This window comes from Sphingobacterium daejeonense, assembly GCF_901472535.1.
In the GTDB taxonomy this organism is placed as follows: Bacteria; Bacteroidota; Bacteroidia; order Sphingobacteriales; family Sphingobacteriaceae; genus Sphingobacterium; species Sphingobacterium daejeonense.
The window spans coordinates 460,260-575,602 of the sequence record NZ_LR590470.1; the positions used below are offsets into that span (position 1 = coordinate 460,260).

At 37.6% G+C, this 115,343-nt stretch carries 112 protein-coding genes, 2 tRNA genes, 1 other RNA gene and 7 pseudogenes (2 of these 122 cut by a window edge); 68 read left to right on the forward strand and 54 right to left on the reverse strand.

The annotated features are described in order from the left end of the window. Window positions 1-185, forward strand: partial view of a hypothetical protein gene (locus FGL31_RS02225; RefSeq protein WP_232046200.1) — the 3' portion only. Its footprint begins 124 nt before the window's first position; 185 of the gene's 309 nt are visible here — the last part of the coding sequence; its start codon lies beyond the left edge, outside the window; it ends in the stop codon at window positions 183-185. A gap of 67 nt (window positions 186-252) precedes the next feature. Here the strand turns inward: FGL31_RS02225 and FGL31_RS02230 are convergent, their stop codons facing one another. Continuing rightward, entirely contained in the window at window positions 253-648 is a 396-nt protein-coding gene (locus tag FGL31_RS02230) for a DoxX family protein (RefSeq protein WP_138089566.1), read from the reverse strand. A 203-nt stretch (window positions 649-851) separates the two neighbouring features. Here FGL31_RS02230 and metG point away from each other — a divergent pair, with 203 nt between their 5' ends. Further along, window positions 852-2,930: a methionine--tRNA ligase gene (gene metG, locus FGL31_RS02235; RefSeq protein ID WP_138089567.1), complete on the forward strand. Its 2,079-nt coding sequence runs from the start codon at window positions 852-854 to the stop codon at window positions 2,928-2,930. 342 nt (window positions 2,931-3,272) lie between these two features. Here the strand turns inward: metG and brnQ are convergent, their stop codons facing one another. The 5 genes from brnQ to FGL31_RS02260 form a co-directional block, all read right to left on the reverse strand. Further along, window positions 3,273-4,601 (reverse strand): branched-chain amino acid transport system II carrier protein, encoded by a 1,329-nt coding sequence (gene brnQ, locus FGL31_RS02240; RefSeq protein ID WP_232046202.1) that lies wholly within the window; start codon window positions 4,599-4,601, stop codon window positions 3,273-3,275. Continuing rightward, the gene (gene folP, locus FGL31_RS02245) at window positions 4,585-5,424 is read right to left on the reverse strand and encodes a dihydropteroate synthase (protein ID WP_138089569.1); all 840 of its coding nucleotides are present in this window, start codon (window positions 5,422-5,424) and stop codon (window positions 4,585-4,587) included. The genes brnQ and folP overlap by 17 nt, the downstream gene beginning before the upstream one ends. Window positions 5,425-5,494: 70 nt before the next feature. After that, window positions 5,495-5,974, reverse strand: a complete 480-nt coding sequence (locus FGL31_RS02250; RefSeq protein WP_138089570.1) for a DUF4920 domain-containing protein — start codon at window positions 5,972-5,974, stop codon at window positions 5,495-5,497. A gap of 2 nt (window positions 5,975-5,976) precedes the next feature. Then, entirely contained in the window at window positions 5,977-6,558 is a 582-nt protein-coding gene (locus FGL31_RS02255; RefSeq protein WP_138089571.1) for an L-threonylcarbamoyladenylate synthase, read from the reverse strand. 9 nt (window positions 6,559-6,567) lie between these two features. Beyond that, window positions 6,568-7,392: a 2,3,4,5-tetrahydropyridine-2,6-dicarboxylate N-succinyltransferase gene (locus FGL31_RS02260; protein WP_171017523.1), complete on the reverse strand. Its 825-nt coding sequence runs from the start codon at window positions 7,390-7,392 to the stop codon at window positions 6,568-6,570. A 107-nt stretch (window positions 7,393-7,499) separates the two neighbouring features. Here FGL31_RS02260 and hslR point away from each other — a divergent pair, with 107 nt between their 5' ends. The 7 genes from hslR to FGL31_RS02295 all read left to right on the forward strand — a co-directional run bounded on the left by hslR (window position 7,500) and on the right by FGL31_RS02295 (window position 18,246). Further along, complete coding sequence (hslR, locus tag FGL31_RS02265) at window positions 7,500-7,913, forward strand: Hsp15 family ribosome-associated heat shock protein (protein WP_138089572.1); 414 nt, start codon at window positions 7,500-7,502, stop codon at window positions 7,911-7,913. Continuing rightward, window positions 7,903-9,558, forward strand: a complete 1,656-nt coding sequence (susR, locus tag FGL31_RS02270) for a SusR family glycan utilization regulator (protein WP_138089573.1) — start codon at window positions 7,903-7,905, stop codon at window positions 9,556-9,558. Before hslR ends, susR begins: the two co-directional genes overlap by 11 nt. A 196-nt stretch (window positions 9,559-9,754) precedes the next feature. Next, entirely contained in the window at window positions 9,755-12,724 is a 2,970-nt protein-coding gene (locus tag FGL31_RS02275; RefSeq protein ID WP_138089574.1) for a SusC/RagA family TonB-linked outer membrane protein, read from the forward strand. 19 nt (window positions 12,725-12,743) lie between these two features. Continuing rightward, on the forward strand, window positions 12,744-14,267 hold the full coding sequence (locus tag FGL31_RS02280) for a RagB/SusD family nutrient uptake outer membrane protein (protein ID WP_138089575.1): 1,524 nt from the start codon (window positions 12,744-12,746) through the stop codon (window positions 14,265-14,267). A gap of 11 nt (window positions 14,268-14,278) precedes the next feature. Beyond that, window positions 14,279-15,772 (forward strand): endo-1,6-beta-glucanase, encoded by a 1,494-nt coding sequence (locus FGL31_RS02285; protein WP_138089576.1) that lies wholly within the window; start codon window positions 14,279-14,281, stop codon window positions 15,770-15,772. Continuing rightward, a complete protein-coding gene (locus FGL31_RS02290; RefSeq protein ID WP_138089577.1) occupies window positions 15,769-17,103 on the forward strand; it encodes a DUF5125 domain-containing protein in 1,335 nt (444 codons plus the stop codon). Before FGL31_RS02285 ends, FGL31_RS02290 begins: the two co-directional genes overlap by 4 nt. A gap of 108 nt (window positions 17,104-17,211) precedes the next feature. Continuing rightward, window positions 17,212-18,246 carry an isoaspartyl peptidase/L-asparaginase family protein gene (locus FGL31_RS02295; RefSeq protein ID WP_197734051.1) on the forward strand — a complete coding sequence of 345 codons (1,035 nt, stop codon included), beginning with the start codon at window positions 17,212-17,214 and terminating at the stop codon, window positions 18,244-18,246. A gap of 4 nt (window positions 18,247-18,250) precedes the next feature. On the opposite strand, the gene mtgA is transcribed toward FGL31_RS02295, so the two are convergent. Further along, window positions 18,251-18,994 (reverse strand): monofunctional biosynthetic peptidoglycan transglycosylase, encoded by a 744-nt coding sequence (mtgA, locus tag FGL31_RS02300; RefSeq protein ID WP_138089578.1) that lies wholly within the window; start codon window positions 18,992-18,994, stop codon window positions 18,251-18,253. A 139-nt stretch (window positions 18,995-19,133) separates the two neighbouring features. Here mtgA and mutS point away from each other — a divergent pair. Continuing rightward, window positions 19,134-21,744: pseudogene (mutS, locus tag FGL31_RS02305) on the forward strand (DNA mismatch repair protein MutS). 86 nt (window positions 21,745-21,830) lie between these two features. Here the strand turns inward: mutS and FGL31_RS02310 are convergent. After that, complete coding sequence (locus FGL31_RS02310; RefSeq protein WP_138089579.1) at window positions 21,831-22,157, reverse strand: hypothetical protein; 327 nt, start codon at window positions 22,155-22,157, stop codon at window positions 21,831-21,833. A 226-nt stretch (window positions 22,158-22,383) separates the two neighbouring features. Here FGL31_RS02310 and FGL31_RS02315 point away from each other — a divergent pair, with 226 nt between their 5' ends. The 3 genes from FGL31_RS02315 to FGL31_RS02325 are packed head-to-tail and all read left to right on the forward strand — an operon-like array spanning window position 22,384 to window position 23,489. Then, complete coding sequence (locus FGL31_RS02315; protein ID WP_138089580.1) at window positions 22,384-22,683, forward strand: methyltransferase; 300 nt, start codon at window positions 22,384-22,386, stop codon at window positions 22,681-22,683. Continuing rightward, a complete protein-coding gene (locus FGL31_RS02320; RefSeq protein ID WP_138089581.1) occupies window positions 22,667-22,990 on the forward strand; it encodes a hypothetical protein in 324 nt (107 codons plus the stop codon). Before FGL31_RS02315 ends, FGL31_RS02320 begins: the two co-directional genes overlap by 17 nt. A 1-nt stretch (window position 22,991) precedes the next feature. After that, window positions 22,992-23,489 carry a metallophosphoesterase family protein gene (locus FGL31_RS02325; protein WP_099372765.1) on the forward strand — a complete coding sequence of 166 codons (498 nt, stop codon included), beginning with the start codon at window positions 22,992-22,994 and terminating at the stop codon, window positions 23,487-23,489. Here FGL31_RS02325 and FGL31_RS02330 read toward each other — a convergent pair. Then, complete coding sequence (locus tag FGL31_RS02330; protein WP_093100690.1) at window positions 23,484-23,819, reverse strand: MerR family transcriptional regulator; 336 nt, start codon at window positions 23,817-23,819, stop codon at window positions 23,484-23,486. The genes FGL31_RS02325 and FGL31_RS02330 overlap by 6 nt on opposite strands. 105 nt (window positions 23,820-23,924) lie before the next feature. On the opposite strand from FGL31_RS02330, the gene FGL31_RS02335 reads away from it, so the two are divergent. Next, entirely contained in the window at window positions 23,925-24,305 is a 381-nt protein-coding gene (locus FGL31_RS02335) for a hypothetical protein (protein ID WP_171017526.1), read from the forward strand. 430 nt (window positions 24,306-24,735) lie between these two features. On the opposite strand, the gene FGL31_RS02340 is transcribed toward FGL31_RS02335, so the two are convergent. Beyond that, complete coding sequence (locus FGL31_RS02340; RefSeq protein WP_138089582.1) at window positions 24,736-26,034, reverse strand: sialate O-acetylesterase; 1,299 nt, start codon at window positions 26,032-26,034, stop codon at window positions 24,736-24,738. A gap of 299 nt (window positions 26,035-26,333) precedes the next feature. Between FGL31_RS02340 and FGL31_RS02345 the strand changes: the two are divergent. Continuing rightward, window positions 26,334-27,854: pseudogene (locus FGL31_RS02345) on the forward strand (IS1182 family transposase); the annotation flags it as partial. 200 nt (window positions 27,855-28,054) lie between these two features. Here the strand turns inward: FGL31_RS02345 and accD are convergent. The 5 genes from accD to dprA all read right to left on the reverse strand — a co-directional run bounded on the left by accD (window position 28,055) and on the right by dprA (window position 32,057). Then, window positions 28,055-28,897, reverse strand: a complete 843-nt coding sequence (accD, locus tag FGL31_RS02350; protein WP_138089583.1) for an acetyl-CoA carboxylase, carboxyltransferase subunit beta — start codon at window positions 28,895-28,897, stop codon at window positions 28,055-28,057. A gap of 103 nt (window positions 28,898-29,000) precedes the next feature. Continuing rightward, window positions 29,001-29,098, reverse strand: an RNA gene (gene ffs, locus FGL31_RS02355) — signal recognition particle sRNA small type. A gap of 81 nt (window positions 29,099-29,179) precedes the next feature. After that, complete coding sequence (locus FGL31_RS24325) at window positions 29,180-29,407, reverse strand: DUF6814 family protein (RefSeq protein WP_138089584.1); 228 nt, start codon at window positions 29,405-29,407, stop codon at window positions 29,180-29,182. A 1-nt stretch (window position 29,408) separates the two neighbouring features. Further along, the gene (locus tag FGL31_RS02365; RefSeq protein WP_138089585.1) at window positions 29,409-30,941 is read right to left on the reverse strand and encodes an MFS transporter; all 1,533 of its coding nucleotides are present in this window, start codon (window positions 30,939-30,941) and stop codon (window positions 29,409-29,411) included. 15 nt (window positions 30,942-30,956) lie between these two features. Further along, entirely contained in the window at window positions 30,957-32,057 is a 1,101-nt protein-coding gene (dprA, locus tag FGL31_RS02370; protein ID WP_138089586.1) for a DNA-processing protein DprA, read from the reverse strand. A 93-nt stretch (window positions 32,058-32,150) separates the two neighbouring features. Between dprA and FGL31_RS02375 the strand changes: the two genes are divergently transcribed. After that, entirely contained in the window at window positions 32,151-32,384 is a 234-nt protein-coding gene (locus FGL31_RS02375; RefSeq protein ID WP_099372770.1) for a hypothetical protein, read from the forward strand. Window positions 32,385-32,493: 109 nt separating this feature from the next. Here the strand turns inward: FGL31_RS02375 and rsmG are convergent, their stop codons facing one another. Next, window positions 32,494-33,129, reverse strand: a complete 636-nt coding sequence (rsmG, locus tag FGL31_RS02380) for a 16S rRNA (guanine(527)-N(7))-methyltransferase RsmG (RefSeq protein ID WP_138089587.1) — start codon at window positions 33,127-33,129, stop codon at window positions 32,494-32,496. Window positions 33,130-33,152: 23 nt separating this feature from the next. After that, a complete protein-coding gene (locus tag FGL31_RS02385) occupies window positions 33,153-34,295 on the reverse strand; it encodes a glycosyltransferase (RefSeq protein ID WP_138089588.1) in 1,143 nt (380 codons plus the stop codon). A gap of 128 nt (window positions 34,296-34,423) precedes the next feature. Between FGL31_RS02385 and tgt the strand changes: the two genes are divergently transcribed. The 8 genes and pseudogenes from tgt (at window position 34,424) to FGL31_RS24330 (ending at window position 46,577) form a co-directional block, all read left to right on the forward strand. Further along, a complete protein-coding gene (gene tgt / locus FGL31_RS02390) occupies window positions 34,424-35,554 on the forward strand; it encodes a tRNA guanosine(34) transglycosylase Tgt (RefSeq protein ID WP_099372772.1) in 1,131 nt (376 codons plus the stop codon). A 42-nt stretch (window positions 35,555-35,596) separates the two neighbouring features. Then, a complete protein-coding gene (locus FGL31_RS02395; protein ID WP_232046203.1) occupies window positions 35,597-36,655 on the forward strand; it encodes an LptF/LptG family permease in 1,059 nt (352 codons plus the stop codon). 12 nt (window positions 36,656-36,667) lie between these two features. Next, on the forward strand, window positions 36,668-37,546 hold the full coding sequence (locus FGL31_RS02400) for a DMT family transporter (protein ID WP_138089589.1): 879 nt from the start codon (window positions 36,668-36,670) through the stop codon (window positions 37,544-37,546). Between the two features lie 186 nt (window positions 37,547-37,732). Continuing rightward, window positions 37,733-40,768, forward strand: coding sequence for a SusC/RagA family TonB-linked outer membrane protein (locus tag FGL31_RS02405; protein WP_138089590.1), 3,036 nt, complete (start codon window positions 37,733-37,735; stop codon window positions 40,766-40,768). Window positions 40,769-40,780: 12 nt separating this feature from the next. Then, on the forward strand, window positions 40,781-42,412 hold the full coding sequence (locus tag FGL31_RS02410) for a RagB/SusD family nutrient uptake outer membrane protein (protein WP_138089591.1): 1,632 nt from the start codon (window positions 40,781-40,783) through the stop codon (window positions 42,410-42,412). Window positions 42,413-43,012: 600 nt separating this feature from the next. Further along, window positions 43,013-44,316, forward strand: a pseudogene (der, locus tag FGL31_RS02415) (ribosome biogenesis GTPase Der). A 17-nt stretch (window positions 44,317-44,333) separates the two neighbouring features. After that, complete coding sequence (gene cysS, locus FGL31_RS02420; protein ID WP_138089592.1) at window positions 44,334-45,800, forward strand: cysteine--tRNA ligase; 1,467 nt, start codon at window positions 44,334-44,336, stop codon at window positions 45,798-45,800. A gap of 345 nt (window positions 45,801-46,145) precedes the next feature. Further along, a complete protein-coding gene (locus tag FGL31_RS24330; RefSeq protein WP_232046204.1) occupies window positions 46,146-46,577 on the forward strand; it encodes a hypothetical protein in 432 nt (143 codons plus the stop codon). A gap of 175 nt (window positions 46,578-46,752) precedes the next feature. Here the strand turns inward: FGL31_RS24330 and FGL31_RS28720 are convergent, their stop codons facing one another. Both FGL31_RS28720 and FGL31_RS02430 read right to left on the reverse strand, forming a co-directional pair. After that, the gene (locus FGL31_RS28720) at window positions 46,753-47,049 is read right to left on the reverse strand and encodes a hypothetical protein (RefSeq protein ID WP_317130949.1); all 297 of its coding nucleotides are present in this window, start codon (window positions 47,047-47,049) and stop codon (window positions 46,753-46,755) included. Between the two features lie 6 nt (window positions 47,050-47,055). Further along, window positions 47,056-48,180, reverse strand: coding sequence for a peptidylprolyl isomerase (locus FGL31_RS02430; RefSeq protein WP_317130950.1), 1,125 nt, complete (start codon window positions 48,178-48,180; stop codon window positions 47,056-47,058). A 133-nt stretch (window positions 48,181-48,313) separates the two neighbouring features. Here FGL31_RS02430 and FGL31_RS02435 point away from each other — a divergent pair, with 133 nt between their 5' ends. After that, complete coding sequence (locus FGL31_RS02435; protein ID WP_138089593.1) at window positions 48,314-49,414, forward strand: lactonase family protein; 1,101 nt, start codon at window positions 48,314-48,316, stop codon at window positions 49,412-49,414. Between the two features lies 1 nt (window position 49,415). Here the strand turns inward: FGL31_RS02435 and mnhG are convergent, their stop codons facing one another. From mnhG to FGL31_RS24350, 10 genes are read right to left on the reverse strand one after another with little or no spacing between them, the layout of a single operon-like run. Continuing rightward, window positions 49,416-49,832 carry a monovalent cation/H(+) antiporter subunit G gene (gene mnhG / locus FGL31_RS02440; RefSeq protein WP_099372781.1) on the reverse strand — a complete coding sequence of 139 codons (417 nt, stop codon included), beginning with the start codon at window positions 49,830-49,832 and terminating at the stop codon, window positions 49,416-49,418. After that, a complete protein-coding gene (locus tag FGL31_RS02445; RefSeq protein WP_099372782.1) occupies window positions 49,825-50,097 on the reverse strand; it encodes a monovalent cation/H+ antiporter complex subunit F in 273 nt (90 codons plus the stop codon). The genes mnhG and FGL31_RS02445 overlap by 8 nt, the downstream gene beginning before the upstream one ends. Then, window positions 50,094-50,570: a Na+/H+ antiporter subunit E gene (locus tag FGL31_RS02450; RefSeq protein ID WP_099372783.1), complete on the reverse strand. Its 477-nt coding sequence runs from the start codon at window positions 50,568-50,570 to the stop codon at window positions 50,094-50,096. Before FGL31_RS02450 ends, FGL31_RS02445 begins: the two co-directional genes overlap by 4 nt. Continuing rightward, complete coding sequence (locus FGL31_RS02455) at window positions 50,567-52,084, reverse strand: proton-conducting transporter transmembrane domain-containing protein (protein ID WP_138089594.1); 1,518 nt, start codon at window positions 52,082-52,084, stop codon at window positions 50,567-50,569. The genes FGL31_RS02450 and FGL31_RS02455 overlap by 4 nt, the downstream gene beginning before the upstream one ends. Beyond that, window positions 52,081-52,437 (reverse strand): Na+/H+ antiporter subunit C, encoded by a 357-nt coding sequence (locus FGL31_RS02460; protein WP_099372785.1) that lies wholly within the window; start codon window positions 52,435-52,437, stop codon window positions 52,081-52,083. The genes FGL31_RS02455 and FGL31_RS02460 overlap by 4 nt, the downstream gene beginning before the upstream one ends. A gap of 3 nt (window positions 52,438-52,440) precedes the next feature. Then, on the reverse strand, window positions 52,441-52,854 hold the full coding sequence (locus tag FGL31_RS02465; RefSeq protein WP_138089595.1) for a Na+/H+ antiporter subunit B: 414 nt from the start codon (window positions 52,852-52,854) through the stop codon (window positions 52,441-52,443). Window positions 52,855-52,858: 4 nt separating this feature from the next. Next, complete coding sequence (mbhE, locus tag FGL31_RS24335; RefSeq protein ID WP_232046205.1) at window positions 52,859-53,398, reverse strand: hydrogen gas-evolving membrane-bound hydrogenase subunit E; 540 nt, start codon at window positions 53,396-53,398, stop codon at window positions 52,859-52,861. Next, complete coding sequence (locus FGL31_RS24340; RefSeq protein WP_232046206.1) at window positions 53,367-53,627, reverse strand: hypothetical protein; 261 nt, start codon at window positions 53,625-53,627, stop codon at window positions 53,367-53,369. The genes mbhE and FGL31_RS24340 overlap by 32 nt, the downstream gene beginning before the upstream one ends. Continuing rightward, window positions 53,617-54,477 carry a proton-conducting transporter transmembrane domain-containing protein gene (locus FGL31_RS24345; protein ID WP_232046207.1) on the reverse strand — a complete coding sequence of 287 codons (861 nt, stop codon included), beginning with the start codon at window positions 54,475-54,477 and terminating at the stop codon, window positions 53,617-53,619. Before FGL31_RS24345 ends, FGL31_RS24340 begins: the two co-directional genes overlap by 11 nt. Then, on the reverse strand, window positions 54,401-55,171 hold the full coding sequence (locus tag FGL31_RS24350) for a proton-conducting transporter transmembrane domain-containing protein (protein ID WP_232046208.1): 771 nt from the start codon (window positions 55,169-55,171) through the stop codon (window positions 54,401-54,403). The genes FGL31_RS24345 and FGL31_RS24350 overlap by 77 nt, the downstream gene beginning before the upstream one ends. A gap of 331 nt (window positions 55,172-55,502) precedes the next feature. On the opposite strand from FGL31_RS24350, the gene FGL31_RS02475 reads away from it, so the two are divergent. Continuing rightward, entirely contained in the window at window positions 55,503-56,360 is an 858-nt protein-coding gene (locus FGL31_RS02475) for a metallophosphoesterase (protein ID WP_232046209.1), read from the forward strand. A 148-nt stretch (window positions 56,361-56,508) separates the two neighbouring features. Here the strand turns inward: FGL31_RS02475 and acs are convergent, their stop codons facing one another. Next, complete coding sequence (acs, locus tag FGL31_RS02480; protein WP_138089596.1) at window positions 56,509-58,425, reverse strand: acetate--CoA ligase; 1,917 nt, start codon at window positions 58,423-58,425, stop codon at window positions 56,509-56,511. 192 nt (window positions 58,426-58,617) lie between these two features. On the opposite strand from acs, the gene FGL31_RS02485 reads away from it, so the two are divergent. Then, complete coding sequence (locus FGL31_RS02485; protein WP_138089597.1) at window positions 58,618-59,475, forward strand: UbiA prenyltransferase family protein; 858 nt, start codon at window positions 58,618-58,620, stop codon at window positions 59,473-59,475. On the opposite strand, the gene FGL31_RS02490 is transcribed toward FGL31_RS02485, so the two are convergent. Genes FGL31_RS02490 through rsmA form a run of 3 tightly spaced genes read right to left on the reverse strand, consistent with a single transcriptional unit; the run spans window position 59,458 to window position 62,332 of the window. After that, window positions 59,458-60,384 (reverse strand): NAD(P)-dependent oxidoreductase, encoded by a 927-nt coding sequence (locus FGL31_RS02490; protein ID WP_138089598.1) that lies wholly within the window; start codon window positions 60,382-60,384, stop codon window positions 59,458-59,460. The genes FGL31_RS02485 and FGL31_RS02490 overlap by 18 nt on opposite strands. 11 nt (window positions 60,385-60,395) lie before the next feature. Beyond that, window positions 60,396-61,550: an FAD-dependent monooxygenase gene (locus tag FGL31_RS02495; RefSeq protein ID WP_138089599.1), complete on the reverse strand. Its 1,155-nt coding sequence runs from the start codon at window positions 61,548-61,550 to the stop codon at window positions 60,396-60,398. Window positions 61,551-61,552: 2 nt separating this feature from the next. Beyond that, window positions 61,553-62,332, reverse strand: coding sequence for a 16S rRNA (adenine(1518)-N(6)/adenine(1519)-N(6))-dimethyltransferase RsmA (rsmA, locus tag FGL31_RS02500; RefSeq protein ID WP_099372793.1), 780 nt, complete (start codon window positions 62,330-62,332; stop codon window positions 61,553-61,555). A 137-nt stretch (window positions 62,333-62,469) separates the two neighbouring features. On the opposite strand from rsmA, the gene pdxA reads away from it, so the two are divergent. The 4 genes from pdxA to miaA all read left to right on the forward strand — a co-directional run bounded on the left by pdxA (window position 62,470) and on the right by miaA (window position 66,655). Then, window positions 62,470-63,525, forward strand: a complete 1,056-nt coding sequence (pdxA, locus tag FGL31_RS02505) for a 4-hydroxythreonine-4-phosphate dehydrogenase PdxA (protein WP_138089600.1) — start codon at window positions 62,470-62,472, stop codon at window positions 63,523-63,525. Between the two features lie 73 nt (window positions 63,526-63,598). Beyond that, window positions 63,599-65,005, forward strand: coding sequence for a CCA tRNA nucleotidyltransferase (locus tag FGL31_RS02510; protein ID WP_138089601.1), 1,407 nt, complete (start codon window positions 63,599-63,601; stop codon window positions 65,003-65,005). Between the two features lie 74 nt (window positions 65,006-65,079). Further along, the gene (locus FGL31_RS02515) at window positions 65,080-65,661 is read left to right on the forward strand and encodes an IS1096 element passenger TnpR family protein (protein WP_138089602.1); all 582 of its coding nucleotides are present in this window, start codon (window positions 65,080-65,082) and stop codon (window positions 65,659-65,661) included. Window positions 65,662-65,740: 79 nt separating this feature from the next. Beyond that, window positions 65,741-66,655, forward strand: a complete 915-nt coding sequence (miaA, locus tag FGL31_RS02520; protein WP_138089603.1) for a tRNA (adenosine(37)-N6)-dimethylallyltransferase MiaA — start codon at window positions 65,741-65,743, stop codon at window positions 66,653-66,655. Window positions 66,656-66,706: 51 nt separating this feature from the next. On the opposite strand, the gene FGL31_RS02525 is transcribed toward miaA, so the two are convergent. Beyond that, window positions 66,707-67,495, reverse strand: coding sequence for a hypothetical protein (locus FGL31_RS02525; RefSeq protein WP_138089604.1), 789 nt, complete (start codon window positions 67,493-67,495; stop codon window positions 66,707-66,709). Between the two features lie 180 nt (window positions 67,496-67,675). Here FGL31_RS02525 and FGL31_RS02530 point away from each other — a divergent pair, with 180 nt between their 5' ends. From FGL31_RS02530 to FGL31_RS02535, 3 genes are all read left to right on the forward strand, one after another. Then, a complete protein-coding gene (locus FGL31_RS02530; RefSeq protein WP_197734054.1) occupies window positions 67,676-69,082 on the forward strand; it encodes a glycoside hydrolase family 2 protein in 1,407 nt (468 codons plus the stop codon). A 136-nt stretch (window positions 69,083-69,218) separates the two neighbouring features. Further along, a complete protein-coding gene (locus FGL31_RS22960) occupies window positions 69,219-69,779 on the forward strand; it encodes a hypothetical protein (protein WP_197734055.1) in 561 nt (186 codons plus the stop codon). Window positions 69,780-69,789: 10 nt separating this feature from the next. Continuing rightward, window positions 69,790-71,292, forward strand: coding sequence for an alpha-L-fucosidase (locus FGL31_RS02535; RefSeq protein ID WP_138089605.1), 1,503 nt, complete (start codon window positions 69,790-69,792; stop codon window positions 71,290-71,292). A 191-nt stretch (window positions 71,293-71,483) separates the two neighbouring features. On the opposite strand, the gene FGL31_RS02540 is transcribed toward FGL31_RS02535, so the two are convergent. From FGL31_RS02540 to recJ, 9 genes are all read right to left on the reverse strand, one after another. Beyond that, a complete protein-coding gene (locus tag FGL31_RS02540; protein WP_197734056.1) occupies window positions 71,484-72,779 on the reverse strand; it encodes a RagB/SusD family nutrient uptake outer membrane protein in 1,296 nt (431 codons plus the stop codon). Continuing rightward, the gene (locus tag FGL31_RS22965) at window positions 72,745-73,221 is read right to left on the reverse strand and encodes a RagB/SusD family nutrient uptake outer membrane protein (protein ID WP_197734057.1); all 477 of its coding nucleotides are present in this window, start codon (window positions 73,219-73,221) and stop codon (window positions 72,745-72,747) included. Before FGL31_RS22965 ends, FGL31_RS02540 begins: the two co-directional genes overlap by 35 nt. Before the next feature lie 10 nt (window positions 73,222-73,231). Further along, complete coding sequence (locus tag FGL31_RS22970) at window positions 73,232-73,669, reverse strand: hypothetical protein (RefSeq protein WP_197734058.1); 438 nt, start codon at window positions 73,667-73,669, stop codon at window positions 73,232-73,234. Between the two features lie 16 nt (window positions 73,670-73,685). Next, entirely contained in the window at window positions 73,686-73,907 is a 222-nt protein-coding gene (locus FGL31_RS22975) for a hypothetical protein (RefSeq protein ID WP_197734059.1), read from the reverse strand. Further along, window positions 73,888-76,302, reverse strand: a complete 2,415-nt coding sequence (locus tag FGL31_RS02545) for a SusC/RagA family TonB-linked outer membrane protein (RefSeq protein ID WP_232046210.1) — start codon at window positions 76,300-76,302, stop codon at window positions 73,888-73,890. Before FGL31_RS02545 ends, FGL31_RS22975 begins: the two co-directional genes overlap by 20 nt. Before the next feature lie 390 nt (window positions 76,303-76,692). After that, complete coding sequence (locus FGL31_RS02550; protein ID WP_138089606.1) at window positions 76,693-77,763, reverse strand: branched-chain amino acid aminotransferase; 1,071 nt, start codon at window positions 77,761-77,763, stop codon at window positions 76,693-76,695. Window positions 77,764-78,282: 519 nt separating this feature from the next. Further along, a complete protein-coding gene (locus FGL31_RS02555; protein WP_099371496.1) occupies window positions 78,283-79,800 on the reverse strand; it encodes a GH3 auxin-responsive promoter family protein in 1,518 nt (505 codons plus the stop codon). 21 nt (window positions 79,801-79,821) lie between these two features. Further along, window positions 79,822-80,556, reverse strand: a complete 735-nt coding sequence (gene lptB, locus FGL31_RS02560; RefSeq protein WP_099371497.1) for an LPS export ABC transporter ATP-binding protein — start codon at window positions 80,554-80,556, stop codon at window positions 79,822-79,824. Between the two features lie 32 nt (window positions 80,557-80,588). Beyond that, entirely contained in the window at window positions 80,589-82,289 is a 1,701-nt protein-coding gene (recJ, locus tag FGL31_RS02565; RefSeq protein ID WP_138089607.1) for a single-stranded-DNA-specific exonuclease RecJ, read from the reverse strand. A 115-nt stretch (window positions 82,290-82,404) separates the two neighbouring features. Here recJ and FGL31_RS02570 point away from each other — a divergent pair, with 115 nt between their 5' ends. From FGL31_RS02570 to FGL31_RS27380, 4 genes are all read left to right on the forward strand, one after another. Next, window positions 82,405-83,184, forward strand: coding sequence for an MBL fold metallo-hydrolase (locus FGL31_RS02570; protein ID WP_138089608.1), 780 nt, complete (start codon window positions 82,405-82,407; stop codon window positions 83,182-83,184). Window positions 83,185-83,259: 75 nt separating this feature from the next. Beyond that, the gene (locus FGL31_RS02575) at window positions 83,260-83,739 is read left to right on the forward strand and encodes a cation:proton antiporter regulatory subunit (protein WP_099371500.1); all 480 of its coding nucleotides are present in this window, start codon (window positions 83,260-83,262) and stop codon (window positions 83,737-83,739) included. Between the two features lie 6 nt (window positions 83,740-83,745). Further along, window positions 83,746-84,294 carry a cation:proton antiporter gene (locus FGL31_RS27375; RefSeq protein WP_262709023.1) on the forward strand — a complete coding sequence of 183 codons (549 nt, stop codon included), beginning with the start codon at window positions 83,746-83,748 and terminating at the stop codon, window positions 84,292-84,294. After that, window positions 84,284-85,048, forward strand: coding sequence for a cation:proton antiporter (locus tag FGL31_RS27380; RefSeq protein ID WP_262709024.1), 765 nt, complete (start codon window positions 84,284-84,286; stop codon window positions 85,046-85,048). The genes FGL31_RS27375 and FGL31_RS27380 overlap by 11 nt, the downstream gene beginning before the upstream one ends. Window positions 85,049-85,090: 42 nt before the next feature. On the opposite strand, the gene era is transcribed toward FGL31_RS27380, so the two are convergent. Then, window positions 85,091-85,969, reverse strand: a complete 879-nt coding sequence (gene era / locus FGL31_RS02585) for a GTPase Era (RefSeq protein ID WP_138089609.1) — start codon at window positions 85,967-85,969, stop codon at window positions 85,091-85,093. 113 nt (window positions 85,970-86,082) lie between these two features. On the opposite strand from era, the gene FGL31_RS02590 reads away from it, so the two are divergent. Then, a tRNA-Met gene (locus FGL31_RS02590) sits at window positions 86,083-86,155 on the forward strand. 54 nt (window positions 86,156-86,209) lie between these two features. Then, window positions 86,210-86,282, forward strand: a tRNA-Met gene (locus FGL31_RS02595). Window positions 86,283-86,506: 224 nt separating this feature from the next. Here the strand turns inward: FGL31_RS02595 and FGL31_RS02600 are convergent. Next, window positions 86,507-87,979 carry a glutamate synthase subunit beta gene (locus tag FGL31_RS02600; RefSeq protein WP_138089610.1) on the reverse strand — a complete coding sequence of 491 codons (1,473 nt, stop codon included), beginning with the start codon at window positions 87,977-87,979 and terminating at the stop codon, window positions 86,507-86,509. Between the two features lie 17 nt (window positions 87,980-87,996). After that, window positions 87,997-92,496 carry a glutamate synthase large subunit gene (gene gltB, locus FGL31_RS02605; RefSeq protein WP_138089611.1) on the reverse strand — a complete coding sequence of 1,500 codons (4,500 nt, stop codon included), beginning with the start codon at window positions 92,494-92,496 and terminating at the stop codon, window positions 87,997-87,999. A gap of 210 nt (window positions 92,497-92,706) precedes the next feature. Here gltB and FGL31_RS02610 point away from each other — a divergent pair, with 210 nt between their 5' ends. The 16 genes and pseudogenes from FGL31_RS02610 (at window position 92,707) to FGL31_RS27395 (ending at window position 103,950) form a co-directional block, all read left to right on the forward strand. Continuing rightward, window positions 92,707-93,807, forward strand: coding sequence for a mandelate racemase/muconate lactonizing enzyme family protein (locus FGL31_RS02610; protein WP_138089612.1), 1,101 nt, complete (start codon window positions 92,707-92,709; stop codon window positions 93,805-93,807). Between the two features lie 227 nt (window positions 93,808-94,034). Then, on the forward strand, window positions 94,035-95,015 hold the full coding sequence (locus FGL31_RS02615; RefSeq protein ID WP_099371506.1) for a deoxyhypusine synthase family protein: 981 nt from the start codon (window positions 94,035-94,037) through the stop codon (window positions 95,013-95,015). A gap of 24 nt (window positions 95,016-95,039) precedes the next feature. Continuing rightward, on the forward strand, window positions 95,040-95,588 hold the full coding sequence (locus FGL31_RS02620; protein ID WP_232046211.1) for a hypothetical protein: 549 nt from the start codon (window positions 95,040-95,042) through the stop codon (window positions 95,586-95,588). A 125-nt stretch (window positions 95,589-95,713) separates the two neighbouring features. After that, window positions 95,714-95,962: pseudogene (locus tag FGL31_RS30465) on the forward strand (non-canonical purine NTP pyrophosphatase); the annotation flags it as partial. A gap of 107 nt (window positions 95,963-96,069) precedes the next feature. Further along, window positions 96,070-96,237: a non-canonical purine NTP pyrophosphatase gene (locus tag FGL31_RS30470; RefSeq protein ID WP_512745616.1), complete on the forward strand. Its 168-nt coding sequence runs from the start codon at window positions 96,070-96,072 to the stop codon at window positions 96,235-96,237. 260 nt (window positions 96,238-96,497) lie between these two features. Then, on the forward strand, window positions 96,498-97,523 hold the full coding sequence (locus tag FGL31_RS02630; protein WP_138089613.1) for a TonB-dependent receptor plug domain-containing protein: 1,026 nt from the start codon (window positions 96,498-96,500) through the stop codon (window positions 97,521-97,523). Then, a complete protein-coding gene (locus FGL31_RS02635) occupies window positions 97,492-97,803 on the forward strand; it encodes a hypothetical protein (protein ID WP_138089614.1) in 312 nt (103 codons plus the stop codon). The genes FGL31_RS02630 and FGL31_RS02635 overlap by 32 nt, the downstream gene beginning before the upstream one ends. Then, window positions 97,782-97,910: a hypothetical protein gene (locus FGL31_RS27385; RefSeq protein WP_262709025.1), complete on the forward strand. Its 129-nt coding sequence runs from the start codon at window positions 97,782-97,784 to the stop codon at window positions 97,908-97,910. Before FGL31_RS02635 ends, FGL31_RS27385 begins: the two co-directional genes overlap by 22 nt. A 27-nt stretch (window positions 97,911-97,937) precedes the next feature. Further along, a complete protein-coding gene (locus FGL31_RS02640) occupies window positions 97,938-98,909 on the forward strand; it encodes a TonB-dependent receptor domain-containing protein (protein ID WP_138089615.1) in 972 nt (323 codons plus the stop codon). A gap of 43 nt (window positions 98,910-98,952) precedes the next feature. Continuing rightward, window positions 98,953-99,783 carry a SusC/RagA family TonB-linked outer membrane protein gene (locus FGL31_RS02645; protein ID WP_171017528.1) on the forward strand — a complete coding sequence of 277 codons (831 nt, stop codon included), beginning with the start codon at window positions 98,953-98,955 and terminating at the stop codon, window positions 99,781-99,783. Between the two features lie 4 nt (window positions 99,784-99,787). Further along, window positions 99,788-101,584: a RagB/SusD family nutrient uptake outer membrane protein gene (locus FGL31_RS02650; RefSeq protein ID WP_138089617.1), complete on the forward strand. Its 1,797-nt coding sequence runs from the start codon at window positions 99,788-99,790 to the stop codon at window positions 101,582-101,584. A gap of 17 nt (window positions 101,585-101,601) precedes the next feature. Continuing rightward, entirely contained in the window at window positions 101,602-102,567 is a 966-nt protein-coding gene (locus tag FGL31_RS02655; RefSeq protein WP_197734061.1) for an alkaline phosphatase family protein, read from the forward strand. Beyond that, entirely contained in the window at window positions 102,536-102,850 is a 315-nt protein-coding gene (locus FGL31_RS22980; protein ID WP_197734062.1) for a hypothetical protein, read from the forward strand. The genes FGL31_RS02655 and FGL31_RS22980 overlap by 32 nt, the downstream gene beginning before the upstream one ends. Window positions 102,851-103,152: 302 nt before the next feature. Further along, the gene (locus tag FGL31_RS02665) at window positions 103,153-103,422 is read left to right on the forward strand and encodes a hypothetical protein (RefSeq protein WP_138089618.1); all 270 of its coding nucleotides are present in this window, start codon (window positions 103,153-103,155) and stop codon (window positions 103,420-103,422) included. A 25-nt stretch (window positions 103,423-103,447) separates the two neighbouring features. Next, complete coding sequence (locus FGL31_RS27390) at window positions 103,448-103,651, forward strand: hypothetical protein (RefSeq protein ID WP_171017529.1); 204 nt, start codon at window positions 103,448-103,450, stop codon at window positions 103,649-103,651. Between the two features lie 92 nt (window positions 103,652-103,743). Further along, on the forward strand, window positions 103,744-103,950 hold the full coding sequence (locus FGL31_RS27395; RefSeq protein ID WP_138089620.1) for a M57 family metalloprotease: 207 nt from the start codon (window positions 103,744-103,746) through the stop codon (window positions 103,948-103,950). Window positions 103,951-104,702: 752 nt separating this feature from the next. On the opposite strand, the gene FGL31_RS02680 is transcribed toward FGL31_RS27395, so the two are convergent. From FGL31_RS02680 to FGL31_RS02700, 5 genes are all read right to left on the reverse strand, one after another. Beyond that, entirely contained in the window at window positions 104,703-104,960 is a 258-nt protein-coding gene (locus FGL31_RS02680; protein WP_138089621.1) for a hypothetical protein, read from the reverse strand. Window positions 104,961-104,962: 2 nt separating this feature from the next. Further along, the gene (locus tag FGL31_RS02685) at window positions 104,963-105,163 is read right to left on the reverse strand and encodes a hypothetical protein (RefSeq protein ID WP_138089622.1); all 201 of its coding nucleotides are present in this window, start codon (window positions 105,161-105,163) and stop codon (window positions 104,963-104,965) included. A gap of 429 nt (window positions 105,164-105,592) precedes the next feature. Next, the gene (locus FGL31_RS02690) at window positions 105,593-106,558 is read right to left on the reverse strand and encodes a hypothetical protein (RefSeq protein ID WP_138089623.1); all 966 of its coding nucleotides are present in this window, start codon (window positions 106,556-106,558) and stop codon (window positions 105,593-105,595) included. Further along, window positions 106,452-106,793 (reverse strand): OstA-like protein, encoded by a 342-nt coding sequence (locus FGL31_RS24360; RefSeq protein WP_317131126.1) that lies wholly within the window; start codon window positions 106,791-106,793, stop codon window positions 106,452-106,454. The genes FGL31_RS02690 and FGL31_RS24360 overlap by 107 nt, the downstream gene beginning before the upstream one ends. Next, window positions 106,675-107,148 (reverse strand): OstA-like protein, encoded by a 474-nt coding sequence (locus FGL31_RS02700; RefSeq protein ID WP_232046212.1) that lies wholly within the window; start codon window positions 107,146-107,148, stop codon window positions 106,675-106,677. Before FGL31_RS02700 ends, FGL31_RS24360 begins: the two co-directional genes overlap by 119 nt. Before the next feature lie 134 nt (window positions 107,149-107,282). On the opposite strand from FGL31_RS02700, the pseudogene tilS (FGL31_RS30475) reads away from it, so the two are divergent. From tilS (FGL31_RS30475) to FGL31_RS02745, 12 genes and pseudogenes are all read left to right on the forward strand, one after another. Beyond that, window positions 107,283-107,828: pseudogene (gene tilS / locus FGL31_RS30475) on the forward strand (tRNA lysidine(34) synthetase TilS). Window positions 107,829-108,064: 236 nt separating this feature from the next. Beyond that, complete coding sequence (locus tag FGL31_RS30480; protein ID WP_512745617.1) at window positions 108,065-108,202, forward strand: hypothetical protein; 138 nt, start codon at window positions 108,065-108,067, stop codon at window positions 108,200-108,202. A gap of 109 nt (window positions 108,203-108,311) precedes the next feature. Then, on the forward strand, window positions 108,312-108,620 hold the full coding sequence (tilS, locus tag FGL31_RS02710; protein WP_138089626.1) for a tRNA lysidine(34) synthetase TilS: 309 nt from the start codon (window positions 108,312-108,314) through the stop codon (window positions 108,618-108,620). A gap of 5 nt (window positions 108,621-108,625) precedes the next feature. After that, window positions 108,626-108,949, forward strand: coding sequence for a hypothetical protein (locus FGL31_RS02715; protein ID WP_317130951.1), 324 nt, complete (start codon window positions 108,626-108,628; stop codon window positions 108,947-108,949). A 27-nt stretch (window positions 108,950-108,976) separates the two neighbouring features. After that, window positions 108,977-109,114, forward strand: coding sequence for a hypothetical protein (locus FGL31_RS28725; protein WP_317130952.1), 138 nt, complete (start codon window positions 108,977-108,979; stop codon window positions 109,112-109,114). A gap of 82 nt (window positions 109,115-109,196) precedes the next feature. After that, window positions 109,197-109,505 (forward strand): hypothetical protein, encoded by a 309-nt coding sequence (locus FGL31_RS02720; protein WP_138089627.1) that lies wholly within the window; start codon window positions 109,197-109,199, stop codon window positions 109,503-109,505. Between the two features lie 37 nt (window positions 109,506-109,542). Next, window positions 109,543-110,658 (forward strand): annotated as a pseudogene (recF, locus tag FGL31_RS02725) (DNA replication/repair protein RecF). Continuing rightward, window positions 110,645-110,959, forward strand: coding sequence for a DciA family protein (locus tag FGL31_RS02730; protein WP_099371924.1), 315 nt, complete (start codon window positions 110,645-110,647; stop codon window positions 110,957-110,959). Before recF ends, FGL31_RS02730 begins: the two are co-directional and overlap by 14 nt. A 21-nt stretch (window positions 110,960-110,980) precedes the next feature. Further along, window positions 110,981-111,892 carry an EamA family transporter gene (locus FGL31_RS02735; RefSeq protein ID WP_138089628.1) on the forward strand — a complete coding sequence of 304 codons (912 nt, stop codon included), beginning with the start codon at window positions 110,981-110,983 and terminating at the stop codon, window positions 111,890-111,892. Continuing rightward, on the forward strand, window positions 111,882-112,298 hold the full coding sequence (locus FGL31_RS02740) for a Crp/Fnr family transcriptional regulator (RefSeq protein ID WP_197734063.1): 417 nt from the start codon (window positions 111,882-111,884) through the stop codon (window positions 112,296-112,298). The genes FGL31_RS02735 and FGL31_RS02740 overlap by 11 nt, the downstream gene beginning before the upstream one ends. After that, entirely contained in the window at window positions 112,273-112,449 is a 177-nt protein-coding gene (locus FGL31_RS22985) for a cyclic nucleotide-binding domain-containing protein (RefSeq protein WP_197734064.1), read from the forward strand. Before FGL31_RS02740 ends, FGL31_RS22985 begins: the two co-directional genes overlap by 26 nt. A 44-nt stretch (window positions 112,450-112,493) precedes the next feature. After that, window positions 112,494-112,934 (forward strand): SRPBCC domain-containing protein, encoded by a 441-nt coding sequence (locus FGL31_RS02745; protein WP_099371926.1) that lies wholly within the window; start codon window positions 112,494-112,496, stop codon window positions 112,932-112,934. Here FGL31_RS02745 and FGL31_RS02750 read toward each other — a convergent pair. The 3 genes and pseudogenes from FGL31_RS02750 to hemB all read right to left on the reverse strand — a co-directional run. After that, the gene (locus FGL31_RS02750; protein WP_099371927.1) at window positions 112,929-113,549 is read right to left on the reverse strand and encodes an L-threonylcarbamoyladenylate synthase; all 621 of its coding nucleotides are present in this window, start codon (window positions 113,547-113,549) and stop codon (window positions 112,929-112,931) included. The genes FGL31_RS02745 and FGL31_RS02750 overlap by 6 nt on opposite strands. Before the next feature lie 90 nt (window positions 113,550-113,639). Continuing rightward, window positions 113,640-115,086: pseudogene (asnS, locus tag FGL31_RS02755) on the reverse strand (asparagine--tRNA ligase). Between the two features lie 69 nt (window positions 115,087-115,155). Next, on the reverse strand, window positions 115,156-115,343 hold the 3' end of the coding sequence (hemB, locus tag FGL31_RS02760; RefSeq protein WP_099371929.1) for a porphobilinogen synthase. Its footprint extends 784 nt past the window's final position; only the last 188 of its 972 coding nucleotides appear in the window; its start codon lies off the right edge, out of view; it ends in the stop codon at window positions 115,156-115,158.

The following is a 115,343-nucleotide window of genomic DNA, read 5'->3' on the forward strand; positions in this document are numbered from 1 at the left end:
CTTATCGAGATAATGAAAATAACATCCAATTGGTTTCAAGAGATGTTTTCGAAGCGCTTTGTGAAGAAGGTGAAGTGAATTCGGATACCATTGTATTCAACAACCTAGCCCAAACGGAAGCCGATTATCAAAGCAAATGGGAAATTCCTTTGAAAGATAGTTGGCATGCAACTGTCTTCAAATAGAGCTGATAAAAATATAAAAACGAATGCCATTCTGTAACAGGATGGCATTCGCTTTTATTATAGACGACTATTTTTTATCGATACTTAATTTACCAGGACCCATCACAGCGAAAGCAATATAAACAACCATAAATTCGATTGCATGGGATGCTCCAGAAAGACCATCTCCTTTCGCTAAGTGGTTTGCGGTTGCAACAAACATCGTAATGGCCAATATTACAGCTGCCGGCCGAGTCCATAATCCTAACATCAATAACAATGATCCTACGGTTTCTGCTAATCCAGCTGAAAAACCAAACACTGTAGGCATAAAGTCTATACCAAGATTCTGCATAGATTTTCCAATTGCAGTCCATTTTTCCTGACCTCCCATTAATTTTGGTAAACCGTGAAATGCAATCATCGTCAAACCGAATCCAATCCGGATGATCAAAAGTCCTAAGTCAATTTTTGAATTTTTCATATCGTTTTATTAATAAGTTTAGATCAGCGAAAATAGATAATTCCGAAAAAGCAAAAATTACCATACATCAAGATGTGAAAAAAAATACATTTTTTTTAATTTTTTAAAAGGTTAATTCATGAAAATGTTCTAAGAAATAGCAGAATACTTCAATTTGCGTTATCTTTGTTCTCTAAGCTGAAAAAGCTCAATATTTTACATTAATTCTAGATCAATTGGATATATTCAGTAAACAACGTTATACGATTACATCGGCACTTCCGTATGCCAATGGTCCATTACATATAGGTCACCTTGCTGGTGCTTATATCCCAGGCGATATCTTCGTGCGATTTTTAAGACTAAACAATAAAGATGTTGTTTATGTATGTGGCTCGGATGAGCATGGAGCAGCTATCACTATTAAAGCAAAAAAAGAAGGAGTTACTCCCAAAGAAATTATTGATAAATACAATCAACAAATTAAAGATAGTTTTGAGCAATTCGGGATATCATTCAATATATATCACCGTACGTCAGAACCTATTCATCATCAACTTTCGCAAGAATTCTTCTTAAATCTTTATGAAAAAGGAGAATTTATCGAACGTTACTCCGAGCAATACTATGATGAAGAGTATCATCAATTCCTTGCTGATCGTTATATCGTAGGAACGTGTCCGCATTGCGGAAATGAAGGCGCTTATGGGGATCAATGTGAAAAATGTGGTACCTCATTAAACCCTACAGACCTAATCAATCCAAAATCAACCCTGAGCGGCAAAGCTCCTGTACTGAAAGAAACCAAACACTGGTACTTGCCTTTGGACAAATATCAACCTTGGTTGGAAAAATGGTTGATCGAAGGGAAAAAAGATGAATTGAAATCCAATGTATTTGGTCAATGTCAATCTTGGTTGAAGTCAGGATTGCAACCACGCTCTATGACTAGGGATTTAGATTGGGGAGTAGATGTTCCGTTGGAAGAAGCTGAAGGTAAAAAACTTTATGTATGGCTTGATGCCCCAATTGGTTATATCTCCGCAACAAAACAATGGGCAATTGATGAAGGTAAGGATTGGGAACACTATTGGAAACAACAAGCTAATCCTGATGACAACTCAACATTGATTCATTTTATTGGCAAGGATAATATCGTATTCCACTGTATTATTTTCCCAGCAATCCTACATGCACACGGAGATTATATTTTACCAGAAAATGTCCCAGCGAATGAATTCTTGAACTTAGAAGGTGATAAATTATCAACCTCCAGAAATCACGCTGTTTGGTTGCACGAATATTTGGAAGAATTCCCCGGCAAACAAGATGAATTGAGATACATGTTGACTTCAATTCTCCCTGAAACCTCTGACAGTGAGTTCACATGGAAGGATTTCCAAGCTAGAGTAAACAATGAATTGGTCGCTATCTTAGGGAACTTTATCAACAGAGTAATGGTGCTTTCTCATAAATATTTCGATGGCAAAGTATTATTGGGTTCTCCATTGACTGAGTCAGACCAAGAAGTATTGAAAGAATTAGCAACATTTCCGGGTTTGATCCAACAATCATTATCACAGTATAGATTCCGTGAAGCATTAGCACAATTTATGAATGCTGCACGTTTAGGAAATAAATACCTAGCCGATGAAGAGCCATGGAAGGTGATCAAGAACGATGAAGAACGAGTAAAAACAGTATTGTTCGTTGCTAGTCAAATCGTAGCCAACTTAGCCCTAATAGGTCAGCCATTTTTGCCGTTCAGTAGCACTAAGATTTTCGAAATGTTGAATCTATCAGCAAAAAACTGGGATGAAGCAGGAAAATCAGGTTTATTAGAATCTGGTCATCAGTTGGGCGAAACACAATTGCTATTCGAAAAAGTAACTGATGAACAAGTAGAATTTCAGTTGGCAAAACTGGCAAATGCAAAAGCTAGCAACGCTTTGGCAGCACCAAAAGCAGCTCAAAAAGCAAATGTCAATTTCGATGAGTTCATGAAAATGGATATCCGTGTTGGCCGTATCTTAACAGCGGAGAAAGTTGCCAAAACCAAGAAGTTATTAAAGCTGACCATCGACACCGGAATCGATAAAAGAACCGTAGTCTCAGGTATCGCAGAATATTTTACCCCAGAAGAAATCGTAGGTAAGCAAGTTTCAATCCTTGTTAATCTTGAACCACGAGAAATTAAAGGCATACAGTCTCAAGGAATGATCCTAATGGCCGAAGATGCAGATGGAAGACTCGATTTTGTAAGACCATCAACAGATATTTCAGCAGGTAGCATCGTAAGATAGATTACCTAATCAACAAAAAAAGATTCCCTCCGCAAAAACGGAGGGAATCTTTTTTATAATGGCGCTATAATAGTTTCACCCCTACAGGACAATGTCATTAAGTTAAGGGAATTTAACAAACATGCCACGCCGATGGCGTTGGTGTTTGTCGCGATTTTCATTTCTATAGATATGGCATGCCTACGGCATTTAAGATATATTTCATGCCTCCGGCATTTTACCCCGATGGGGTTAGTTCGCCGTGGCTGGTGTCACAACCTGCCACTGAAAACATTGCAGGACCCACCACTTGCCTTGGACGATTGGGCAACTGTCTACTATCTAATGTCTAATGTCTTATGTCTACTGTCTACTGTCTATCGTCTTCGGTCTATTTCCCCAAATCAGCAAACCTACCAAAAACAAAATTGCAGAAGGCACTACCCATCCCAGCTCATATTGAAAAAATGGAATATGATTCAGCGTACCAATTGTATCTGCGCTCAGAAGGTTCAATTGTTTGAATAAAGATAGCGTCGCAATAATGGTCGATCCGATCAATGCCAAAACATAGGGTTCTTTGCTTTTTACAAAAGGTCCAAAAAATACCGTGTACAACACCAACGTAATAACAATAGGATATACAAAAGTTAAAATGGGATAAGCAAAGGCTATAATGTTATCTACACCGGTGATCGATAATACACATGAAATAATACAACATACAGTTACCAATAATTTATAGCCAAGTTTTCCATGGGTTAGTTCAGAGAAGAATGATCCAACGGCAGAGGTCAGGGCTATTGCAGTCGTTAAGCAAGCCAAAGCAATGCTAACAGCAATCGCAATCGTACCAAAGGGACCCATAATAGCTCTGGAGATGAGGATCAATAATTCAGATCGCTTTATTGACAAATCTTCAACACCAGATGTTGCTCCTAGATAGATTAACCCACCGTAAATAATAAACAAACAAGACGCAGCTAGGATACCCGCTGAAATAACAACTTGGTTTTTGGATTTTACAGTAGTATATCCTTTGGAAATAGATGCAGTAATTATAATGCCCGCAAATATGACTGATGCTAAAACATCTAAGGTTTGATAGCCATCAACGAACCCTAGCGTAAAGGACTCCGCAGTATTGAGGGAGCTGTCACTATAATCTGCCATGGGTGAAAAAATACCCAAGGCTATAAGAGAAATCAATAAAACCAATAATAATGGGGTCAGGAAATTCCCAATAATATCCACAACTTTGGAAGGTGAAATGGTTAACAGCCAAGTTACGGCAAAGAAAACAATCGAAGTCCAGATGGGAGCCGAATTTGGGAATGAAGGCAATATGCCCACCTCAAAGGTTGTAGCAGCTGTTCTTGGAATGGCAATCAAGGGGCCGATACACAACATAATAACAGACCCCAAAACCGGGGACAGAAATTTGTTAATCCTAGAACCCAAGTCTTGAAACGATTCCCCTGAATTAACAACGGAAAGAATCCCAAAGAATGGAAGTAATATTCCAGTAAGTCCAAATGCAAGAATGGTTATCCACACGTGGTCTCCAATTTGAATTCCAATATATGGGGGTAGTAACAGGTTTCCAGCTCCAAAGAACATGGCAAATAAGGCGAATCCGATCGTAACGATATCTCTAGTTTTCTTCAAAATAATATTAGTAAAATATGTCAATTAATTGTTTGGCTTCCTTTACATCGTGGACCCTGAGGATTTGAACCCCTCTTTCCAGTAATAGCGTATTGAGTGCTATTGTTCCTGGCAGGACTTGATCAGGTTTTAAACCTATTTTTTTATAAAGCATAGATTTCCTTGAAATTCCTCCAAGGATTGGTAATCCAAAATAATGCAGTTCATTGACCCGCATTAGCAACTCGTAATTCTGGTCGATGGTCTTGGCAAAGCCATAACCAGGATCCAAGATGATGTCCCTTACACCTAGCTCCCTAAGCCTTGAAACATGATGACCTAAACTCTCAGCAACATCATTTACAACATCTTCATAGTCTGTCATTTGCTGCATGGTAGCAGGTGTGCCTCGCATATGCATAAGGATATAAGGAACTTGTAACCTTGCCACAGTTTCAAACATGTTCTCATCTAAAGTACCACCAGAAATGTCATTGATGATATGAACTCCCGCTTGAACGCATGATTCAGCAACATCTGCCCGAAATGTATCAATGGATAAAATAACATCGGGATAAGATTGATGGATGGCTTCGATAAAAGGTATAGCACGGTCCATTTCTTCTTGTGCCGAGATTTCCTGAGCACCAGGGCGGCTAGAATATGCTCCTATATCAATCATGTCTGCACCTTCGGATATTAGTTTTTCAGCATGTAACATGGCTGATTCTAGAGAACTGTGCTTTCCGCCGTCAAAAAATGAATCGGGCGTAAGATTCAGAATGGCCATGACTTTTGGCGTCTCAAAGGTCATAAGTTTGGAGCCTATCTTGATGCTTTGGCAAGAAACAGGTTGAAAAACCGACATGTATGTTAGATTAATAAAAAAAATAAGGCTGCAAATTTTATTTGCAGCCTCCAAAATAAGTTTTTTGTATCTACTTTACAACTAGAACACCATCAGCGACTAAAGAAATATCTTTTCGGGGCTTGTTGATTTTAGCAATTTCCTCTTTGCTCTTGCCCATATCTTCAGCATAATGCTTTTGCCATTCAACTGTTGTTTCCTTTACTTTAGCTTTTCCTTCCAAAACAACAGTTTTACCGATCAGGTCTTGAGGAACAAAGTATCCATAGTCAGTAAATCTTACCATGATAGGCTCTTTGTCAGCTTCTCTCTTTAAGGTCAAGAAGCAACCTTTTTTGGTACAAACCTGAACAACCTCACCTTCAACTTTTCCGTTGAAAGAATCTTTACCTTCAAGAGCCTTTTCTAATTGTTTTACAGAGATAGCTCCTTTTTTGTCAACTTTTTTTCCGTAAGTCACACCAGCTTTTGCCGGTTGAATCGATGACTGCGCATTGCTAATGGTTACAAAAGCAAAAACACAGATTAACATGGAGATAAACTTTTTCATATCTATTTTCTTATAAATTCGAATTTACCACTTGGGTCTAATTTCATGATGGTGGATGCAGTGCCATTGGCAAGCTCTTGCTGCCCGAATTTCACCACATAATCAACACCATTTATTATTTCTTCTGAAATTTCAGAGAAATTCCTTGCCGAAGGATCTCCGCTGATGTTTGCCGATGTAGAAACAATTGGCTTGCGGAATCTTTGTAATAGCTGCTCACAAAATGGATGATTTACAATCCGAATACCAATAGATCCATCGTCAGCAACCACGTTCTCAGCTAAGTTCTTTGCATTTGAATAAATAATGGTGAGCGGTTTATCAGTGGCCTCGATCAATTCATAGGCTACTTCAGGAACCTCTCGAACATAACTGCTCAATTGGTTGTCATTGCCCAATAAAATAATCATGCTCTTCCCTTTATCACGACCTTTTAAAGCAAAGATTTTCTCTACAGCATCGGGATTGGTTGCATCGCAGCCTATACCCCAAATCGTATCCGTAGGATATAAAATCAATCCACCTGACCGCAGTGTCTCCAAAGAACTGTTGATGTCTTCTTTATCTATAAATGGCCTGTGCATGATCTATTACTAAACAGCAACATTGTGGTCACGAAGCGCATCATTCAATGATGTCTTCTTATCTGTCGATTCCTTGCGTTGGCCAATAATCAATGCACATGGTACTTGATATTCTCCTGCAGGGAATTTTTTGGTGTATGATCCTGGGATAACAACTGATCTAGAAGGTACAAAACCTTTGTATTCAATAGGCTCAAAACCTGATACATCAATAATTTTTGTAGATGCTGTCAATACAACATTAGCACCCAAAACCGCTTCTTCCTCAACACGAACTCCTTCAACAACAATAGCTCGGGAACCAACAAATACGTTGTCTTCGATAATAACTGGAGCAGCTTGAACTGGTTCCAAAACTCCGCCAAGACCAACACCACCACTTAAATGTACGTTTTTACCTACCTGAGCACATGAACCAACAGTAGCCCAAGTATCTACCATAGTGCCTTCACCAACATATGCACCAATATTTACGTAAGATGGCATCATAATAACGCCTTTTGCCAAATATGATCCATAACGAGCTGATGCACCTGGAACAACACGAACGCCTAATTCTTTGTAATTAGTCTTAAGCTTCATCTTGTCATGGTAAACAAAAGGGTCGTTCTTGATCACTTCCATGTTCCTAATTGGGAAGTATAGGATTACAGCTTTCTTAATCCAATCATTAACATACCAAGATTCACCTACTGGCTCTGCCACACGAAGCTCTCCTTTGTCCAAATGTTGGATTACAAACTCAATAGCCTCGTAATACTCTTTATATTCTAATAATTGTCTGTTCTCCCAAGCTTCTTCAACTAATTTCTTAAGGATTGTGGAATCTATCATGATATTCTTTAAACTAAATTTTAATTCATGACAAATATGAAGAATTTTAATGATAAGTAAGTTACCACAAGGGTAATATATTAAGAAGATATGACTATTTTTGTAGGATGGCAGAGGCAGCAGAGAAATTACGCATCGATAAATACCTATGGTCAATCCGCATCTTTAAGACTCGAAGTCTGGCAACTGAAGCTTGTAAAGCAGGACGTGTGAAATTGAATGGTCAAAATGTAAAACCTTCCGCAATAGTCAAGGTAGGGGATACTTATGCGATTCAGAAAGGAATAGAAAGAAAAGTTGTCAAGGTCATTGGCTTGCTGGAGCGAAGGGTTGATGCCAAAACTGCCGCCCAATTTTATGAGGACCAAACACCGGTTGAAGATACCTATGCATATAAATCTTCGTTCCATGCTCCAGTATTAAAAAGAGACCGTGGAACAGGTAGACCAACTAAAAAAGATCGTAGAGAAATAGATGATTTGAAAAGCGATTGGTGGGACGATGAAGAACATGATAACTAGATTTGAATTTAAGAAATTAGTATTTACATCCTTATTATTAATAGCATTGATCTTTCAGGGATCAACGGCATGGGCAGCTAATGCAGTTAGTCCAAAGGATTCTGTAGAACGTGAACTAAATAAAGTCTTAGGACGAAAGATCGAATTTGAAAAAGAAAAATTGATGAAGATCTTTGATATCAAGGAAAGGTTGAGACTCATGCAAGCTCCAACAGACAAGTATCAATTGTTGGAAAAACTGTACTTAGAATTCCGGACTTATCAAATCGACTCCGCCATATTTTATGTCAATGAAAACAAAAAAATAGCCAAACAATTAAATGATCCGATCCTACAGAATGAAGTGGACATTCAATTGGCTGGTCTGTATTCTTCTGCAGGAAGATTTATTGAATCTAGCCAGATATTAAAAGGAATTCCAAGGCAAAGCCTTTCCAGCGAGCAAGAAGCAGATTACTACCGCGCATTCTCTGATTTCTATTCCCACTATGGGCAAAGCACCAACCATTATCAATATTTCACACAAAGTGAAGTATACAGAGATTCATTGCTGAATGTCCTGCCAAAATCTTCAGAAGAATACAGAATCAATTCCGCAACAAGAGCATTGTTCGGAAATAACTTCGATAAAGCAGAGTCTGAATTGTTGCAATTATTAAATGAGTATAAGGACCCTCAACCCGAACGTGCGGTTATAGCCTATCTTTTGGGCCTTCTCTATAAGAATAAAGGAGATCAAGATAAAGAAATCTATTATCTTGGCTTGTCCGCAATAACGGATATTAAGAATACCGTAAAAGATAATGCTTCCTTACAAAGCTTGGCACTGGTTTATTTCGAGCGAAATGAAATCGATAAAGCCTATTTATTTATACAGCAGGCTATGGAAGATGCTTTATTCTGTAATGTAAGGTTCAGAACGATTGAAAACTCTTCTTTTTATCCTATCATTAACTCCGCATTTCAGGAAAAAGAACAAGCCAATAAAAATCAGCTAAAGAATTTCTTGTATACCATTTCTTTGATGTCAATATTGTTGCTCGTTGCATTTATTATTCTTTATATGCAGATGAAGCGACTGAAGAAAACAAGACAGGATTTAAAAACTCTGAATACCGAACTCCAAGGATTGAACGGACAATTGTTGAAAGTAAACCAAGACCTTCAAGAATCCAATCATATCAAAGAAGAATATATGGCTCAGTTCTTTGAACTATGTTCAGCCTATATAGATAAACTTGACAATACACGAAAAGGAATTTTAAAGAAAGTTTCCAATAATCAAATTGATGATCTGACCAAAGAATTAAAATCTCAGGATTTCATCAAAACTGAGCTCGATGATCTATATCACAACTTTGACGTAATTTTCTTGAACCTTTATCCAACCTTTATCCAAGAATTCAATTCGCTCCTCAAGCCCGAAGAACGGTTGACCTTGAAACAAGATGAACTCCTGAATTCTGAACTTCGGATTTTTGCTCTCATAAGATTGGGAATTTCAGATTCTACCAAAATCGCAAGGTTCTTACGCTACTCCTTACGCACGGTTTATAACTACCGAGTTAAGGTTCGAAACAAAGTTTTAGGGACCAAAGAAGACTTTGATGAGCAAATAAAAGAGATAGGTAACCTAAAGTACTAGAAAAAGCCTTTACTTTTTTTCAATTTAAAAGCGCTTAAACACTTGTTATTCAGTGTTTATTGGTTTACTATGGTTACTTTTTTGATTTTGCACTTTACAAATGCTTAATAAACCTATAACACCTCCTTAACTTTGAATTGGGAAGTTCAGAATAACCTGAATTATTTTATTAATCTAATAACTGATTATAAGTCGTATGAAACTTTTTACTAAAGTTAGTATCGGTCTTTGCCTCTATTTGGTTTCCATTTTTTACAGTCTGGCATTTGCGCAGGGTGGGATTAGAGTTACCGGAAAGGTCATGGACGAAGCCAGCAATGAACCTATTATTGGCGCTACAATTACTGTTATCGGAGGGACACTTTCAACCTCAACGGATAACAATGGTGCATTTGTGTTAGACAATGTTCCTGAAAATTCAAAACTTCGAGTTTCTTATCTGGGCTATAACAGCCAAGAAGTAATCGCTCAGCCAACGGAGATGACGATTTCGTTGATTACATCCACCAATACATTGGAAGATGTGGTTGTCATTGGTTATGGTTCCGTGAAAAGGAAAGATGTGACAACGGCAATTTCATCTGTATCATTGGACGACATTAACGAACGTCCGATTGTTAACGCCAATCAAGCTATCCAAGGTAAAGCAGCAGGGGTAACCGTGTCTCAACCTTCCGGTGCTCCAGGTGGTGGAACATCAATCCGAATCCGCGGTACAACATCCTTCAATGGCAGTAACAACCCTTTGTATGTGGTTGACGGAGTGACGGTAGATAACATCAACTTCTTGTCTCCAGGGGATATCGCAGACATGCAAGTGTTGAAAGATGCTTCTTCTGCAGCTATCTATGGGTCAAGAGCTGCAAATGGGGTGATTTTAATTACAACCAAACAAGGTCGTGTGGGTAACCCAAAAATTACGTTAAATGTATTGGCAACTCAAAATAGAGTGACTAATTCCATTGAACCCTTGAATACTGCTCAGTATAAGGAGTTAATGGATGAAATTGGTTCGGTCAATCTACCAGGTAATTTAACTGACCAAACAAATTGGTTTGATGAAACTTTCGCAACCGGTAACACCCAAGATTATCAATTCTCTGTTTCTGATGGATCCGAAAGAATTAAATATTTCCTTTCTGGTGGTTATATCAATGATAAAGGTATTATCAAATCTACTTTTTACAAACGCTATAATTTCAGAGGGAATATCGAGAATAAAGTTAGAGATTGGTTAACCATCAATGCTAATTTCTCTTACGCAGATTATAATGGAAATGGAATGGTTGAAGGCCTTGGATCAAATAGAGGTGGTGTTGTTCTTTCAGCAATAAATACACCTACTTACGCTCCAATATGGGATCCTTTCAATCCAAAGCAGTACTACAATAATTTTTATGGTTTAAATATTAACAGTCCTTTAGAAAATTTAGCGACTACAGGAAATAATAGAAACCGTGAAAATAGATTGATAGGGTCAGGATCAGCAACCATCCATATTCTACCGGAATTGAATTTCAAAACGTTGTTCGCTATTGATAGAAGAAATGCTTTTTCTTCGACCTTTTTAGATCCATTGTCGACCTCATGGGGTAGAAACCAATACGGTGAAGCTACGGACAATAGAAATATGAATACCGTACTGACATTTGACAATGTATTGAATTACAACAAATCATTTGATAAGCATTCGTTTGAAGTGATGGCTGGTTCTTCATGGTTAAGCTCGAACTATACCAACAGCTATATCATGGGTTCACATTTTAGAAATGACCTCATTGAAACATTAAATGTAGCCAATCAGATTTCTTGGACAGGTACAGGATCAGCAGCTTCAAATTGGGCAATGATGTCTTATTTCGGACGTCTATCATATAATTACGACGGTAAATATTTAATTACTGCCAATTTAAGGACAGATGGCTCCTCAAAATTGCATCCTGACCACAGATGGTCTGTTTTCCCTTCCGTATCTGCAGCATGGAGAATTTCTTCTGAAGAATTTATGAAAGATGCGACTTGGATCAATGACCTTAAAATCCGTGGTGGTTGGGGACAAACCGGAAACCAAGATGGAATCGGTGATTATGCATACCTACAACGTTATAACGTAATCCGTTCACCATGGTTTGAAGAAGGTAAAGAACATGATTTTGTTTCTATATCTCCACAAAACCTTAGAACCCCAGATTTGCGTTGGGAAAAAACAACTCAAACAGGGGTAGGTTTAGATTTCACAGGTATCAATAATAGATTGACCGTAAACTTGGATTATTATTTCAAGAAAACATCCGATATGTTGATGTGGGTAGATCTTCCAGGTTCTGGTAATATCTCGCAAATTCAGCGTAACGAAGGTGAGATGACTAACCGTGGTTTTGAAACCAATATCAATGCTGATATCTTCCAAGGTGAATTCGAATGGACTTCAGGATTCAATATCTCTTTCAACAGAAATAAATTGACAAAACTGGAATTAAAACCTGTTTATTACGATGCTAGAACTTCAGATTTTGTCAATGATGACGTCGTGAAAAATGAAGTTGGACGCCCAGTAGGAGGGTTTTATGGTTATGTTAGCCAAGGTGTTGATCCTGAAACCGGAAACATGATCTATGCAGATTTAAATAATGACGGGAAAACATCCGTATCCGATAAAACATATATTGGAGATCCGAATCCAAACTTTACATTCGGTTTTACCAACAATTTATATTACAAAGGATTTAATCTGAATGTATTTATCCAAGGAACTCAAGGTAACGATATCTACAATGTCTCAAGAATGGAAATGGAAGGAATGTACGATGGTAAAAACCAATCTACTAGAGTTCTTCAACGTTGGAGAGTGCCAGGACAAGTTACTGAAGTGCCTAGAGCAGGATATGATATGAAAAACTCATCATACTTCGTTGAAGATGGAAGTTACATCCGTTTGAAAAACGTTTCATTATCCTACAATATCAAAGCTCCAGCATTGAGCAGAATTGGAATCAACAAATTGGCGCCATTTATTTCTGCAAGCAATCTAATTACGCTAACAAAATACACAGGTATGGATCCTGAGGTAAACCAATGGGGTAATTCAGGTAGAGTTCAAGGTTTGGATTGGGGTACTTATCCTCAAACAAGAGCTTTTGTGGTTGGGTTAAATATGGAGTTCTAAGTTTTAAATAATGAGAACAATGAAAAGTAATTTTATAAAGGGTATGATGGCAATATTGACTGTTGCCATGATATCGAGCTGCTCTCTGGACAAAGATCCTTTATCTGAATATTCTGATGTAACCGAAGGTGTTACCAATGAGGAAGGACAAAGAGTAGTATTTAAAGATAAAGCCGCTGTAGATACTTACATGCAGGGTTTGTATAATATTTTGCGTGACAGACAAGAGCATTGGTATCTGGATCAACTCCTTATTTCAGAGTCGCATTCTGACAATGCCTATGCAGGAACAACAGGAGCAGAGGTATTGCCTTATGAAAATAACAGTATTGAAGGATCAAACTCGGTAGTAGAACGTGATTGGATTCGTTACCTGGAAGATGTGGCCCGTGCCAATATTTTGATTGTCAATGTAGATTCTGTAAATGACAATTCCTTAACGACTGCACTTCGTAAACAATATAAAGCAGAAGCGAAAATCTTAAGATCGCTGATCTTTTTTGATATGGTGAGATTATGGGGTGATATTCCTGTCGTAACAAATGTCGGTAGAGATATTACTTCAGAGAACATCGAAGAAGTATATGATGATTATTTCCCTGCACAAAAAACAGAGAAAGAAGCTTATGAGCAAATTGAAAAAGATTTGTTGGAAGCTATAGTAGATGCTCCATCAAATAATTCAGCTAATAAAACAAGATTTTCAAAATCCGTGGCTAAAGCTCTTTTAGCAAAAGTATATGCTGAGAAACCATTGAGAAATTATGCTAAAGTAGTTCAATATGTTGATGAATTGGCTGCGGATGGTTTCGATCTAGAAGAAGATTATAAAACACTTTTTGGAGTCAATGAAGGAAATGCAGATGCTCTTAAAAGAAACAGCAAGGAATCCATTCTGGAGACTCAGTTTTTCTCAGGTTCTGGTAACTGGGTAACTTGGATGTTCGGTCGCGACCTTTCCAACTACAACAGCAACTTTACTTGGGCAAAATGGATAACACCTTCAAGAGATTTGATCAATGCCTTTACTAGAGAAAATGATCAAATCCGCTATAGTGAATCTATTGTATATTATCAGGCTACCTGGAGCAATTATTACCCTGCTAGCAACTATCCATTTATGTACAAAACTCGTTCAGCTTACAGCAATATCATAAAACTGCGTTATGCCGATCTTTTATTATTGAAAGCTGAAGCGTTGATCAATGGAGATTCTCAAAATCTAACTGCTGCGGCAGAGATTATCGACAGAATCCGTCAACGTGTGAAACTTCCTAGATTAAGCAATGCAACAAAAGCGAATAAAGAAGCTATGTTGACTGCATTATTAAATGAAAGAAGATTAGAGTTGGCATTTGAGGGACAAAGATGGTATGATTTGGTAAGATTGAATAAAGTTGAATCGGTAATGAATGCCGTTTTTGCAAAAGATTCTGGCAGAAAGGCTCTAGTTTATCCTTTCAATGAAAATTCATACCGTCTTCCGATACCGCAAAGTATTATTGACGAGAATCCTAAAATTGTACAAAACCCTGGTTATTAATCTTATAAACTATGAATAATTTAAAAAAATACATATTTGTTGCAAGCTTGTTCTCTTCGATCTTGACGGCATGTGGCAATGATAATATCAGTGGTGGTGATCCTATTGACCCAGTTGAACCAACTTCAGGTGATGTGATGATCTATACCACTACTGGTTCTTTAAGTCATGATTTCAAAAAATCTTTCCTAGATTTTTCGAAAACAACCAATATGGGAACCAAAACCATTAAAATTGACGAGAGTAAAACTTATCAAACAATGGATGGATTTGGGACAGCAATTACCGGATCAACAGCATATAACTTGCTTAAAATGGAAGCTGCTGACCGTACAAAATTCTTGAAAGAAACCTTCTCAACGACTGAAGGGATGGGACAAAGCTATATCCGTATCGCCATCGGATGTTCAGACTTCTCATTATCAGAATATACACTGGCAGATAAACCAGGTATCGAAAATTTTGCCCTGCAATCTGAAGAATTAGATTATGTAATTCCAGTTATTAAGGAAATCTTGGCTATCAACCCCGACGTAAAAATCATGGGTTCACCTTGGACTCCTCCAAGATGGATGAAGGTTAATAACTTAACCGATTTAAAGGCTTATGATTCTTGGACAGGTGGTCATTTAAACCCGAAATACTACCAAGATTACGCAACATATTTTGTGAAGTGGATTCAAGCAATGAAAGGTCATGGAATCGATATCTATTCCATCACTACTCAAAATGAACCATTGAATGATAAGAATTCAGCTTCTTTGGTGATGTTCTGGAATGAGCAACAAGCATTTGTGAAAAATGCATTGGGTCCAAAAATGAAAGCTGCCGGATTAAAAACAAAAATCTATGCGTTCGATCATAACTACAACTATGACGATATGCAGGAACAACAGGATTATCCAATCAAGATTTTTGAAGATCCTGCTGCGGCGGCATATTTCGCTGGTTCAGCTTACCATAATTACGGTGGCGACAAAGCTGAGTTGCTAGATATTCATGCCAAAGCTCCAAACAAAGAAATTGTGTTCACTGAAACTTCTATTGGAACTTGGAATGATGGCCATGCACTAGGAAAAAGATTGTTGGAAGATATGCGTGAGGTAGCACTAGGAACTGTCAACAATTGGAGTAAAGCGGTAATTGTTTGGAATCTGATGTTGGATTCTGAAAGAGGACCTAACCGTGAAGGTGGTTGCCAAACTTGTTATGGTGCAGTAGATATCAGCAAGTCTGATTATAAAACAATCCGTAAAAACTCGCATTATTATATCATTGGCCATATGTCAGCAGTTGTAAAACCTGGTGCTGTACGTATTGGTTCTGAAGGATATACAGATGCTGGATTAGCATACGCTGCATTTAAAAATACCGATGGTACTTATGCATTTGTAATCGCTAATTCAAATGGAAGTAATTCTAGAATAGTTATTGAGGATGGGAAAAATCATTTCAGTTATGATGTCCCTGCAGGTTCTGTTGTTTCTTATTCTTGGAAAAAATGAAAAAATTAGTCAATTATTTAACCTTATCAGTTCTTTTTACACTTTTATTTTCTTGTAAAGAGGATGAATTAATAGTGCCTTATGGCGCTGGCGAACCTACAATTGAAATTGTAAAATTGCCGACCGCATCACTGTTTGGGGATAGTTTGCAATACACAGTGAATGTAGCAGACAAAAGTGTAGATCTATCTACTCTAAAAGTACAGCTATTGTTTAGTGAAGAAGTCGTTTCTGAAAAAACTATTCGTACCAAAGATGCCGGTGAATACTCAGGCAAATTGTTCGTGCCATTCATGAAAAATATTCCGAATGGAACAGCCGTTTTGAAATTTACCTTGCAGAATGTTCAAATGGTCAATAAAGTCGAAGAAAAAGTATTAACGCTTTCTAGACCTGACTTCCCGTATTTGAACTTTATATCGGAAGGGAAAACGTATAGAATGAATAAAGTTGCTCCAAATAAATATGAAGTAACAGATGAGTTTCTAATGAAGGCACCAGGTTATATCGAATCGCCAGCAGTTGGAGAATTTGGAAATAAAATTCAATTCGGTTGGGAAAATAAAGCAGTTACACAAGGAATAAATGCCGTAATTCCTTTCTCAAATTCTTTTGATGGACAATACACCATTTCTTTCAACACCTTGACCTATGCTGCCTCGCCATTTATTCGTTATGCAATCAACGATACAGATATGGAAATGGTTGCCGATGATCTTTACGCTGTTGATTTAACAGTTGCTAAAGATGAGGAACTGGTGTTTGAAGGTATTCCTAACTTAAATGAGTGGTTCATTGATGAAGATTATTTCCGCAAAGATGGCGACAAGTATTTGTCGAATGTAATTTCTGGTAAGTACCGTTATATTGCCAATTTTGCTAAGAAATCGATCAAAGTTGAGGCTATGAATGGAGATGCTCTAGCTCGATTAAATGCTGATGGAACCGGTGCAATCTGGATTATCGGTGAAGGAATTGGACAACCTACAGTAGCTGACAACCAAGTTGGTTGGAACCCTGACAATGCATTGTGTATGGCACCAATGGGAGGTAAGAAATACCAAGTTACCGTAGTAGCAGGACAGTCTATCAATACCGATAACATCAACTTTAAGTTCTTCCATGAAAAAGGATGGAACGGTGAGTTTAGAAATACAGACCTTACCACTACAAGCGATGTTGTCCTTGTAGGTAATGGTACGAATGGTAGAGATCCAGGAAACTTAGGTCTGGTAGCTGGCAAAAAACTAGATGCTGGCGCAACTTATGTATTTGTTGTAGACCTTTCTGAAGGAAACAATAAAGCAAAACTTACAGTTACGAAAAAGTAAAAACAAACTAATAGATTGGGTAATTAGGGGTGGATAAAGGCGTTTCCACCCCTTTTTTGTTTTTTATGATTTTATCGCGTTCTTTGTTTTACTAAACAGAATCTAGATATGGGTAAAAGTGCTTTCTTCTTGATTATTCTAATTTGTATGATGATGAAACCAATTATTTCAAATGGTCAGCCATCTCCAAAGCCAAAATTTGTTTTAGCAATTCATGGTGGTGCTGGCACGATCCTTAAAAAGAACATGACCGATTCCTTAGAAAAGGCCTATATAGAAAAATTAACAGAATCATTACAGGCTGGGTACGATCAGATAAAACAGGGCAAGTCTAGTCTGGATGCTGTTGAGGCTGCGATTCATGTCATGGAAGATTCTCCACTTTTCAATGCTGGTAAAGGAGCAGTATTCACAAATCAAGGTAAAAATGAATTAGATGCAGCTATTATGGATGGATCTAACCTGAAAGCAGGGGCAGTTGCTGGAGTGACAAGTATAAAAAACCCTATTTCTGCAGCCAGAGCTGTCATGGACAAATCAGAACATGTTATGATGGTAGGCAAAGGCGCAGAAGAGTTTGCCGCGAAGAATGGAATTGAGATCGTAGACCCAAAATACTTCTGGACGCAACAACGTTGGGATGGACTTCAACGAGCTTTGAAAAGAGATGCTGAAAGGGCAGAATTAGACCATGACGATAAACAAGCTTTCTTGCCGCCTTATAAAGACGAAAAATTTGGAACTGTAGGTTGCGTTGCGCTCGATCAACATGGCAATCTAGCGGCAGGAACATCAACAGGAGGAATGACCAACAAGAAATTTGGAAGAGTAGGTGATGCCCCAATAATCGGAGCTGGTACATATGCTAATAATGAAACAGTTGCTATCTCATGTACAGGATGGGGCGAATTTTTTATCCGTTCTGTTGCCGCATACAACGTGTCTGCAAAGATGAAATATGCCAAACTGGACATAAAGGACGCTTCACAACAGGTAATTGATGAAATCGGAAAATTAGGCGGTGATGGCGGAATGATCGCTATTGATAAAAACGGTGAAGTCGCTATGCCATTCAATACCGAAGGAATGTACCGCGGAACGGTGACAGCAGATGGAAAAATAACCGTAGAGATTTATAAATAAACTGCTATTCAGGGATTTTATAATAATTCAAATATCGAGCAATGCTGTTTGCTCTTCGATTAACGTAATTTGATGGTCTTCTGGCATCCCATTTCTGCGGACTTGGCAAAATGGCAATGATCAATGCGGCTTCCTTTTTAGTCAAGCTTTTAGCTGATTTATGGAAATAATACTGAGCAGCAGCTTCTGCACCATAAACTCCCTGACCAGTTTCAATGACATTCAAATAGACCTCAAGAATCCTTCTCTTACTCCAAAATACTTCTATCAATACCGTAAAATAAGTTTCTAATCCTTTCCTTAACCAAGATCTCCCTGGCCATAAGAATACATTTTTGGCAGTTTGTTGACTGATGGTGCTTCCCCCACGTAATCTCTTGCCTTCTTTATTTTTCTCAAATGCTTCTCGGATAGCCTTTGTGTCAAAACCATTATGCGACATAAAGTGAGCATCCTCACCTGCTAAAGCCGCTTTCTTAAGGTTATTGGACATATCCTCATAATCCAACCATTGCCGTTCCAGTTTCCAGTCTTTTCCATCGGCTTTTCTTTCAAAGCCTCGTTTTAGCATCAAATAAGTTATTGGAGGGTTGGTGAATCGCAAGGCTATTACCCAAAGGATGGTCAATACAAAAAAAGCAATCAATCCACGGATTACCCAAGGAAGTACTTTTGTTTTTAAAATACTGCCGAAGGATGATTTGGTTTGTTTCTTCTTGTTCTTTGTTGGAGAACGCTTGATTGCCATTACAATGAAATTTGATGCAAAAATAAGATGTATTTTTTAATTTTCATGTCATTTCGCACCTGGTTTTTGGATATAGCTATAGTTTTGCAAATCGACACAATTCTGCTATTTTTACATCTTATTCAAAAACACGAGAACCTTGGCAAAAGCAAAGAAACAAACTCCTTTAATGCAGCAATATAACACCATTAAGGCCAAATACCCTGGCGCCTTATTGTTGTTTAGAGTGGGTGATTTTTATGAGACGTTTGGTGAAGATGCGGTTAAAGCCGCCAAGATATTAGGAATTGTGTTGACTAAAAGGGGAAATGGTTCCGAATCTGAAACTGCATTGGCGGGATTCCCACACCATTCCCTCGAAACTTATTTACCGAAATTAGTTCGTGCAGGACAAAGAGTCGCCATCTGTGACCAGCTGGAAGACCCTAAACAAACGAAGACCATCGTAAAAAGGGGAGTCACTGAATTGGTAACACCCGGAGTATCATACAATGAAAACATTGTCCAGCAAAAATCAAATAATTATTTAGCCTCCATATTTTTTGAAAAACAGACGTTAGGGATTTCTTTCCTGGATATTTCAACGGGCGAATTCTTGGTCGCTCAAGGATCGGTAGGCTATATTGATAAGTTGCTTCAGGGTTTCAAACCAACCGAAATCATCATGCCCAAAAAACAATACAAAGAGTTTTTGGAGCAATTCGGAAGTGGCTATTATACCTATACCCTGGATGAATGGCCATACACTGGCGATTATGCCACCGAAAATCTACTGAAACATTTCGAGGTTAATTCCATGAAAGGTTTTGGTATCGATAGACTACCTATAGGTATTATCTCTGCTGGTGTAGCTTTACATTACTTGAATGAAACCGAACACCGCAATTTGCAGCATATCTCCAATATCTCGCGAATTGAAGAGGATCGATATATGTGGCTGGATAGGTTTACGATCCGAAATCTAGAATTGATCGGTTCAACCAATGAGAATGCTACTACATTGTCTGATGTTCTGGATGAAACATCATCACCAATGGGCGCTAGATTGCTGAAACGCTGGATAGTAATGCCCCTGAAAGATGAAAAATCCATCAATGAAAGATTGCAGGTAGTAGCGGATTTTTACAGCAATAGAGAATTAAGGGATCAATTGGTTCAGGAAATCAAACAGGTAGGAGACCTTGAGAGATTGATCTCAAAAATAGGCTTGCAAAAAGCGAATCCTAGAGAAATCATTCAATTGAAAAGAGCTTTATATGCTGTTGAAAAACTGAAGGAACTATGTGAACAGCAAGAATCTGAATCCCTCAAAATAATTGCTGAACAGTTGAACCCATGTTTATTGATCAGGGAAAAGATTGAAAAAACGATGCAGGCGGAACCTCCTGTTGCAATCAACAAAGGAAATGTCATTGCTGATGGAGTAGATGCTGACCTCGACAAACTCAGGAAGGTCGCTTTCGGTGGAAAGGATTATCTATTGGAAATCCAAAGAAGAGAATCTGAAGCAACTGGAATTCCTTCGCTAAAAATAGCTTTCAATAATGTTTTTGGATACTATCTTGAGGTTACCAATACCCACAAGGATAAGGTTCCTACAGAATGGATCAGAAAGCAGACTTTGGTAAATGCTGAACGATATATTACGGAAGAGCTCAAAGAATACGAAGAAACAGATCTTAGGTGCGGAGGAAAAAATCCAAGCCATTGAAAGCCGGATCTATAATGAATTGCTAATTGCGATTTCGGAATATATCAAGCCAATCCAGTTGAATGCCCAATTATTGGCAAAGCTTGATGTTCTTTTAAACTTTGCGATTATTGCTGAGAAGAATTTCTACGTCAAACCAGAAGTCAACTCCAGCAGAACCATTGATATCAAAGGTGGAAGACACCCTGTAATTGAAAAGAATCTGCCAATCGGTCAAGATTATATCACCAACGATACCTATTTGGATCCAGAGGGTCAACAGATCATCATTATTACGGGACCGAACATGGCCGGTAAGTCAGCATTGCTGAGACAGACAGGTTTGATCGTATTGATGGCGCAGATAGGCTCTTTCGTTCCAGCAAAGGAAGCGTCTATTGGTATAGTGGACAAGATTTTCACCCGTGTTGGAGCATCTGATAACTTAAGTTCTGGTGAATCAACCTTTATGGTGGAGATGAATGAAACTGCCAGCATCATGAACAATCTTTCTGACCGAAGCCTAATTTTATTGGATGAAATCGGAAGGGGGACAAGCACTTATGATGGTATCTCCATAGCTTGGGCAATTGCAAGAATATTTGCACTCGCATCCCTCTTTTAGAGCAAAAACATTATTTGCTACCCATTACCACGAGTTGAATGAACTGTGTAACTCCATGCCGAGGGTGAAGAATTATAATGTGAGTGTTAAGGAAGTCAACAATAAAGTTATATTCTTGCGCAAACTCGTTCCCGGAGGATCTGAGCATAGCTTCGGTATCCATGGTTGCAAAACTTGCGGGTATGCCTCCGAAATTAATCAACCGTGCCGGTGAAATATTGAAGAGATTAGAACAGGAAAGAACAGGTGGCGAAAAGATTAAAGACAGCATGCGCAAAATGCAAAAGCAAGCTTATCAGTTACAGATGTTTGCTATTGATGATCCTGTATTGGAGAAAATACGTGATATGCTGAATAATTTGGATGTAAATACGCTTACACCAGGTTGAGGCCTTGATGAAATTGGATGAGATTCAGCGCTTATTGAAGAACTAAAAAAAATGCTGATGGTTAGTATCCATCAGCATCAATACACATCATAAGTTATATTGTTGAGGTTGTATCCTGCCCTAGGATCGACTCTAATGATCGTAACTGGCGCGCAGATATTCTCCTGAATACAAAGTCCCAATTCTTGTTTCTCCATAAAACTCATCACCATAACTGCTCCTGATCCCAAATTCTACAAAATAATTGCCATCAGGACCTTGGATATAGTCCAGGCTTGATATATTAGTTACTTCAAAGTCTACCTTGATGGCATCTGGACTGATGCTGTAAACATTAACCACATCAACAGCGAAATCATCCGGATAGAAAAAAGAATCATTATAATATTCTTTTGAACAGGCAGAAAATAGTCCGATGACCATTACCAAAGCGAAGATTTTAAGTATTCTATTTTTCATATTCGTTTCTGTTTTTATACTTGAATAGACTTGTTATAATTCAATAAGATTAATCTTGATGTCTAATTTTTTTACGAAATCCGAATTTTCGGGATAAAAAATTAGTTAATGGGTTACCTTTGTATTATGGGAAACATCTTCGAGTTCAAGCAATTTTCTGTAAATCAGGAGGGTTGTGCTATGCGAATCAATACAGACGGCGTCTTGTTGGGAGCAATGACAGACCATTCAAAATGTTAGTTCCGTTTTAGATATAGGTACAGGAACAGGGGTAATAGCTTTGATGATGGCACAAAAGTTTCCAAATGCCCATGTTTATGCAGTTGAAATCGACAAACAAGCATCCGAAAGAGCAAAGGAGAACTTCGAGAACTCAAGCTTTAGCGAAAGACTAACGATTATCAACTCCGATATATTCCAATGGAAGAATGATATGAGATTTGACCTCATCGTGTCCAACCCACCATTTTATATTAATTCGCTCCATAATCCAGATCAGAGAAGAAAAGTTGCCAAAACATACTGATGTAGAATTCTTCCAAGGTATGTTTAAATTTGCTGCTGACCATCTTGAACAACATGGCAGTTTACAAATCATTGTTCCTGTGGAATTGTTAGATAAGTTAATTGAAGAGGGAAAATCAAACGGTCTACACCTGCAAAAGCAAATCGACATTCAATCATTTACAGATTCCCAACCGTTTAGAAGTATACTGAGTTTTGGAAGGGAAAATCTTAAGCTGGTACAGGATAATTTTATCATCTATAAAGAGCGCTCTCAACACTCTGACTCTTATAAGACTATTTTAAAACCTTATTTTTTGGCCTTTTAACATGAAAATTGGATTAATATCAGATACTCACGGCTATTTTGACGAATCAGTTTTCACGCATTTCGAGAATTGTGATGAAATATGGCATGTTGGAGACTTTGGCTCGATGGAAGTTATCGAAAGATTGGAAGCTTTTAAACCTTTAAGGGGTGTGTATGGAAATATTGATGATAAGGATATTCGATTGAAATTTCCCGAACACTTAAGATTTCAATGTGAACAGGTTGATGTTTGGATGACCCACATTGGAGGTTATCCGGGAAGATATGCTGCCGCTGTAAAACCAGAGATTGTTAACAATCCACCAAAGTTGTTTATATCGGGGCATTCCCATATCTTGAAAGTACAGTATGACCCCAAGCTACGGTTGCTGCACCTGAATCCCGGCGCTGCGGGAAAACAAGGTTGGCACAAGGTGAAAACAATTATGCGCTTTGAAATAAATGCTGATAAGATAGAAAATCTTGAAGTAATCGAGCTAGGAAGCCGAGCCTTATAGACTATCTCTAACTTCGATCAGGAAGCTTTTTAATCCTTCCAGGGATTCAATGATTCTTTGATTCTCACGAGCTTCATTTTTGTTGCTCCTCAAGAATTCGCGCGCTCCTTGGAGTGTGTATCCTTTATCCTTAACTAAATTGAAAATGATTTTTAAGTTGGCGATGTCATTTTGAGTGAATAAACGATTGCCCTTTTTGTTTTTCTTAGGTTGAAGAATATCGAATTCACGCTCATAGAAACGGATTTGAGATGCATTTACACCGAACATTTCAGTGACCTCCCCCATGGTATAATACAGCTTGTTGATTTCTCGTTCTTTATACGGCATGAACATTTTAATTTAGTGTATTAACAAATATACAATCTAAGTTTGAAAATCAAAAAAGCATGATTGATATAAAGTTAAACCTGATTTTGTAATTTTATCCTTTAGATGAGAGGTAAAGTTATTGTAAGTAAGTTCTGGACCAAGTTCTTTTCTTTAGGGAAAGCACAAGCTATCACTATTTTCCCATTTATCTTTCTGAAATACCACAGCGACAAGATCAATAAAATACTGATCAATCATGAGCGAATTCATATACTGCAAGCAATTGAATTGCTGATATTACCTTTTTATATTTTATACCTAACTGAATTTATAGTCCGGTTAATTCAATATAGAAACTTCACAAGGGCATACCTCAATATCTCTTTTGAAAGAGAGGCCTATGAAAATGAAAACAACCTCGATTACCTAAAAACCAGAAAACTCTACAGCTTCTTAAAATATGTAACAAGGAAGGGGGTAAAAAGAACAGTTTGTCTCTTTTAATTCGTATGTTCTTGGTATACTCTTGTAGGTACCTTGTTCCACTCTTGTTCCACTCTCAGTCCACTCTCAGTCCTCTTTCATTCGGACCTCGTTCGGACCTTGTTCGGATGTATTCCGAAGAAGCTCCGAACGAGGTCCGAACAAGGTCCGAACAAGGAGACGAAGGAGAGTGGAAGGAAAGTAGACAGTATCTAGTAGACATAAGACATAAGACATAAGAAATGGAAAGGCGCAAATTAAATTCGTAAATCAAGCTGGGGAAAGGATGAGCGCAAGCATTAACCGAAGGGAAGGCTGAGTCATAAAACGAAAGGGCGAAATATTGCGAAAGCAGAACACAAGTCAGGCCACTCACAATCCATCGCGCTAAGACTTGCGCTAGCAGTGCTGAAGATGGTTGGTGGGGACACCAACCATGTCGGTTTTCTTTCTACCACTTATCTGTTCTGAATGGAGAAACAGGCAATCCATTGCTATTAAATAGATTTGGCATCGCTATTTCAGTGAAACCAAACCGAACCGCAACTGGATTTTTCACTTCCTTAGATTCGACGATCAGTTTGTCACCTTTGATCTTTCCTGTGGCCGGTTTAAATTCTTTGTCCTCACCAGCGATATATAAATCCGTGATATCACCTTTTGATGTTAATTTTCCATCGAGATTATTGAAACTCACCTCAATTGTATTTCCCTTGACTTCTTGGGATTTGTAAATTGGTGATTTGTAATCCTTCAAGGGATGATTATAAATTTCGGCGGAGGCCAGATTTGCCAATCTTTTTGCCACTGCAATTTTTTGGATAGGGTGAATGTCTTTTATATTGTCGACTAGATCAGTTATGACTACCATTCCTGTTTTTGGGAGTTCCATTGCGGTAAGAGTTTGCTGTTCTCTTAAGAATGCTGCAAGTGGCTCTTTGTTGTTGTATTGGAAAGGAGCAATCTGAACGAAGTAGAATGGGAAATCTTGGTTCCAAGCTGATCTCCAAGAGTTGATCATGGTGCGCATTAATTTATCATATCCATCCCAAGTTCCAACATTACTTTCTCCTTGGTACCAGAACGCTGCGGTGAGGTTATAGCCTGCAAAAGGGTGTACCATTGCATTCCATAACGAACCCGGACTGTGGGGTCTCCAATCGTTGGCGCCTTGTGCTTTTGCGCGCTGCAAAAGGAAAGGGTCATTGTCAATTAAGTAACTTGGAGTCCAAACCTCTGCTGGTGTTCCACCCCAACTGCTGTTAATTACTCCGATAGGAATGTTTTCCTTACTGTTTATTTCCTTTGCTATGAAATATCCTATTGCTGAGAAGGGTTGTAGGGATTCTGCACTCAATTTCTTCCAAGAATTAGGGATATCATCCTGAGGGTTTGCAGATCCTACATGGCTGACATGTAATAGTCTGATGTTGGGATTGTTGGCATTTGGCATTTCATCCTTTATTTCCTTCAGATTTTGGTTTGCTCCCCATTCCATATTGGATTGGCCTGAGCAGAGAAAAACATCGCCCAAGAGGATATCTGTCAAGGTTATGGACTCGTTGTTTGCTATGACCTTTAGTTCGTGAGGGCCACCTGCCTTCCCTTCAGGAAGCTTGGCCAACCATTCCCCGTTTCCATCAGTTTTTGCTGAAACGGTATCCTTAAACCATGACCCGACGATTTTGATATTGCTGCTGGCAGGTGCCCAGCCCCAAAAATTTATGTCAGATCCCCTTTGAAGGACCATATGATCAGAAAAGAAATTAGGTAATCTTAATTGGGCATAAGGCTTTGGTGCAAACCAAAAACCGCTAGCAAAGCCAGAATTATCAGATTTTTTAAATTCATGAGAATTAGTTTAGGTTTATTGTTACCTAAATTTAATAAAAAAACGGATAGGAAAATAGCGATGGCTAATTTTGAGACAAAAAAAGGGGCTGTCTAAAAAGGTCTCTTAAAAAAATAACCCCGTCATTAAAAAATGGCGGGGTTTTTCTGTTTTTTGTCCTCAAGATTTTGTATCTTAAGGTGCACCCAAAAAACAATATGGCAAACATACAATTCAAAGCTCTTCCATCCAATAGTCCGAGTCTTTTTCCTGAGAATATTTTAGACCGTATCCCCTTGAACCATCCGGTTCGTTTGGTGAGTCAGGTTGTTGACCAGTTGGATCTGGAACATATCATCCGTCAGTATAAAGGCGGAGGCACGACCAGTTTCCATCCCAGGATGCTCATCAAGGTACTGTTCTACGCGTATCTGAGCAATATCTATTCTTGCCGCAAGATCGAGCGCGCCCTGCACGAGAACATCCATTTCATGTGGCTTTCGGGCAACAGTACGCCGGATTACCGTACGATCAATTATTTCAGGGGAAAGCGTCTTAAGGGACAGATACAGGAGCTGTTTGCCAGTATCGTTCGGATGCTGCATGAAATGGAGTATGTCAGCCTGAAAGTCCAGTATGTAGATGGTACCAAGATCGAATCGGCCGCCGGTCGCTATACCTTCGTTTGGAAGAGATCGATCGAGAAGAACAAGGTAAAGCTGGAGGCGAACATCGCTTCGGTCCTTTCGGATATCGATGCACAGATCAGCCAGGACCAATCTTCATTAGGGGATCAGCAAGTCAGCAAGGCCATCGATAGTGCCCAGCTGAAGGAAAAGATCAGAGCGATCAATGCCAAGCTCAAAGGAGTGGATAGATCCACCGATAGGCAGCTGAGGAAGCTTGAAGACGACTATCTGCCCCGATTGCAGAAATATGAGGAGCAACTGGAAGTACTGGGAGATCGCAACAGTTATAGCAAGACCGATACCGATGCCGTGTTTATGCGGATGAAAGAGGACCACATGAAAAATGGCCAGCTTAAACCGGCCTACAATACCCAGATCAGCACCGAAGACCAGTTCATCACCCATTATAGCATCCATCAAACGGCCGCAGATACCACAACCCTGCCCGAACACCTGGAAGGCTTTGAGTCCCATTACGGAAAACAGAGTGAATCCATCGTCGCAGATGCCGGATATGGTAGCGAGCAGAACTACGAGCTGATGGAAGGACAGGGTATAACCGCTTTTGTGAAGTACAATTACTTCCATATGGAACAGAAGCGCAAGCATAAACAGGATCCTTTCTCGGTACAGAACCTATATTACAACCAGCAGGATGACTATTATGTATGTCCGGCCGGACAGAAGCTCAGCTTTATCGGTCATGCAACCAGAGTCAGTGCCAACGGATACACTGCCCGGGTCAGCTGTTACCAGGCTCGGCGATGCGAAGGCTGCCCGATGCGGAGTGGGTGCCATAAAGCTACAGGCGATCGGCTCATTGAAGTGAACCACAGGCTCAATAAGCTCAAGGCTAAAGCCCGGGAAAGACTGCTGTCGGAAGAGGGAATGTACCATCGGAGCAAGCGACCCATAGAAGTGGAAGCCGTTTTCGGTCAGATGAAAAGCAACAACAGGTTTACCCGGTTCACAATGAAAGGTCTGGAGAAGGTCGCTGTGGAATTCGGTTTGATGGCCATTGCCCATAACCTCAGAAAATGGGCAAAAAAGTGGAAAGACAAAGCTTTTATCGGTAAACCAGTTGGCAAAAACTCCCTATTTGCGATAAATCAAGCCATCAACATGCTGAAAAGCACAAAACATCGACTTGCAGCCTAATATTGCTCATGAAATTATAATGGAGCTCCAGAAAGCTATAAAGCAGAAGAAGGTGCCTTTTTAGACACCTTCTACCTATATTTTAAGATTGGTTACTTAATCATTCTTAGGAATGTTGCAACCTTTTCTTTCAATTGTCTTCTGTCTACAATAAAATCCAAGAAGCCATGTTCAAGGACGAATTCTGAAGTTTGGAAACCTTTAGGAAGGTCTTTTTTGATAGTTTCTTTGATAACGCGTGGTCCTGCGAAACCGATCAATGCGCCAGGCTCAGCGATATTGATATCACCCAACATCGCATAAGAAGCAGTTACACCTCCGGTTGTAGGATCTGTTAACAAACAGATATAAGGAAGTTTAGCTTCTGCAAGAAGCGCTAGTTTTGCGGAAGTTTTGGCCATCTGCATCAATGAGAAAGCGGCTTCCATCATACGCGCACCACCAGATTTAGAGATCAACATAAATGGCAATTTATGCTCGATACAATAATCAATTGATCTGGCTATTTTTTCACCTACTACCGAACCCATTGAGCCACCAATGAATGAGAAGTCCATACAAGCTACCACAAGGTCCTGACCATCTACTTTTCCTACAGCAGATCTCAATGCATCATTGAGGCCAGTTTTCGCTTGGCTGTCCAATAACCTATCCTTGTATGGTTTAGTGTCAACAAAGTTTAAAGGGTCTCCTGCTTTAAGGTTGGCGAAAAGTTCGGTGTATTCGTTGTTATCAAATAAAATGGAGAAATAAGCATTTGAGCCAATGCGAATATGGTAATCACAGTAGTGGCAAACGTATTTGTTTTCAACCTGTTCAACATTCAAAAGAGGTTTTTTACAGTTAGGACATTTATTCCACATCCCATCAGGGGCCTCTTTTTTATTTTCAGTAGCAGTATGTATTCCTGCTTTATTTCTTTTAAACCAACTCATAGACTCATGTTAATTCGGTTTACAAATAAACGAAAAATATCTAATATGTTTAATTAGAAAACGAAATGAAGGAAATTTAAGGATTGGATAGAGGCAAATAAAAAATGGGTAAGCTACCTCTATCGCACCGCTCAACCAAATACCCTTGCTTTGTTCCCAACCTGGGGGAGTCATTGGGAGCTGGTCGTAGAGGACTTACCCACGGCAAAATTAACAAAAATTTAATCTTTTGGAAAAGAAAATTGCATTCTTGGCGTATTCGGCTGAGGTTCAACCCGAAAATTACATTTTATCCTTATTGTATTCACCCGTTAGAGCGAAATATCCGAAAACTCCAAGACCAATTGACATGATCGGAGTGAGGATAAAAAGAATAATGATTCCAAAAACGACGTCTTCTTGTTTTCCAGAAACAATTTTCGGCAAGCCAAAAATAGCAATGCAGAAATATGCCGTAAGTAATGCCAAAGCGATCCAAACAAATCCTAATATCTTTTTGATGTTTTCCATGTTAATCTAAATCTTTTGCGACCATGTTTTTGTTAATATAAAGTGCCCCGATGACAAAACAGACAGCCGAAATAATAATCGGGTACCATAAGCCCTCCAAATAAAAAGTAGGATCACCAGAAGTTTTGGCATTCGTGGCCAAGTAGGTTGAAACCGCCGGTAATAAACCTCCGAAAATTCCATTCCCTATATGATAAGGCAGGGACATGGAGGTGTATCTGATCTTGACAGGGAAAATTTCTACCAAGAAGGCTGCAATAGGTCCATAAACTAACGTGATATAGATAATTTGGATGAAAATCAAAGCAATCAGTTTCATGTAATTGGACCCATGAAGGAACACTGAGAACTTACTCGATAGATGAGCATCTTCAGTTTGTATCTCATTGTTAGGGACGATTTTCTTTTGTTGTTCGGTCTTGGTATATGTTCCGTCGAAATAATATTTGGTGGTAGTGATTGTTTCATGTTGATCGTCTCCTTCAGAAGGAGCAGTAATAGTTGTATTCTTTTCGACCAACTCTTGTTTTTTGGAAGTATCGGCGATATCATACATGGCCTGATAGATAGGTCTATAGGTCAGCACTGCCAACAGCATTCCCGTTAACATTACCCATTTGCGGCCGACCTTGTCTGAAAGCTTCCCGAATACAACAAAAAATGGTGTCCCGAAAAGCAAAGCAATACCCAAAATCATATCTGCCTGGTCAGAATCCAAGAACATAACTGTCTTCATATAGCTCATGGAATAGAATTGACCAGTATACCAAACCACACCTTGTCCCATAGCAGCTCCGAAAAGAGCCAATAAGACGAATTTTAAATTGTATTTATTGCCAAAACTTTCTTTTAAAGGATTGGTAGAGGTTTTGCCTTCTGCTTTTGCCTTTTTGAACTCTGGAGATTCATCCATGTTCTTGCGGATCAAGTAGGATACATAAACCATCAGGATCGAAAGTAAGAATGGAACCCTCCATCCCCAGTTATCAAATTGAGCATCCGTCAAGAAGAATTTGGTGAGCAATATTACCACTAATGAGATGAACAGTCCAAATGTTGCTGTAGTTTGTATCCACGAAGTCCAATAACCTCTTTCACCTTTTGGAGCGTGTTCGGCCACATAGGTTGCTGCGCCACCATATTCACCGCCGAGTGCTAATCCTTGCAATAAACGGAGGATTAGGACCAAGAAAGGAGCTAAGAAGCCAATACTATCGTAGCTGGGAATACAGCCGATGAGAAAGGTTGCCCCTCCCATTAACATCAATGTGACCATAAAGGTGTATTTCCGACCGATGAGGTCTCCCAATCGTCCAAAGAATAGGGCTCCGAAAGGTCTTACCACGAATCCTGCAGCGAAAGTTGCCAAAGTAGATAAGAAAGCAGCAGTAGGATTGTCTGAAGGAAAGAATTTGGTAGATATAACGATAGACAGACTTCCGAAGATAAAGAAGTCATACCATTCGATTAAAGTACCCAATGAGGAAGCCCCGATGACCTTCCAAATTCCTTTTTTACTTACTTGTTCTTGCATAAATTATGTTTAGGTTTAAGGTTGTTTATACATTTTTCCAGGCAGGGATTGAATGATGCCATTCATTTCCATTTCCAGTAGGATGATTGCAAGTTTACTCTGAGGCCAATCACAATAAGCTGAAATATCATCTATGCTGGCCTCTTTTGATTCTTTAATATAGTCAAAAACCTTTTGTTCATCACTGTTTAAATCAAAAATTAATGGTAATTGAACATGATTTTGGTTTTTCTTTGTCAGGTCGTCTTCCCATTGCATCAACATAATCAGGTCTTTTGCGTGTCGTATGAGATGGGCTTTGTTGGTTCGTATCAGTTCATTGCAACCTGCTGAATAGTAGAGGTCTGTTGAGCCTGGGAATGCGCAGACATCTCTGTTGTAGCTGTTTGCAATTTCGGCCGTTATCAATGCTCCTCCTTTTTTTGCTGCCTCCACAACAATGGTTGCGTCTGCCAAGCCTGCCACGATTCTATTGCGCATCGGGAAATTGGTTTTGTCTGGATTGGTGCCCGAAGGATATTCTGTCAGCAAACAACCCTTGTTTGTAATTTCATTTGCAATTTCATGATGGTTAAACGGATATATTCTGTCCAATCCATGGGCAAGGACGGCTGCCGTTTCCAATTGATTGTTTAGGGCAGCTTTGTGAGCTATAATATCTATTCCATAAGCTAAGCCGCTTACTACCAGGACATTTAATTCTTTCAGTTGCTGGATGAGTTCTTCCGTCAACCTTCTGCCATAGGATGTTGCATTTCGTGTACCTACGATACTGACCGTTTTTTGGTTGTTCAGGTTGCAATTTCCTTTTTTATACAGGACTAAGGGAGCGTCTTCACAATGCTTTAACCTCGAAGGATAACTGCTGTCTTCATACCATAAGATGTCAATTTGATTGTCTTCAATATAGCGCACTTCGGATTCAGCTTCCCTTAAGTATGATTTGGAAATCAATTGATCGATTGAGTTTTTATGAATGCCAGGGATCTGGGACAATTCTTTCTTTGAAGACTTGAAGATTTCTTGTAAACTGCCGCAATAGGCCAACAATAAACGACTTGTTTTTGGACCTATCCCTTTAATCTTGGTCAGAGCAATTTTTTCTATTGCATTCATTTTGGTTAGCTTAGCATTAAAGATAAGGAATCGACTTTCCTTATGCAATATCAAATAAGTTTAATTGATTACCTTTGTTTAAAACACAATACTATGGAAATGCAAGAGCCTTTTGATATAGAAGTAGGGGATATTACATATTCAGTTTTCCCGGATGAGAAAGATACTTACACTGTTTTTAAGGATGGGAAGGAATACGTTCAGATCATTAAAGATACAGATACAAGTTGGTTGAAATTAAATCCTGAAACTGGTTTGCCGTTGTTTGGGATGGATGAGGAAATTAATTTGATTGGGGCGGAGATATTGAAGAATACGGAAGGGTAAGGGTTTAATATAATCACCGCTAGTGGTGGTTGTATCAAAAATCCGGGATTTCGGCTCCGCTCAATCACCGGATTTTAGTCTTTTTTATATTAAGTCTGGCATGGCAATATTACATTGCGATATACATTACATATTTGGTGTCGAAGAAATCTTCTTTAAAATAATGGGAAATCGGATGTAGCTCTGCTTTTACTCTTGCTTCTTTGATTTCTTCTTTTAGATCTCCTCCTTTTAGGTAAAGGATTCCATTTGGAATTCCGTTTTTATCTTTTCTTTCGATTTTATTCTGTACCCATGGAATAAAGTCTCCTAAGCGGGTCACAGCCCTTGATACAACGAAATCATATTTATAATCTAATTGTTCTGCACGGATATGATCGGCTTCTACATTGGTCAAACCCAATGCTTCGGCTATTTCCCTAACTACTTTGATTTTTTTGCCTATTGAATCTACCAAATGGAACTGTACTTCTGGAAATAGGATAGCCAATGGTATGCCTGGAAACCCGCCGCCCGTACCGACATCCAAAATTCTTGTTTTTGGGGTAAACTCACCTACAAACTTGCCTATTGCCAAAGAATGCAAAACATGTTTCAAGTAAAGGCTTTCAATATCTTTTCTTGAGATCACATTGATTTGGTCATTCCATAAAGGGTATAGTTCCTCCAACTTTGCAAATTGTTCTTTTTGCTTTTCAGTTAGTTTAGGGAAGTAGTTATAGATAATATCGACTGTAGGATTCACGATTTGATAAATTTAATTTGATGTTATTTCCAGGAGACCTGTTTTTTCGAGCGGTTGAATAATCCGTTGAAACAGATGTAAAAATAGTAATATAGATCCAATATTGGCAACCAAAGCAATAAATCGCTGACTTCAAGTTTCTTGTATATGGGTCTAAAGATGAGGACTTGGCAAATTAAGCGGATAAGATATGCAGCAATTCCGATATACCAATATTGAGGGACAATTGCAATGGCCACGACAATGGCCAAGTAGAAGAGTGCTGCAGTGATCAATTGGGTTCCCAGCATCCTCTGGTGTCTCCCCTTATATAGCGTAGATGCCCCTGAGTGTCGAGCTTTTTGCTTGTAATAACTTTTCCATGTTGTCTTTGGTTCTGAATAGACAAAAGCATCTGGTGCAATGTTAATTTCAACATTATGCCTATTTGCTGTTGCATTCACAAAAAGATCATCATCACCAGATTTGATATGCATGTGGTCGGTAAAACCTTTGTTTGTGAAAAATAGGTCTTTGGTATACGCTAGGTTCCTGCCGACGCCCATATAGGCATCTCCTTTTATGGCATAAGAAAGATAGCTCATAGCAGTATGTGCAGTCTCAAACCTAATCAATCGGTTTAAGAAACCAGGAAACTTAAAATAAGGAGAATAACCTAAAACTATTTCTTTATTTTCATTAAATGATCCGGTCATTTCCTTTAACCAATTGCTGGAATTGGGTTGACAGTCTGCATCGGTCATCAAGAGGTATGGGTTTTTAGCTGCTTTGATTCCCATTGTTAAAGCAAACTTTTTGCTATGCTTCAATTGGATATGTTCCTTGATTTCTACGATTTTAAGGTTTGCATACTTGGAAGCAAAGTCTTGGAGGACCCATTTAGTATCATCTTCGGAGCAATCATTTACCACGATAACTTCGAAGTTTGGATAATCCTGTTCCAGAATTCCGGGGAGGAATGATTTAAGGTTTTCCTGTTCGTTATGAGCACAGATTACAATGGAAACTTCTTTTGAGTTTTCGATTTCCTGATTTGATTTTACTTTATATAAAGCTAGTTTACCATATACGAATAGTATATAGTACAATTGAAAGAACAGCAAAAGGACTAGAATTCCATAGGGAATTAGAGTTATATCCAAGCTCATATCGACGAATGATCCCATAAAATTAGCCTCAAAGATAAAGGTTATCGTTCAAATAGTTTGTTAATTGTTAAGAAATGCGAATTAAGTGTTTGATATGTCATTCCCAAAGAATTTTATAGTATTTTTGCGGTCGATTAAGGAATACTATGAATTTTACGCTTCAAGCACAAGATAAATTTTCAAAAGCAAGAGCCGGGGAGATTGAAACCGCTCATGGGAAGATCCAAACTCCAATTTTCATGCCTGTAGGAACTGCAGGTACTGTGAAAGCGGTTCATCAACATGAACTTGTAAACGATATCCAAGCACAGATTATTTTAGGAAATACCTATCACTTATATTTAAGACCAGGGTTAGATGTCTTAAATAAGGCGGGTGGTTTGCATAAATTTATCAACTGGGAGAGACCGATCTTAACAGATTCTGGTGGTTATCAAGTTTATTCACTGACTGAAGTTCGTAAAATTAAGGAAGAGGGAGTAACTTTCAGGTCTCATATTGATGGTTCGAAGCATCTCTTTACGCCAGAAAATGTAATGGATACCCAAAGGATTATCGGTGCGGATATAATCATGGCATTTGATGAATGTACACCATATCCATGTGATTACCGGTATGCTAGGAAATCGATGGAGATGACACACCGTTGGTTGAAGCGCTGTTGCGATAGGTTTGACAGTACCGAGCCTTTATATGGCTATGATCAGACTTTGTTTCCAATTGTTCAGGGTTCTGTTTACAAAGATCTACGTGAGAAATCCGCGGAGACTATTGCTTCTTTTAATAGAGAAGGAAATGCGATCGGTGGTCTATCAGTTGGAGAGCCAGCAGAGGAGATGTATGCTATGACCGAAGTAGTAACCAATATCCTGCCTCATGACAAACCAAGGTATTTAATGGGTGTTGGTACTCCTGTTAATCTTTTAGAAAATATTGCATTGGGTATTGACATGTTTGATTGTGTGATGCCAACGAGAAATGCTAGAAATGGGATGCTCTTCACTCAAAATGGTATTATCAATATCAAAAATGAGAAGTGGAAAGATGATTTCAGTCCTATTGAGGCTGAATCAGACCTTTTGGTCGATCAAATCCATTCAAAAGCTTATTTAAGGCACCTTATCAAGTCGCAAGAAATTTTGGGAGCACAAATCGCTTCATTACATAATTTACATTTTTATCTTTGGTTGATGGAACAAGCCCGGGCGAAAATCTTGGATGGTACGTTTTATGATTGGAAGAATAAAATGGTTAAAGTCTTAGATCAACGTCTATAATTCTTTTAAAAGTATATGATAAAGATTATCGATAAATATATCATGAAAAAGTACTTGTCTACTTTTGTTTTCACGGTTGCTATCTTCTGTGTAGTGATTGTGATATTTGATATATCTGAGAAAATCGATGATTTCAACAAGTATGGAGCGACCATGACGCAAGTATTCTTTGAGTATTATGCACTTGGAAGTTTACCATTCTTTATCAATATGCTTACGCCGCTTTTCAATTTCATTGCGGTGATCTTTTTCACGTCCAAGATGGCGGATCAGACCGAGATTGTTCCGATTTTAAGTGGTGGTATGAGTTTCAACAGAATGCTCCGCCCTTATATGATCTGTGCAGGGTTGATATTCGCCATGACTTTGATTTCGAATGTTTATGTCATTCCATATACCAACAAAGTAAAAGTAGACTTTGAAAACGTCTATGTAAAACCGAATAAGGTAAGTACGACCTCTTCATCCATCCATATGCAGGTAGATTCGAATACCTATGTCTATATGGGTTCATTTGATACTAAATCTAAAGTGGGGTATAATTTTAGTTTAGAGAAATTCGATGGTGACAAGATGGTTGAGAAGCTAATGGCTGAGCGTGTTACTTGGGATTCAGTAGCCAATAAATGGAGTTTGCATACCTATACAACAAGGGAGATAAATGGCCTGAAGGAAAATATGCTTTCTGGCGAAAAACGTGATACGACTTTGGATATGCGTCCTATGGATTTTGAGTCTTATGAGAATGTGTTCACGACTATGGATCAGGATGAGCTCAATGAAAGGATCAGCAAGGAAGAAGTTCGGGGTACAGGGATGATGAATGAGTTGTTGCTGGAGAAGTATAAAAGGATTATTAATCCATTTTCAGCTTTTATCTTAACCTTGATTGGGGTTTCCCTTTCCTCCAAAAAGGTTCGGGGAGGTATCGGTTTGAGTCTAGGTATTGGTATCGGACTGAGCTGTATATATATCGTACTTGAAAGATTTTCAAGCATGTTCTCCATAAAGGGAGGATTGGATCCATTGATATCGGTTTTGATTCCCAACGTCATCTTTTTGCTGTTGAGTTTCTACTTGTTGAAAAAGGCTCCTAAATAAGTAACACAAACCATGTCAAAACTAACCTTTAACCGCAATATTTTGATATTGCACCTAACTGTATTAATCTGGGGATTTACAGGAGTCTTGGGCGAATTAATTTCTATTCCTGCACTTCATTTGGTGTGGTATCGAGTATTGATCGCTGCGGTATCTTTAATTCTATTCTATCTTTTCAAAAGGAAAACTTTACTAGTTCCTAAAGGTCAGCTTTTTCAATATTTAGGAGTGGGAATGATAGTTGGGCTTCACTGGGTATTGTTTTTTCACGCCATAAAGGTGTCAACGGTTTCTGTAACGCTGGTTACATTGTCATCCGTCACTTTATTCACAGCGATATTAGAACCTATCATTAACCGAAAACGAGTTTCTATTGCTGATGTTATTGTAGGTCTTGTTATAATATTTGGTATTTACCTAATTTTCAAATTCGAGTTTAAATATTTCTGGGGAATAGTATTTGGACTTTCTTGTGCATTCTGTGCGAGCATATTTTCGATTCTAAATGCGAGAATGGTCAAAAAAGACAGTCCTACGACCATCACATTGTATGAAATGATTGGTGCATGGATCGGGGTTTCAGCAGTTATGCTGGTTAATGGAGATTTTAATAGCCATATGGTATTGAATCAATCCGACTTATTATATCTATTATTATTAGGAATAGTTTGTACTGCCATTGCATATGTTTTAGGTGTTGCGGTCATGCGTGAGCTATCAGCATTTACTGTTGCACTAACTACTAATATGGAGCCTGTATATGGGATTATACTAGCTTTATTGATCTTTGGGCACAAGGAAACTATGAGTACAGGATTCTATTTTGGTGCTGTCATTGTCTTGACCGCAGTGTTTATTTATCCCTATCTGAAGACGAAAATCAAGATTTAATTTCACATTAATTATTAGTTTATTTTCAAGTTACAAATGGTTGCTTATGCAAACGTTTGTGTAATTTACGCAAACGGTTTCGTTCGTTAAATTATTGTTAATCATTTGGATAAAGATTTATCTTCCAAAATCTAGATTGTGATATGTGATACTAACATATTGCTTTTTTTTATTTAATGATTAATTATGATTAAGAGATTTTCAAGTCCATTTTTCATCCTCAAGAAGCGTCATTTTTTGGCTGGTAGCTTGGTTATTAGCTTATGCTTGAACAGTGGTTTTACGGTTGCTTCCGATTTTGCATTTGAAACCATTGGAGTGACGGCGCCACAGGAAGAAGTTAAGGGAAAAGTGAGTTCAGGAGGAGCCGCGTTAGCAGGAGCTACCGTTACGGTAAAGGAAGATCCATCACGTGCAACATCTACAAATGAGTCTGGTGATTTTGCCATTAATGCAAAAGTTGGGGAGACCTTAGTTTTTACGGCAATTGGTCATGATCCAAAGGAGATTGAAGTAGCAGGTCCTACCATGAATGTGGAATTGTTTTCCAATTTGGAGAACATTGATGAGGTTGTTGTGACGGGATATTCTACCCAGAAAAAGGGAGAAATCAGTGCTTCGATTGTTTCTTTGGATCAAAAGCAATTAAAGGACGTTAAGTCTCCGAATGTTTCAAATTTACTTCAAGGTAAGGTTTCGGGAGTTGATGTTGTAGGTACGGGTAGACCGGGACAACAGGCCAACGTGCGGATTAGAGGTAGAAGTTCACTTTCTTCTGGAACAAATCCCCTTTGGGTTGTTGACGGAGTCATCATGCACGGAGTTCCAAACATTAACCCGAATGATATCGAGAATATTTCTGTATTGAAAGATGCAGCAGCAACGACTCAATATGGATCCAGAGGTACTAATGGTGTCATTGTAGTTACAACCAAACGTGCCTTAAGAGAAGGGGAGGGTGTTTTCTCCGTCAATCTATCTTCAGGAGTGAGCAAATTCAATCAAGGGAATTTCAAATTGATGGATTCACAACAACTGTGGGATTTCTATCAGACTTTCCCCAATCAAAAGGACATCGACCCGAATGTAACTGACGAGGTTCTAGGGACGAACTATGATTGGATGGAAAATGGTATAAAAGCAGGTGCGGTAAACGATTTTGCAGCAAGTTATATGGGCAAAACCGAAAGGACTTCTGTTTATGCAAGTGCTAATTATTATGGGGAGAAAGGATCTATAAAGGGTTATGATTATGAAAGACTAACAGGTCGTTTCAATGTAGATCATAAATTAACGGATAGGATTACTTTCAAACCAAAATTGAATGCTTCCTATACCACTTATTTGAACAAAGAGCATTCACTTTACGATATGATGTTGAACTTGCCTTGGGATAATCCTTTCAATGCAGATGGTTCAGTGAAGAATCCTCAAGATGAAAGTGCAGATTTTGTTTGGTTTGGTCGCGATCATAGAAATTATTTGTATGATCGACAGTATAACTATGGCAAGGGTCAAACCTTTGACATGCAAGGTAACTTTGATTTCTCTTATCGGATCTCAGATCGGTTCACGTTTGAATCCATGAACAACTTAACTTATTACAACCAAACGACGATGAGTTATGCGGATCCAAAATCAAATGCTGGACGAAATGAAAAAGGTACAATAGAGCAATTTTCTGACAAAAGAATCACAAGATTCTTTAATCAGATGTTGAAGTATGATGAGACTTTTGGGAAGCACAAGGTTTCGGGTTTTGCGGCTTATGAGTATTCCGATTATACGTATTCAAGTTTAAACGCAACCGGAAAGGGTATTGCTCCAGGGTCAGAGATTTTGGGTAATGCAGCCAGTGTTTTAAATTTTGGAGGTACAAAAAATGATTATTCCTTTCAATCAGGAATCTTGCAGGGTACCTATGCCTACGACAACCGATATAATTTAATGGCTTCATTCCGTGTGGATGGTTCATCTCGGTTTGGTAAGAACAATCAATATGGTGCCTTTTATTCTGTGAGTGGTGCTTGGAATATTCATAATGAGGAGTTTTTCAATGTTCCGGCAATTAATCTATTCAGATTAAAGGCTTCATATGGTGGTGTTGGTAATGTTCCGACCTATTATTATTCCTCATATGGGACCTATCGCTTGGACGCACAATATAATGGAGATCCTGCTGCGATTCAGAAAAACTTCCAAAATGCTAATGTAAGTTGGGAGAAATCTTATGATGCCAATGTTGGGCTTGAATTAGGATTCTTAAATAGAATTAACCTTTCAGTAGATTTATATCATAAAAATACCAGCGGACTATTGTACTATGTTGAATTTCCTTCTACAGCAGGTTGGGAAGGATATTGGTTGAATATTGGAGGTTTAAGAAACAAAGGTGTTGAAGTTGCATTAAATGGATCCGTATTTGGTCCAGAAAGTCCATTTCAATGGGATCTAGGTTTTAATGTTGCTCATAACAACAACCGCATCACCTCTTTGAATAACGATCAAGATATTCCAAAGGGGAATCAGCGATTTTCTGTAGGTCATGATGTTGAGTCATGGTACATGCGTAAATGGGCAGGAGTAAATCCTGAGAATGGGGATCCACAATGGGAAGCGATAGACCCTGAGACCGGAGAGGTAACTTTGACCTCCAATTACAATGATGCTGCTTTACAGTTTGTTGGGGCTGCAACGCCAAAATTCCAAGGGGGGTTCAATTCCGCGATGTCCTATAAAGGATTTAATTTAAATGCAAGTTTTGCCTATCAAAATGGAGGTATGACTTATAATACTGCTAGGGAATGGTTTGATTCAGACGGGGCTTATGCTTCCTATAATCAATTGATTTTCATGGATGGATGGTCAAGATGGTCTCCGGAAAATCCGAATGCAACACATCCTAGAGCAGAGTACAACAATACCAGTCTTTCAAATAAAGTATCATCTAGATATTTGGAAAGCACTAATTTCTTGCGTTTGAGAAATGTGACTTTAGGTTATACATTTTCTGAGAATTTAGTGAACCGATTGAAGCTGAAAGGATTGAATGTTTATGTTTCAGGGGACAATCTATGGACTTCGACGAAGTTTTCAGGTCTAGATCCTGAGGCAGCGATTTTGGGGAATGATAACTCTGCAGACAAAGCAGGTGGTGGGGATGCTACCTCACAATATCCTGCGCCAAAACGTTTGATATTTGGACTAAACCTAACATTTTAAGGAGATTAAGCGATGAAGAAAATATTATTATCAATTGGAATTGTTGGGGTATTAATGTCCTCATGTTCATTGGATAAGGAACCATACGACTCATTGACGAATGAGTCAGTGGATAAAACTGAAGGAGCAATAGAAGCCCTTCACTTAGGAAATTACCACACCTTAAAAGGATGGGTAGAGAATTGGCACAGGGTAACAGAATATCCTGGAGACAACGTGTCTTTAAGCGGAACAACTTCGGACAACCTTTTCTACAATTATAATTATAAAAGAGTTGTAAATAATAGCCGTGTTAATAGTTATTGGGAAAATTCATACCGTGTAATTGCCGGCACAAACTTATTGCTTCAAAAATTAAAAGAAGGAGAAAGTGATGCAAGTGACCAAATGATCGCTGAGAACTTGTACTTGCGAAGTATGATGTACTTTTATTTGGCGAATGTATTTGGAAAGCCTTATACTCAAGATCCAGCTTCATTGGCAGTGCCGATTAAATTAAGCGATGATCCATTTGAGGTTCTTCCACGTAATACGGTTAAAGAAGTTTATGATCAGGTAGAGGCTGATTTATTAAAAGCAGAAAGCTTGTTCAAAGAATATAAAAGCAATGTCTATGGGAATGTTTATGCAGCACAAGCATTGTTGGCAAGACTTTATCTATACAAAGGCGACAATCAAAAGGCTCTTCAGTATGCTAACAAAGTTATAGAATCTGGAAAGTTCTCGCTTTTGGCTGGTTCAGAATACAACAAATTATCAGTTGCCATTCCAGAGGATAACAAAGAGAGCATTTTCGCCATCAAATTTGTTAAAGACATTGACTATAAAGACGATGGTTGGTATACTATCGGGTCTATGTATGCGAATTTCCAAGGATCTGGTTGGGGTGAGATGTATGCTTCAAGACCATATTTGGAAGAGGTGCGTAAGTATCCTTCTGATGTTCGCTATAAAATGATTCTTCCTGTAGTTGAAAATGCTAATGAATTGCATGCGTACTATGTTACTGATGATTATAAATACGCAAGTGTTATTGTGACGCAGTCGGGCAGTGATTATACGTATACAGAAGGAGGGACAAATAAAACTTTGATCAAAGAATCAAATGGTGCTGGCGCATTCCAATATTACATCAATATTGCCGGAAAGAAAAGATCAGTGTTGATCGACAGAAAATTGGCAAATAGGAATGGTTATCTTAAATATTATGTGATTAAATGTTCTGGACAAGAAGGTCAAGCACATTTATGGTCTCCAGTTATTTCTCGACTAGCAGAAATTTACTTGATACGTGCAGAAGCACATGCCAAAACTGGGAATGTAACTGAGGCATTGAAGGATGTGAATGTTATCCGACAAAGAGCGGGTATTCCATCGGAAGGTCTTTGGACTGCTGCAAATTTAGGTGGGAAGTCGGCTTTAGATGTAGTCTTGCAAGAGCGACAATTGGAGTTAGCTTGGGAAGGACACAGAAAGTTTGATGTTTTCAGGAATGCTAAAGCAATGGATAGAAAGTATCCTGGTACTCATACAGCTGGCAGCAGCCCAATTTTGAGTATTGATCCAAAAAGCAATCAAGCGATTGAGTTTATTCCAGAACAACAAATCGTTCTGTCAAATGGAATTTTGAAGCAAAATCCATAATCTAAAATAAGTTTTACATAAAGGCGGGGATTTTACTCCGCCTTTTTTTGAATTTATTAATTGGACTAATTTTGTCTTTATAATAAAAGATGTGCATAAAATGGATATTTTGGTGTTTAATCCTTTAGATAGCAAATTTATCCCTTAAATCTATATTTATTATCTGGAGCGAACAGTTGGGAGATGCAATTATAATCTCTGGTTATTGAGCTTTCTTTATTTTACAAAAAATATCCTTTTTTTGGTTCTTTTGGTGATTGTTTGCGAAAATCAGTTAAAAATTCCTCATCGAATTATTTAAGTTTTAGGAATAATTTTTCTATCTTTCAGAATTATTAGAAGAAAGTCAAAAGTCTTTGTGGAGATTATAATTTAAGTCTGTCTTCTTTAAGGATTCTAGACTTATAAATAAATAAAATTTCTAACTGTTAATTTTCAAAACTATTTTTAGGTCATCTTTCTTAAGGATGGCCTATTTTTATTTTTCAGAACTCCTTGTCAATTTGCGATTTCTCACGCAAGATGTGCTATAATTCCGTAACTTTGTACCTTTACATGATACCTGAAAACGTTGCCGTGAGGTAACGATTAAATAGAAATATGGCAAATATCGTAGCAATTGTTGGAAGACCCAATGTTGGTAAATCCACTTTATATAACCGTTTGACTGAAAGTAGGAAAGCTATTGTTGATGACTTTAGCGGTGTTACTCGTGATAGACATTATGGTCAAGCAGAATGGATTGGCAAGAAGTTCACCGTTATTGATACGGGTGGATTTGTTCACGGTTCAGATGATGTGTTTTGAAGCAGCAATCCGTGATCAAGTATTGATTGCTATTGAAGAGGCTTCTGCCATCTTATTTGTTGTCGATGTGACAACCGGCATAACTGATTTGGATGATGAAATTGCGGATCTTTTGAGACGCAGTAAAAAACCTGTTTATGTTGTCTCAAATAAAGTAGACAGTGCAAAGCAGACTCATGATTCAGCAGAATTCTATGCTTTAGGTCTAGGCGAGGTTTTTAATATTTCCTCGATGACAGGCTCAGGCACTGGAGAATTATTGGATGCAGTGGTTGAGAATTTTGAAAATGAAGAGGAAGAAGAATCTGAATTGCCAAAATTCACGATCGTTGGTCGCCCTAATGTTGGCAAGTCATCCTTGACCAATGCATTGTTGGGTAAGGAAAGAAATATTGTTACTCCAATAGCAGGAACTACACGTGATTCAATTCGGATTCACTATAATCAGTTTGGTCATGAGTTTCTGTTGGTAGATACTGCTGGATTACGTAGAAAGTCTAAAGTCAATGAGGGACATTGAGTTTTATTCTGTAATGCGTACGATAAAAGCATTGGAGGATTCCGATGTTGTGATTTTGATGATTGATGCTAAAGATGGCATTGAAGCTCAGGACATTAATATTTTCCATTTAGCTGAAAAGAATAAAAAAGGGATTTTGATCTTGGTAAACAAGTGGGATACGGTAGAGAAAGACCATAAAACGGCTAAAGAGTTTGAGCAAAATATTAAGAACAAAATAGCTCCATTTACGGATGTTCCTATTATTTTCACTTCAGTTACTGAAAAGCAACGTATTTTCAAGGCTATTGAAACGGCGATGGAGGTTTATGAGAATAAAACCAAAAAAATACCGACTTCAAAATTGAATGATGTGATGTTGGATATAATTGAAAAATATCCACCTCCAGCAACTAAAGGAAAGTTCATTAAGATCAAATATGTGACTCAATTACCAGGAAGGTCACCTATGTTTGCATTTTTCTGTAATCTACCACAATATATCAAGGATCCTTATAAACGATTCATTGAAAACAAACTTCGTGAGCACTTTGATTTCTCAGGAGTTCCAATTCAAATATTCTTTAGACAAAAATAATTAGTTTCAATTTTCGCATGGAGCATAATTTAGTATTATATAATACCCTTACGCGTAAGAAAGAGAAGTTTGTGCCTATACATCCGAATATGGTTGGGATGTATGTATGTGGGCCTACTGTTTACAGTGATGTTCACTTGGGGAACTGTAGAACTTTTGTTTCCTTCGATTTGATTTTCAGATATCTGGTTCATTTAGGATATAAGGTTCGTTATGTTCGCAATATTACTGATGCTGGCCATTTGGAGGGTGATAATGATGAGGGTGATGATAAATTTGCGAAAAAGGCGAAATTGGAGCAATTGGAACCCATGGAAATCGTTCAGAAGTATACGATTGGTTTCCATGACGTTCTGCGTATGTTTAATACAATTCCTCCAAGTATTGAACCAACGGCTACAGGTCATATCTCTGAGCAGATTGAAATGGTTCAACAGATTATCGACAATGGATTTGCCTATGAGGTGAATGGTACAGTTTATTTTGACGTAGAGAAATATGTTAAGGAATATAACTATACTATTTTGACGAATAGGAACCTTGAGGATATGTTGAACAACACGCGTGAGCTTGGTGGTCAGGATGAGAAAAGGGGTCGATTGGACTTTGCTTTATGGATCAAGGCAAAGCCAGAGCATATCATGAGATGGCCATCGCCTTGGGGTGTTGGTTTTCCGGGTTGGCATATTGAGTGTTCAGCGATGAGCAGGAAGTACTTAGGTGATCAGTTTGATATCCATGGTGGCGGTATGGACCTTGCAGCTACACACCACACCAATGAAATTGCTCAATCTGAAGCTTGTAATCATACAAGCCCTGCAAAGTATTGGATGCATACGAATATGTTGACTGTCAATGGCGCTAGGATGTCGAAGTCTGCCGGCAATGGTTTTCTACCAGGTGAATTGTTCACTGGGAACCATAAGCTGTTAAATCGCGGTTATTCACCCATGGCTGTTCGATTCTTTATGTTACAGGCGCATTATAGAAGCACCTTGGATTTTTCAAACGAAGCTTTAGAGGCAGCAGACAAAGGTTATAAACGTTTAATGGCTGCTATTGGCCTTTTAGATAAAATTGTTACATCTCCAAAATCCACTTTTGGAAATTTAGAAGAAATCAAAAAACGCAGTTACGCAGCAATGGACGATGACTTCAATAGTCCGGTATTAATTGCTGAGTTATTTGAGGTTGTGAGGATCATCAATTCTATTTATGATGGTAAGCTAACTATTACTGAAGGTGATTTAAATGAGCTTAAAGATTATTTGAGTGCCTTTGTATATGATATCTTAGGTCTTAAAGATGATCAAGTTGGAGATACCGACAATATGGATGATTTAATGCAAATCATCATTAATTTGCGTAATGAAGCGAAGAAAAACAAAGATTTCGTGACGTCGGATCGTATCCGTGAACATCTTACAGCTGTTGGTATTCAACTGAAAGACAGCAAGGATGGAACACTTTGGAATAAGATTTGATTAGTAAGGTAAAATTTACAAAAATGATTTATAAAAAAGGCTTAACTCTATTGGCCGCCACGCTGATTTCGTTGTCGAGTTTTGCCCAACTTCCTGAGAAGGTAGGGGGGCTTCTTTCGGTTGACAGAACAGCTGAAACCTTTCTAAAAATGAAAGTCACTTGCTGGGCTCAAGTATATTATTGACAAGGAGACTACTTTCCTTGTTCCATCACCTGTAAATGCATCAAATTATTTAGCAAATAGGCCCAACCTTCCTGATAGGCTTTCATGGAATCCTAATTTTGCACTGGTTTCCAGGAGTTTGGATTGGGGTGTGACCTCTGGTCCGATCGAGTTCCAGAAGATGGGTTCTATCAAGCGTTATGGTCAGTACCTTACATTTGGAAGAGAGATCGTAAAGGAAATTGGAGAGCCACCTTCGTGCCGAGGTAGAGATTATGGTAAGAAGAAAGCTAGTCCATTAGAATATTACGAACCTGATGACAAAAACTACCTGAAACATCGTTCTGTAAAGCGTTTAGAGCAACGTGAAGAAGTGGTGTTGCAGACAGATGAGCTTTTCTCTACCATTCTAAAGGCAGATACCAAGACTGGGTATACTGAATTTATGGCTGATGATGCGAGGTTCTATTTTCCTTGGCAGAATGAAATTGAAGGCCGTGACAATATTTTGGCTTTCTTAAAGAAAGAAAGAATTGAATCGATACGGATCCCAATGATGTGGGGCGTTCGTACAGTGGAGAATTTGCCTATACTTCAGGAACGGCAACCGTAGGTACAAAAGACAAAGTTGTTAAGTTTAATTATATCAGAATTTGGCAATTGACAGATGAGTTCAATGGAAAGTAATTCTGGAAATGATGTTTGAGAGATAAGATAGAATCTGAAATATAAAAAGAGAGCCGATCAATTTGATCGGCTCTCTTTTTATGTTGATATAATTTCTTTATTTATTCTTCATCTTTAGTAGAAGCAATATTATTTGTTTCTGGGGTCATCCACATTTGCAGTTCATCACAAGTAGCAAACTCACTGTTTATATGAACGAATGTATTCTTAGTCTTTTTCTCAAACCATTCGCTTAAGCTTCTTCTAGTTTTATCTTCTTGAGCGGCTTCCTGAATTTTAGCAAAATCTTGTTCTAGACTAGCTTTATGCGGAGGGATACGCGTTTTAAGATAGGTAAATTTGTTATCCAGATTTACCACTTCTAGGGTCTTGGAATTGATAAGGTTTTGAAACTCCACCTTCTTTTAAGGTGTCAATTGCCATAATACTTCTTTCTCCAAAAGGTCTACAGGAATTAAAGTTGATCTTGAAGCAGATTGTGGGTTTATTACCATACCACCATTGAACTTAGTTTCTTTGTTGTCTGAGTACATGGTCGCTGCGCTACTGAAGGACATTTTTTTGTCATTCACTTTATCATAAATGGAATCTATTTTTCCTTTGATGCGGTCTAAGCTTGCCTGTGTAGGCTTTGTTGTTACAAGTATATGTCTTGCATTCACTTCTTCGCCTCTACGTTCTAAAACTTGAAGGAAGTGGAATCCGTATTCTGTTTCGAATACTGGGGAGATTTCACCTGCTTTTAAACGGAAAGCCATTGCCGAGAATTCTTTTACATAATTCTCACGAGGTGCGAATCCTAATTCTCCACCTTGATTTGCTGACCCTGGATCTTCAGAATAAAAACGAGCTACAGTACCAAAGTCAGTACCGTTCAGTACTTGTTGACGGTATCCTTCAGCTTTTGTTCTGAAGACGCTTTTTTCTTCTTTTGTCAATTCAGGGAAAATAACGATTTCACCAATTTCAACCTCTGTATTGAATGCAGGAAGACTGTCTTGGTCTAGTCCTTCAAAATATTTTTTAACCTCTTGAGGAGTAACTGTTATTTTACTAATAATAGTATTTTGGAATTTCTCCGCTCTCATTTGTTCAGATAATACAGGTCTCATTTCTTCCTTGTATTGTAACAATGAACGTTTTAGGAATCCTTCCAATCTTTCTTTACCACCCGCGCGGCGGGTCATTTCGCGCATACGAGCATTCAATTGATCATCAACCTCAGCTTCTGAAACCTCAATAGAGTCTATTGCTGCTTGTTGAGATAGCAATTTGGTCATGATAAGTTGTTGCAAGGCCGTACATTTAAAGTCGTCGCTTGGTGTACCACCATTTGCTAGATACTGCGAATACTGCATATCAACGTCGGATTGCAGGATAATTCCTGATCCTACTGTCGCAACTACGCGGTCAATTAATTTTTCTTGAGATTTAGCTTGGAATGTACAAGCTAATAATATTAATAGAAGTAAACTTGAAAAGTTTTTCATGCTGTCTGTCGTCACTCTTGATCTTAAGTCCGAAGGCAAAATTATTAAATATTATGCCTTTTTTCTACTTTTATAATGTAATAATTGAATTAATACTTAGCCTAAACTAAGATATTCGGGCTAAAATACTTAAACAGCAGTAAACTTAAGGCTATTTAACCATATTTAACAGATGATCACACGCTTATTATTTATTTCCATCTTGACCATGACTGTCACATTATTATCCGCTCAAGGGACAAAAATCCCTCTTTATGTTGGGACCTATACTTCAGATAAGGGTAGTAAGGGGATTTATGAATTTGAGTTTGATACTCAAACTGGGGATGCGAAACTCATCAGAGAAACAGAAACTCCGAGTCCTTCATTCATTGATCGGAGCAGTAGATTTTTGATAGCTGCAAACGAGCTTACGGATGGCAATCAATCTATTTCTTCCTTTGCGATCACGGATAATGGATTGAAATTCATCAATAAAGTGGGAACTGGAGGATCTGCACCTTGTCATATTGTGATGGATAAGGAAAGAAAATTTGCTGTGGCATCCAATTATCTAGGTGGCGCATTGGATTTGTTTTCCCTAGCAGATAATGGCGAAATATTATCAAAAGAAGATACGAAGACATATAATGGTTCTAGCGTTGACAAGAAACGCCAAGAGGCATCACATATTCATTCAACTTTCATCGGGCCTGATAAACTTTTATATGTATCAGATCTAGGTGCTGATAAAATCTATGTCTTGGATGTTGTGAAGGATAAGGATGGGAAACTTCAGTTTAAAGAGGTAAATACATTAACCAGCAAATTAGGTGGAGGGCCAAGGCATATAGCTTTTCATACGAATGGGAAGTATTTATACTCCTTACTTGAAATGACGGGGGATATTGAGGTGTTCAAGAAGGTAGGGAAGGGTTGGAAATCACAACAGGTCATATCCATGCGAACAGCAGGCTTTGATGGCAAGAGTGGAGCGGCTGACCTGAAGCTCTCATCTGATGGAAAATTCCTTTATTCTACAGACCGGGTTGATGCTAATACAATAACGGTATTTTCTGTAGCTAAGAATGGTACGCTGAAGCAAATTCAGGTAAGTTCTGTTTTTGGGAAAGGGCCTAGAAATTTCAATTTCAGTCCTGATGAACGTTTTGTGTTGGTTGCCAATCAATTGACGGATGAAATTGTACTATTCAATAGAGATAAAAAATCGGGTTTGCTAAGTGATTCAGGAAAACGGATTAAAGCCTTTACACCAGTTTGTATCTTGTTTTGATTTAATCAGTTGCATCATCTGTGTCTGCAATATTATCCTCTGCGAGTTTGTCCGCTTTCACAGGATCACTTTCTAAGCAGTGTGTTTCTTTGTTGTACATTCCTTTCAGGTCGTCAACTACCGTTCCTTTCCAGAGTGGGGTGCCGATAAAGTAGGCTGCTTTTGCGATCATGTGTGCAGCAATAGGTGCTGTCAATAGTAGAAAGAATATAATAGCTATTGATTTGGTTGTTACAGACACATCATCTGGGAACATAATGGCTGCACAAATCAATAATAATCCGACACCTAGGGTGGATGCCTTTACTGTTACAGAAAGGCGTAAATAAAAATCTGGCATCCTTAAAACTCCGATGGAGGCAAAAAGGATAGAAAATGCACCTACCGTGCTCAATATTGCTAGAATAATATCAATCATCTTTTTGTTTTTCAATATAGTAAGAGAAGGCAATTGTTCCTAAAAAGGCAATCAGTGCCAAGATTATGGCGACATCTAACAGCACTTCCTGTTCTTGTCTGATACTATAGACTGTAATAATACCAATTCCTATGGTTATTATCAGGTCCAAGGCCATTACTCTATCCACAACCGATGGGCCTTTGAACAGACGTATAAACACCAATAGTACCGAAATGGTTAATATGGGTAATATGACAAAATCGAAATAGGTTTCTAAACTCATCGTAAAATCTCTAATAATTTCCGTTCTACCCCTGTTTTGAGCGTCCTAATAAATTGTTCCTCATCCTTTAGATACATGACATGGATATAAATAGCTTTTTTATCGTCACTAATGTCGATAATAAGAGTACCTGGTGTCAATGAAATAAAGGTTGCCAAAATATTGATTTCAAAATCTGTGGTTGTATTTACCGGATATCTAACAATACCAGGTTTGAAAAAATATTTTGGTGTGATTACATCATATGCAACTTGTACATTCGCTTTAATCAGTTCGTATAGGAAGAAGAAAAAGAAACTGATGATTTTTGGGACACGATAGAAATAACGTTGATCCGTTTCATTTCTATTCATGATCCATAATACACCAAACCCTAGCAAGTATCCGAAGATAAAGTTAGAATAAAATAGGGATCCAGTAAGTGCTACCCAAATAAAGGATAGCAAGAGGTTCATTAAAAAAAACTTGATCATTGTTCAAAAGCTTTATCGCCCAAAACGGTACGGATGTAAGGGCTTGTGTCCAACAATTCATTCGTAATTCTATCTACAACGGTTATAATGTTTTCTGCATTAAAACCTATATATAGTGTCACCGAGCATAAAATCAGGATCGGCAATACAATCAATATTTTTTTAAAAGGAGGTTCATCCTTGAATTTATCTTCATAATTTACACCTTCAGGCACATCTTTCCAAAATACGTCGGCCCACATTTTTGAAATCACATACATGGTGACCAAGCTTCCAATTATTAAAGCTGCAATAAAGAAGTATTGTTTGTCAACAAATGCTTCTTGAAATAAGTAAATCTTTGGCCAAAAACCTGAAAGTGGGGGGATACCTACTAAGGAGAACAGCACCAATGCTATCATCAATGAAATGAGGGGATAACTTTTATATAATCCACCTAATTTTTGTGTATCCATTGATCCTCTGACCAATCTGATAAATCCAGCAATCAAGAACATATTTGTTTTGACCATGATATCGTGCATCAAGTAAAACACAGTTCCCATCAGCGCCAATTTTGTAAACATGGCAATACCACCCAACATAAAACCAATGTGGCAGACAATCAGATAAGAGAACATCCGTCGAATATTGGTTTTAATCAATGCTCCAAATGCTCCAGTCAAAACGGTTAAAACAGCGAGTGCCATAAATAATGTTCTGGTAAAATCATCGGGTATGAAAATCAAACTGAATACTCTTAAGATGGCATAGATGCCGAGTTTTGTCAACAAGCCTCCAAAGGTTGCAGCTACTGCAGATGGTGGAGTATGATAGGATGAAGGTAGCCAATAATACAATGGGAAAACAGCGGACTTAATGCCGAATCCCAGAATAAAAAATATCGAGGTGATTCCTACTAATGCTTTATTGTCAAAATCCCTGATTTTTAATGCAAGGTCCGCCATGTTCAGAGATCCTGTAATCCCATATAGGATGCCGATTCCTGTCAAAAAGAATGTCGAGGCCAAGATGTTCATGGCCATATACTTCACTGCTCCTTCTAGCTGTGCTTTTCGACCTCCCAAAGTCATCAATACGAATGAGGAGATAATGACTACCTCAAACCAAACGTATAGATTGAAAATATCACCAGTCAGGAAAGCTCCATTTAATCCCATCAAAAGGAAATGGAAAATTGGGAAATAACCGTACAGCATCCTTTGCCTACTCAAGCCTACAGAAGAAAAGATGGATACCGCAAAACCTGCTATGGATGTCAAAAGAACCATAGATGTGCTGAGTAAATCGGCCACGAATACAATTCCAAAAGGAGCCTCCCAATTGGAAGCATTCATATGCAGAGATCCTTCAGTGTAAACTTTAGTGAATAAACGGATGGCAATCAAGAGGCCTATAAAGGTACCACCGACACTAAGGAATCTTTGTGATACGGTTTTCCTCCAGGCAATTAATTGGATAATGGCTGTAAAAAGATGTATGAAAACAGGTGCTAAAATGTGATTATCTATCATATATCTTCTTCTTCCGGCGTGTTTAAATCGTCCAAATCATCTGTGTCTACCAATGCATAGACACGTTTTAATAATACAATGGCAAATGCTGTCAATGCGAAACTGATTACAATGGCAGTGAGGATCAATGCCTGTGGTATTGGATCCGCATATATATCTTGAAAAACATTATGATTAGGGTCTATTACTGGAGGTTTCCCTTTCGTAAGAGATCCCAATAAGAAAATCAGGATATTAGTTCCGTTTCCGAGTAACATAATTCCCAACAATAGTTTTACCATGCTTCTTCTCAGGATCAAATAGACTCCTGCAGCATATAAAAAACCTAATACAACAACTAATAATAACTCCATCTCTTAATCTTTGGTTAATGAAATGGTAAATAATATTGTCAATACAACACCGATAACGACCAAGTATACACCCAAGTCAAAAAACAAAGCTGATCCAATCATTCCGATTACTGGCACTTTTTCTTCCCACCATAATCCAGTCATTGGCGGCAAGCCAAAAAATGTTGGCATAACGACACTTATAGCTGAAATTCCTAATCCTATTGGAATTAATGACAATGGTTTTCTTTTCAATATTTTCATGGTTGCTTCGGTGCCATTGGCGAAACTGTGCAGCACAAAAGCTATGGATGCCACTAATCCACCAACAAATCCTCCTCCTGGATAATAATGTCCTCTCAATAGAAGAAAGAAAGAGAACAGTAATAAAATAGGCAACAAATACCTAGTTGCTGTTTGCAATATTATACTTCGCATATCTTTATTCTTTTTCTGAAGATTTCAATCTTAATTTTAATAAGCTGTAGACGCCTAATGCGGCAATCCCTAAAACGACAGTTTCAAACATGGTGTCAATCCCTCTAAAGTCCGCTAAGATTAGGTTTACGACATTCTTTCCCTTAGCTAATATATAGGCGTTTTCGCCATAGAAATCACTGGTTTGTGTTTGAATTGGTTCATATAATACCTTCAGTGCTATTATAGATAAAATTGCTCCAAATCCCAGTGCGACAACACTGTCGCGATATCTTTCTCTAGCAGATGCCAGGTTTAAGAAGCTAGGTAATTTGTAAAGGACCAATACAAATAATACAGTACTTAAAGTATCAATGGTAAATTGAGTCATAGCAAGATCGGGTGCACTGTAAAATACATACATCAAACAGATACAATAACCAATCACACTCATGGCTACTACTGATGTTAACCTAGAAGGCGTTGCAATGACGATTACCAATGCCCCCAATAAGATAATTACCACCGCCACTTCATAAATTGTAAGTGGTGTAAGGTTTTTCAAAATCTATTTGGATTGGTCCACTCTGCCATAATTTATAGATCAACAATGCTTCAGCAAAAAGAATGATCTTCATGTGATATGATCTCAAATAGCCATTGTGGAAAAAGTTGGTAAACCATTGAGAAAAACGAACTATATCATTGGCATAACCTGTAATAATTGTTTGCGGAGACAATCGTTGAAATTTTTCAATATAATTTACTTTGGCTTCACTTGGTTTATTGACCATGTAGAGGAATGTTCCTGCAGCCAATGTCACCAAACTTAAAACCAAAAACTGTATTGAAGCCGTGCCAAATGGCCAGATGCATTTCGGTGTCTCCACCGAAAATAGAATTTGCTGCTTGGTAATTGATGAAATTGCCTGCCAAACTTGGCACAAGACCGAATATCAAACCTAGGATGGCTAAGATCAAAGGTGTTATCCACATTGATTTATAAGGAAGATGTACCTTAGCGTATTCCTGATGCAAAGGTCCAAAAAAGGGCTTAAACCCAGCCATAAATCCGGCTGCTACTAAGCATATATTGGTAGCAACAGCAATTATTGTCAAGATTAGGATCCAATTTTTTTCTGCGTGCAGGGTTGCTTCATAAATTAAGTCTTTACCTATAAAACCGAATGTTGAGGGCAATCCAGCACTGCTCAATGCCGCCAACCCAGCAGCTAACGCTACAGGACCCAAAACTTTCCGTAAACCAGCAAGCTTAGTGATGTCTCTAGTATGAGTTTCATGATCAACAATGCCGGTAACTAAAAACAAGGTAGCTTTATACAATGCATGGACCAATATAAATACACTTGCCGCTATCACAGCTTCTTTTGAGCCAACACCTAACAGAAATACAAGAATGCCGAGCGCAGAAATGGTAGAATATGCAAGAATCGATTTTAAATCTGTCCGAAATAGAGAATGGATTGCTGAATAAAGCATGGTAAATCCTCCGACTCCCATGAGGGTATAGCTCCATAATTCTGTTCCACTTAGAATCGGGAAGAACCTAGCCAATAGATAAATTCCTGCCTTTACCATGGTTGCTGAATGCAGGTAAGCTGAAACTGGCGTGGGAGCTTTCATTGCTCCTGGTAACCAAAAATGAAAAGGGAATTGGGCCGATTTTGTAAAAGCACCTAAAAAATAGCAAACCTAAAATCAGTGGATATTGAGGGTGTTCTAAAATTACATTTCGATATTCTATAAGTTCTGAAATTCTAAATGTTCCCGCAACATTCCCCATCAACACCAATCCTGCAAGGAGAAAAAATCCTCCCATTCCAGTGATTGTCAAAGCTGTCATGGCACTTTTTCGGGATGCTTCTTGGTCGTTGTTGAATCCTATTAGGAAGAATGAACTGATACTGGTGAGTTCCCAAAAAATGAACAACAAGAAAATATTGTCAGATAAGACCAGGCCGATCATTGCTGACATAAAAAGATAGAGATACCCAAAGAACCGATCATAATAGGGGTGACCCTTTAAATAAGTTCTTGCATAGAAAAATATCCCAGTTCCGATTCCGGTAATCAGTAGGCAGAACAATAAAGATAGACCATCAAGTTTTAAGTCAAAGTTAACACCTAATGAAGGGACCCAATTTATTTCTTGCATATAGTTTAGTCCATTCGCAATTTTAGGGATATAGCCTAAGTAGTAGCAGAATAGTACTGTTGGGACCAATGGCAATAATATACTCCAAGATGATTTAAATCGTTTGCCGAATGGGATTAGCAAAATCGAAGAAATCAAACCTAAAAGTATTGTAAATAACATGGGCGTTCTCTTAAAGAATTATGGGATTGGGTTAAAAATAATAAAAAACAGGAATTTTTCGTGTTAAATTAAGATTAAACCTTAAAATTTATAGGGATAAATCTAGTTTTCTTGGTAGTTTTAAATAATCAACTTTTTAATCATTATGAAATGTAAACCTATCTCCTTTTGGTCCATATTTTTGGGATTTCTTTTAATTTGTACCCAATCATTTGGTCAAGAAAATTATGTCAAACCTAAATTAATTAACAACGAATCATGGTCATTAGTTTTGATACCAGACCCACAAACTTATGTGAAGTATGACAGGAATGTCGGGGTCTTAAATTTAATGACATCATGGATACGAGAGAATGTAGATTCTTTAAATACTCAATTCGTTCTTTGTACAGGCGATTTAGTAGAACAAAATGATTTATTAAATCCAGATGGAAAGGTTGCCAATCAAAACAGTAAACAGCAATGGACCAATACGAGTGAAGCTTTTCGCAAATTAGACAATCATGTTCCTTATGTATTAGCTACCGGTAACCATGATTATGGACATGTCAGTGCGGAATATCGATCCACACAGTATGATAAGTATTTTTCACCTGAACAGAATGGATTTAATGCAAAAGCACTTCGTGAAGTAGGGCCGGCATTAAATGGAAATTCTTCTAATGTGAATGCTATTTATGAGTTTCAAACCCCTCATCCAAAGAAAATATTGGTTATGGTACTGGAATTTGCACCTCGAAATGAAGTTATTGACTGGGCAAAGAAAACATTGGCACAACCAAAGTATGAAAACCATGATGTCATATTGTTAACTCATACTTATTTGGATAAAAACAGTAATCATATTAAAACTGAGGGATATAAAATTGGAGATTCAAACTATGGCGCAGCCGTATTCGAGAAATTAGTGAAACCTTCAAAAAATATCAGGATGGTATTCTCTGGACATATTGGTGAACCTGATAAATTTGATGGTCACCTCGGCTTCAGACAGGATAAAAATGCTGCAGGCAAGACCGTTACTCAAATGACATTCAATGCCCAAGCAATGGGAGGGGGTTGGTTTGGAAATGGTGGCGATGGATGGTTGAGATATTTGGAGTTCCTACCAGATGGCAAAACTGTTAAGGTAAAAACCTTTTTCACCATTATTTGCCATTTCACCAGCAACACAAAACCTAGCATATAAAAAGGAAAAAAACCAAGAATTTGAATTTTCCTTGGACTAGAAAGATTGTTAGGGTAAAAAGAGAGCGGTCGAATCATGAAAGATTCGACCGCTTTGTTTTTGCTTCGGCTCCGCTCAGCAACCGTGCTTCGGCTCCGCTAGCAACTTATTATTTTTTCATTTCTTTTGCGCCTTCAATAATTGCTTCTACCACTGTTGGGTCTTGCAGAGTTGAAGTGTCACCTAAATTTTCCAATTCACCTTCGGCAACTTTGCGCAATATTCTGCGCATGATTTTTCCTGATCTGGTTTTAGGAAGATCTGTTACGAACTGAATAATATCAGGTTTTGCAATTGCTCCAATGATGCGGGTCACTGTTTGCAAAATATCTTGTCTAGTTTTTTCAGCATCGATGTGGTGATTTGCAATGACATAGGCGTAAATACCTTGACCTTTTACTGGGTGTGGGTAACCTACAATTGCTGATTCAACAACATCTGAGTGCATATTGATTGCATTTTCTACTTCAGCTGTTCCAATTCTATGGCCTGAAACATTCAATACATCATCTACGCGGCCTGTAATTCTATAGTAACCTTCAGGGCTTCTATAACAACCGTCGCCCGTGAAATACATATTTTCATAGGTTGAGAAATAAGTTTGTCTACAACGTTCGTGGTCACCCCATGTCGTACGCAACATACCAGGCCAAGGGAATTTAATACATAGATTTCCTGATACATCATTACCTTGAATTTCTTCTCCATTTTCATCCATTAGGCAAGGTTGAACTCCCGGCAATGGCAACATCGCGTATCCTGGTATTTCAGGTGTAATACCGGCAATCGGAGTGATCAAATGACCACCATTTTCAGTTTGCCACCAAGTATCTACGATTGGACATTCGCCTTTACCGATTTTATCGTGATACCAGTTCCAAGCTTCTTCGTTGATTGGTTCACCAACAGTACCTAGAACTCTCAAAGAAGACAGGTTTTTTCCTTCTAGGAAATCGTCTCCAAATGCCATCAACGAGCGTATCGCTGTTGGAGCGGTGTAAAGTATGTTCACATTGTATTTGTCAACGATGTCCCAAAAACGTCCTGCATCCGGATAAGTTGGTATACCTTCGAACATTAAGGAAGTAGCACCTTGTGACAAAGGGCCATAGATAATATAACTGTGACCTGTGATCCATCCGATATCTGCCGTACAGAAATATACTTCTCCAGGTTTGTATTGGAACGTATTTGCAAATGTGTAGCCTGTATAAACCATATAACCGGCTGTGGTATGCACGACACCTTTAGGCTTTCCGGTTGAGCCAGATGTATAAAGAATAAATAAAGTGTCTTCAGCATCCATCTCTTCTGCAGGGCAAGCCGGGTTACCTTGTGTTTCTACCTTTTTGATTTCATCTTCCCACCATACATCACGTCCTTTAATCATAGATACAGGGGTACGAGTTCTGGTCAGTACGATTACTTTTTCTACAGTGTCACACTGCATCAAGGCATCGTCAACGATAGACTTCAATTCCAATATTTTCTGTCCACGGAATCCACCATCTGAAGTTATGACCAATTTACATTCAGCATCATTGATGCGGTCTGCAATTGATCTAGCGGAGAAACCACCAAACACTACATTATGTATGGCTCCAATTCTAGCACAGGCTAAAACAGCAATAACCAATTCAGGCACCATAGGTAAATAAATACATACACGGTCACCTTTACGGATATTATTGTTTTTTAGAACATTGGCAAATTGCTCTACTTTTTGTAGCAATTGCTTGTAAGTGAGAATTCGGTGTGCTTCATTCGGGTCATTGGGTTCCCATATAATGGCTGGCTGATCTCCTAATTTATAAATATGGCGGTCTAAACAGTTTTCTGTAATATTTAATTTAGCTCCTTCGAACCATTTTATGTCTGGATCTTTAAAATTCCAGTTCAGTACATTGGTCCATTTTCTTTTCCAAAAGAAATGGTCCGCCACCTCACTCCAAAACGCTTCTGGCTCTTCTACACTCTTATTGTAAGCTTCTTGATACTCATCAAAAGATTTTAGCTGAAAATTCATTTTTTAATAAAAAATTATAGGTCTACATTATCTTTACATCAGGAAATTATTTAATTCGGTCAATTAGTTATTTGCAGCGGAAAAAACAAGAACCTGTTTAGCTAATTTAATTTTTTTTCGACTGAAATGCTAATTTTTGTGCGTCAGGAACAAATATTGAGTGTTAAATGTTAGCCTAACATGATAATGGGTTTGAAAAAGATTTATTATTTTTTGGTACATACCAACCTGTTGATTGCATTTGCCGCTGTGGCACAATGTGCCTTGACGTATTATGTTCTGAACTTTCCTGTCAATAGCCCTATTCTATGGATTGAGGGGGCGACAACTTTGTTGCTTTATAATTTGAGTTTATATCTGTCACTTCCCCAAGACCCCAGTAAATCTCCTTACCACCGGACTCGGTGGATTGGGAAAAACATGTGGCTTTTCTGGACTTTTAGTGCTGTATCCTTTCTGATTACTATTTGGGCACTGTTTCATGTTCATTTTTTAACATTGGTTTTTTTGGGGTTTATAGGTGTAATTAGTCTTGCATATGCAGTACCTCTTTTAAAAACAAAAGGTAAATGGATCTCCATGCGTCAGGTTCCTGGGCTCAAGGTTTTTTATATTGCACTAGTGTGGTCATTAAGTAGCGTCGGCTTGCCAGTGGTAGAACTATTTGCTAATAGTGCAGATATCAATTGGTATGCGGCAAATTATTTAGGATTGGTAAAGATTGTATTCCTAGTTTTGTGTACTTTACCCTTTGATATCAGGGATTATGAACAAGACAGTCTCTATAACCTAAAAACTGTTCCCATATTATTAGGAAAAGAGCGAGCAATCAACTTATCTTATGGTATAGGGCTTTTTCATTTAATCTTGATTGCCTTATCCCCAAACACTTTAAATGTTAAAATTGGTCTATTATTAACAACGATGTTGATTTTGATCATGCTTAGATTCATAATCTATTCCAAGGAAAAACATTATCATCATGTTTATCTTTTAGATCTTTCTCTGATCATTCAATGGCTATTGGTCTTATTATTTATTAAGATGTGAGATGATTTTATCCGCCAAAACATCTGATAATTTGTAATAACTTTCAAACGTCCAGCCCGCCACATGTGGGCTTAGCAATACATTTTCTCTATCGATAAGGTCTTGATACCAGTCTTGATCCGCTAAGGACGGGAACTTTTCTATCGGTAATACATCAAAGGCAGCCCCAATAATTTTTCCTTCATCCAATTTTTTTAATACTGCTGGGATATTTACAATTCCTCCTCTTGCTCCCATCAAGAAAAATATTGGTTTCCTGAAATGGTATAAATATTCATCGTCCACCATTCCTTTTGTTTCTCTCGTTAATGGAATATGGAAACTCAATACATCCGCTCTTTTTACAACTTCTTCCATCGAAACTTCCGTTGCATATTGGTCAGAAAATCCTGTTTTATATTTATCGTAAGCAATTACATTGACATCAAATCCCGATAGTTTCTTGGCCATTGATTTGCCATTATGGCCATAACCAATCAAAGCGACCGTTCTACCTTTTAATTCATAGCCGCGGTTTTCTTCCCTTTTCCACAAGCCGGTCCTTACTTCTTTGTCTCCACGGTTTAAATTGTTCATTAGGCTTAGCAACATACCGATCATATGTTCTCCAACAGCATCTCTATTTCCTTCATTGGCAGGAATAAGTTTAATTCCTCTGCTTTCAGCGTATGATTCATCGATATTGTCCATTCCTGCACCAGCTCTTCCAATCATTTTAAGAGAAGGATTCAGGTCAATAAATTCTTTGTCGACTTGGAATTTTGACCTAATAATTAACCCATCATACTCAGGGATCAATTTTTCTGCACCTATTTTGTCTATTTCGGGTTGATAATTGAATTTTACTCCTGCTTTGCTAAGTTTTTCTAATAGAATTTCGTGTATATCGTCAACAATTAAGATGTTCATATGCTGTAATGTTATTTCATGAAGTCTTGTTTGAAAAGCTTAATCAATGCCTGCTGATTCATCCGTTCAGGCATGATTTTCATCATGTTATTTCTTATTGAAATTAGGAATTTATTCTCCCATTGCGCTACTTCACCAATAAATTTTGAGGTGTCAGTAATATATTTAGTTCTTTTTAATCTTCTGGATTCAAAGGATTTAAATGCATCCTTTACAGATTTGTTTTTTTGAAGTTCATCTGTCAATACTGCTACATCTTCCATCGCTTGGCATGCTCCCTGTCCCATGTTGGGGGTGCATGCATGAGCCGCATCACCAATTATAAGGATGTTGTCAAATGCAAATTGATTTAATGGTTTAATATCTATGATATCACTCCAAATAAGTTGTTCATTTTTGGTTTGAGAAAGTACTTCTTGAATTGGGTGATGGTAGGAAGAAAACTGTTTTTTCAGATCTTCAATTGCAAAATTTTTAAAGGTTGGGTTCTGCCGAGGTCCATTTATACAAGCATACCAATAGATTCTATCATTGATTAATGGTGTTAATCCAAATCTGCCTTTATCTCCCCAAGTTTCTGTTCCTTTTTGAAGTTTTAAAGATGAATTGTCTATTGTTGCTCTCCAGCAGCTATAGCCAGCATATCTAGGTTTCGAATCAGGAATTAATTGTTGTCTTAATGGAGACTTGACACCATCGGCAATTATTAGATATTTTGTCCTATATATGGAACCATCCTCAAAATACAGTTCGATAAAGTCTGTGTGTTGTTTGAAATTTATGGCTCTTTTTGCTAATGATAAATTGATTTGATCAATCTTGGAAAGTAAGAATAAGTGTAAGTCAGATCGGTGAATGGCGAAGTTTTTCTGGTCATATTTTTCGGAAAGTTTTTTGGTATTGGGGTTGACCAATATTTCCCCGTTTTTGTCCAAGATTGCAAAGGAATCTAGATAGTATCCAATGTTTTCAATTTCATTGCGTAGCCCTAAATAATCTAAGGCTTGCATGGCATTTGCTGCCAAGCCAAATCCTGCACCAATTCCTTTCAGTTCTTTTGATTGTTCAAAAAGGTGGAATTCACGATTTAGGTTTTTAAGGGCAATTGCTGCCGTTAGGCCAGCCACCCCACCACCGATTATTGTGAACTCACTTTGAACTTCCATGATTAAAGTTTTGCTGCAATTTCATTGGTCAAGGCTTCGAAATCCTTAACTGACAAACGCTCAGCCCTCAATTCATAGAGTGGATTGTCGCTCATCCGATCCTTTGGAACCACTGCAGAAAGTGCATTTCTCAGTGTTTTCCTTCTTTGATTAAATCCTGCCTTTACGACTCTCCAAAATAATTTTTCATCACAATCCAATGTTTCACGGTTATTTCTAACCATTCGCATTACGCCTGATAATACCTTTGGCGGAGGGTTGAATGCCCCCGCTTTGACGGTAAAAAGGTAGGACACATCGTAATAAGCTTGTAAAAACACACTCAGGATGCCATATTCTTTATTACCTGGTTTAGCAACACATCGTTCAGCAACTTCTTTTTGAAACATGCCAACCATCTCAACTACTCTATTTCTTTCCTCTAATACTTTGAATAAGATCTGTGAGGAAATGTTATAGGGGAAATTTCCAATAACGGCCATTTTATCGCCAAAATATTGGTTGAAATCGAGGTTCAAAAAATCTCCATGAATTAATCGATTGTCCAATTCAGGGTATTTATCTGCTAAAAATTCGATCGATTCATCATCAACATCAATTAGGAAGGTTTCATATTCTTTATTTTGTAATAAAAAATCGGATAAAACTCCCATACCCGGTCCTACCTCTAATACCTGTTTGAATCCAAGTGAAGGAGTTAAAGCCTCAACAATTCGTTGTGCGGCATTTTTATCGTTAAGGAAATGCTGACCTAAATGTTTTTTTGCGCGTACTGAACCCATAGGATGTATTTGTCACAAAGATAGTGTTTTTAGCGTTGTGGGAATTTAATTTAATCGTCCATTTATAGCTAAATGGCAATTCAAGCATAATGTTTATGTTTTTTTGCTATTTTTGACTATATCTAAAAGCATTGACGATGAGTGAAAAATTAAAAATTGGTATTTCTGTAGGTGATATAAACGGGATTGGTTTAGAGGTTATTATCAAATCCTTGATGGATAGCAGGGTAATGGATTTCTTTACACCGATTGTTTATGGAAACACTAAAGTTGCTTCATTTCATCGTAAAGCGATTGGCGTTAATGATTTTAGTTTTAATGTAATCAATTCAGCGGACCAAGCAAATCCTAAACGTCCCAATATGATTAATTGTTGGCAAGAGGATGTCAAGATTTCCCTTGGAGAGCAAAATGAAATTGGCGGTAAATATGCTTTTATATCCTTACAACGTGCTACTGAGGATTTGAAAGCGGGGGTAATTGATGCTTTGGTTACTGCCCCGATCAACAAACACAATATTCAACAAGAAGGGTTTAATTTTCCTGGACATACCGAATACTTACAAAATGCATTTGATGCAAAGGACGTATTGATGTTTATGGTTAGTGACGAATTGAGGGTAGGTGTAGTAACAGGTCATATTCCTGTCAAAGAGGTCTCGGTAGCTATTTCTGAGGATAGTATCCTTCATAAGTTAAGAATGATGAACGAAAGCCTTAAGAAGGATTTCTGGATTCAGAAGCCTAAGATTGCTGTTTTGGGATTGAACCCCCATGCAGGCGATGATGGTCTTATTGGTACAGAAGATCGTGATATTATCCGACCTGCTATCGAAAAGGCGAATGCTGAGGATATCTTTTGTTTTGGGCCTTTTCCAGCGGATGGATTCTTTGCAGCAGATGCGTATAACAAGTTTGATGCGGTTTTGGCGATGTATCATGATCAAGGCTTGATTCCTTTCAAACATATCGCTGCTCGCAATGGTATTAACTTTACTGCTGGTCTTCCAGTTGTTCGTACGTCACCAGACCATGGTACGGGTTATGATATCGCTGGGAAGAACTTAGCCTCCAATGCATCTTTCTTGGAAGCTATTTTTGAAGCTGTTCATATTGTAAATAGACGCAGAGAACAAGAAGTACTTACTGAAAATCCACTTGCCTTCCGCCGATTGTCAAAAGATCGCGATTAGGTAAACATTTGTATTTACTAAAGGTTCCACCTATTGTTGTCTATAAATTTCATTACTTTTGCACTTTGTTGCTATGAGTGAGAATTTAAGTCATCCCATTTTTCCTATAATTAAAGAATTGGCCCAAACAGAGCAAGTCGCTTGCTTTGTAATTGGCGGATATGTGCGTGATAGAATAATGGGTCGCCCATTTAAAGACGATATTGATATCCTTGTTTTAGGAAGTGGAATTGATTTTGCCAATAAATTGGGAGAAAAGCTTAACACCAAAGTTGCTGTTTATAAATCATTTGGCACAGCAATGTTAGTCTATCAGGGTCTTCAAGTAGAGTTTGTTGGTGCGAGAAAAGAATCCTATAGAAAGGATTCGAGGAAGCCTATTGTAGAAGATGGCACTCTTGAGGATGACCAAAATCGTCGTGATTTCACCATTAATGCTATGGCATTTTCATTGAACAGTGCAAATTATGGTGAGCTGGTGGATCCATTCAATGGAGTTGAGGACATTAAAAACAGGATAATCAGGACCCCTTTGGCACCAGATATTACGTTTTCTGACGATCCATTACGAATGATGCGTGCTATTCGATTTGCGACACAGCTGAATTTCAGGATTGAAGCCCAAGCACTTAATGCTATCAGCGAACAGGCAGATCGCATTCAAATTATCTCTAAAGAAAGAATTGCAGACGAACTGAATAAAATTATTCTAGCTGAAAAACCTTCTATCGGGTTTAAGTATTTATTTGATACTGGACTTCTGGAGAAGATATTTCCTGCAATGTATGATTTACATGGAGTAGAATACATTGACGGGAAAGGGCATAAGGACAATTTTTATCATACTTTGGAAGTTCTGGATAATGTTGCTGAAATGTCTTCAGACCTGTGGTTGAGATGGGCTGCTATCATGCATGATATTGCTAAACCTGCTACGAAAAGGTTTGACAAGAAAATTGGGTGGACGTTTCATGGGCATGAAGACAGAGGAGCTAAAATGGTTCCCAAGCTGTTTGCAGATTTGAAGCTGCCTTTGAATGAGAAGATGAAGTTTGTTCAGAAACTTGTCCTACTTCATTTAAGGCCAATAGTATTGGTGAAGGATATAGTTACAGACTCTGCGGTAAGAAGGTTGCTATTTGAAGCTGGGGATGATATTGATGATTTGATGTTGCTATGCCATGCAGATGTAACAACAAAGAATGAATATAAGAAGAAGAAATATAGGGAGAATTTCGACTTAGTAAAACAGAAGTTGAAAGATGTTGAGGAGAGGGATCATTTAAGAAATTGGCAGCCTCCAATTGATGGGGAAGATATCATGAAAACATTTGGCATTGGGCCAGGTCGATTTGTTGGTATTATAAAGAATGCTATCCGTGAAGCCATCTTAGAAGGGGATATTCCAAATTCCAAACAGGAAGCCTTCAGTTTCATGGTAGAAAAGGGTAAAAGCTTGGGTTTAACTCAAGTTTTATAGAAATTGATTTTTTAAAAAAATATGTATTTTTAAAGCTTGAAATATAGCTTAATCTAATAAACACATTAAATAACATGGCGATTTACAGATTTAGAATAACTTTTGAAGACTACGAAGATGTTTATAGAGAAATAGATATGCCTTCTAAAAGTACTTTTTTGGATTTACACAGAGAGATTCAAAAAACTACGGGTTATGATACTGAGCGTTCATCCTCATTTTATGTAAGCAATGATCAATGGAAAAAAGGGATTGAGATTGCTTATTTGCCAAATGATAGAAAAAAAGCAAATGGGGTTTTGAATGTTGAAGAGATCCGTTTAAGTAAATTTATTGATGATCCACATCAAAAATTCTATTATACGTATAATTTCGACCGTCCTTATGATTTTCACGTTGAACTAATCAAGATTTTAAAAGAAGAAGATGGCAAGGAATATCCTGCGCTTTTCAAGAAAATTGGCGAGGCTCCGAGAAATTTAACAGCAGCGAATTTCCCTATCAGCCCAGATGATGACGATGAAGATGAATTTGTAGCAGAAGAGGGTGAAGAATATGGAGTGGATGAAGAGGATGATTACGATATGTTTGATGATGAGGAAGGGGAAGAGTCTGAAGGTGGAGAATCAAATAATTCAAAAGAAGAAGATTATTAATATTTATAATATTTAAATTCACAATAGATGGTAGATTAGTCTATCATCTATTTTTTTTGACAGTATCTGTTAGTGAATAATGAGTAAAAAGAAAACTTTGATTGTTGTTGTAGGTCCTACAGCTGTTGGTAAAACAGCTTTAGCGATCGATCTTGCCAATCATTTTAAAACATCGATTATTTCTGCAGATTCAAGACAATTCTATCGAGAAATGAGCATTGGAACCGCAAAGCCTTCGGTTGAGGAACTTGCTCAAGCTCAGCATTATTTTATCGATTCACATTCCATTTCAGAAGAATATTCCGCTGGGGATTTCGAACGTGAGGCATTAGGCTGTTTGGAAGATCTATTTGAAAACAACAAAATAGTTATTGCTGTAGGTGGTTCAGGTTTGTTTGTGCGGGCATTAACAGAAGGATTGGATGACCTGCCAAAAGCTCCTGAAGGAGTTCGAAATTCTTTGAACAATTGGTTTAAGGAAGAAGGGTTGGAACCTTTGAAAAAAAAATTACAAGAGATAGACCCCTCTTATTATTCCAAATCGGATATTGACAACCCTCAACGTGTTATTCGGGCAATCGAGGTTTATGAAGCAACAGGAAAGCCCATTTCCCATTTTATGACCAATCAAAAATCACAAAGAGATTTTGAGGTTTTGACCATTGGCTTAAATATGGATCGGGAAAAATTATATGAGCGTATTAATCTCCGCGTAGATCTAATGATGGAAGCTGGGCTCCTAGAAGAGGTAAAATCATTAGAAGAATTCCGACATAAACCAGCTTTACTCACTGTAGGATATGCTGAATTATTTGAATATTTAGATTCTAAAATTTCCCTTGAGGATGCAATCTCTCAGATAAAGCAAAATTCAAGAAGGTATGCCAAAAGGCAGATAACTTGGTTTAAGAAGTATGGAAATACGAATTGGTTTCAACCAGGTGAAACAAAGGAGATAATGGAGTTTATCGAAGAAACTATAAAAGAAAAATAGCCCTAAGAAGGGCTATTTTAATAATAGTGTATGTACTAATAGTTAGATGGATTAGTCATTTGGGATAGAATTGATATACTCGATATCATCGTCTAATAATCCAGATTCTGAATCTGTGACATTCCAAAGTATATTTTGTAAAAAAGCTACGATGTCTTCATATTCATCCATACCATCAGTTTCCTTAAAATATTGTTCAATATTTATCTTTTTGTTTTTCAATCTGTTGATTAAATCATGTAGGCTAGATGAATTTGAAATCACGGCAAGATCATATTTCTCACTTGGCGAAGATGATGATTTCGCAGCATTACCACAATACATGTGAAGGTCTAACAGGATAGTTTTATTAGCAGGAATATCTATAGATGTTTTCTTCAGGAGAACACCATTTTGATAGGTTCCAGATCTTGATTTGATGACTAATCCTGCTGGTAGTTCTACTTTTCTGTTGCTAGAAGTTGTGTTTTTCAAATTTATTCTCACACGTACATAATACCCGCTTCCTCTTGAAAAATCTGTTGATACTTCGGCTGGCGATTCAGCTTTTTTAGCATTATTTTTTCCGCTGGCTCTTAATTCTCTAGACTTTTGTTTTGCGGTAGGATTTATATCGCCTTCATATCCGATGATTTCCCCTACTTGTTCAATTCCTTCCGGCAACTTATATTTTTGTCCTGTCAATTCTCCTTCGGCTTCGCCCAAGCCAGGAATCTCACCAGGTTTATCTTCAGTAATTTGTATTTGGTCATCTCCCTTTTCATCTTTGCTACAAGAAGTATTCAATAAAAATGAAATTGCCAAAACGAGCATAAAAGGAATAGTGTATTTCTTTTTCATAGGATTTAAATAAGGCACATGTTAGTGATGGTTCAAAGGTATAGTATAATGATTAGGGTATAAATACCTGTTTTCGGGTAATTATTTGTTACGAAAACCATTTCGTTAGTTACGCAATCGTTTGTTAGAATTTTGACCAAATGCTTTTACTTATCTTCGGATTTATTATATACCTATCACATGAACAAATTCTTATTTAAACAAAGTTTATACATTTCAATTGGTCTTTTGATTAGTCAAGTTTCACTTGGGCAGTCGAGGATTCAGAAATCGTTTAATGAGGGTTGGAAATTTTACAAAGCAAACAATTCCACATTTTTCACTGATTTCGAAAATGGCCAAAAATATTTTGAAAATCAGGGCCAATGGACGAAGCTTGAAGTCTGGGAAGACATTCAACTTCCACATACTTATAACAAAACCGATATGCAGCTTGACCGTAATTTTTTTGAAGGCAAGGCTGTTTATCAAAAATCATATACTGCATCTCCAGAGGATAAAAACAGGAGAACATTTCTGAAGTTTGAAGGAGTTGGGGCTGTAGCTCAGCTTTTTGTTAATGGTAATTATATTGGTGAGCATAAGGGTGGTTATTCTATGTTTGCTTTTGAAATTACGAATTCAATAGATTATGAGAAGGAGAATACGATTACGGTTGTTGCAGATAATAAATCGAGGAAAGACATTATTCCTATCAATCATTTTTTGTTTCCAGTATACGGAGGAATTTACAGACCTGTACATATCATAACGACTAATAAGACAAATTTTGTTGTCACAGACCAGGCAGCACCGGGTATATTCATTAAACAAAAAAATGTATCCGCTAAGTCTGCTGAAATCCATGTAGAAGCTAAAATAGAAACCAAGGAAAAGCACACCCAAAACGCAGACCTTGTCATTGAGATTAAAGATATGGCTGGTAAAACCATATTAACTGAAAAACAGGCTATCTCAGTTTCTCCACAAGGTGTAACTTATGTAAATGAAATAATAAACATGAAATCGCCGCATTTGTGGGATGGGATTAAGGATCCATATTTATATTCTTTAACGGCGAAGTTAGTTTCCAATGGTAAGGAGCTTGATGTTGTAAAACAACCTCTGGGTGTAAGGCATGTTGAATTAATTGCAGGCAAAGGTGTTTTTTTAAATGGCAAAAAATATCCAATGTATGGCGTGACGAGACATCAGGATCGTGAAGGTTTTGGTTCTGCACTGAGCTTTGAGCAGCATAAGGAAGATTTGATGTTGATTAAAGAAATGGGAGCTACCACAATTCGTCTGGCACATTATCAGCAATCTCCTGATGTTTATTCTTTAGCTGATTCCATAGGGTTTTTGACATGGGCTGAAATTCCATTTGTAAACCGTGTGTCTTACTATGAAAATGATAATGCTAAACAGCAGATGTCAGAATTGGTAAAACAGAATTTCAACCATCCTGCAATTTATATATGGGGTGTTCACAATGAAGTTTATTCAAAGACTGCTGATGAACAAGTTCCTGTATTATCTAGAGAGTTGAATGACATTGCAAAAACGTTGGACCCAGATCGATATACTGTTGCTGTGACCGGTTTATAATGTTATTGACAGGCAGGAAAATTTAAGTACCGATGTTCAAGGAATCAACCATTATTTTGGCTGGTATGGAGGAAAAATCGAAGATTTAGGTCCTTGGGCTCAGAAAGTACAACAGGATTTTCCTGATTACAAAATCATGTTGTCAGAATATGGTGCTGATGGAAATATAGATATCAGTAAAGAAACGGTGGAACCTCCAACTGATGTGATTTCCGGAAAAGCATTTCCTGAAAATTATCAGACTGAAACCCATATTCAGCAATGGGCAGCAATCGAAAAGAATCCAATTATTTTGGCCTCTTACTTATGGAATGCCTTTGAATTTGCAGTTCCAGCCTGGAATCGGGGTGGTGTTAACGCCAGAAATCTAAAAGGGTTGATCACCTTTGACCGCAAGCGGAAAAAAGATTCTTTCTATTGGTACAAAGCAAACTGGAATCCAGAACCCATGATTTATTTGGCAAATAGAAGGGATAGCCTACGATCTAATAACGTGGCAAAAATTCAACTTTTTTCAAATCTTCCCAATGTTGAGGTAACGGTAAATGGAAAAGCTTATAGTACCAAACAAGGTGTTAATTCGAGGCATTGGGTGATTGATAATGTACAACTTCAAAAAGGAGAAAATAAAATCCAAGCTTCAGGTAAAAATGGAAATACTGAGCTTACTGATGAAATGATTTGGACACTACAATAGAGAATTTATTATGAAAAAGATATTTAAATACTCCGTGCTTTCTGCTCTTACTGTGCTATCATGCCAATTAGCAAATGCTCAATGGACAGGTCCTAAAGTGAAGCCGACGGAGAAAAAGGAAGTCAAGTATGGTACGCTTACTCCAAAGCATCGAACAGACCCAGCTATGGAAAAATTCAGGGATTATGGTCTTGGTCAGTTTATTCATTGGGGACTGTATGCTATACCTGGAAATGAATGGGAGGGCGTTAGTGCAAGAAAAGGTGCTGCTGCTTCAGAATGGATTCGTACATGGAGCGGTGAGACAGCGCCAAAGGATTGGAAGAAGACATATGACAATCTTTATAAGAAATTTGATCCAAAAGATTTTGATGCCAATGCCTGGGCTAAACAAGCTAAGGACATGGGAGCCAAATATATGATCTTTACCACTAAACATCATGACGGTTTCGCATTGTGGCCAACAAAATATTCGGACTACAATATCACTAAATCTCCCTATAAAAAGGATATTGTAAAAGAAGTGGTTGATGCCTATACTGCACAAGGAATCGATGTGTATTTATATTTTTCTGTTTTGGAGTGGAATAATCCTGATTATCTGACAAAAGAACCACAAACCGAGGAGGAAAAGAAAAAATACAATAAGTTTTTGCAGTACACAAAAAATCAATTGATGGAGCTGCTTGACCTGTATCCTGAAATCAAAGGTTTTTGGTTTGATGGAACATGGGATCAGTCTTGGGTGAAGGCATATGATTTTACCTATAATTTGGAGAAGGAATTGCGTGCAAAACATCCAGGTTTGATTATTGGTTCTCGATTTAGGAATGATGAATTCGGCAAACGACATTTTGATAGCAACGGTGAGATCTTGGGAGACTATGAACAAGGGTGGGAGAGAAAACTTCCTCAAGAATATGAATGGTTAGATGGTAATGATTGGGATGCAGTTATGACGATTCCACCAAACGGATGGGGATATATGAAGGATTGGTCTGGACTCTATACCAAAACCACTGATGACCTCTTGGATATGCTCATGCAAACGGTATCCATGAATGGGAATTTTGTTTTAAACTTTGGACCTGATGGCAACGGATTAATGCATCCGGAAGAAGATATAATCGCTAAAGAATTAGGCGATTGGATGAAGGTGAATGCTGAGGCTGTATATGGTGTCAGACATGTTGACCTTCCTAAAACCAAGCTAGGATATTATACTCAAAAAGATAAAAATCTATACCTAACGGTATTCAATAGACCAGTACATAATATTGCACGAATTGCAGTACCTAAGAAATCTACAGAAGTTCCAATAAAGGCAGTTTTATTGGCAAACGGGCAAGAATTGAAGGTTTCGCATTCAGATATTGGTTTGGATTTGGATAAAAACACTTATTACGATGTGATTATTCCAAGTGATTTCCAATCCAACCGTGCTTTTGTTATTAAAATGGAGCTAGGTCAGCCCTCAAAGTCTTCTGAGAAGCTGATGGATGCAAAAATGTAATAATATATAGTTTGTTAAGTTTTGTTGAAAGGAGGTCGTGAGATCTCCTTTTTTTTAATGGAACAGAAAGCGGAGGATAAAATAAATGCAAAGGGCTCAATATTTATCGAGCCCTTTTATAACAACAGTACCCTATTACTATGGTTATTTTAAACTATTTGATTAAATCTTTCTTGATCTATCCTTCTGTTTTACCAATTAGGGTTTTGCTCAATCTTTGGATTGATCGCAATCTGATTTGTCGGAATAGGCCATAAATAATCTTTTGCAGGATCAAACTTTCGAAGATTGGCATCTTGAAGAATAATATAGTTCTTGCTGTTTACTGGTGTATTTGCTGCCCATTTCTCTCCTGTTGTCGTTAAGAATTCAGTAAATAGGTAGCTGCCGATTAACGGTTTTTTCATTTCGACTTCGGCAGTTTTCCAACGGATTTGGTCCCAATAGCCGAAGCCTTCAAAAGCAAGTTCTACTAATCTTTCTCTGCGTATCTCTTCGCGCATATTTAGTGAATTAGCATTTACAAAATCATTGCTCAATTTTGGCATATCTACGAAATTAGGCAGTTCTGAAGTGCCAATATTTATTTGAGGAAGTCGCGCTCTTAATAAATTTATAGTTTGATCTAAATCAGCGTCAGAAATGCTTTCATTAAGCTCATAAGTGGCTTCTGCATAAATTAAAAGTACCTCAGCATATCTTAAAATTGGTTTGTCAATATATGATGCTTGTAGGTTCCAGAATTCTTTGTTGGCATATTTTCGAATTCCGTAACCACTGCGATGTTGCCTTGGATTTGGAATCGTATAATTACTGCTAGAGATAAATTCATCTCCCGTTTTAAATATGGTGAAACTCATCCTAGGATCCTTTTTATTGAAGTATTCGGAATATTTAGTTTCTTTTGTTGGTTCTTCGTATAATTTTGATTTTGTAATGGGTAAACCATCAGCCATTAAATAGTTGTCAACGAAGTTCTGTGTAGGCAAAATGTTACTTCCTTCATAATAGCGTTGTACAGCAGTGCTAGAAACACTGTTCTCCCTATTAACCCCATATTGTCTCACAATTATATTTTCTTTGTTAGTGCTACCTTCTCCTGCTTGTTGGAATAGATTGTAATAAGCATTGTCAGTTCTTTGTCCGTTACTTTCGATCTTTGACTGTGAAAAAAGAGCGTGTTGCTTTGAGTCCATAACTTCTTTTGCTGCGTCACGCGCCATTGTCAAGTATTTTTTAGCATCTCCGTATTTATGGAATTTTGCTCTTGTACCTTCGAATAAAGCTACTCTGGCTTTAAAAGCTAATGCTCCTGTTTTTGAAATCCTTCCGTATTCTTTTGCTGCAATCAATTCTTCATGAGTTCTTAAATTTTTCACAGCAATGTCCAAATCATTAAGTATCAGATTTATAATATCTTCACGAGAAGCTCTTGGTGCAAAAACTTCAGGGTCATCTGGCAATAATGTTTTTATTATCAATGGCACGCCTCCAAAGCGTTTTGAACATTTCATAATAATACATTGCACGGAAGAAATGAGCTTCTCCTACATACCAATTTACTTCTTTTTCAGTTCCTCCTTTCTCAATCACGTTGGGTGCATTTTCAAGAAGTTTATTTGCTTGAAAAATGTTGTAATAGTTATAGTCACCACTGGTCGCTGGTGTTGCCCTTGATCCATCGCTAATGCCGGTCCCTGATCCACTATTTGAATATCCATAACTCGACCAAACATCTTCAGCTACATCATCGGAAGTCAATCCTGGAAGAGTCGTGTAGAAAAAATTTGCGGCCATTTTTAAATCATTTACTGTATTCCAGTAATTTGCATCACTCATTGAAGTTTCAGGTATTTCATCAACTTCGCAAGAGCTCACCCCTGTAAAAATCAAGGAGCCTATTAATAAATATATAAATCTCTTTTTCATTGTGTCAATATTATAAATCGATGTTCAATCCAAACGATACAGTTGTAGCAAATGGATAAGGTGAAATCTTATTGTCTTCAGGTCTAATCTCCGGATCAATTGCTCCTTTAAATACACCTAATTTTGATACTGTAAGAATATCTTCAGCAGATACATAAACCCTAATTCTATTGAAAGGTAATTTCGCTACTTGATCTTTACTTAATGTATAACCAAGTTGGATGTTCTTTAATCGGGCATAAGCTCCGCTTCTGTACCATTTATCAGAATTTTGGAAGTTATGACTGCCTTCTAAATATGGTCTCGGAAATGCAGCATCCCTATTTTCTTCGGACCAATAGTCCATTTGGAAATCCATTGGCAGATACCAAGAATATAATTGAGGTTGAATTAATTCATTACTTGGTTTTAAAAAGCGTTTTCCAATACCTTGGATAAAGAAGGACATGTCAAAGTGTTTGTAATTAAAATAGGCGTTTATACCATAATTGATATCTTGGATTTGTATCACCCATATAAACTAAATCCCCTGTATCTCCGACGATGTTTTTTCCTGGTGTAATTATTCCATCTCCGTCAATGTCGATATATCTGACATCTCCAATACCTGGAACACCTGTTTTATTGATAAAACGTTCGTAGCTTGGTGCATTTTCTAAGTCAGCTTCATTTTTGGAAGTAACCATCAGTTTTATATGCCCATATTGAATTCATCGCATACCCTTCAACTAATTTGTTAGTACCTGAATAAACGATATCATTTGCTCCACCATAACGAATAAGTTTGTTTTTGTTATCTGCCAAGCTTACACCAATGTTATAGTTAAAATCATCTCCAATTTTATCTCTATAACCAAGGCTAAATTCCCAACCCCAAGTATGCAATTCCCCTTGGTTGGTCTTAGGTACACCTGCACCAATAGTTGCCGGCATACTGATATTTACTAGCATATTTCTGTTGAATTTTTGAAAATATTCAAATGCTCCAAATAATTTTCTGTCCAACAAGTTAAAGTCTAAACCTAAATTTCGAGTTTCTATAGTTTCCCAGCTAAGGTCTCTACCTGGTAAGCGTCCTTGATTAATATATGTTTGTTTGATATCATTGATCAATACATTTGATCCTGTTGATAGAGTTGCAATGAAGTCGTAATATCCTATTCCTACTGTCGAACCCACTTTACCCCAAGATACCCTTGGTTTCAATTCGTTAATAATAGAAGTTGCTCCTTGGAACCAATCTTCTTTTGCAACATTCCAACCCGCAGAAAAAGATGGGAAAACTTTTACTCTAACATCAGGAGATAGTCTTGAACTCTCATCGCTACGTACAGTTGCCTCAAAAAGGTATTTTTCTTTATAATTGTAATTAAAGCGTCCGAAATATGATTGCATTTTTTCTCTATACGCATATTGAACATGGGACTTATTTAATGGGTCAGAGGTGAAGTTTAAACTAGGGTTGTCGTTAACATATAAGTTTTTGGTTGAGGCTGAAATATATTCATAATCATTGTCATAAAATTGATATCCACCCATCAAGTGAAAATTATGGTTTTCTGCAACAGTTAAATCATAATCAACTACAGCCTGAACATTTTGTTTCAATGTTTTATAATTGGTTACGGAATAATTGTTTGGATTGTTCAATTGAGATTTCGTGTTTGGAGTAGGTCCAGAATAATAATCAACTGTTCTGCGGAAGTTTCTATTTTGTAAATCAATGTTTTCTCTACTGTACATTAATTTTACTTCCAATCCTTTGACAAAATTATTGATCGTAGCGGTTACATTATTGAAATATGTCCTTTTAAGATCATCGTTAAAACCACCTTCTTTCATCAAAGCATACCCAAATGCTGAAGAAGTCCCACTTTTATAGAATGTGCCATCCTCATTATAGATTGGGAATCTCATTCTTGAGGAATAAAACTGTCTTAGGATTGAGTTTCCTCCTCCGTCGATTGAGTAGCCTCCATCTTGTGGATTATCAGTTTTTTGATTTATAAAAGCATTACCTATATCTAATTTCAAATAATCTGTTACTTGAGCAGATACATTTGCTCTAGCGTTTATTCTGGAGAATTTGTCATCACCCACTTTGAACATACCATTTTGAGTCATATTACCCAACGAAGCCATATAGGTTATTTTATCTGAGCCTCCAGTAAACTGAATGTTGTTGTTGTAGATGTTGTATTTTTTTTGAATAACTTGATCTAAAATATTCTGTTGGTTATAAGTTCTCCATTGACCGTTGGATCCTAATACGAAGGTTGGACCATTTACTGCATAATTGAGGTCTTCCTCCGAATATTCTTCTGCAATTCCAGCGTTCCTTCTTGCAAGGTTGACATAGTTCATTTCATCTATTAGAGAAAGTCTATCGGGCATTGCACCAGGTCTTTGTATTCCTAAATTGCTAGAGAATGAAATTCTCCCTGCACCTGAACTTCCTTTTTTTGTTGTCACCAAGATTACACCTCCGGCAGATTGAGCACCGTAAATTGCTGTTGCACCTCCATCTTTCAGGATACTAATGTTTTCGACGTCATTTGGGTTCAATGCTACAAACGTTTCTTCAGAACTAATTACCCCATCGATAACGATTAAAGGACCAACAGATCCATTTGCAGATGTTTCGCCTCGGACAGATATGTTTAATCCTTGTCCACCAGGTCTTCCTGAGTTTCTAGTTACTACTAATCCTGGTGCTGCTCCCTGCAACATGTTTGTAATAGTTGGTGAAGGTCTGTTTTGAAGAACTTTGGCATCTACCTGAGACACAGCACTAGTCAGGTTGGTTTTCTTTTGATTCCCATAACCCACTACAACAACTTCATCAAGAACATCTTCCGAAGAGTCTAAAGTTACGTTGACAGCATTAGAAGCTACAACCTCTTTTGATTGATAACCGATGTAGGAAAATGTTAGGGTTGAAGAATTGCTGTTGACTGAAATGCTGAATTTACCAGCCGAGTCAGTAGAAGTGGTTCTACCTTCATTTTTAACAGAAACCGTGACACCTGATAATGGGTTTCCATCCTTATCACGTACTGTTCCTGATATTTCTGTTTGCACAGAATTGTTTAAATTAAAAGCATGGTTAAATGCATAATTTGGTTTTTTCACCTTTCCAAAAGTTGGAGAGGCAAAAAGTAGGGAAGGAGATATCAAAGCTAAATGTATAATTGCTTTGGACCACCTTACTTGGGTTAAGTAATGTTTACTTCTCATTTGAATCTAAATGAATGGTTGTTTGTCAGATTTGTTGGTTATTATGTGCTAATTTTAGGGAGATAAATTATAATAATCGAATGTCTGACGAAAGCAAACGATTGTTTTAATTACGAAATCGTTTGAGTTGATAGATGTTGTAATCGTAAATTGCGGAGAAGTATAATTTTAAAAGAAATAAAAAAGGTTGCCACATGTGGCAACCTTTTTTATTTTAAATAATTAAATTTTTTGTTATTCAACAATAAAGTTCCAACCAAATGGATCTTCGATTTTACCGTATCTTAAATCATTTAAGTACGCTAAAACCTTGTTTGAGAATTCGCGTCCTTCTACCGGAGGTAGGGTATAGTCTTGTCCTTCGAATCCGATTCTGTCGATATGTGTTATTGTTGCGGCTGTTCCTGCGGCAAATGCTTCTGATACTTCGCCAGCTTTTATACCATCGATAAGTTCTTTCACAGATACTTTTCTTTGTTCAGCTTTGTAACCCCATTTTTCGGCAAGTTCCATGATCGTTCTTCTGGTAACACCATGTAGGATGGTATCGCCATGTGGGGTGATAATGGTATCTCCGATTCTGAATATTAAGTTTGCTGTACCAGCTTCTTCGATGTATTTGTGTTCTAGCGCATCTGTCCACATAATTTGGTCATAGCCTTCATTATTTGCCAATTGTGTAGGGTGTAATGATAATGCATAGTTACCTGCATTTTTTGAAAATCCTACTCCACCTTCTGCAGCACGTGTATAGTGCGTTTCCACTTTTAAGCTGATTGGTTTGCTATAATAAGCACCTACTGGGCAAGTGATGATTATGAATTGGTAAGATTTTGAAGGGTGTACACCCAACGCTGCTTCAGTACCAAACATGAAGGGTCTGATATACAAGGCTGTTCCTTGTTTTGAAGGAATCCAGTTTCGGTCTACATCCAATAGTTTTTTCAATCCGTCCATAAAGATTTCTTCAGGGACCTCAGGCATCTCTAAACGAGCTGCTGATTTATTGAATCTTTCCCAGTTTTTGTCGGGGCGGAAAATACTAACCGTACCGTCTTCAAATTTATATCCTTTAATACCTTCAAAGATTGCTTGTCCATAATGCAGTGCAGACATGGATGGGCTTACGCTGAGATTTCCGTAAGGCACAATCTTTACTTCTTCCCATTGTCCGTTGTCATAATTTGCGACCAACATATGGTCAGACATAATTTGACCAAATTTTAAGTTGTCAAAGTCTACTTGCGAAATTCTAGATTGTTGCGTAGGCTCTACTTGAATAGTGATATTTTCTATGGCACTCATGTCAAAAAGAATGTTTATTGCTGTGCAATTTAGGGAAAAAAAATAAAAGCTGAGGTGATTTGTCGTTTTAAAAATGTTCTGTCTGTTTTCCTATGCAATGATGTGTATACTTTGCTATACTCGATTTTGGAAATTAAAGATAGATTGCGAGTTTAAACTACAATTTGATTATCGGTACAGTATTTGGAATAAAGCATATGCTTTTGACAACATATTGAAAGATTTCTAACCATTATCAATAGTAAAGTGCAGGACGGTAGCCGGGAAATTTGATAGCTAGTATTTAGAGACTATTTGTAAAAGTATTGAAGGCATATAATTAAAGGTTTTAACTAACAAATCCAAAATGGAAAGAGAATCGACTGATTTAAATGCTCAAGCCACACCTACAGTAGGTGGATGGAAATTTATCCTTGGCTTTTTTGTCTATCTATATAAAACTGCAATTCGCCCCTAATAGATTGTTTGCCTGTGAAGGTGTTTTATTAGTACTTGAACCTACTCGGTTTAAGAATAGTTTTAAAGGCTTTGAATTAACTTTAAAAGTGGATCTAAATATTCCCTGCTGTTAGCTAAGCGAGGAACTTTATTCTGTCCACCCAACTTGCCTCGGCTTTTCATCCAAGCATAAAAGGTTCCTTTCGGGACATTGTGAATTATGGGGAATGAAAGTGCCATGTCTTTATAGCGCTTCGCGTCATAATCAGAATTTATTTCCCTCAATGTCGCATCCAATATTTCACTGAATCTTACTAAGTCATTTGGCTCTTTTTCAAATTCAATAATCCATTCGTGTGCCCCAGCGGTTTTGTCATTAAAATAAACAGGGCCTGCCGTATAGTCTTGGATGTTTGCATCAGTTGCTTTGCATGCTACTTGTAATGCATGTTCAGCATTATCTACTATAATTTCCTCCCCGAACGTGTTGATATATTGTTTTGTTCTACCAGAGATTTGGAATCGGTATGGAGATAGTGAGGTAAACTTGATGGTATCACCAATTTTATATCGCCACAAACCAGCATTTGTTGAAATAATCAAAGCATAATTTTTTCCTAGTTCAACTTCATGCAGACAAAGCGTTTTCGGCCATTCGTCGTTGATGTTTTCCATTGGAAGAAATTCGTAATAAATACCATAATCCAACATCAATAGCAAATCATCTGAATCAGAACGATCTTGCAAGCCGAAATATCCCTCAGAAGCATTATAGTTTTCAAGGTAATACATGTTTTCTGAAGGGATCAATTTTTTAAATTGATCTCTATATGGTTTGAAGCTTACGCCTCCATGGCTGTAAAATTCAAGGTTAGGCCATACTTCGAGGAGATTTTCTTTTCCAGTTATTTCCAAGATTCTGTTTGCCATAACCATATTCCATGTTGGTACTCCGGCCAAGCTCGTAACATTTTCTTTGATGGTTATTTGAGCAATCTGTTCAATTTTCTCTTCAAAATTCGGATTCAGCGTTACTTCTAAAGTTGGGGTTCGCTTAAATTCTGCCCAAAATGGTAAGTTTCTTATGAGGATGGAAGATAAATCTCCATAATAAGAATCGGGGCTAAAATTGTTGATTTGGGATGACCCTCCGATTACCACCGATTTGCCCATAAAAATTTTGTTTTCCGGTTTATTATGGCAGTAAATGGAAAGCATGTCCTTACCCCCTTGATAATGACATTCTTCCAAAGCTTCAATACTAACTGGTATAAACTTGCTGCGGTCTGAGGTTGTACCTGATGACTTTGCAAACCATTTGATATCTGATGGCCAAAGGATATTTTGCTCTCCTTTGATCATTCGGTCTACATATACCTTTATATCATCGTAATCCTGGATAGGGACTCTGTTTTTATATTCCTCAGGCGTATAGATGCTGTTATAGCCATATTTCTTGCCCCATTCAGTTGCTTCAGCGGCTGAAATAAGACTTTGAAACCACTCTTCTTGGACATCATGGGGATACTTCATGAACAGATCAATCTGATGCATCCGCTTTTTCATTATCCAAGTAAAAAGAGAGTTCAATAAGGCCATGGTTATGCGTAATCTTTAATTTTAGAATTTTTTACGTCTTAATTCAAAATGTCGTCCTAGGTAAAATTTGCGGGCTAATTCATTGTCTGCAATTTCTTCAGGTGTTCCGGTCAACATTATTTTTCCTTCTGTTAAGAGGTATGCTCTATCCGTTATTGATAATGTTTCTTGCACATTGTGGTCTGTGATTAGAATACCTATATTTCGGGTTTTTAATTTAGCCACGATGGTCTGGATTTCCTCAACAGCGATTGGGTCTACCCCTGCAAATGGTTCGTCAAGAAGAATAAAATTAGGGTTTGCCGCTAGTGCGCGTGCGATTTCTGTTCTTCGGCGTTCACCTCCGGAAAGTAAATCACCTCTATTTTTTCTAACACGGTGTAAGCTGAATTCCGTAAGCAATTCTTCAAGTTTCGCTTTTCTTTCTTCTTTATTGGGATAATGGATTTCTAGAACTGCGAGGATATTATTTTCAACAGAAAGTTTTCTGAAGACGGATGCTTCTTGGGCAAGGTACCCAATTCCGCGTTGAGCACGCTTGTACATTGGGTCTTGGGTAATTTCTAAATCATCTAAGTAAACGTGGCCTTCGTTTGGTTTAATCAATCCTACGATCATGTAGAAAGAAGTTGTCTTTCCGGCACCATTAGGGCCCAATAGACCAACAATTTCTCCTTGCTCAACATGAAAGGATACATCATTTACTACGGTACGCTGTTTATATTTTTTAATTAAATGTTCTGCTCTTAGAATCATGTGTTTAAAACCCTTATATGCAAATATATTTTTTAAAATCGAATTGCTTTAACAATTAATTGCAAATTCTTTTTGCCGCGCCAAGTATTTTCTCCAATACTAAAGCAAATATCGAATGGTTTGCCAGTATTGATAGCTTCACAATATTCACCTAGACCGAAACCGATACAATCGAATTTGGGAGAATCAGATTGTTTAACTGAAAATTTGAGATGGGTTCCTCCAACGACGTTGGCATTATAACCCATGGTGACTTGCTTAGCAAGGAAAGTAGGTGATTCATTCTCTGGTCCATGAGGTTGAAATTGACGTAGTAATTTGTAGAAATCAGAATTTATTTCTAATAATCTGATTTCTTTTTCGATAGCTACCTCTTGTTGCAACATTTCTGGTTTTATGCTTCTACTGACAACCTCTTCAAAACGCATTTGGAATAAGTTAATATTCTCCAATTGCATGGTTAATCCAGCTGCATATTTGTGGCCGCCATATTGGTCTAACAGATCACTGCATTCACTCAAAGCTTCATACAGGTCAAAACCAACTACTGAACGTGCAGAACCTGCGATATGCCCATTCGTATTCGTCAGGATAATGGTTGGTCTATAGTATCTTTCGGTCAGTCTTGAGGCAACGATTCCAATGACTCCTTTATGCCAGTCTTTTTTATAAAGGACTGTTGTTTTTTGTTTCTGCAATTGCACATCATTGTCCAAGAGTTCCAATGCCTCTTGGGTGATTTTGAGGTCAAAATCCTTGCGCTCATTGTTTTGAACATCTACACTTTCTGAATATTCTGTTGCTTCAGGAAACGATTTTGAAATCAAGAGTTTGACGGCATCTTTAGCATGTTTAATCCTTCCTGCAGCATTTATTCGAGGGCCAATTTGAAAAACAATGTCATTAATTGTGAATTGTTCTGCTTTATGGGTTGATAGATTAATTAATGCTTTTAATCCCCAGCATGGATTGCTATTTAATTTTTTAAGGCCAAAATAAGTTAGCGTTCTGTTTTCTCCCGTAATAGGGACTATATCCGATGCAATGCTTACTGCTACCAAATCCAAATATTGGTAAGCCAATTCCATTTGCATTTGATTTTGTTTGATAAAAGCTTGGATTATTTTAAAACCAATTCCGCAACCTGACAATTCCTTGTAAGGGTAAGGACAATCGGTGCGTTTTGGATCCAATACAGCAATTGCATTAGGCAATTCTGGTCCTGGTAAATGATGATCTCCAATAATAAAGTCGATCCCTTTTGAATTGGCATATTCAATTTTATCGATGGCTTTGATTCCGCAGTCTAATGCAATTATCAATGAGAATCCATTTTCTGCGGCATAATCAATTCCTTGATTAGAAATTCCATATCCTTCGCTATACCGATCAGGGATGTAAAATTCTAAACCGGAGTTGAAATCCCTGAAAAAACTGTAAACTACCGATACTGCTGTAGTGCCATCTACATCATAATCACCATAAATCAATATTTTTTCTTTATTGCCGATTGCTTTTTCAATTCGGTTTATAGCTTTATCCATATCTTTCATCAGAAATGGATCATGTAGATGTTCTAAGGAAGGTCTAAAGAATTCTTTTGCTTCTTCGTAAGTTTCTATTTTTCTGTTAATTAAAAGTTCGATGATGATCGGGTTTACACGCAGTTCCTGTTGGAGCTTGTTTATTTTGTCTACGTTCTTTTTAGGTTTCAGCACCCACCTTTTTTGCATATCTTTGCCTTCTAATTAACGTGTAAAGATACATTATATCAAGCGACTTACCTAATGAGGTCAAGGATGTATCCTGATATACACACATAACTGTCAAGATAACAAACAAATACAAATGGCTCGAGCGCACTCACTGTTTGAAGGTTCTTATTCTGTTGATAAAAGCAAGCAATTTATTCCCTTCGATCCAAAGAAAGATGATCCAAAAGATAGACTTGGATCCTTGTTTATTCATGTACATCCATTTTTAATAGAGACCAAAGACGGGCTTATCGTTTTAGATACTGGTTTAGGCCTCCGCAATGAAGCTGGGGAGTTGGTCATCCATGAGAACATTAAGAAATTAGGTTTTTCGGTGAATGATGTTCGTTATGTATTGATGTCACATCTTCACAAGGACCATGCAAGTGGTATGGTGGATGTGAAAGATGGGGTGAAACGATTGGCATTTCCGAATGCAGAATATGTTATCCAGGAAAAGGAGTGGGAGGATGCCTATAGTTCAGAAAACCCTTCTTATCGCACGGAAGTGTTTGATGTATTGCAGCGCAGTGGCAATATTCTGTTTGTAAATGGTGATGGTCAGCTTACACCCGAGATTCGCTATGAACTTTCTGGTGGTCACAGTGAGTTTCATCAAGTGTTTCATATTGAAACTGAGGGTGAACATTTTTTCTTTGGGGGAGATGAATTGCCTGAGCCAGAAGAAATATTCAGGAGTTTTATCGCCAAGTATGATTATGATGGCAGGAAAGCTCGTGATTTAAGGGCCGAATATTGGGCGGCAGGTGCTCCTGAAGGTTGGGTATTTTTGTTTTACCATTCCAAAAACATAGCTGTTGGTAGGCCAGAAAAGAAATCAGACGGCAGTTATAAGATCATAAATGCTGAATAATACATCTGAATTCAATATATTTGAGAATAACGGAACTAATAATTTTTCTAATTTTTAATTAAATAAAAGGAAATCATGTCGATAGTTAGAGAAAGTGACCTGATTGGTATTGGTAAGAAATACCAAATTGAAACTGATGCTGGAGACAGTATGGTCGTTGTCATCCATGATGATGGCCGTAGGGAGTTGTACCGTCATGAAGATGAAGACAACGAAACTCATTGTGTAATGACCATGTCGGATGAGGAATCACGTCAAGTTGCAGGGATTTTAGGAGGGTTGTCATATAAACCAAAAGCTTTGGAAACCATTGAGGTAGCTTTGGATGATTTGCGCATTGAATGGTACAAGGTAGGAGATTCAAATGATGGCGTAAATAAAAGTATCGGTCAGTTGGAAGTAAGACAACGTACCGGAGCATCGATTATTGCAGCAATACGAGAAGAAGAGACCATTATTAACCCAGGTCCTGATTACGTTATTACACCCGGCACCACTCTTGTCATCGCCGGAAAGCAAAAGAACATCAAACTTTTAAAAGAAATCTTACTATAATTTTTTATGCACAGTAACCTCATTATAGAAATTGGAATAGCAGTTTTATTGGTAGCACTTGTTGGCTTACTGGCCAATAGGCTTAAATTTTCGGTGATTCCGTTTTTTATCGTGATCGGTATGGTGTTGGGAAATGAATCTTATCCTGACTTTGTTGGCGACTTGTTGGTGAAAATTGGCAATGAAGGCGTAACAAACTCCGTAAATTCCGTTTGGTCGTTTTTGACATTTACGGAAAGCAAGCCGTTCATAGACTTTATGGGTCGGCTTGGGGTCCTATTCCTACTATTCTACTTAGGGTTGGAATTTTCTGTAGGTAGGCTCATCAAATCGGGCAAGTCGATTGTTGCAGGTGGAAGTATATATGTTGTTCTTAATTTCATGTCTGGATTGCTGGTGGGTTGGATGATGAATTTGCCATTCAAAGAAATGATGGTGCTCTGTGGAATTATGACCAGTTCATCAACCGCCATTGTTGCAAAAGTATTGACGGATCTAAAAAGAACTGCAAATCGAGAAACAGAGGTTATTATGGGAATGATTCATGTTCGATGATCTATTTATCGCCATGCACATCTCATTTTTGTCAGGGTTAATATTAACTGGTAGTAGTTCATTCTGGACTGTGGCTGGAACTTCCTTGCTTGCATTGGGATTCATTCTTTCATTTTTGATTTTGGGAAGGAAATTAGTGCCTTTTATTGATAGGCTACTTCAGGAAAAATCATCGGAATTGTTTATTCTGATCATATTTAGCTTATTGTTTACTATTGCTGGGTTTTCTGAGACTATCCATGTTGCTGAAGCGATTGGTGCTTTAATGGCAGGTTTGGTGTTTGCAGATTCCAGATATATCAAAAAGATTGAAGGCATGGTATTGCCATTCAAGGATTTTTTTGGTGCCATGTTCTTTTTCAGCTTTGGTCTTTCGATCGATATGTATTCTTTGGGAGGAGCAGTGGGTTGGGCGACATTTGCCGCTGCGATCACTGTTGTATGTAACGTAGCTTCCGGATATTTTGCAAGTAGATTCTCTGGATTGAAACCAAAAAACTCAGTAGATATAGGGTTTACCTTATCTGCAAGAGGGGAGTTTTCAATTATTATGGCGAATATTGGAAAAGCTGGTAAATTATTGCCGGTTATTCAGTCATTTGTTGTCGTTTATGTATTGATACTTTCCATTGTATCTCCGTTGCTGACCAAAGAGTCACGAAACATCTGGAATAAATTGGCGGGACAAGATGATGTATCTCGAAAACCGAAGAAAAAATTGAGCGATCTTGAAGCTTCAGTCCAAGAAAATTAAAAGCATAAAAAAAGGGTAGAATTTATTTTCTACCCTTTTTCGTTAATCATCGTATCCGAAACTTTTCAGATAATTCTTTTTGCTTCTCCAATCTGGGATAACTTTAACAAAAAGTTCCAAGAATACCTTTCCACCAATAAACTCTTCAATATCTTGGCGGGCATAAGTTCCTACCTTCTTGATCATTGACCCGGCCTTGCCTATGATTATATTTTTCTGTGAATCTCTTTCAACGATAACTTCAGCGGCAATCCGTGTAATATGCCCTTCTTCTTTAAAAGAAGTCACAATCACTTCGGTGCTGTAAGGGATTTCCTTGTCATATAATTTAAATACCTTCTCTCGGATAATCTCTGAGACAAAGAATCGCATTGATTTATCTGTCAGCTCGTCTTTTTCATAATATGGGGGATGTACAGGCATTTTGCTTTTAATGTATCCCATTACAGCCTCTACGTTATAGCCTAATAAAGCTGAGATTGGGAATATGGCATCAGGTTTTATTTTTTCCTGCCAGAACTCCATTTTTGCTTTTACCTCTTCTTCAGAAGATTTATCCACCTTGTTGATTATTACTGCGACAGGTGTGTTTGTATTTCGTAATTTTTCGAGAACATCGTTCTCATCATATTTTTCATGGATGTCTGTAACAAATAAAATAACGTCGGCATCGATGATTGAACTCATCACGAAGTTCATCATAGATTCTTGGAGGTCATAATTTGGTTTTATTACACCTGGGGTATCCGAGAAAACGATTTGATAATCGTCATCATTGACAATTCCGATGATTCGGTGTCTAGTTGTCTGAGCCTTAGGGGTTATGATTGACATCTTTTCACCCACTAGGGCATTCATCAAGGTCGATTTACCTGCATTAGGTTTACCGATTATACTTACGAATCCTGCTTTGTGTGACATTATTTAATTTTTTATTTGTTTTACAAAGAAACAAATAATATCTTTGTACTCCAATTCGGAGATAGCATAATCTGCTTTTAACAAATGTGAAAGTAGATTTCTAGAAAATATATTGCGGGGTGGAGCAGTTGGTAGCTCGTCGGGCTCATAACCCGAAGGTCATCAGTTCGAGTCTGGTCCCCGCTACTAAACAAAAAGGATTGAACGCGAGGTTCAATCCAAAGACATTTAAGAATATATTGCGGGGTGGAGCAGTTGGTAGCTCGTCGGGCTCATAACCCGAAGGTCATCAGTTCGAGTCTGGTCCCCGCTACTATTTGAAGGTTTCAATCGAAAGATTGGAACCTTTTGTCGTTTATATAATTCCTTTTTTCCTCTAAAAACTCCTCTTGCTACCCAACAGGGGATTTTAAGTATTATTTTTTATCTGATCTGCGGTTAAATCAAAACTTTAGCCTTCTACTGCCTTTTGTCTATAAAAAAACAAAGCCGGAAAGAATCTCTTTCCAGCTTGTTCAAAATATAAACTAAAATTAATTACACATTTGCGTAGCTGTAAACAGCTTCCTTGCTTTCCAATACTGAAGTGCCCATTAGGAACTCATCTACCTTTCTGGCGCATTCACGGCCTTCCGAAATTGCCCACACCACTAAGGATTGACCTCTCCTCATATCTCCAGCTACAAATACTTTGTCACGGTTTGTTTTATATTCTGATTCTGTAGCATCGACATTTCCTCGGTCAGTCAATTTAAGTCCTAATTGTTTCAATAGCCCTTCATGTTGAGGGTGCAAGAAGCCCATTGCTAGGGTTACCAACTCACAAGGAATTTCTCGTTCTGAACCTACTACCTCTTTAAATGACACCGGTCTTCCCAAGGCATCCACTTCCCATTCCAAATCCACGACTAATGCCGCTCTTAAGTTACCGGCTTCATCACCCAAGAACTCTTTAGTGCTAATGCTCCAATGCCTTTGGCAACCTTCCTCATGTGAGGTTGTCGTTTTTAGCAACATTGGATAGCTGGGCCATGGCATTGCTTCTGTACGTGCTGTCGGAGGTGTAGGCATTAACTCAAATTGAGTTACAGACTTCGCACCATGTCTGTTTGAAGTGCCGACACAGTCTGACCCTGTGTCACCACCACCGATTACCAGCACATTCTTGTCTTTGGCGTGGATTTCTTCAACTTCTATCGTTGAATTCCCCACTCTTTTATTCTGTTGTTTTAGGAATTCCATCGCATAGTGGACTCCTTTCAGTTCTCTTCCTGGAATATTGAGGTTCCTAGGAATTGTAGAGCCACCTGCAAGAACAACTGCATCATATTGATCTAGTTCATGTACTGGGACATTGTTTCCAACTTCAGCGTTTGTTTTGAATACAACTCCCGATTGTTCCATGATTTCAACCCTTCGGTCGATAACGGATTTGTCTAATTTAAAGTCAGGAATACCGTACCTTAACAATCCTCCGATTTTATCATCTCTTTCGTATACAACCACATCGTGACCAGCTTTGTTCAATTGCGCTGCTGCAGCCATGCCCGAAGGTCCAGATCCTACAACGGCAACTTTTTTCCCTGTTTTAAGATAGCTTTTGTTCGGCTTAACATAACCTTTTTTGTAAGCAATCTCAATGATGTGTTTTTCGATCTCTTCAATAGCAACTGGGTTTTTGTTGATTCCCAGTACACATGCTGATTCGCATGGAGCTGGACAAATCCTTCCGGTAAATTCTGGGAAGTTATTTGTCGATGACAATATATTATATGCTTCTTCCCAATTTCCGTCATACACTGCGTCATTGAACTCTGGGATTACATTTCCTAGAGGGCAGCCAGAATGGCAAAAAGGAATACCGCAGTTCATGCATCGAGCTGCTTGATTATTTAATTGATCCTCACTGAATTCGTGAACAAATTCTTGGTAATTCTGTCTTCTGCTTTCCACAGCATCTTTCTGAGGAAGCGCTCTTTCAAATTCTAAAAATCCTGTTGGTTTTCCCATGATGATGTTCCTCCTGATTATGCTGTAACTAATTTTTTGTTGTAAACGTTTTTATATTCTCTAGGGAATACTTTGATAAAGCGATTCTTTTCTGTCGCCCAATTGGTCAAGATATAATTTGCTCTTTCACTTTTTGTTAAATGAATATGTCGCTTTAACAAGGCTATGATGGCAGTTTCGTCTTCTGTTTCCAATGGATCCAAGTCAACCATTTCTTTATTACAGTTTTCTTTGAATGTTCCTGCGATATCATAAATCCACGCAATACCACCACTCATTCCTGCGGCAAAATTTCTTCCTGTTTCACCCAATATCAGTGCTCTTCCTCCAGTCATATATTCACAACCATGATCTCCAACACCTTCTACTACTGCGGTAGCCCCAGAGTTTCTTACTGCAAAACGCTCACCAGCTTTTCCATTGATAAATAGATGTCCCGATGTAGCGCCATATAGCGCCACATTTCCAATAATAATATTGTCTTGAGGAACTAATCCACTCTCTTTTGCAGGATAAATTGCTAATTGCGCTCCAGAAAGTCCTTTTCCAACGTAGTCATTGGCTTCGCCCTCAAGTTCAAATGAAATTCCCTTAGTATTGAATGCGCCGAATGATTGGCCAGCTGATCCCTCGAACTTGAAGTTGATGGTATTGTCAGGCAGACCCTCTGATCCATAAATCTTTGAGATTTCATTTGACAATAGAGTTCCTATTGTTCGGTCTGTATTTTTTACATGGAATGTTCCGAAAACCGGAGTTTTGGAATCAAGAGCTAATTTTGACTGATTCAATAAGCCCCAGTCCAAAATCATGCTCATGCCATGGTCTTGCTCTTCCGTATTGTAAAGTGTCTCACCGTTTGCATTTGGAGCTACGTGAAGAATTCCAGAGAAATTGATCTTGTTTACTTTCCAGTGTTCTAAGTTTTCTCTTTTCTTCAGGAATTGAGCTTTTCCAACCATTTCATTGATTGATCTAAATCCTAGCTCTGCCATGATTTCACGCATCTCTTCAGCTAAGAAACGGAATAGATTCACTACATCTTCAGGTTTGCCGGAAAATAGTTTTCTCAATTCTGGGTCTTGGGTAGCCACACCAACAGGACAGGTATTCAGATGACATTTTCTCATCATAATACAACCGCCTGCAATCAGTGCTGCAGTTGCAACCCCCCATTCTTCGGCACCTAAGAGAGTAGCAATCACAAGATCTCTACCTGTTTTCATTTGTCCATCTGCTTGCAAAACGACACGGCTTCTCAATTTGTTTAATACCAAAGTTTGATGTGCTTCAGCCAAACCAAGTTCCCACGGTAAACCAGCATGTTTGATAGAGCTGATAGGCGAGGCTCCAGTACCACCATCGTATCCAGCAATCAAGATTACATCTGCATGTGCTTTGGCAACCCCGGCTGCAATTGTACCTACTCCTGCTTTAGAGACCAGCTTCACATTGATTCTTGCTTGACGGTTGGCATTTTTTAAATCGAAAATCAGTTGTGCTAAATCTTCAATAGAATAAATATCGTGATGTGGAGGAGGGGATATTAATCCAACTCCAGGAGTTGAGTGTCTTACTTTAGCTATCCAATCATCTACTTTGTGTCCCGGTAACTGACCACCTTCGCCTGGTTTCGCGCCTTGAGCCATTTTTATCTGGATCTCATCAGCTTGTGTCAGGTAATTTGAGGTTACCCCAAAGCGAGCCGAGGCCACCTGCTTAATAGCAGAACGCATAGAATCGCCATTCGGTAATTTTTGATAGCGCATTTCGTCCTCTCCACCTTCACCAGTATTGGACTTACCTCCAATTCTGTTCATGGCTATTGCCAATGTGCTGTGGGCTTCATGAGAGATAGATCCAAAGGACATCGCACCTGTTGCAAAGCGTTTCATAATCTCACTTGCCGGTTCGACTTGGTCGATTGGGATAGCGCTGCGGTGCTTCGCAAAGTCCAACAACCCCCTCAAAGTATACATTCGTTCTTTTTGGTTGTTGATCAGTGAAGCGTATTTCTTGTATGTAGAAAAATCATCTGTCCTACATGCTTGTTGTAATAAATGAACGGTCTGAGGGTTCCATAAGTGACCTTCTCCTCTTCTTTTCCATTGATAAATACCGCCTTCAGGCAATAAAGTAGGAGCTACTCGGCTGGTCTCAAAACCTCTCCAATGCTTAGCTAATGCTTCTTTTGCAATATCATCAAGGTTCAGGCCACCAATTCTAGAAACAGCACCGCAGAAATACTTATCTACGACTTTGCTGTCTATACCCAATACTTCAAATATCTGAGCTCCATGGTAGGATTGAAGTGTTGAAATTCCCATTTTTGAGAAAATCTTCAACAAGCCATTACAAACCGCTTTTACATAGTTCTTTTTCAAGTCGTCCCATACCAAATCAGTGTCTAGCTGGCCGATTTCTTTCATTGTTCGGATACTTGCCAAGGCCATGTAAGGATTGATAGCTGTTGCTCCAAATGCTAATAGACAGGCAAAGTGGTGCACTTCCCAAGCGTCTCCTGCTTCAACTACTAATCCAACAGCGCCTCTATTGCCAGTTTTGATGAGGTGGTGGTGGACCGCCGAAACAGCCAATAAGGATGGGATAGCACAGTGCTGAGAGTCAATTGCTCGGTCAGATAGAATAATAACTTCAAATCCATCACGAACGGCATCGTCAGCATATCGGCACAACCTTTCTAAACCAGCTTCCAGAGAACCTGCTTTGCCATCGGCACGGAAATAACTTTGGATTGTTTTTGCTTGGAAAACTCCTGTATCTATTGAACGAAGTTTTTCCAGTTCGCTAGAAGTTAAAATAGGGTGTTCAAGTGTAACGCAGTGACAGAATTTTTTGTCTTCTACCAATATATTTCCAGAGTTTCCTATAAAAGTGGCCAAACTCATTACCAATCTTTCTCTAATCGGGTCAATTGGTGGGTTGGTTACTTGGGCAAAAAATTGCTTGAAGTAACTTGAGATATGCTGAGGCTGGTCTGACAATACTGCTAAAGGAACGTCAGTTCCCATAGAGCCTATTGGTTCATAGCCTGTAAGCGCCATAGGAGTGAGTATCGTTTCGATATCTTCTCTCGAATAGCCAAAGGATAACTGATATTTGAAAACAGATTCTTTAGAAAGGTAAGTAAATGTTACCCTAGGGTCTGCAAGTTCTTCTAATTTGATTTTATAATTATTGATCCATTCACCATAAGGTTGTTGACGAATTAATTCGCCCTTAACTTCCTCATCCGAACGGATTTTTCCAGCTTCCATATCCACCACAAATATTTTACCTGGTTGCTGTCTTCCTTTTTTAATGATCAAAGATTCATCGATTGGTAATGCTCCTGCCTCCGAAGCAACAACTACTCGGTCATCTGAAGTAACGGCGTACCGCAAAGGCCGAAGACCATTACGATCTAATGTTGCGCCGATTATCTTGCCATCTGTAAAACACAACGCTGCAGGTCCATCCCACGGCTCCATTAAGGTAGCGTGATATTCATAGAATGCTTTTTTCAACGGGTCCATTTGTTCGTTTCCGTCCCAAGCTTCAGGGACCAGCATTAGCATAACGTGGGGAAGGCTGCGGCCACTATGCAATAACAGCTCAACAACATTGTCCAAACAAGCTGAGTCAGACTGACCACGGTCTACTACAGGAAGTAAGATTTCCATTTCTTCTTCAGAAAAGAAAGGCGAAGAATATGCCCTTACTCCAGCATAAAACCAGTTCAAGTTTCCTGTTAAGGTATTGATCTCACCATTATGCGCAATCATGCGGAATGGCTGAGCCAGTGACCAAGATGGAAATGTATTGGTTGAAAACCTCGAGTGTACAAGTCCAAATGCCGATACAACTCTAGGATCTTTTAAATCTTTAAAATATGAACCTACCTGATAGGTTGTTAATTGTCCTTTATAAATAATTGTTTTGCAAGAAAGGGATGCGATATAAAGAGGCAGAGGATACTCTTGATGTTGTTTGATTTTTTGGATAATTAAGCGTCTAAGGACAAATAATTTTCTTTCAAAATCTTCTGTATTAGCAACACCTGCTGGTCTAGAGATAAAAAATTGAACGATTTCAGGTTCTGCACTTAAAGCAGTTGGACCTATTCCTTCTTTGTTCACTGGGACTGTACGAAATCCCAATAATTCCATTCCTCTTTCTTTCGCAGCTTCAGCAATTACCTCACGGCAGATGCTGTTCATGGTTTCTTCTTTAGGAAGGAATAACATCCCCACACCATAATATCCTGGTTCTTGAAGTTGAATGCCAAGCTTAATGCATTCTTCCCATAAAAATTCATGTGGTAATTGAATCATGATCCCAGCACCATCTCCTGATTCTGGATCACAACCACAAGCACCTCTGTGCTCCATGTTTTCCAACATCGTTAAGGCATCTGCTACCTGTTGATGTGACTTCTGACCCTTAATGTGGGCTACGAATCCAACTCCACAGGCATCATGCTCAAACGCTGGGTTATAAAGTCCTTCTTGCTGCATTGTAATATGATAATTAGATAAAATAACAAACGAGTTTGCTAATATATGAATAAAATCATAAAATAATTACAATAATTATAATAAATGTTTAAAAACATTACACTTAATATAAAATTAGCGCTATAAAATTTTTGAAATCGTATTTGTTTCGCCAAACCTTTATAAAAATGGAATATCATTCGTTACATTTGCTTTCTCAACTAATAAATTATGCTAATCAAAGAAATTGAAATTTATAGATTGAGTATTCCTATGGAACCTTTCGTAATTGCTACTGGGGTTATGGATTTTGCTCAAAACACATTTATCAAAATTATCTCTGACGAAGGTCTTTATGGTGTTGGTGAATGTTCTGCTTTTCCGATGATTGTGGGCGAGACACAAAACACCTGCCTAGCCTTAGCTCAGGATTTTGCCAAAATCTGGATTGGAAAAGATCCTCTGAACATCGAAGAAAGACTTGCTGAATTGCATCTGTATATCGCTCGTAACGCCACCATTAAATCTGCATTTGATATGGCTTTGTACGATCTTGCAGCTAAAAAAGCTGAATTGCCTTTATATGAATTCTTAGGAGGAAAGCCTCGTGATATTGTGACTGATATTACAATCGGTATTGCTAGTCCTGATGAGATGGCTTCAAAGGCTAAGCTGCTCCACGACAATGGTGCGGTCGCATTAAAAGTAAAATTGGGAAAAAAACCACAAGATGATATTGCTAGAATTAAGGCTATTAGACAGGCAGTGGGATTTGATATTCCAATCAGGATTGATGCTAATCAGGGTTGGTCATTTGAGGAAGCAATAGAAGCGCTCCAAGGATTAGAGTCTTTAAAGATCCAGTTCTGTGAACAGCCCATGCGTACCTATAATGATCATTTATTAGCTCAATTACGTTCTGAAACCATAGTTCCTATTATGGCTGATGAATCTGTTTATGACCATCGTGATGCTGAAAGATTATGTAGAACTGATAGCTGTGATTATATTAACATTAAATTCTCGAAATCTTCTGGTATTTCAGAATCCTTGAAAATTCAATCTGTTGCTCAGGAGTTTGGCATTCCATGTATGATTGGGGGAATGCTGGAAAGTCGTTTGGCATTAGCGGCAAAAACACATTTTGCCTATGCAGCACCAAACGTTAAGTTCTTCGATTTGGACACTTGCATGGTAGGCCATTTGGAAGATCCTGTTATTGGGGGAATTCAATATGATGGATACAGCATTAAGATAACAGAAGGTTATGGAATTGCGGCGGATATAGATCCTGCATTTTTGGAGAAATGTGAAAAATGGACTGTTGCATAAAACTAAAATAGTATGAATAATGACACCTGGAATTTAGGAACTAATGAAATCATAATCCTTCTGATATTGGTGGTGATTGTGGTGTTTTTCTTTTGGTTGTTTTCCCAACTATTGAAGAAGAAATAAGGTTATTTTGATTTTTTAACAAATGTTAAAATGCGAAACCTACCCTAAGGTATTCTTGAATAAATGAGTACCTTTGTGAACATTTATCAGAATATAAGATTATGAGTACACAAAGAGGTCCTATTTCTCAATTTATTGAGAAAAACTATCTTCACTTTAATGCTGCTTCCTTAGTTGATGCTGCAAAAGGTTATGAAACCCACCTAGCTGAAGGTGGTAAAATGTTGGTTTCATTGGCTGGTGCCATGAGTACTGCAGAGTTAGGTATTTCATTGGCAGAAATGATCCGTCAAGATAAAGTTGCTATCATCTCTTGTACTGGTGCGAACTTAGAAGAAGATGTGATGAATTTAGTAGCCCACTCACATTATAAGCGTGTTCCTAACTACCGTGACCTTACTCCACAAGATGAATGGGAATTATTGGAAAACCATTATAACCGTGTTACTGACACGTGTATTCCTGAAGAAGAGGCTTTCAGAAGACTTCAATCGCATTTGGAGAAAGCGTGGAAGGATGCCGAAGCTGCAGGTGAGCGTTATTTCCCACACGAATTTTTGTATAAAGTAGTTCTTTCAGGAGATTTAGAGCAATACTATGAGATTGATCCTAAAAATTCATGGATATTAGCTGCTGCTGAAAAAAATATTCCAATTATTTGTCCAGGATGGGAAGATTCTACAACTGGTAATATCTTTGCTTCCTATGTTATCAAAGGTGAGTTAAACGTTCATACCGTGAAAACTGGTATTGAATATATGATTTATTTAACTGAATGGTACCGTGCTAACTCAGGTGGTAAAGGTGTTGGTTTCTTCCAAATCGGCGGTGGTATCGCTGGAGATTTCCCTATCTGTGTAGTCCCAATGATGTACCAAGATTTAGAGTGGCATGATGTTCCTTTCTGGTCTTATTTCTGTCAAATCTCTGACTCAACAACTTCTTATGGTTCTTATTCAGGAGCGGTTCCTAATGAAAAGATCACTTGGGGTAAATTGGATACAGAATCTCCTAAGTTTATAGTGGAGTCTGATGCTACAATCGTTGCTCCTTTAATCTTCGCTTGGGTATTAGGTCAATAGAAATTTAATAGGAAAGGGGATATTTTGGACAAAAATCTAATTACAGATAATCCAATAGCCATTCAGGCTTTAATGACTGATACGGTATTTGCTATCCCTGATTCTAATATGCCGATTGTGGAAACACAATCACTTGGCAATACTACAACTCCTCAGCAAGGGCATTTAGAATCCTCTGCTGAGGAGTTTGTTTATAAAGGTGATAGAACAACAGGTGTGCTGTTTATCCTTAGGTATCCTGATTATCCATACTTTTCTCCTCAGGCAGAGGAGGCATTTCTTAAAACCATTGGTGCTCTACAGCTAAACGCTGAAAATGTGGCGATATTGAACTTGGCAAATCCACACAATCCAAATGAATGGAAGCGCATTATGAGTTTCTTTAATCCGAAAAAAATAACACTGTTGGGAGTAGACCCAACTTCCCTGAGATTACCTGAAATCGCCCATAATTCTTATATGCATGGGAAGGTAGCTACCGTCTTCAATACATTTAGTTTTGAGGAAATGTTTGCCGATGTTCAGAAAAAGAAACTTTTCTGGACAGAATTTAAATCTTTTATCCAATCCTAAGATTTTAGTTTTTACCTATTTCTTTCTTGTTTAAATAATAGAATGCTATTTTTGAAGCTTATTTATTAGCTATGGAACTGGTATTTGCAACAAACAATGCGCATAAATTAGAGGAAGTCCAACAAATGGTGGGAGATAAATTTATCTTGAAATCATTAAATGATATTGGATGTACAGACGACATTCCAGAGACAGGTGTAACCTTTGAGGAAAATGCTAAGCAAAAGACCGATTATTTAGTTAGTAAATATAATGTGAATTGTTTTGGTGATGATTCTGGTTTAGAAATCAAAGCTTTAGATGGCGAACCAGGTGTTTATTCTGCTAGATATTCTGGTTCTAGAGATATGGAAAAAAACATTGATCTAGTTTTGGAAAAACTGCAAGGTAAAGCGCACCGTAGCGCTCGCTTCAAAACAATATATCACTATTTGTTAATGGTGAGCAACATTTTTTTGAGGGCACTGTTGAAGGACATATCATCAATGAAAGAACAGGAACCGAAGGATTTGGTTACGATCCGATTTTTATTCCAAACGGCTATGAAAAGACCTTTGCCGAGATGAGTTTGGAAGAAAAGAATAAAATTAGTCATAGATCGCAAGCCGTTGCAAAATTAGTTGACTTTTTAAACAATTATAACCAATAAGGTAACTTACAGCACTTATTGAATTGAATTTTCTTTTGTTAAAAATTCCATTTTCCTATATGGCTTAATATATTTTTAATATAAATAACCAAAAAATACCTCTTTTTGCGTGCTTTTATTGCCTTAAAGTTTATTTTGTATTTATAATGTCTCATTGGTTAATAATTAGGTAAACATTCAGTTACCAAAAGTTATTGGGTTCTTAATAATTTCTTAAATCTGTGAAGGTAGCTTTGCCGCTAGTATTAACCCACGATTCAATGAAATTATTTAACAAAACTAAACTGTTCCTATCAGTTTTTTTACTTGCCGGGTTTTCAATGTCCAATACTCATTCTTATGCCAAGGATATGTTCTATATCCAAAACTTACAAGAGATTAGGGGCTTGGTTACTGACGAATTATCCAATCCTATCCGGGGGGCAAGTGTAAAGAATTTAACAACCGGAATATCCACTCAAACAGATGAAAATGGTTTCTTTTCCTTAACCATGCAAATGGGCGAATCTATTCAAATCAGTTCCATGGGATTTGATTCTCAAATTTTTATTTACGATCAACAAGAGAAATTTGTCCTTTCATCCAATTCTTCAAATCTCGACGAAATAATTGTTGTTGGATATGGTACACAGAAGAAGGTAAATCTTTCTGGTGCTGTAGATTATATTAGCGGCAAACAGTTAGAAAGTCGACCAATAAATAATGTTGGCCAAGGTCTTCAAGGTATGGTTCCGAACTTGAATGTTCAGTTCAATTCAGGCGCTCCAGGGGAAGCTGCCAAAATCAACATTCGCGGTATTACCTCTATTAATGGTGGTGATCCTTTGATTTTAGTCGATAACGTTCCGATTACATCTGAACAGTTAAATCGTATTGCTCCCCAGGATATCGAGTCCTTTTCTGTAATAAAAGATGCTTCAGCAGCAGCTATTTATGGGGCAAGGGCTTCTTTTGGTGTAATATTGATTACAACAAAATCAGGTAAAGGTGATTTAAAGATCAATTATAGCAACAACTTTACTTTTAATACCCCAACTGTAATTCCAGATAAAATTACTGATCCCTATATTTTTTCATGGTTGTTGGAAACCTCTACCGATAATACTCCATGGGATAATGTGAACTTCTCTGAGCAATATTATCAATATGCTAAAGAAAGGTCTGACAATCCTAATTTACCAGATGTTAGGGTTGACCCTAGTAATCCAAAGCAATGGGAATATATGGGAAATAGAGATTGGACACGCTATTTTTATGTCAGATTGGAACAACTCAAGCAATCATGATATTTCCATTTCTGGATCCAGTGATAAAGTGAGTTATTACCTAAGTTCAGGCTACAATAGACAAAACTCTCCAATAAAAATTGCTGACGATTATTTCGACCGTTATAATGTGCGTTCTAAGGTGAATTACAGAATCAATGATTATATTTCTGTTGGCAACAATACTATCTTGGGGCTGAATGAACGAGTGACACCGTCTCAAGTTGAAATGTCGGAGATATTCCATGTGTTTCCTACTAGTGTGCTGAAAAAACCCGGATGGATCTTGGGCGTATTCTGATGTCCAAAGAAATGTTGGAGCAGGAAGAATTGCTGCAAAAATGGTTGATGGTGGTCAAAGTAGAACGAAATTTCAAGACCTTCAATCAACATTTAATGCTGAATTGAGATTGTTTGACAATAAATTCAGAATTAATGCAGATTATACCTTCCAAAGAAATTCTATTAATTACAATTGGTATACTACAAAATATAAGATTGGTTATGGACCTGATGATATTAGGGGAAGAAGGAGAATCAAATGCATATAGGCAAGCTGGATTTTCTTATTATAACATTTACAATATCTTCGGTACATATAATCAAACTTTTGATAAGCATCAAGTAACAGCTGTTTTAGGTTTCAACCAAGAAGACTTCCGAGAAGAGAAATATCATGCTGAGAAAAAAGGTTTGATTTCCGATCTTTTCCCAACCATTGCCTTGGCTACAGGTGCTTCAGATGTTGGTGAAAGAATTGATAAATATGCATTAAGAGGTGCATTCTACCGCTTAAACTATATTTACGATGATAAGTATATCGTTGAATTCAATGGTCGTTATGATGGCTCTTCTAGGTTCCCTAAAGATAGCCGATTCGGATTTTTCCCTTCTGGATCAGTGGCTTGGTTATTAAACAAAGAAAATTTCCTTTCAGAAGTTAATTGGTTAAGTCAGTTTAAGATTAGAGCCTCATATGGTGACCTCGGCAACCAATCTGTTACAAACTTTGGTTATTTCCCAACAATGCAACCTTATATTTCTGGTTACTTGATTGATGGAAAATTAACTCCTTCCATCAAATCCCCTGGGTTGGTTTCCAATAATTATACATGGGAAAAAGTAAGGACCTATAACTTAGGTTTTGATTTTGGTATTCTTCAAAATAAACTGAGCGGTTCATTTGATATTTATCGTAGGAATACATTGGGCATGTTGACTTATGGCCGAGAATTACCTAAGATTTTAGGTGTTCAGGAGCCAAATGAAAATGCTGCCGACTTGGCAACCAATGGTTGGGAATTAAGTTTGAGCTATAATGACTCAAAAGAAATTTCAGGCTCTATGTTGAACTTTGGAGCGCGATTTATGTTGTCTGACTCTTATTCAAAAAATCACCAAATTTGACAACCCAAACAAAAGAATAACCCAATTCTATGAAGGAATGAGAATGGGTGAAATATGGGGGCTTGAAAGTGATGGGTTGTTCAAGGATGCCGAAGAAATCAGTAAACTGGATCAAACGTCAATAATTCCTTGGGGCGCATTGTCTATAGTTCCGGGTTGGCCAAAATTTGTTGACCAAGATAAAAATGGCAAGATTGAAAAAGGTTATGAACTCGGAAATACCAAAGACCTTAAAGTGATTGGAAATTCAACTCCACGATTTAATTTCGGGTTGGATATGAATGCTAGTTGGAAAGGATTTGATATCAGAGCATTCTTCCAAGGAATAGGTAAAAGGGATTACTATCCTTTAGATTACCTTTATTGGGGTGTTTACCAACAACCATATGGAAATATCTACACGCACTTATTGGATTTCTATCGACCTACAAGTGATTCTGAAGCTGATAGGGCAAAACATTCAGCTTCATACTTGGCACTTGGCTTGGCAGATCAAAACCTAGACGCTAAATATCCTATTTTACAATCTTGGCTTGCAGATTTGAACTTAGGAACTAGAGTGGATCAATCTCAAGGGGCTGCAATTCCGCAGACAAGGTATCTTTTGAATGCAGCATACTTACGATTCAAAAACTTGACCATCGGTTATACCCTTCCAAATTCCTGGGTTGAAAAAGCGAAAGTGAAAAACTTCAGAATTTATGTAAGTGCAGAAAACTTGATGGAATGGTCTGCCGTGAAACGTTATTTCGATCCTGAGGTGTTAAACATTAATACCTATACCGATCCTAACAAAACAAGAAGACGTGAGGGTAATGGAGTAATGTATCCATTTCAACGAAGTTTTTCAGCAGGTCTACAGTTAAATTTTTAAAACAATGAAACAGTATATAAAACTTGGAATATTATCAATTTCCTTATTTTCACTGGGAGCTTGTAATGATGATTATTTGGACAGAATGCCTGAAACAACTGTTCAAAAAGAAAATTTCTTCAAAAGTGAATCCGACTTAGAAATGTATGTCCTAAATCTATATAGATTTCAAGACAATGGTTTTTATGAATCTGATGCAACTACTGACAATGCAAGTACAACAGGCAATAAAGAAATCAAGAATATCATGTTGGGAAATGTCAGTGCGGCTACAGTGAATGGCGGTTGGACTTGGGGAGACTTAAGAGATATTAATTTCATGTTGGCGAATCTGTCCAATGCAAAAATTTCTGAACAGAAACTGAAACATTACGAAGGTTTAGCAAGATATTTCCGTGCTAAATTCTATGTAGACAAGGTTCAACGCTTTTCAGATGTACCTTGGGTTGATAAAGTAGTAGATGTATCGGATGAAGCAACCCTCATGGGCAAACGTGACCCAAGAACTACAGTTGTCGATAAGATCATGGAGGACTTTAAATTCGCTGTTGAGAATGTTGAAGAGGTAAAGGTGCCTGGAAAGGTAAATAAGTGGGTAATTGCTCAAGATTATAGTCGATTTGCGTTATATGAAGGTACTTATAGGAAATATCACTCTTACCTGAATTTGCAGAACACCGCGAATACATTTTTGGAAGTAGCTTATAAACAAGCAGAAGACATTATGAATAAAGGTGGTTATTCCATTCATAACACAGGAAATGTGGAGTCTGATTATGCATCTTTGTACAATAGCGAAACCTTGGAGACTAATAAGGAGGTGATTCTTGGACGGTTCTACGCAAATAACATTATCAATAGATCAGATTGGCCAGGAATGTTCGGGAATTATGAATACTACCCATTAAGGGATCTAGTTCAGAGCTATTTAATGAAGGATGGTACTCCATTTACCAATAATTCAGCATATGAAAAACTTTCCTTTGTGGATGAATTTAAAAATAGAGATCCGCGTTTAGCACAAACTTATGCTGCCCCTGGATGGGAATTAGTATATGTAAGTACTTATTCACAAGGCCCTGGAGTATACGTCCAACAATTGAGCAAGAATTTTTCAGGATATCATCAAATCAAGGGATTCTTGAATACCATGGTTCAGGAGAAGAGGTTCAATACTGATATTCCGCTTTATAGATATGCAGAAGTTTTATTGAATTTTGCTGAAGCTAAGGCAGAATTAGGTATCTTGAATAATCAAACAGACTTGGACAAATCTATTAACCTTCTAAGAAAAAGAGCGGGAATGCCTGATATGACGTTGAATCCACCATTAGATTCTAAGCTTGCTAAAGACTTTCAAGTTTCGGGTGCAAACCAAAGCTTGATATTAGAGATAAGAAGAGAACGCCGTGTTGAATTAGCATTTGAAGGTTTTCGCTTCAATGATTTAATGAGATGGAAAGCTGGAAAGTTATTAGAGAAAAAACCTCAAGGTATCTATTTTAGTGGCCTGGGAAATCATGATGTAACTGGAGATGGGATAGCTGATATTAAGTTAATTGCACACGATCAATCTATTCCGGAAGTTAGAGAAAAAAATAGTTTAGGAGTTACCCTCCGATATTATAAAGTGGGGGTATTTGGTCAGGATGTGTCAGTATTCTTAAGTGAAGGAAATAAAGGATTTGTAGATGTTGTAGATAAGGTAGGACAATTTGAAGAGCCTAAATACTATTATCGTCCTATTCCACAGAATGACGTTAACCTAAATAATTCTTTAAAACAAATTTTTGACTGGTAAACAACTAAACCTCATATATGAAAAATCTATGTTTATTAATTGTCTTCTCAGTTTTATGTAGCAATTTATTTGCGCAAACCAATCCAGTAAAAAAAGCAATTGTAATTATTGTTGATGGGATTCCTGCAGATATGATTGAAAGGGTGAATACACCAAATATTGATGCTGTAAGCAAAGTGGGAGGGTATACTAGAGCTACAATGGGAGGAGAGAAGGGCGGATATTCTCAGACACCTACGATTTCTGCGGTCTGTTATACAAGTATGATTACTGGAACTTGGGGAAATAAACACAATGTGTGGAACAATGACCTGGAAGATCCAAATTATAACTATTGGACAATGTTCAGGTTTCTTAAGAACCATCAGCCAGATAAAAAGATTGGGATATATTCTACTTGGTTGGATAATAGAACCAAATTAGTAGGTGAAGGTTTGCCCCAAACCAATAATCTTAAGTTTGATGTTCATTTTGATGGTTATGAAATAGATACTGTTCGTTTTCCGCATGATAAAATGACAACCTATATCAGTAAGATTGATGAGGAGGTTGTCAAGGAAGCAACTGGAAATCTTAGGGAATTTGCACCTGACTTTAGCTGGGTTTATCTTCAATATACAGATAATACAGGGCATATATATGGTGACGGTGAAGGGATGATAGATGCTATTGAAAAAGCTGATAGGCAAGTTGGAGAATTATTCTCAGCCATTAAATTCAGAGAACAATATTTCAATGAGGATTGGATGTTTGTTGTAATTACTGATCATGGCCGTGATGTGGCTACTGGAAAAAATCACGGTGGACAAACAGATCGTGAAAGAACGATTTGGATTTCTACCAATAAGAAGGACTTGAATCAGCAGTTTTATGCACATACTCCAGAAATCGTTGATATCTTGCCATCTATTGCTAGACATTTAGATGTAAAGATTGAAAAAGAACAGTTATATGAACTTGACGGAGTGCCTTTTTGTAGGTGAAGTATCTATTGCCCATCCAAAAGCCAAAATTGAAGAAGATAAACTTCAAGTATCTTGGACAAGTTTTGCCAACGATGGAAAGGTAAAAATTTCTGTCTCTCCTACAAATCACTTTAATAAAAGTGGTGTAGAGAAAAAAGATGAATATGTGTATCTAACTGAGTTCAATCAAGCTGACGGGAAAGGTGAGATTACGCTTCCAAAAGAATTAAAGAATAGTAAGTTCTTAAAAGTTATATTGGAAGGTCAACACAATGTCCTAAACCGTTGGATAATCAGATAAGAAAAAAGCATATAAAAAAATAAGATGAAAGTGCCTCAAGAAATTGAGGCATTTTTTATTTTTTCTACTCCAATCAATTTCACCATTCGGACCTTCAATAAATCCATCCAAAGAAAAAGCTAAATCTAAAATTGTTGAAGTTTAATTTTTTCCAATAAACTCATTTCGGATTATAAGAGTTAAATATTATTGTTTAAATAATAGAATCATAAAAAACAACAAACAAATACTTCTCGGTTTTTGTTAAAATTAAAATTAATCAACAAAAGCTAATTATAAATTTTAACCAAATATTCTTAATTATGAAAAATCTTACCTATTTAAGCGGGCTATGCGCCATCGCTATTTTATTATTACTCTTTTATTCTTGTCAAAAGGAGATGTTAGTTGATCAAGAAAAAGAAAATATTGAAAACCAAATTAAAGAAATCATAAAATTGGGTTTTAAAAGAGAAAATATTGTTGAGCTAAAGGAGAGTTTTTTAGTTGAAGGTTGTTATTATTTCCCAAAAGAATCTAAAACAGAAATTGAAAATCAACCGAATGATAATCCTAAAAAAGGTCAGTTTTAGGACAACTAATATTATAAGTAGCTCGGTGAAAACAGTGAAAATTTATATGGATTCTTCAATCCCAACCACAGTAGAAGATAATTGGAGAACTGCTCTAAACACTGCTATCTCCGCATATAATAATATTGCTAATATAAATATAAGACTACAGTTGACCACATTATCTTCTGATGCAAATATTACAATAAAAAGTGATGCAAATGCTCTTCCAGATTCTACTTTTAGCTGATGCGCAACTTCCAGCTAAAGATTTTCTTTCACATAAATATGTTCCTGGAAAAGTATTACGTATTAATTTAGATTTTCTAAAATAATAGACCTTTGTCAGAAGGAAATAAAATCTATACATTAATGCATGAATTAGGTCATTGTCTTGGTTTAAAACATACTGATTATTTATCAGAGAACAATCAATCTGGAGGTGTTCATATTCCACAAACTCCTCAAAATGATTTATCATCTGTAATGCATAGTGGATTTAGGGGACAATCTTTTCCAACACAATCTTTTTACTCATGGGAGATTTAACCGCTTTAAGATATCTTTTTCCGGTAAAAACTGTTATTTCTGGTCCACAAAAAATATGTTCTCAAGGAACATATTCTATAATTAATCCAGGTGTTATTTCGATATTGGAAAGGTTCTCATTTAGCGAACCTCTCTCAAACAGGTCCAAATTCTTGGACTTTAACAAGTAGAGGAATAGGATCAGGAGAAATTATACTTAGATCAACTAATAATAATTACCTTTATCCAACTAACGATTATCATATTGTTTTAGGATTAGATGTATCAAGGGATAATATATTGTTCTCAATTAGGCACTAGCACCAAAATGGCCCCAAGGAATGAATATGATTTACAAATTAATCCTTCTGTAAACGAATCTTATTTATGGGCTATAGAAGGTGCCCAGATTTTATCTGGGACAAGGGACATCTTCGGTTAAAAATACGGGTTTCCGACCAAATTGATCCTTATGATCCAAATGTCCGGGTAAATCTTAAAATTACAGACCCCTGTACTACAGGTTTTTTATAAATAAGTCATATTCAGTAGAATACGGCCCAATTGATATTAATTAGCTTTTATAATGTTTATTGTAAAAAATGGCTTATGAAAAATAATAAAACAAGCTAAGGGAATATTAAAAGAATGGGGTACTAGTTTTGTTATTAATAATTATATATTATAGACAAGCTAGTACTCGACTTTATAAATTATACTCGAAGTAGAAATCGATTTAAAGATTAGGTTGTGTAATAAAACAAAAAAAGGATCTAATTGACCCTCTTTCTTACACTGTCTGGATTTACCTTTATCGTACTGTCCGCTTTAATCTGATAGGTATTATCTGGTTTTGTTTTAATAGTACTATCCGGTTTGCTCTTAATAGTATTATTTGGATTAGCAACTTTGGAACTATCTGTTTTTACATTTGTTTTTGGAACCCGTATTAGTCCCCTTGTTAGTTTCTGAGGTTGATTCTGTCGTTTCTTGGAAATCCTCTTCATCAGTTCTTTGGGTGCTGCTTCCATTTTCAGGATTTTTTCTGGTCTGGAACTGTCGTTCCTTTCGTTCTCTTCCGATTAAGCATATCTTCTACAGATTTCGGTCGGTCCTCAGGTTTCCACAGAAAACCAGGTAATACTTCTATTTCTTGCGTTACTAATCTGAAAGGATAAACTTTCTGGTCTACCTTGCGAATAGAAACATAATCATTTATTTTTTTACCATCCATGCGGATCTTGATTCCGGCTTGCTCGATTCAATGGAACATCTCGGTGATTTTATTCGTCTTTTCATTAGTGCTAAATACTAAATTCTCAGCATTGCCCGTCCACATAGAGTCTATCAATGTTATTATTAGCAAAAAACGCCGTAATTTTTCGGCCTTTTAAACTGATTGAATTTGACCGTATCCAAAACTGCATTGACCATAAATGGCATTGTTTCTTTAACAAGGCGTTATCCATCTTGTTATTCTTGATTTGCATAAAAATGGTATCTGCATTTATTTGTGAACCATCCGACCATATCATAGGTGATCCCATAAATCTGAACATCGAATCCACCATGCCATAAATACACTGAGTCAGCAACTGCCTGTAGATCAGATTTGAAAACCCTAACATTATAATATGCTTTTACGATTCTTGTTCTGGCAGTATCAGCGTAGATTTTCTGTAGAATCCTTCAATAAGGTGTCTGTTGATTGTGCAACTTTCAGGGCATTGCTGATCAAACTGTCCTGTTCTCTTCCTGTAGGCATTACGGCATTTTTCCTTAGCACGCTGTCAGCCTTTGTGGTTTCCTGAATTGTGGCTGTCTCTACAGCTTTTGGCTTAATAGGAGCTGATGCTTTCTTTTTGGCAGGGGTTTTAGGAGCTGTTTTTATAACAGGGGATTCCTTCGACGCAGATTCCAATTTCTTCAATGGGCTCGCAGTAGAATCTGCCACTGCTGTTGAATCATCTGTGCCAAATAACTCTACTTCTTCAGTATCACCATAATCGACCTCAGTTGTATCCTCTAGCTGACCACCGTCGCGATCTAGTTTAAGGTCTAAGGGCCTGTAGTCTCGTACAAATATCACTTTTGAATATAACGTATCGGCAGTCATGTATGCCGTATCAACTTTCGTTGTTTTCTGTATAGGTGGAGGAGCGACTAAACTATCAGCATCTGCTGGTTTAATTCCAGCAAGCTGTTGTTCCTTAAGCTTTTCTTTTTCTATTTTTTCAGCTTCCTTCCGTTCCTTTTCTTCAGCCTTTTCAATTCTTCGCAATTCGCGCCTACTGAGTTGTTCTCTATTCACAGTGTCTACTTGTACACTGTCTTGGCTATTATCGGTGGAATCTGTCTGAACAACATATTTGATTAAGGGTTTATCAGTCATTAGAATAGACTGATCTGCTTCCAAATATTTTCCATATTCTCCACTGGCATAGAATTTATCCAATGTGTCCACGAAAATTACATTTCTAAAAGCCTCACCAATTCCTTTGTTTCGATCATAGAATAGACTATCACCTTTTAAGAATCGGCTTCCTTCTGTATATAAGTTGTTTTTGTTGAATTTCGCAACCCCAAATTCCCGTATTATAAGTTCCCTTTTCAGTATAAAGCTTTTCACCTCCACGACCATTTATTGTGGTTGGTCCAAAAAAGAATGCATCTCTATACATGGTATTATACTGCATTGTATCCGTATAGATAATCGTATTGACATTCCTGACGACTACTTTATTGTTAAAATAGGCATCCTTGGTAGTCTCGAAATAATAAGCTTTTTGCGAAGTAATGGTGTCGCCTTGTCCAATAATTCTTCCGCCCCCCAGTATAAGTACCCTGTTGGCTCCGCAAGTTATAGGTAAGGTAGTTCGTAGTGAGCGTACTTTGATTATCTACCATTTTGACGTTCTTTGTTAAAATAGCATGTTGTGTAGATGCATTGTAGTGTAGGTGAGTGCCTTGGATTACAGTACCTGATGGTTGTGTGATAACAATGTGACCATGAGCTTCAAAGAACTCATTTCCAGCTTCATCTTTATACAAATCACCACTATCTGCGGCCAAGGTAGAACCTTTGTGCTCATACACAGCATTATAACTTCTTAAAATCTTTTGATCGATAAATCTACTGCTAGATGAAGATACCAAACGCATAGGGGCATTATCCGCTGATTCAACGGGAGTAAACTCATCTTGTCCATAGGTAGACAAGCATATCATGCTTATTAATAATAACAATAAGTATCTCACAAGCGCAAAAATATAGAATTAATTAGCAAAAATTTGTTAAACAATAAATTTTAATGCCTCTGACTTAAGATTATTATAATCTGTAATTTTGGACTATGTCAATTCTGGATAGATTAAAGCACTACATCGAAAATAAACAGCTTTTTGCTAAAGAAAACAAAGTCCTTTTGGCCGTTAGCGGAGGAAAGGATTCTATGTTGATGGCCAGGTTGTTTCATGATATGGAGCAGAGTTTGCATCATCGCTCATTGCAATTTCCAATTAAGAGATCAAGAATCTGATAAGGACGAAGAATTGGTACGGCAGTATGCCAGTGAATTGGGAATTTCCAGTGATCGTTAAAAGATTTGAAACAGAGAAGTTTGCGACCAAAAAATAAAGTATCCATTCAAATGGCAGCAAGAGAGTTGCGATATGACTGGTTTGAAGAGTTAAGAAGTAATCAGCATTGTGATGTCATTGCTATCGCCCAACATGCTAATGACCATTTAGAAACAATGCTCCTTAATTTGACGAGATCAACCGGAATCCAAGGTTTGACAGGGATTCAGCCCAGACGCGGTAATTTGATCAGACCTTTACTATTTCTAAATTCAGAAGAAATCGCTAAGGAGGTTGCTAAATTAAATGTGCCAATATAGGAGATGATCAATCCAATTTCTCTACAAAATATGCTCGAAACAAAATTCGATTAGAGTATAATTCCAAAATTTAAGGAAATACAACCCGATTTCGAATCGGTCCTAGAACAGAATATCCAACATTTCAATGAAAGTCATCAGTTTATTAAAAAGCAAGTAGATGCAATCAGGAAGTCCTTATTCTTAGAAGATGAGGGCACTGTAAAAATTAATGTTGGACTCTAATCAAGCCATATATTGAAGATCATTACTTATTATTTGAACTATTCAAGCCTTATCAATTTCAGAGGAATGTCTTAGAGGATCTGAGTTCTGTTATTGACAATCCAATGGGACAGGTATTCGAATCCGATACCCACAAATTAATTGCTTGACAGATCCATACTTAATCCTACAGGAAAAGGTAAAAATGAATTCACCGAAATAACGATTTGATAACATAAACACTGTTTGTAAATCTGGGTTCTAAATCCTTTAGCATGAATGAAGAAAAAGAATGCAGAATTAAAACCTGAAAAATTTTCCGCAAAAGTTGACTTTGACAAATTGGTATTCCCTTTGGTATTAAGGCCATGGAAAATAGGAGATAGCTTTAAACCATTGGGTATGGAGGGGTCAAAAAAAATAAGTGATTTTTTCATCCAACACAAATTGAATCGATTTGAGAAAGATGCGGTGCCGATTTTGGTCAATGCTAATGATGAAGTAATCTGGATTGTTGGTATGAGGTTAGATAATCGCTATAAAGTGACAGAAAATACAAAGAAAGTACTTACTTTAGTGTATAAATAGCAAATATGGACGAACAAATCTTATTTCAGGAAAAACAATACCTAGGTAGAGACTGGACTTGGATCAGTGTAAGATTAATCTTAGCCTTGTTCTGCTTTGTTGCTTATTACATTAACTGGGAGCATGTCGTTTCTCAACAATTGTTTTTTATAGTCGGAGTAGGCATATTGCTAGTTTCTATTATCATGTTGTATATGGTAAGCTATAGGACAACAGTGACAAAAACCCAATGTTATTTTAAGTGGTCTATGGACAACGAGTTTAGTGAAAATCGACTTAAACTCTATCAAGCATATCGAAAAGAAGAGATACTCCAATTTCTTTTTTAACAACCCGGTTTATAATCTTCAATAAGAATGGAAAAATTAGATTCTATTTCCGGTGGCAAGGAAGCATTATGGTTGACCGACAAGGATGGACTTGTTTATGTAATTGGTTCTCAGCATCCTGCCCAGCTCGTGCAGGCAGTCGAAAAAGCCAAAAACGAAAAGTAAAAAAATGTTAACTGAGATTTTCTTGACAATCGACTAAACTTTGCTTTCTTTTATTTGTTAAATTTGGTAAAAAGCAATTGAAATGACATTTATATATTTCCTTATATCAGTAGTAGTATTTTATTACATTTTCAAAATAGGTATGCGCCTACTTATGCCTTTCTTTATGAAGAAAATGGCTGAGAAGATTGTTTGGGGGGTGCACAAGGTCAATTTGGGAATCAAAGAACAAACCAACAAAATTATAATGATCCTTTTTCGCAGTTCAAACAACAACAGCATCGCCCTGATGGAAAAAGTACGAGTAGAATATACTCCACCAAAACAGGAGAACAAAAGAAAAGGAACAGAAACAGCTGGTGAGTTTATTGATTTTGAAGAAGTAAAATAAAGCTTAGCCCAACGAAAAAGCATATCTTTGCCTTGCTATGTGGCTGAAACATCTATCCGTATTAAATTTCAAGAACTATACAGATTCTTCTTTAGATTTCCTCCCAGAAAACTAATGCCTTTACCGGGCAGAATGGTTCCGGAAAGACTAATCTATTGGGATGCCATCCATTACCTTTCCTTATGTAAATCGTATTTTAATCCCATCGATTCTCAGCATATCAAAAAAAGGAGAGGATTGGTTTATGGTTCAAGGTCAATTCGACAAAGAGCTGATCCAAGATGCTGTATCCTGTAGCATAAAGAGAAATCAGAAGAAAACAATTTTAAAAAGAACAAAAAAGAATACGGAAGATTGGCAGATCATATTGGACAATTTCCACTTGTTATGATCTCACCTAATGATACCTTTATCATAATGGATGGGAGTGAAGAACGTCGGAAATTTGTTGATAACGTGATTTCCCAAACTGATAATCAATATCTGGACATCCTTATAGCGTATAATCGCCTTCTCCTTCATAGAAATACGGTATTAAAAAATATCCGGGAGACTGGAGTATTTGACCAAAGGCCTGTTGGAGGTGTTGAACCTTCAATTGGTAGAAGCCGGGGAAAGAATCTTCGAGAGAAGGCAAAAGTTTATGGAAGAATTTCTTCCTGAATTTCGACGTTATTACCAATTTCTGTCCGATGATGTCGAGCAGGTAAATCTTGTTTATGAATCTCAACTCCAAAACCAAGATTTTTTAGAGCTATTGAATAGAAGCCTAGAAAAAGATAGGACCCTTGAAAGGACAACAGTTGGGATTCATAAGGATGATTTACAGTTTTCTATTCATGATGGGATGCCATTAAAGAAATTTGGATCGCAGGGTCAACAAAAATCTTTTCTTATTGCTCTGAAATTGGCGCAGTATGCGTTTCTGAAAAATAGAAAGCAATTCAAACCCCTGTTATTGCTGGATGATATCTTTGATAAATTGGATGATCAAAGAACTAAAAAATTAATGCAGCTAGTTTCTGAAGATGAATTTGGACAGATCTTCCTTACTGATACGGACTCCATTAGGATTAGGAGAATTTTTCAAGAAATAGGAAAACCAATTCGTATATTTGACATACAAGGAGGTCAGGTAAATGGCGAAGTATAATGATGATGCATTTAGGAGAAGTGACGATGTAACCATCAAACAAGCAATGGAGAAATTATTGGATGTCTATAGACTTAGACGAAAGTTTGATGAAACATCTATTCTTACTGCTTGGCCTGAACTGATTGGACCTGCAATTGCCAACCGAACCCAACAAATCTATATTAAGGATAAAAAATTATTTGTTCGTGTAGAGTCTGCAGTCATTAAAAATGAACTCGCTATGATGCGTAGACAAATAATTGGACGTGTGAATGAATACGTTGGTAAGGTGGTAATAGAAGAGTTTGTGATACTATAGTTCTTTTATTCTTACAGCCTTATGAAATACTACCTTTCTGCAATGGTAGGGTTTATCATTTGGGGAACATTTGCCCTGGTGTTAAAACCTCTCGCTGCCTACGGTGCTCTTGACATTCTTATCCATCGCGTACTCTTTGCCTCAGTTTGTATTTTTTTGGCATGTTTCCTCTTCAGAAGAAAACAAACTTTTGCCAGTATTAAGTACCTCAGGTCAACTTCCAACAAGGAAAGAATCCAACTTGCCGTAAATATTTTTGCCAGTGCTCTGCTGCTTGGGATGAATTGGTTTCTATTTATCTATGTAATGAATACAGTAAGTGTCAATGCAACTTCTTTGGCTTATCTCATTTGTCCAATTCTAACAACGGTACTAGCAAGTATATTCTTAAATGAGCGACTGAATAAGGGGCAATGGTTAGCAGTTGGCCTTAGTGTTGTCGCCTGTTTGATCATGGCTTATGGACACTTTATTGACTTATTTTATAGTTTTATTATTGCCCTATCATACGCCGCTTACTTAGTTTTGCAAAAGAATAAATTCAAAATTGATAAGTTCTTTACTTTGACCATTCATATAATTGTGGCAACTATTATCTTATTGCCCATTTTATCTGTTATTGATACATCAGTTCCCAAAACAGATCAATTTTATGTCTTAATATTAGTTATTGCCATTGCTTATACCATTATTCCATTGTTCTTGAATATTTATGCCTTGAAAGGTTTAGACTCTTCAGTGGTCGGGATATTGTTATATATCAATCCAATAATCAGTTTCTTTCTAGCAATTCTATATTATAAGGAACCAATTAATTTGCCACAAATCTTCGCTTTTGCCTTAATATTTTTGGCAGTTATTATTTTTAATGTTGCTTATATTTATCAAAGAAGAAGGCAAACTGTTCTTAAACCTGATGTTCATGAACTTTAAACAGCAGTTATTCCAAATGTTCGAGGTCTCAGATGACCAAGCTGAATTAATTATTTCGAAGTTTGTTCCAGAGGTATTGAACAAGAATGAATCTTTCTTAATAGAAGGGAAGTCTTGCAACTGCTTGAGCTTTATTGAGTCAGGTGTTTTCCGAGTATATAAGTTTACAGAATCCAAAGAAGTAACACAATGGCTGGGAGGGGAAGGATATTTTATTACAGACTTGGCCTCTTTCTTTTTTGATGCTTCTGCAAATTGGTCCATTGAAGCACTGACTCCAGCTAAAATTTGGACATTAAATAAATCTGATTATTTGGAAATACAGGATCAGATCCCAAACTGGAATGTCCTTGAAAAAGAGATTTATTGCCAAATGTTTTATGGTGTTAGAACAACGTGTATTTGATTTTATTGCATTGTCTGCAGAAGAACGCTATCTAAAATATTTCGAGAACAACAAATTTCTCTTCAACCAAGTTCCACTACAATATATTGCATCCGTGTTGGGAATGAGCCCAGAAACATTGAGCAGAATCCGAAATAAATTATCTTCTTGACAAATGTCAAGTGGTTCTAGCTTCTGTCAATATACCTTTGATATATGAAAGAACTAATAGAATCACAGATAATTATAAATGCACCAGCAGCAGCCGTATGGAAGGTATTAGTGGATTTTAATGCTTACCCAATGTGGAGTCCGACCATTAAAGAGTTTTATGGAAATCCAACTGTCGGTGAAAGAACTAAGGTGTTGTTGAGCCAACCTGGAGAAACTAGCATGAAAATGAATCCTGTTTTTTTAAAGATTGATTCAAATAAGGAATTGAGATGGAAAGGGAGCCTATTGATGAATGGAATATTCGATGGGGAGCATTATTTTATCTTAAAACCTATTTCAGATAGTGAGACCATTTTAATTCAAGGAGAAATGTTTTCGGGAATATTAGTTCCATTCTTTAAAAAAATGATCCATGGCAATACAAAAAAAGGTTTCGAAATCTTCAATGCAGCTCTAAAAGATAGGTTAGAGTCTAGACTATAGGTATTGGTCTAGATCTCCTTTTCCTTCACGGATAACTTCAAAGTCACCAGAAGTAAGGTCTACAACAGTAGAAGCTACATTGTCACCATAGCCACCATCGATTACTAAGTCTACCTTGTCCTCATATTTCTCATAGATTAGTTCAGGGTCTGTGGAGTATTCAATGATTTCATCCTCGTCATGAATGGAAGTTGTAACAATAGGATTGCCCAATTCCTTTACTATTTCTCGGACAATATTGTTGTCAGGAACCCGGATACCTACAGTTTTCTTTTTTGAAGACAGTAGTTTGGGAACTTGAGAACTGGCATTGAAAATAAAAGTGAAAGGTCCAGGCAATGCTTTCTTCAAAACCCTGAATACTGCAGTGTCAAATGGTTTTGTGTATTGCGAAATATCCGTTAGATCATAACAGATAAAGGATAAGTTCGCTTTGTCTGGCTTCAACCCTCTAATGGCATACACACGCTCTATTGCCTTTTGATTTGTAATATCACAGCCCATTCCATATACGGTATCTGTCGGGTAAATGATTACTCCACCTTTCTTCAAAACCTCAACAGCTTCTTCGATAGCCTTAGGATTCGGGTTGTCATTATAAATTTTTAATAGCATATGCCTATTTTATTTTCTTGTTCAATATTACTTAAACAAAAACCGCCAAAATAAAGTTTGTTTTGACGGTTTTTAAATATTTTGTTTTTATTAAAACTCTGCGTTGTTTGGAGTCCTAGGGAAAGGAATCACGTCACGTATATTGGTCATTCCTGTCGTGAACAGTACCAAACGTTCAAAACCAACTCCAAAGCCCGAGTGAGGGACAGATCCAAATCGACGTGTATCTAGGAACCATTCCATTTCTTCCGTCGGGATACCAACTTCACCCATCCTCGTTACTAATTTTTCAAGGTTCTCTTCACGTTGTGAACCACCCACCATTTCACCAATACCAGGGAAAAGAATGTCCATAGCGCGAACCGTTTGTCTGCCGTTCTCATCTACTGGGTTCTGTTTCATATAGAAAGATTTGATCTCTCTAGGGTAATCTGTTAAGATAACAGGTTTTTTGAAGTGCTTTTCAACTAAGAAGCGTTCATGTTCTGACTGTAGGTCAGCACCCCAACCTTCGATCAAATATTTGAATTGTTTCTTTTGATTAGGCTTGCTTTTCATCAAGATATCTATAGCCTCCGTATAAGTAACTCTTTCGAAGTTATTGTCGATTACAAAATTCAATTTCTCAATCAGGTTCAACTCTGATCGTTCTGCTTGAGGTTTTGATTTTTCCTCTTCCAATAGGCGGTTTTTCAAGAACTCGATTTCTTCAGGACAAGTGTCCAAAGCATAGCGAATAACGTATTTCAACAGGTCTTCTGCCAAATCCATGTTCTCCTCAAGCTCATAGAAAGCCATTTCTGGTTCTATCATCCAAAATTCCGCCAAGTGACGTGTAGTATTGGAGTTCTCAGCTCTAAAAGTAGGGCCGAAAGTATAGATGTTTCCGAAAGCTAATGCAGCTAACTCACCCTCCAATTGTCCTGATACAGTTAAGTTTGTCGACTTGCCGAAGAAATCCTCTTTGAAGTCGATTTCTCCACTCTCAGTACGAGGAACATTATTCAGATCCAAGGTGGTTACTCGGAACATTTCACCAGCACCTTCAGCATCAGAACCCGTAATGATAGGGGTATGCATATAAACAAAGTCGCGCTCATTGAAAAACTTGTTTACAGCAAACGCCAATGCATTGCGAACCTTGAAAATAGCATTGAACGTTCCTGTACGGAAACGCAAGTGTGCAATTTCACGTAAGAACTCTAAGCTGTGCTTCTTTGGCTGCAATGGAAACTTCTCAGGGTCAGAATCTCCGATAATGGAAACCTCCGTAGCCTTTACTTCTACTTTTTGACCCTTTCCAAGTGATTCTACTAAATTACCTTTAACACGGACAGCAGCTCCAGTTGTTATTCTTTTCAAAATATCATCAGGAGTGTTTTCAAAATCAATGACTGCTTGAATATTATTGATTTGAAGACCCGTCATTGATAGCTATAAATTGATTGTTACGGAAGGTACGAACCCAACCCTTAACGATAACTTCCTTTCCGAAATCCTCTGATTTTAATAATTCTTTTATTCGTGTATGTTCCATTTTGTAGAAAATAATATTTAATGGTCGCCTAAGAGGCTTACAAAAATAGCCAAATAATTGACTTATGGTCTATTTTACCCAGCCTTTTTCAATAACTTCTTTAGCATGATAAGTCAAGATGGATGTTGCACCTGCTCTTTTGAAACTCATCAACGTTTCCAATATAACTTGCTCACTTAACCAACCATTGGCGATAGCTGCCTTCAGCATAGCATATTCTCCCGAAACGTTGTAGGCAGCGATTGGCAGGTCAAAAT

Excerpts from the sequence above, each read along its gene's own strand:
- cysS (WP_138089592.1), top strand. The coding sequence starts at position 44,334 with ATGGAGCATAATTTAGTATTATATAATACCCTTACGCGTAAGAAAGAG.
- FGL31_RS02650 (WP_138089617.1), top strand. The coding sequence starts at position 99,788 with ATGAAACAGTATATAAAACTTGGAATATTATCAATTTCCTTATTTTCA.
- FGL31_RS02575 (WP_099371500.1), top strand. The coding sequence starts at position 83,260 with ATGTCGATAGTTAGAGAAAGTGACCTGATTGGTATTGGTAAGAAATAC.
- FGL31_RS02385 (WP_138089588.1), bottom strand. The coding sequence starts at position 34,295 with ATGGGATCATTCGTCGATATGAGCTTGGATATAACTCTAATTCCCTAT.
- FGL31_RS22980 (WP_197734062.1), top strand. The coding sequence starts at position 102,536 with ATGAACTTGACGGAGTGCCTTTTTGTAGGTGAAGTATCTATTGCCCAT.
- FGL31_RS02750 (WP_099371927.1), bottom strand. The coding sequence starts at position 113,549 with ATGCTATTAAAAATTTATAATGACAACCCGAATCCTAAGGCTATCGAA.
- FGL31_RS02735 (WP_138089628.1), top strand. The coding sequence starts at position 110,981 with ATGAAATACTACCTTTCTGCAATGGTAGGGTTTATCATTTGGGGAACA.
- FGL31_RS02295 (WP_197734051.1), top strand. The coding sequence starts at position 17,212 with ATGGGTAAAAGTGCTTTCTTCTTGATTATTCTAATTTGTATGATGATG.
- era (WP_138089609.1), bottom strand. The coding sequence starts at position 85,969 with ATGTCACACAAAGCAGGATTCGTAAGTATAATCGGTAAACCTAATGCA.
- FGL31_RS02475 (WP_232046209.1), top strand. The coding sequence starts at position 55,503 with ATGACATCATGGATACGAGAGAATGTAGATTCTTTAAATACTCAATTC.
- FGL31_RS02410 (WP_138089591.1), top strand. The coding sequence starts at position 40,781 with ATGAAGAAAATATTATTATCAATTGGAATTGTTGGGGTATTAATGTCC.
- FGL31_RS02570 (WP_138089608.1), top strand. The coding sequence starts at position 82,405 with ATGGCTCGAGCGCACTCACTGTTTGAAGGTTCTTATTCTGTTGATAAA.
- FGL31_RS02460 (WP_099372785.1), bottom strand. The coding sequence starts at position 52,437 with ATGGAGTTATTATTAGTTGTTGTATTAGGTTTTTTATATGCTGCAGGA.
- FGL31_RS02680 (WP_138089621.1), bottom strand. The coding sequence starts at position 104,960 with ATGGAAGCAGCACCCAAAGAACTGATGAAGAGGATTTCCAAGAAACGA.
- FGL31_RS24325 (WP_138089584.1), bottom strand. The coding sequence starts at position 29,407 with ATGGAAAACATCAAAAAGATATTAGGATTTGTTTGGATCGCTTTGGCA.
- FGL31_RS02510 (WP_138089601.1), top strand. The coding sequence starts at position 63,599 with ATGAGTGAGAATTTAAGTCATCCCATTTTTCCTATAATTAAAGAATTG.
- FGL31_RS02325 (WP_099372765.1), top strand. The coding sequence starts at position 22,992 with ATGAAAATTGGATTAATATCAGATACTCACGGCTATTTTGACGAATCA.
- FGL31_RS02400 (WP_138089589.1), top strand. The coding sequence starts at position 36,668 with ATGTCAAAACTAACCTTTAACCGCAATATTTTGATATTGCACCTAACT.
- FGL31_RS02375 (WP_099372770.1), top strand. The coding sequence starts at position 32,151 with ATGGAAATGCAAGAGCCTTTTGATATAGAAGTAGGGGATATTACATAT.
- FGL31_RS02230 (WP_138089566.1), bottom strand. The coding sequence starts at position 648 with ATGAAAAATTCAAAAATTGACTTAGGACTTTTGATCATCCGGATTGGA.
- mtgA (WP_138089578.1), bottom strand. The coding sequence starts at position 18,994 with ATGGCAATCAAGCGTTCTCCAACAAAGAACAAGAAGAAACAAACCAAA.
- FGL31_RS02335 (WP_171017526.1), top strand. The coding sequence starts at position 23,925 with ATGAGAGGTAAAGTTATTGTAAGTAAGTTCTGGACCAAGTTCTTTTCT.
- FGL31_RS22985 (WP_197734064.1), top strand. The coding sequence starts at position 112,273 with ATGGTGTTAGAACAACGTGTATTTGATTTTATTGCATTGTCTGCAGAA.
- FGL31_RS02280 (WP_138089575.1), top strand. The coding sequence starts at position 12,744 with ATGAAAAGTAATTTTATAAAGGGTATGATGGCAATATTGACTGTTGCC.
- FGL31_RS02525 (WP_138089604.1), bottom strand. The coding sequence starts at position 67,495 with ATGAAAAAGAAATACACTATTCCTTTTATGCTCGTTTTGGCAATTTCA.
- FGL31_RS24350 (WP_232046208.1), bottom strand. The coding sequence starts at position 55,171 with ATGTTATTTACAATACTTTTAGGTTTGATTTCTTCGATTTTGCTAATC.
- gltB (WP_138089611.1), bottom strand. The coding sequence starts at position 92,496 with ATGCAGCAAGAAGGACTTTATAACCCAGCGTTTGAGCATGATGCCTGT.
- rsmA (WP_099372793.1), bottom strand. The coding sequence starts at position 62,332 with ATGGGTTCAGTACGCGCAAAAAAACATTTAGGTCAGCATTTCCTTAAC.
- FGL31_RS24345 (WP_232046207.1), bottom strand. The coding sequence starts at position 54,477 with ATGAAAGCTCCCACGCCAGTTTCAGCTTACCTGCATTCAGCAACCATG.
- pdxA (WP_138089600.1), top strand. The coding sequence starts at position 62,470 with ATGAGTGAAAAATTAAAAATTGGTATTTCTGTAGGTGATATAAACGGG.
- miaA (WP_138089603.1), top strand. The coding sequence starts at position 65,741 with ATGAGTAAAAAGAAAACTTTGATTGTTGTTGTAGGTCCTACAGCTGTT.
- FGL31_RS02645 (WP_171017528.1), top strand. The coding sequence starts at position 98,953 with ATGGGTGAAATATGGGGGCTTGAAAGTGATGGGTTGTTCAAGGATGCC.
- FGL31_RS02610 (WP_138089612.1), top strand. The coding sequence starts at position 92,707 with ATGCTAATCAAAGAAATTGAAATTTATAGATTGAGTATTCCTATGGAA.
- FGL31_RS02435 (WP_138089593.1), top strand. The coding sequence starts at position 48,314 with ATGATCACACGCTTATTATTTATTTCCATCTTGACCATGACTGTCACA.
- FGL31_RS02730 (WP_099371924.1), top strand. The coding sequence starts at position 110,645 with ATGGCGAAGTATAATGATGATGCATTTAGGAGAAGTGACGATGTAACC.
- FGL31_RS02395 (WP_232046203.1), top strand. The coding sequence starts at position 35,597 with ATGAAAAAGTACTTGTCTACTTTTGTTTTCACGGTTGCTATCTTCTGT.
- dprA (WP_138089586.1), bottom strand. The coding sequence starts at position 32,057 with ATGAATGCAATAGAAAAAATTGCTCTGACCAAGATTAAAGGGATAGGT.
- FGL31_RS02535 (WP_138089605.1), top strand. The coding sequence starts at position 69,790 with ATGAAAAAGATATTTAAATACTCCGTGCTTTCTGCTCTTACTGTGCTA.
- FGL31_RS02745 (WP_099371926.1), top strand. The coding sequence starts at position 112,494 with ATGAAAGAACTAATAGAATCACAGATAATTATAAATGCACCAGCAGCA.
- FGL31_RS24340 (WP_232046206.1), bottom strand. The coding sequence starts at position 53,627 with ATGGTCAATAAACCAAGTGAAGCCAAAGTAAATTATATTGAAAAATTT.
- FGL31_RS02250 (WP_138089570.1), bottom strand. The coding sequence starts at position 5,974 with ATGAAAAAGTTTATCTCCATGTTAATCTGTGTTTTTGCTTTTGTAACC.
- FGL31_RS02455 (WP_138089594.1), bottom strand. The coding sequence starts at position 52,084 with ATGATAGATAATCACATTTTAGCACCTGTTTTCATACATCTTTTTACA.
- mnhG (WP_099372781.1), bottom strand. The coding sequence starts at position 49,832 with ATGATTGATATTATTCTAGCAATATTGAGCACGGTAGGTGCATTTTCT.
- FGL31_RS22975 (WP_197734059.1), bottom strand. The coding sequence starts at position 73,907 with ATGGTTACTTCCAAAAATGAAGCTGACTTAGAAAATGCACCAAGCTAC.
- FGL31_RS02255 (WP_138089571.1), bottom strand. The coding sequence starts at position 6,558 with ATGCACAGGCCATTTATAGATAAAGAAGACATCAACAGTTCTTTGGAG.
- FGL31_RS02655 (WP_197734061.1), top strand. The coding sequence starts at position 101,602 with ATGAAAAATCTATGTTTATTAATTGTCTTCTCAGTTTTATGTAGCAAT.
- FGL31_RS02665 (WP_138089618.1), top strand. The coding sequence starts at position 103,153 with ATGAAAAATCTTACCTATTTAAGCGGGCTATGCGCCATCGCTATTTTA.
- FGL31_RS22970 (WP_197734058.1), bottom strand. The coding sequence starts at position 73,669 with ATGTCCTTCTTTATCCAAGGTATTGGAAAACGCTTTTTAAAACCAAGT.
- tilS (WP_138089626.1), top strand. The coding sequence starts at position 108,312 with ATGAAGAAAAAGAATGCAGAATTAAAACCTGAAAAATTTTCCGCAAAA.
- FGL31_RS02490 (WP_138089598.1), bottom strand. The coding sequence starts at position 60,384 with ATGAACATCTTAATTGTTGACGATATACACGAAATTCTATTAGAAAAA.
- FGL31_RS27385 (WP_262709025.1), top strand. The coding sequence starts at position 97,782 with ATGGATCTTGGGCGTATTCTGATGTCCAAAGAAATGTTGGAGCAGGAA.
- FGL31_RS02465 (WP_138089595.1), bottom strand. The coding sequence starts at position 52,854 with ATGCGAAGTATAATATTGCAAACAGCAACTAGGTATTTGTTGCCTATT.
- FGL31_RS02740 (WP_197734063.1), top strand. The coding sequence starts at position 111,882 with ATGAACTTTAAACAGCAGTTATTCCAAATGTTCGAGGTCTCAGATGAC.
- FGL31_RS02450 (WP_099372783.1), bottom strand. The coding sequence starts at position 50,570 with ATGATCAAGTTTTTTTTAATGAACCTCTTGCTATCCTTTATTTGGGTA.
- FGL31_RS02600 (WP_138089610.1), bottom strand. The coding sequence starts at position 87,979 with ATGGGAAAACCAACAGGATTTTTAGAATTTGAAAGAGCGCTTCCTCAG.
- susR (WP_138089573.1), top strand. The coding sequence starts at position 7,903 with ATGATAACTAGATTTGAATTTAAGAAATTAGTATTTACATCCTTATTA.
- FGL31_RS02550 (WP_138089606.1), bottom strand. The coding sequence starts at position 77,763 with ATGAGTGCCATAGAAAATATCACTATTCAAGTAGAGCCTACGCAACAA.
- FGL31_RS02615 (WP_099371506.1), top strand. The coding sequence starts at position 94,035 with ATGAGTACACAAAGAGGTCCTATTTCTCAATTTATTGAGAAAAACTAT.
- FGL31_RS02555 (WP_099371496.1), bottom strand. The coding sequence starts at position 79,800 with ATGGCCTTATTGAACTCTCTTTTTACTTGGATAATGAAAAAGCGGATG.
- FGL31_RS02310 (WP_138089579.1), bottom strand. The coding sequence starts at position 22,157 with ATGAAAAATAGAATACTTAAAATCTTCGCTTTGGTAATGGTCATCGGA.
- FGL31_RS02635 (WP_138089614.1), top strand. The coding sequence starts at position 97,492 with ATGTCAGATTGGAACAACTCAAGCAATCATGATATTTCCATTTCTGGA.
- tgt (WP_099372772.1), top strand. The coding sequence starts at position 34,424 with ATGAATTTTACGCTTCAAGCACAAGATAAATTTTCAAAAGCAAGAGCC.
- FGL31_RS02405 (WP_138089590.1), top strand. The coding sequence starts at position 37,733 with ATGATTAAGAGATTTTCAAGTCCATTTTTCATCCTCAAGAAGCGTCAT.
- FGL31_RS02340 (WP_138089582.1), bottom strand. The coding sequence starts at position 26,034 with ATGGTCCTTCAAAGGGGATCTGACATAAATTTTTGGGGCTGGGCACCT.
- hslR (WP_138089572.1), top strand. The coding sequence starts at position 7,500 with ATGGCAGAGGCAGCAGAGAAATTACGCATCGATAAATACCTATGGTCA.
- FGL31_RS22965 (WP_197734057.1), bottom strand. The coding sequence starts at position 73,221 with ATGAAAAAGAGATTTATATATTTATTAATAGGCTCCTTGATTTTTACA.
- lptB (WP_099371497.1), bottom strand. The coding sequence starts at position 80,556 with ATGATTCTAAGAGCAGAACATTTAATTAAAAAATATAAACAGCGTACC.
- folP (WP_138089569.1), bottom strand. The coding sequence starts at position 5,424 with ATGTCGGTTTTTCAACCTGTTTCTTGCCAAAGCATCAAGATAGGCTCC.
- FGL31_RS24330 (WP_232046204.1), top strand. The coding sequence starts at position 46,146 with ATGGGTTCTATCAAGCGTTATGGTCAGTACCTTACATTTGGAAGAGAG.
- FGL31_RS02715 (WP_317130951.1), top strand. The coding sequence starts at position 108,626 with ATGGACGAACAAATCTTATTTCAGGAAAAACAATACCTAGGTAGAGAC.
- FGL31_RS02260 (WP_171017523.1), bottom strand. The coding sequence starts at position 7,392 with ATGATAGATTCCACAATCCTTAAGAAATTAGTTGAAGAAGCTTGGGAG.
- FGL31_RS22960 (WP_197734055.1), top strand. The coding sequence starts at position 69,219 with ATGTTGTCAGAATATGGTGCTGATGGAAATATAGATATCAGTAAAGAA.
- acs (WP_138089596.1), bottom strand. The coding sequence starts at position 58,425 with ATGAATTTTCAGCTAAAATCTTTTGATGAGTATCAAGAAGCTTACAAT.
- FGL31_RS02275 (WP_138089574.1), top strand. The coding sequence starts at position 9,755 with ATGAAACTTTTTACTAAAGTTAGTATCGGTCTTTGCCTCTATTTGGTT.
- FGL31_RS02365 (WP_138089585.1), bottom strand. The coding sequence starts at position 30,941 with ATGCAAGAACAAGTAAGTAAAAAAGGAATTTGGAAGGTCATCGGGGCT.
- FGL31_RS02515 (WP_138089602.1), top strand. The coding sequence starts at position 65,080 with ATGGCGATTTACAGATTTAGAATAACTTTTGAAGACTACGAAGATGTT.
- accD (WP_138089583.1), bottom strand. The coding sequence starts at position 28,897 with ATGAGTTGGTTTAAAAGAAATAAAGCAGGAATACATACTGCTACTGAA.
- FGL31_RS02445 (WP_099372782.1), bottom strand. The coding sequence starts at position 50,097 with ATGAGTTTAGAAACCTATTTCGATTTTGTCATATTACCCATATTAACC.
- FGL31_RS27380 (WP_262709024.1), top strand. The coding sequence starts at position 84,284 with ATGTTCGATGATCTATTTATCGCCATGCACATCTCATTTTTGTCAGGG.
- FGL31_RS02285 (WP_138089576.1), top strand. The coding sequence starts at position 14,279 with ATGAATAATTTAAAAAAATACATATTTGTTGCAAGCTTGTTCTCTTCG.
- FGL31_RS02290 (WP_138089577.1), top strand. The coding sequence starts at position 15,769 with ATGAAAAAATTAGTCAATTATTTAACCTTATCAGTTCTTTTTACACTT.
- FGL31_RS02640 (WP_138089615.1), top strand. The coding sequence starts at position 97,938 with ATGCAGATTATACCTTCCAAAGAAATTCTATTAATTACAATTGGTATA.
- recJ (WP_138089607.1), bottom strand. The coding sequence starts at position 82,289 with ATGCAAAAAAGGTGGGTGCTGAAACCTAAAAAGAACGTAGACAAAATA.
- FGL31_RS28725 (WP_317130952.1), top strand. The coding sequence starts at position 108,977 with ATGGAAAAATTAGATTCTATTTCCGGTGGCAAGGAAGCATTATGGTTG.
- FGL31_RS27375 (WP_262709023.1), top strand. The coding sequence starts at position 83,746 with ATGCACAGTAACCTCATTATAGAAATTGGAATAGCAGTTTTATTGGTA.
- FGL31_RS02685 (WP_138089622.1), bottom strand. The coding sequence starts at position 105,163 with ATGGATGGTAAAAAAATAAATGATTATGTTTCTATTCGCAAGGTAGAC.
- FGL31_RS02720 (WP_138089627.1), top strand. The coding sequence starts at position 109,197 with ATGACATTTATATATTTCCTTATATCAGTAGTAGTATTTTATTACATT.
- FGL31_RS02530 (WP_197734054.1), top strand. The coding sequence starts at position 67,676 with ATGAACAAATTCTTATTTAAACAAAGTTTATACATTTCAATTGGTCTT.
- FGL31_RS02330 (WP_093100690.1), bottom strand. The coding sequence starts at position 23,819 with ATGCCGTATAAAGAACGAGAAATCAACAAGCTGTATTATACCATGGGG.
- FGL31_RS02495 (WP_138089599.1), bottom strand. The coding sequence starts at position 61,550 with ATGGAAGTTCAAAGTGAGTTCACAATAATCGGTGGTGGGGTGGCTGGC.
- FGL31_RS02630 (WP_138089613.1), top strand. The coding sequence starts at position 96,498 with ATGAAATTATTTAACAAAACTAAACTGTTCCTATCAGTTTTTTTACTT.